Genomic DNA, 93,057 nt, shown 5'->3' with positions numbered 1-93,057 from the left:
GTAAAGCAGCTTCATAAAATGCGAGCGCCTTTTCTAAATTATCACCCCTTTCTCCCTTGATTCTCTGGCTGTAAGCATTTGCCAAATTATTTTGAGTCCCAGCCCAATTTTGGGGAAAAGCTTCGCGAGTGTAAACTTGTAAAGCAGCTTCATAAAATGCGAGCGCCTTTTCTAAATTATCACCCCTTTCTCCCTTGATTCTCTGGCTGTAAGCAGCAGCCAAATTATTTTGAGTCTTTGCCCAATATTCGGGAAAAGCTGGGCGGGTGTAAACTTGTAAAGCAGCTTTATAAAATGCGATCGCCCTTTCTAAATTATCACCTCTGTCTCCCTGGATTCGGGAATAGTAAGCAACACCTAGATTATTTTGAAACATTGCCCACTTTTCTGAGTAAGCTTCGCGGGTAAAAATAGTTAATCCTATATCCAGACAAGCCACCGCAATCTCTATGTTGCTTCTGCGACTGCCTTGCTGAAGACTTAAAAATTTCTTATTTAAATCGTATAAAATATTGGCACGAGTTTCTGCTTTGTCTGCATCCAAGTTGGGCAGGGTTTCAGTTGCCCACTCTCGCAAATATTGGGCAAAATCATCGTCTAATAATTCTAGATTGGCTTGCAGGATGGCGGTTTGTTCCTCGCTGGGACAGGTGAAGAGAGATTCAATCAGGGTGAGATAGGCTTGGCGGCGTGGTTGGTTCATTTTTTGCTACCCATGTTTGTTTGATTTTACATTTTTTGCGGGGGGAAATCAAGGGAGTTTTGAACCGCAGATATTGGCGGATGGACGCGGATAAACGCAGATGTAAGGGCCAAAATATGCGGTAGCAGCCTGCGGAGATTCAGGCAGACGGAAGCGATGAAATTGAGGATTAGGCCCCGATCCCCCCTAGCCCCCCTTAAAGAAGGGGGGGACAAGATTCCGATCGAAGTCCCCCTTCTTAAGGGGGATTTAGGGGGATCTAGCCTCCGCTATAAACGAGAGATAAAAAAAGTTTTAGTCTCCCACACAACACCCAGACTAACCCAACCCTTCAACTAACAAATTGCGAGCACTTTCCAACGCTTCCTGCAACTTACTTGCATCGCGTCCCCCAGCTTGCGCCAAATTCGGCCGGCCGCCGCCTTTTCCGCCGCAAATTTGAGCAATTCCCCCGATAAACTTGCCAGCTTGCAATCCTTTCTTATTGACTTCAGGACTAAAAGCTGCCACCAAACTTACCTTATCCGGTTCAGGAATTGATGCCAAAACTACCGCAGCATTTCCTAACTTTTGCTGCAATCTTTCTGCCGCAGTTTTCAGCGCTTCTGCATCCACATCACCCAATTGAGCTACAATGATTTTGAATTCGCCGACAGCCTCCGCCACACTCAGCAACTGGTCGGATTTCGCGATCGCCAATTCCGACTTCACAGCAGCCAAATGTTTCTGAGTATCCTTCAACTCATTCTGCAAATTAGTAATCCGGTTCGGCAATTCTTCAGGCTTCGCCTTAAATCGATCGCCCAAATCGCGCACCACCTTATCCCGCACGTTCAAATAGTCCAAAACAGCTTGACCGGAAACCGCTTCAATCCTGCGAGTTCCCGCCGCTACCCCCGCTTCGGAAACAATCTTAAACAGCCCGATTTCTGCGGTATTGCTGACGTGAGTTCCGCCGCACAATTCCATCGAAACGCCGGGAAAATCGATAACCCGCACCACATCGCCGTACTTCTCGCCAAACATCGCAGTCGCGCCTTTTTCTCTCGCAAGGGCGATCGGCATTTCTGCAACGACCGCAGCGTGCGCCTCAGTAATCCAACTATTAACTAAATCCTCAATTTTCTGCAACTCTTCTGCTGTGACAGCGCGCGGAGAATTGAAATCAAATCGCAATCTTTCTGACGATACCAGCGAACCAGCTTGCGAAATCGAATCGTCCACAACTTTCCGCAAAGCTGATTGTAATAAGTGAGTTGCTGTGTGGTTAGCCTGAATTCGGCGGCGACCGCTATTGTCAATTTTCGCAGTAATACTATCGCCCACTCTCAGCCTTCCCCGTTCCACAAAGCCGAAATGCACGAAGAAATCCGATTCCTTCTTCACATCATCAACTCTTACCAACAAACCCTCTCCATTCTCTCCCTGACTGCTGCCGTTCAAATAACCTTTATCCCCAATTTGTCCGCCGGATTCAGCATAAAACGGCGTTTGGTTCAAAACAACTTGTACCTCAGTACCCGCCGCTGCTTCCTCTAAAGATTTGCCCTCAACCAAGATAACTTCCACCTCAGCTAAACTCGACAATTCAGCATAACCAACAAACTCAGTTCCCTGGATTGTTTCAGCCAACTTATCCAAAGAACCCTGCACCGTCAAATCGATTGTTTGGCGAGCATCTTTAGCGCGAATTTGCTGTTCCTTCATCGCCGCTTCAAATCCGTCCAAATCCACAGTAATTCCCTGTTCCTCAGCAATTTCTTGAGTCAGTTCTAAGGGGAAACCGTAGGTATCGTAAAGAGTGAAAGCATCTTGACCGCTGATTTGTTGGTTGGTTTGCTGTTTTGTGCGATCGACAATTTCCTCCAGCAGCTTCTCTCCGCGTTCCAAAGTCTTGAGAAACTGCGCCTCTTCCCTTGCCAATTCCGCCTTAATTTGAGCTTCCCGCAGCCGCACGTTCGGATAAGCAGCTTCCGAAAGGGCGATCGCACTTTCAGCCACCCGCACCGTAAATTCGCCCTGAATTCCAATCAGTCGCCCGTGGCGCACCACCCGGCGAATCAACCGGCGCAAAATGTAACCCCGACCAACATTCGACGCGCGAATTTCGTCCGCAATCATGTGCACCACAGCCCGAATGTGATCGCCAATTACTTTCAGCGAAACCTTGACTTTTTCATCGCTATTGTGGTAATCAATCCCGGCAATTTCCGCCGCCGATTGAATGATCGGAAAAATCAAATCTGTTTCGTAATTATTGGGGACTTTCTGGAGGATTTGCGCCATCCGTTCCAGTCCCATGCCAGTATCAATATTTTGATTTTGCAGCGGTGTTAAATTGCCCTCTGCATCTTTATTGTACTGCATGAAAACCAGATTGTAGAATTCAATAAACCTGCTATCATCTTCGAGGTCAATATTGTCGCCTCTCTCTGGGTGAAAATCATAGTAAATCTCCGAACACGGGCCGCAGGGGCCAGTCGGGCCGGATTGCCAGAAATTGTCATCTTCTCCCATGCGCTGAATGCGATCGCCCGGAATGCCAATTTCATCGCGCCAAATCGCAAAAGCTTCGTCATCTTCTCGGAAAACACTAACAACCAAATTGGACGCTGGTAAACCGAAAACTTCCGTGGAAAGTTCCCACGCCCAGGCGATCGCCTGTTTCTTGAAATAATCCCCGAAACTGAAGTTACCCAACATCTCAAAAAACGTGTGGTGGCGGGCGGTGCGGCCGACGTTTTCGATGTCGTTGGTGCGGATGCACTTTTGAGAAGTCGTGGCGCGCGGTGATTCGGCGGTGCGCTGTCCGAGAAATATCGGCTTGAATTGTAGCATTCCGGCGATCGTCAGCAACACTGTCGGATCTTCGGGCACCAAAGAAGCACTCGGCAAGATTTTATGTCCCCGCTGAGCATAAAAGTCGAGGAAGGTTTGGCGGATTTGGCTACCACTGAGAAACTTAGGAGAAATAGACATGACAAAAACACTTAAGTATGTAAAGATGTAGCAACAATAGAATTTATAGGACTTACGCACGGGTGTCCAGAAACCCGGTTTTTCTACCAAAATACTTGCTTAAAATCCTCAATCTCGGTAGAAAAACCCGGTTTCTTTGTTCGGAGCGCGTGAGTGCTAACTTACATCTATTTGGAGATTCATATCATTATACTTAGTAATGTAAAGACCTATCAAGTTTTGCAAATAGTGCTTTACTCCTCGGAAAGCTCGTGCTAACTTAATAATAGACACCCGGACAGAAACAGAAAGGAGGTCGCTATATTTAGAAAGAAAGTTCGAGGATATAGACATGGTGTCTCCGGTCTAGATTCCCAGGCGCAGCAGAAATTAACCGAACACAACTTGCAATAGTGGCGAACTGCCGATCAAGCAGTCAAGCCAAACCGCAGTCGAGTGAGACTTAGTTGTCGTTGCGGAATAAAAGTAAAGCTGCACAAGTTGCAAACCCTAGTAAGTAAAAGTTCTCAACCGGAAACACATCTCGTTTGTTAGAAAAAACCAAGTTCTCATATTATTGGGTCTGATCGCTGTCGATCGGGCCCTATGAATTTTTATAGGGCGATCGCAGGAGAAGAGGATTCGAGGGGGAGAGAGGGGCCGAATTCGGCTGTATAAGTGCTTTCTGCTCAAAGGCAACATCCCTCGGAGTCGATCGGCGAGCGATCGGTGCAGCATTTGAGTTATATATTATATATAATGGGACTTGTGCGATCGCGCCCGCCTGCTTTTTGCCGGGGATCAAGCGCTGTGGTATGAGGCACTGTCAAGATGCGATATGATTGAATATGTCAGTACAAGACATTAAAATCTACCCCGCTGTCCTGTATAGCAGCAAAATCTACGCTTCTCGGAGCTTGCTGCAAGCCAAGGATAGCAAACCGTCTTTTTAGTGACAAGACAAAACCAGGCTCAAAAATTTGAATCCCAGGATATTTAGAGTCAAAACTCTAAAAAATTCCATCCCCAAAGCAGGGGTGAGAGTTCAAACAATAAAAGCCCGCCCACTCAAAAAAGCTAGTGCCACCAACAACGGTAGTAAATCACTAGCACAGTTCTTAAACTCACAATTTTCGGAGATTCCAGGTACAAGTATGGCAGAAATAACTAAAGAAGAAATGCGCGAACGGCTGGGAAATATCGACCAGATCCGGGATATAATTTTTGGAGCGCAGCTTAGAGAATACGACAATCGCTTCGATAAAATAGATTCCGACTTGTCGATGATGCAGCAAGATATGCAAACTCGCATCGAACAAGTAAAAACAGTTCTTTCTGGAGAAATGAAGGCGGCGGTTGATTCGTTAGAAAAAAAAGTTAAATCGCTCACCTCAAACACTCAAGAAGAAAGCGCAGACATCCGTCAGCAAGTCGATCGCGTTAACCGCAAATTCTCCAGCAGCATGGAAGCCCTGGACGAGGCTATCGACAATCAAACCAGTTCGCTTCGCGACGAACTCTCCAAAACCAGAGATCGACTATCTGAAGAAAGCCGCACTTTGAAAACACAAGTGTTTGAAGAGCTCGACCGCCGCTTTTCTATGCTCAGAGATGTTAAAGTTTCTAGAGACGACATGGCAGAAATTCTGTTTGAACTCGGCATGAGGCTCAAAGGAACAGAATTTGTGCCCGAACTTAAAGGGGTTGCGGATAATAAGTTAAATAACGAATTTCTGTTGCCGGAGCGCCACCATAACGGATAATAACGCATGGCTTTACCGAAAGAAAATCCGGCTGACGAAAATGAGTTAGAGGGTTTTGTTTCTAAACCTGACGAGTCTGCTGCGGATGCAGCAACCCAGCTAGAACCCTTGCTGAATCTGTTAGTCGATCTCAAAATTATTGCAGGTTCCAACCAGCAAAATGCAGAGTCCGAAGATGACAGCAGTGGCGAAAATAATCAAGCTGGGGCCCTCGGCGGGTTGATGGATTTGTTAGGTATTTCCTCAGAAAAGCAAGAGGAAGTTGCAGCAAGTGTACCCGAAACTGGCGATCGCAAACCGGAGTCTGGCGATACGCCGGCTGTTGCAGACGAGTTCAAAAGTTTGCTATTCGCTACTCACAAACTCAACACTTCAGAACTGGAAAAAAACTATTCCTCAGCTAAAACTATAGATGTTTCAGCGATCGCCCAGCCGGATTTGGAGGACAAATCAAAGCCTGTCGAAGAATTGTCTAACTTGACAATGAAAGATTCTCTACAGGAAGTACAGGCTCAAGAATCCCACGGGAGCGATCGGTATTTACAGGGTGTTTCCGCTCCCGAAACCGAGTCAAAACCCTCGGAAATTCCCCATGACCCCATAGTTTCCCCAGTCTCAGACCCACCAGAAACTGGATATTTAGATGCTGCGGTGGCTTCGGATCTAGAAATTCCCAACTTACGAGAACAGCCAACAGAAATATTAGGCCAAATTAAACAGGATTTAAATGAAGCCGACAGCGCCATGGAAAGGCTGCAAAATCTGATGTTCGGCTCACAAATCTCGGATATCGAGCAAGTGAAAAGTCTGCTGGCAGAAAACGATTTGCCGGGGGTGCGCCACCTGATGGCAACAATCGACGATAAATTAGAAAAATTGGAGCACCAAATCTACGAGCCCCAAGAGTTGATTGAGTTGATGTTGCCTTGGATCGCAGAAATTCTCAGCCGCAAAATTGCTGATTCGAGAGAAGAAGTTGTTAAGGCCATCGTGCCCATTATTGACGAAGTGATTAGGGCAAAAACTGTCGAAAACAAGTCGGCAATGAGTGCGGCAATAGCTGAGCTGCTTCCCGACGCACTTGCTCAACAAATAGTGAATTCCCCAGCGGATATTGCTAAGGCGATCGCCCCAGAAATAGGTCTGGCAATTAAAGAGCAAATTCGCCTTGACCAAGAGTCGATCGCCCAAGCCCTCGCCCCGGAAATGGGCAAAGCTATTACAGCCCAAATAAAACTCGAACGCGACTCTATGGTGGATGCGCTCTATCCCGTAATTGGCAGTACAATTTCCCGATACATGGCCGAAGCTATCAAGACAATCAATGAAAAAGTGTCCAATGCCATCAGCGTCGAAGGATTTCAGCGAAAAATTCGCTCCAAAGTACAAGGAGTCTCCGAAGCTGAATTAATCCTCAAAGAATCAGTACCCTTCACCGTCCAAGCAGCATTCTTAATTCACAAAGCATCAGGCTTGATAATTTCCGAAGTTCAAAACTCAGAAAGCTACCAGTTAGAATCAGAAATGGTAGCCGGAATGCTCACAGCTATTCGCAGCTTTGTTAACGACTGTATCGTTCGGCCCGGAGAAGTTTCCGAACTAAATCAAATTGAATACGGCGACTCAAAGATTATGCTAGAAGTAGCGGGATATTGCTACATGGCCGTCGTGATTAAAGGAGAACCACCCGACTCTTTCATCAAGAAAATACGAGAAACCGTTAGTAATCTCATCCTTAATTATGCTCAAGTAATTCACGAGTTTAACGGCGACCCCGGTACTATACCGGAGGCGCTGCACCCGTGTATAAAAACTTTATTCGACCCGCTACAAACGGAAAAATCAACAAAACCCCCGATCGCCCTAGTGGGTATCGGTTTAGCCACCCTGAGCTTAATCTTAGTACCTTGGGGAATTTATCAGTACCGCAGCAGTGTTGAGCGCCGCCTCGAAGCAAATGCCGTCTCAGCTTTAGCCTCGACTCCCGAATTAGCAGTTTACCGCTTAGATGTTGCAGTTGATGGCAAAACTTTAAAGCTAACCGGTAAGTTGCCAAATCAAGAATTGCGGGCACAAGCCGCAAAAATAGCCGCATCAACTGCACCAAAATTGCAATTAGATAATAGAATTGTAGCTGTAGATGTCCCCCCAGATCCAGTTTTAACGGCCGCCGAGGTGCACCGGATTACCGCCGTTTTGAACCAGAGAGAGGGCGTTTCTATTTCTACACGGTATGGCGATCGCAAAGTGACTGTAGAGGGTACAGTTAGAGACAGTGCAGACGCACAGAAAATAGCTCAGTCCCTGAAGCAAATTCCCGGTGTTCAATCCGTGATTAGCACAGTTAAATTAGAACCGCTGAAAATTACAACCCGCATCTACTTCGAGCAAGGAACGACAAAATTAGACTCCACAGATGAAGAAATCATCGCCAGTGTCAAAAATTTCATGGATCAATATCCTCAAAAACAGATTAAGATAATTGGGCACAGCGATCAAAGTGGAGAACTTGCTACAAATCAACAGTTGTCGCTCAGGCGTGCCGCAGCAGTGCGAGATGCTTTAGTGCGGCAAGGTGCTAACCCGAAGCGCCTCCAAACAATCGGCGTCGCGTATCCTCCGGCCGACGTGGCACCCAATCAACCACGACTTTTAAGCAGATGCGTGGTATTTGAACCAATAACTAAAACCATAAACAGTAAATAATTATGTCAGTTACTATATCTAAAAAAATGTGTATGATCGGCGACTTTGGCGTGGGTAAAACTAGCCTAATCCGCCGTTTTGTAGATCGGCAATTCAGCGACCAATACCTATCCACTGTGGGAGTAAAAATTTCCAGCAAAATCCTAGAATTAGAAGGGGTAAAACAGCGGGAAAATGTGAGTGCAAAGTTGCTGATTTGGGATTTAGAAGGGCATACAAAATTCAAAGGAATAGCACCGACTTACTTGCAGGGAGCTAGCGGCGTTTTAATCGTTGCCGATGTCAGTCGCTCCGAAACAGTTGAGCGAATCTCCGAACACATTCAGCTTTTTTCTTCAGTCAATCCTAAAGGTTCAATTATCGTCGCTTTGAACAAAGTAGACTTGATTGACGAGGAAAAATTGGCGCTGCTAGTGGAAATATCCCATTCGATATGTCAAGACAAAGTAATAGCAGTTTGCACGACATCTGCTAAAACAGGCAAAGACGTTGACGAAATTTTCTATAAACTAGCTTACACAATGATAGAACCAGTATGAACCCCATTTTAAGAAAGTTATTGGGCCCGCAACAAATAGAGTATTTGGTAGTAAACCACCTTTTCATCATTCAGGAAAACTCCGCCAAAGTGCAGCATTATGCCGATAATCCGGGCGACGCGATACCCGGTGCAGATGCTCGCATGAGTTTTCCCGAACTGATTGGCATTGAAAATATCCTCATGTCTATCATTATGGGACGGCTGCCAGGTTTTGAAATCAAAGGTATAGCTCGGTTTGCCGACCCCAACCGCCCTTTATACTTTGATATTTTGGCTATCAAACATGAAGACGAACAAGAAGATGTGCCAAATAAATTGTTAATTTTGATTGAAGATACCACCGAAAAGATGGTGATGAAGCAATCGTTGATTCAGAGCGCGAATGAAGCTAATCTTTTGGTTAGCGCCTTAGCCGCTTCTAAAGATTATATAGATAAAGTTATTCGTTCGATGGGCGATGCTTTGTTGGTGACAACAACATTAGGAATTATCAAATCAGTCAATCAATCAGCAAAATGGTTATTTGGGTACACCGAAGCAGAATTGATCGGCAACCCCCTCTCTCTAATAGTAGTCGAAGAAAAATTACTTTACCAAGCTCGCCATCGCTATATTTTGTCTCAGAAAGAGCCGCTCAGAGAACTGGAACTAATCTGCACTACTAAAGCAGGAGAAGAAATTTGGGTAGAATTTTCCTGTTCAGCCATTCAGACAGAATTAGAGGGACTTTACGATTTCATCTATATCGGCAGGGACATCACAGAACGCAAGCAAGAAGAAATAGAAATTCGCCGCTCTTTGGCAAAAGAGCAAGAACTCAGACAGGTAAAATCTCGTTTTTTCTCAATGCTAGCTCACGAATTCGGCAATCCTTTAAATACAATATTATTTGCTACTAAAATCCTCCAAGACTACGGCGACGAAATCACCCACGAGGAAAAACAACAATACCTCGCACACGTTCAATCCGCATCTAAACACATGGCTCAGCTATTAGATGACGTGCGGTTGCTCAGCAGCGTCGAAGCCGGCAAACTAGAATTCAATCCCGCACCAGTTAACTTACAAAAATTTTGCAGCGAGTTAGTAGAATCAATAAAAATTAGTTACGGAAAAAATCATACAATTAATTTTATTGATAACGAATTAATTATTGCAGCACAAAAAAATGATCGGGAGTCGGAGAAAACACAAGACTTGCCAGCACTGGATGCAAAATTGCTGCGGCACATCTTGACAAATTTGCTGTCAAATGCAGTCAAATATTCGCCGATCAACAGCAATATTTATTTTGAATTAAATTGTCAGAATAATGAAGAAGCTACATTTAAAATTAAAGACGCAGGCATTGGCATTCCTCTAGAAGACCAAGAACAACTGTTTGAATCTTATTATCGAGCCAAAAATGTGGGAAAAATACCCGGTACAGGACTGGGTTTATCCATAGTCAAGCAGTGTGTAGACTTGCATGGAGGTCAACTCGAATTTTCCAGCGAGACAGGGTTAGGCACTACCTTTATAGTCAAAATTCCATTTTACCAACACAGATAAATAGATTAATTTCAGATAATGCGCTACAGAGGGCGCATTCACTACTAAAAATTCAACATGAAAACCCTGTTAAAAAAGCTGTTACTTCCCCCCCACTTGGAGTACCTAGCACTGGATAAAGACTTTTTAATCCAAGAAACCTCTATCAAAGTGCAGCGGTTTGGCGAATGTCCCGACGAAGTAGTCGCCGGCAACGATGTCCGCATTCCCTTTCCTGAATTGGTGGGAACTGAAGAAATTTTAATAGATATTTTTGAAAGACGTTTGCCAAATTTTGAATTAAAAGCCATCACGAGGGTATTAGGAAATGACTCGCGGCTTTATTTTGATATGTATATCGTCGAGTTCACCAATGACGATAATTATCAGAGATTAATTATATTTTTTGAAGACGTAACCGACAGGATGGCTTTAGAACAAACTCTAGTGCAAGCTACCAATGAAATGGATATTTTATTGAGTACCTTAGCTACTACTAATAATTATGTTGAAAAAATTATTACTTCAATGGCCGAAGTTTTGTTGGTAACAACAGCCTCGGGAAAAATTAAAAAAGTCAATCAAGCGGCTCAAGATTTGTTTGGTTACAGCGAATCAGAATTAGTAGGCCAGCAAATAGACACTCTTGCTGCTGTTGGCTCCTCTTTGCAAGCAATCAGTCAAGAGGATAGTCAACAATCTCAAACTCACACCGAAGTAATTTGCAGAGGCAAAAGCGGAGAAAAGCTCACAGTTTCGTTTTCCTGTACGGCGATTGCGACTGACATTAAAGGCGTTTCTGGATCTTGGGCCGCCCTTCAAGATTTCGTTTACATCGGCCGCGATGTCACAGATAGACAGCGCGCCCGCAAGCGACAAATAACTCAGTACGTCACCACTCGCATCCTGTCGGCATCCGAAACAATCAAAAAAGCTATAGCAGCAATTCTCCCCGTAATTTGTGACAGCTTGGGATGGGATACTGCCGAACTTTGGATGCCAGAATTTGGGGAAAAACTGCTGTCAGAAACTAAGAGAATAACTGCGGTTTCCGACTCCAATTTGCTTCGGTGCGTCGCCAGTTGGACAAAACGCTCAGTTTCTATCCCCAAATTTGCCGAATTTACCGAACAAATGACTTGTGCGTTTGGCGAAGGATTGCCCGGTTTCGTTTGGGCCAGCGGTTCCTCTCAGTGGATTGCGGATGTCACAAAAAGCGACCGTTGTCTGCGCCGCGAAATCGCTGCTGAAGAAGGACTGCACGGAGCTTTTGGTTTCCCAATTTTGGGCGACTACGATCCTGAAAATTCTGCAAAGTCTGTGTTGGGGGTGATGATTTTATTCAGCCGCGAAGTGCAGTGTTTTGATGAAGAATTACTCCAGATAATGGCAACCATCGGCAGCCAACTCGGTCAATTTATCAAACGCAAGCAAGCTGAAATAGCTTTGCGGGAAAGCGAAGAACAACTCCGAGACTTATTTGAAAATGCTACTGACTTAATTCAAAGTATTGGAGCGAACGGTTATTTTTTGTATGTAAATCGGGCTTGGCGAGAAACTCTGGGCTACAGTGAAGCAGAAATTGCTCAAATGACTGTGTTTGATATCATTCATCCGAACAGTTCCCAAGAGTCTCTGGATATATTGTATCAAGCTATTACTCAACAAACAGTCAATGAAAATACATTATATCCCGACTCTATTGAACTAACATTTATTACTAAATATCAGGAAAAAATTTTGCTCGAAGGCAGCATAAGCTGTAAATTCGCGGCAGGTTCGCTAGTAGCAATCCGGGCTATTTTGCGAGACATTACTGCTCGAAAAAGGGCCGAAGACGCCCTAGCAAAATCTGTGTCTCTGCTGCTAGCGACTTTTGATTCTACTGCGGACGGTATTTTAGCGATTGACAGGAGCGGAAAAATCGTCACTTTCAATCGACAATTTCTGGAAATGTGGGGCATACCTAATGAAGTGATGGCACTGCGAGATGACGCCATAGCGATCGCGTTTGTCCTGAACCAACTCAAAGACCCCCAAGCATTTCAAGAGAGAATACAATCGCTTTACGAGCAGCCAGAAGCCGAAAGTTACGACTTGTTGGAATTTCAAGACGGCCGATTTTTTGAACGCTATTCGCAACCGCAGCGGCTCGGAGATACAATTATCGGCCGAGTCTGGAGTTACCACGACATTACGGAACGCAAGCAAGTAGAAGATGCCCTGCGAGAAGAACAAGAAAAATCAGAAAATCTGCTGTTAAATATCTTGCCCCAGGCAATAGCAAAACGCCTCAAGCAAAATGAAACTACTATTGCCGAATACTTTCCAGAAGTGACTGTTTTGTTTGCTGACATTGTGGGGTTTACTGCTTTGTCTGCCGTCATGAATCCGATCGATCTCGTGGAGCTCCTGAATCTGGTTTTCTCAGAATTCGACCTTTTGTGCGAACGGCACGGGTTAGAGAAAATCAAGACGATCGGCGACGCATACATGGCAGTAGGAGGACTGCCTGAACCAAGGGCAGACCACGCAGAGGCGATCGCCCAAATGGCCCTAGATATGCAAGCTGAAATAGCCAGATTTAATGCTAGCCATAATAAATATTTTAGCCTACGCATTGGCATTCACAGCGGCCCGGTTGTTGCCGGAGTTATTGGCATAAAGAAGTTTATTTACGATTTGTGGGGCGATACGGTAAATATTGCTTCCCGCATGGAATCTCAGGGTTTGCCTTGGCGGATTCAAGTCAGCGAAACTACTTATAAGTTAGTGGAAGACAAATATTTGTTTCAGGAGCGGGGAATTATTGAAGTTAAAGGCAAAGGGCAAATGAAAACTTATATTCTCATTCGCCAAAAATAAGGTAGGTCATCATTCATGAGTCATCAGTCATCTGGCTGATGACTAAAAGTGTTGTTAAAGTTAATTAGCAATACTTTTTGGCCAAGACTGATGCAACTTGCTAATTTGCCGATAAATTTACGATCGCCCGACGAAGCTGTCGATCGCCACCCTCTGACGGTTGCCCCCTCCACTTCCCTCGGGGATGCGCTCGCTCTGATGCGTCGGGCGAGAAACCCTTGTCCCGTGACTAATTCACAGGCCCACTCAAACGAAAGGGTAAAAGCCTCGATTAGTTGCGTCTTAGTTATCGATGAAAATCAGCTAGTCGGACTGCTAAGCCCGGAAGATGTGCTAAACTTCGCCGCCGAATACGGATGGCAAGCCATGAAAGTTGCCGATGCAATGACGCAGAATTTAATTGTCTTAAAAGAATCAGAATTTAAAGATATTTCTACCGCATTTAAGCTATTTTGTCAATACTCGATTGATTGCTTGCCAATTGTGGATGAACGCGGTCAGCTCGTAGGGTTAGTCAGCGAAAAAACGATTCGCCCAGCAATGTATAGCTGGATGGAGACATGGCACCAAGAAGCTGCCAAACTTCAGGAACAATCCGAACTGTTAAACGGTAATTGTGAACTAGAAACACGACTCAGCGATCGCCAAAATGCCGAAAATCACCTGCTGCAGAGCCAGGTGCGCTACCAGGCGATTGTGGAAGACCAAACCGAACTGATTTGCCGCTACCTCCCCGACGGTAAAATCACCTTTGTCAATCAAGCTTACTGCCACTATTTCGGCGTGCAACTAGAAGACTGGCTTGGCAACAGCTTCATGTCGCTGATCCCAGAAGCAGACCGAGAAATTTTTCAAGAGCAATATACTTCTGTGTCTCCCGAGAAGCCTGTTTTTACGTGCGAACACCGAGTAATTTTGCCGAGCGGGGAAATTCGCTGGCAGCAGTGGATCGATCGGGCGATATTCGACGAGAGCGGACAAATCGTCGAGTATCAAGCGGCAGGCCGGGATGTCACGGAGCGCAAACAAGCAGAAATCGCTTTGCAGCAGCTCAATGCAGAGTTAGAACGGAGAGTACAGCAGCGGACACAATGGTACGAACTGGCAGTATCGGCCGGCAAAGTGGGGGTTTGGGACTGGAATTTGGAAACCGACGAAATCTACATTGCTCCGTCTTTGAAAGCTTTGTTGGGCTATCAGGATGCAGAGATTCCCAACCGCATGGAAGATTGGGCATCTCACGTTCATCCCGACGATCGAGTTGCAGTCGCCGAAGCAGTAAAGGCTTATCTAGAGGGTTTGACAGAAATTTATGAAGTAGAACACCGGATGCTGCGTAAAGACGGCAGCACCTGCTGGATACTTGCCCGCGGCAGCGCGATCCGATCGGCTTCTGGCAAGGCTTCCCGCCTGACTGGCACTGACACCGACATTACCGATCGCAAATTGACCGAAGAAAAACTCCAAAAATCCGAAGCCGAACTGCTGGCGCTGTTTAACGCCATGACGGATATCGTCATGGTTTTCGACGCAAGCGGCCGCTACCTCAAAATCGCCCCCACGGCTCCCGAACTGCTTTACAAACCGGCTCCTGAAGTGCTGGGCAAAACCGTCGCCGAAATCTTCCCAGAAGCGGAAGCTAATTTTGCCCTGACCCACATTCGCCAAACATTGGCATCTGGGCAAACCCACAGAGTTGAATACAGCATGGAAATTGGCTGCAAGTTATTTTGGTTTGATGCCAGTATTTCGCCGTTGGAGCTCGATCGGGTGATGTGGGTCGCCCGAGACATTACCGCTCGCAAACAGGCAGAAGCTGCACTGCAAAAGAGCGAGGAAAAGTTTCGCAACTTATTTGACGATGCTCCGATCGCGATCGGTTTGACAAGCGTGCGCGACTACCGCACTATCAAAGTGAATGCAGCTCACCGCCAGATGTTGGGCTACAGCGATTCGGAGTTGGCGACGATGACTTTTACTCAACTGACGCATCCAGAAGATTTACAAGCAGATGTGGAGCAAGTCAAGCAGTTGGTCGAGGGCAATATTTCTCGCTTCGGGATCGAAAAACGATTGATTAAGAAGAATGGCGAGCTGATCTGGGCAAACTTGACGATGACGGTGATCCGCGATCGCGAGGGAATTCCTCTCTACAGCATGGGGGCGATCGAAGATATCAGTTATCGTAAGCGGGCAGAAATGGAATTTCAGCAGTTAAAAGAACGCCTGCAATTTTTACTGGCTTCTAATCCGGCAGTAATTTTTACTGCCGCACCCACGGGAGATTTTTGTACTACTTACATTAGCGATAACGTTAAGGCAATCGTGGGCTACGACCCCCAAGAACTGTTAGCAGATTCTAAATTTTGGTCGAGCCGGATTCACCCTAAAGATCGGCTGCAATTTCTAGCAAACTTTTCTGATTTGTCTGAGGGGAGAAATTGCATTTGCGAGTACCGCTTTCTGCACCGAGACGGACTTTACCGCTGGCTGCGGACGGAACTGAAACTATTGGTTGACAGCATGGGCATTCCGATCGAAATTATTGGTTACGCCGCCGATATCACCAATTCTAAATACGCCGAAATTGCGCTGCAACAGCAGTTCGATCGAGAACGGCTTGTGGAGGCGATCGCCCGTCGCGTCCGCCAGTCTTTGCAATTAGAAGAAATTCTCAACACTACGGTTGCCGAACTCCAGCAAGTATTGTTAGCAGATCGAGTTTTGGTTTATCAAATTTTACCCAAAAGGGGCGGGCGAGTCATTGCTGAAGCCGTGGCAGAAGGATGCAGCCAACTCGTGGATAGATATTTTGGCGAAGAGGTTTTTCCGGCCCAAAGTTATCAGCTTTATTTGCAAGGGCGAATTTCTGCGATCTCCGAACTAGATGACTCCTGCATTACACCTTGTGTGGTGGAGTTTATGAAACAAATTCAAGTTAGGGCAAAGTTAGTAGTGCCGATTATTCAGCACAGCCAAGTTTGGGGATTGCTGATTGCCCACCAATGCGATCGCCCGCGCCAGTGGCTAGAATGGGAAATCAATTTATTTCAGCAGTTGGTGAATCAATTAGCGATCGCCATTCAGCAATCTCTACTCTACCAGCAACTGCAAGCTGAACTGAGCGATCGCAAACAAGCGGAAGCAAATTTGAAAAACTCCCTCAAAGAAAAAGAGATTTTGCTCAAAGAAATTCACCACCGCGTCAAAAACAACCTCTGCGTAGTTGCCAGTCTGCTAGAATTGCAATCTAACACAGTTGCCGACCCGCCAATAGCCAAAATGTTTGAAGAAAGTCAGAATCGCCTTTACTCTATGGCTCTGATTCACGAAAAATTGTACCGATCGAGTAACCTGGCGAAAATTAATTTAGGCGAATATCTCGAAGATTTGGTAAGTAACTTGTTTCACTCTTACAATATTAGTGAAAACCGCATTCAGTTGCAGGTATTAGCTGAGCCAATTTCCCTAAATATTGAAACGGCTAGTCCCTGCGGTTTAATTGCCAATGAATTGGTTTCAAATACCCTAAAACACGCTTTTCCTGATGCCACGAGTGGTACAGTTAGTGTAGAATGTTATCAAACGGGCGATGGAGAAATCAACCTCTTAGTTAAGGACAACGGCATCGGCTTTCCTCAAAACTTAGATTTTCGGAAAACTCACTCGATGGGCTTTCAAGTTGTCTGCACTTTAACCGAGCAGTTAGAAGGAAGCATCGAACTGTCAAGACAAACCGGCACAGCCTTTCACCTAAAATTTCACGAATTAAACTACTCTCAAAGATTTTAAAATCATGGATGTGGTCGAAAAAGCAATTAATATTTTGATTGTCGAAGACGAACTCTTAATTGCTAAAAGTTTAGCCCAAAAATTAGAAAAATTGGGATATCAAATCGCAGACATCGTTTCTTCAGGAGCCGATGCCATTCAGCGCGCAGGCGAATTGGAACCCGATTTAATCTTAATGGATATAGTCATCAAAGGCGACATTGACGGCATAGAAACAGCAGTAATAATTAATCAAGAATTAGATATCCCTATTATCTATACAACTGCCTATGCCGACGACGAAACTTTGCAGCGAGCCGAAAAGACTGGCTCTTACGGCTACCTCCTCAAACCGTTTAAACAAAGAGAACTGCACGCCACCATCAAGATAGCGCTGAGCAAACATCAAGAAGCAGTTAAAATGCAACAACTAATTGCATTAGCAGCAGCAAAAAGCGAAAACCGCTCGCGATTTATTTCAATGGCTTACCACGATTTAAACACTCCTTTAACTACCATACAGCTATCGGCAGAAATGTTGGAAGATAGCGAATTACAGAGATCATCAGGAACTACTAATAAAAATGTCGAACGCATTAAGAAGGCGGTCAGCAATATGAGTGAATTGCTGGAGGATATTTTAATGCTCAGCAAAGCCGAATCAGGCAAACTTTCCTTGAATTTAAATCAGATTAATGCGACGGATTTCTGCAACTCTATTTTAGAAGAACTGCAACCAATTGTTACCGACAAACACATCGTAACTTTCCGCAATCAAACAAATCCGGTGCACGCCAATCTCGATGCAAAACTACTGCACCACCTCCTGACTAATTTGCTTTCAAACGCGATTAAATATTCTCCAAACGGCGGCAATGTCAGTTTAGAATTAAGCTGCGAAAACCAGCAAATAATTTTGTGCGTTAGAGATGAAGGAATTGGCATGACAGCGGAATATAAGGGAAAATTATTTCAGCAGTTTGAACGGGGTGCTAATGTAGGCAAGATTAAAGGATCGGGGTTGGGACTTTGCATTGTCAAACACATAGTTGACCTGCATGGCGGTACAATAAGTGTGGAAAGTGAACTCGGTAAAGGTACTACATTTATTGTCGCGCTGCCTTTTTTAGTTAGTAGTAAGTAGTTAGTAGTTATTTATCCTTCTTCCTTCTTCCTTCTTCCTTCTTCCTTCTTCCTTCTTCCTTCTTCGATAAATCGATCGGGAGATAAAAGCTCGATCGCCCTATCTTCTTCTCCCCCCGCCCAATTAGCAAATCGCTCAGCCAAAGCAGGTACAATAGTCAAAGGATTGCTGAAACCCGAAAAAACGTGCAATCCAGGGCGATCGGCAATCGGCCCCACTACAGGCAAATTATCACCGCTAAATGCCACACTACACTCGTGCCAAGTTGCCGGTAAACCTGCCAAAGCAGGCAAAACTTTGCTGATTCCTGCACGAATTGCCGTTTCGCTGGTTTGGCGATCGACTTTAGCATTCAAATCGCTCAAAGTGCGCGACAATTGCCCGATCCGCAAACTCCCATCATGAAATTGAATTGCACCCGAATCTAAAATCGGCGGCTGTAACTCTTTACCCGGTTCATCCCAAAGAAAATCCATCTCAATTCTACTCGATTCAGCTTCCAATTCAAAACGTTTTAATACCGCAGGCATCACCAAAGTCCTCAGTTTTAAATCCACAGGTGCAGTTTCCAAAATCTCCGTGCGAGTAAAATAAACTCCCACAGAAACACCAGCCGCTTTCAGCAAACTCCGACTCCAACCTCCAGCACAAACCACAGCATTTTCACAGCGATAAATTCCCTGCGCCGTCTTGACTCCCGAAATCCGATTTCCCTCTTCTATAAACCCAATTACTTCAGCAAATTCTATAGTTCCTCCCAACGGTAGAAACCCTTGACAATAAGCTTTATTTGTGGCAGTCGGCGAAATGTGACCGTGACGCACAGTCAGAGCTCCGGCGATCGCACTTTTATTCAGCAAAGGTTCCAACTCCCCAGCTTCTGCAACGCTCAAAAGCTGCGGAACAATCGCAAAATGCGCGTAATTAGCCGCCGCTTTTTCGGCATCAGTACCCGCATCAATTGTCAGCAACAAATCCAACTCGCGAAACTCAGTATCAGCATCTAATTGGGCCGATAGATTGCGGTGACGTTCGATACCTTCCCGACACAATTGACGAGTTAAATCTGTCGTCCCTGACCAATAAGCCAAGCCACCATAACTAAAACGAGTAGCATTTTGCATCGTAGCATCTCGTTCCAAAAGTAGCACAGCAAAACCTTTTTTTGCCAGTTCGTAACTCAGTGACGCACCCGTAATGCCACCGCCGACAACAATCCAATCGTAACTTTTCATGAGCAACTCAAAGGGAAAGAAAATATCATGCTTAGATTTTAGCTTAGGTTTTTTCCGAACCAATCGAAAAACCTCTACCTACAGGAAGAGGCTGCCTGCGATCGCCCTAACTGAAACTTCCACCCCTCGGGAGATGTTTGTGCAGGGATATTTTTCGTTCAATAGTAGGAATTAGAGTCAGCAAAAAATTAGAAATACCAAAGAGGTTTTTATGAGTATCGACAAACCGGGCAGAGATATGGAGCGCACTGTCAATCCGGGCGATCGCATTTCCGACGAACCGCAAACCATCGAAGAAAAAGCCCAGCAACTGGCGGTAGACCACGTGCCAGACATCACGGGCGATGTTGTTACAGTTCCAACTTATGTGATCGTAGAAGAACAGGACGGGGAAAAGAAAGCCCTGCACCACGTCAAAGACGCGGAGGAAATTTCCGACGTAATTCGGCAGGCCCGCGTTGACGAAAATGGCGAGCGGATTTGGGATTAAGTTCACTTCAATAAAAACGGGTTTGTTGTACAAAAGTTATCTGTAGAAATCATGGAAACAAATCAAAGAAATAGTACGCCCTATCCCAATATTCCGCCGATTCTCGAAAGTGACGACGCAGAGTATCGCGACGCCGGCATTACGAGTACGCTTTCAGTTGCAGGCCATCCCATCCACCCCATCATCGTCATCTTTCCGGTAGCCTTTTTAGTAGGAGCCGCGGGTACGGACATCGGTTATTGGCTCACAAGCGATCCGTTTTGGGCGAGAGCTTCGGTTTGGCTGATGGGTGTCGGTTTTGCTGCAGGGATTTTGGCCGCAATCACGGGCTTTTTAGATTTTTTCAAAGTTAAAAGAGTGCGCGATCGCAGTGCCGGTTGGTTGCACATGGGCGGCAATGTGGCGGTTATGGTACTTACCCTGATTAACCTGGTGTTGCGACAAGGAAATCCGGCTGAGCCGATCGTATATACAGGTTTAGCAATATCGATCGTCGTTGCAGCTTTGCTGGGCATTACTGGCTGGTTCGGCGGCGAACTAAGTTTTCGCCATAAAATCGGCGTCATCGGCCCTACCAGTCATAATTCGTAGGTTTGTGACCGTTTGTAGTAGGGACTTCAGTCCCTCTTCAGTGGATAATTTAGGACTAAAGTCTTGACTACACACTTAAAGATTGTCCCAGCCAATTGAGATAAGCATCGCTGCCAGCGGTAATAGGAATAGCAATAATTTCGGGAACTTCATAGGAATGGAGTTCCTGAACTTTTGTTTTTAAAGCCTCAAATTTAGCCAAATCAGTTTTAATCACCAACTGCCATTCTGACTCGGAATGAATCTCGCCTTGCCAAGTATAAATCGAGCGAATTGGCGACAAACTCACACAAGCCGCCAGCTTGTGTTCAACTAGAGATTTAGCAATATTTTCGGCCTCCGCCTCCGATGCAGCAGTTACCAGCACCACCCCAAAATTAATTGTCATAGTCATCAGTGAACAGTGAACAGCCATCAGTCAACAGTCATCAGTCAACAGTCAACAGTCAACAATTAATTTCCGTAACTTCCCAAGAATTGACTCTACCCGCCCCAGCTAAGGAAAAATAGCGCCTCGTAGATTCCGGCAAAATAGCTCCCGCCAACAAAGCATTATCTAAATTAGCTCCTATTAACGTCGCCTCGCTCAAATCTGCTGCCATCAAATCTGCTTGACACAGCTTCGCCCAATTCAGATTTGCCCCTTTCAAACAACTTCCCTTCAACTTAGCCCCGGTTAAGTTTGCTCCCGCCAACTTCACCCCCCGCAATTGAGCCGCGCTGAAATTTGCTCCCGCCAAATTCGAGCCTTCCAAATTAGCTCCCATCAGTTTAGCTTCGCTCACGTTAACGCCGCTCAAATCTACACCGCACAGATTCACCCCTGTCAACTGCGCTCGCCGCAAACTGACTCCGGTTAATTCAGCTCCAAAAAGTTTTGCACTATTGAGCCTTGCACCGTAAAGGTTTGCCCATTTAAAATTAGCTGCCGTCAGATTCGCGCCCAGCAAGTTAACTAATTGCAAGTCGGCGCTGCACAAATTGGCATTCCACAACACAGCACCGCGCAGGTTGGCGCCCGTTAAAGTTGCGCCGCTTAACTTGGCTCTCGGCAATTTTGCTTTTACCAAAAAAGCTCCACTCAAATTAGCTTTTGTCAAATCTGCACCCGAAAGTTGGGTTTCACCCATTTTGGCAAAACTCAGATTTGTTCTTTGCATCTGTGCATCTTTGAGTGTTGCTTTGGTGAGAAACGCTCTGCTGAGGTTCGCCCCGGAAAGATTAGCTCGCGAAAGGTTGACTCCGATTAAGATTGCTCCGCTGAGGTTTTTCCCACTGAGGTCGGCTCCAGTAAAGTCTCTTTCTCCTTTTTCGTAATTGTTGAGCAGTTCACTAACTTCCATAGGGCATGATACCTTCTATGATTGGGGGGTTTCGATCCAGAAATCTTTACTGTTAAGGTTGTTTCAGAAAGGAAACTGTTTTAGAAAGGAAACTGTTTTAGCGTTTGCCTCAAACGGTATAAATTTCTTTAACATCACTTTCTGTTTAAAGGCAATCTCTTAATAAAGATTTTATATCTTCCACGCGGTAGCGATCGTCCTTTCGGTATTTTTGAATTAAAAGTTAATGTTTTGTGACATAGATAGTCATTGCTTAACGATCGATCGTTATTCGCAACTTCAGGCGCAGCGTGCCCTTGAACGCTGTGGGAGGTTGCCAGGAACTCAAGGCATTCTTGAGAGTCTCTAGGGTTTCTGTTGCTTGCAGCGTCGAGGTTTGAGGGTCGATCGCCACTTTCGCCACGCGGCCGTCTTGTACCGATAACTCCCACACCGTTTCACCGCTAACCCCCGCCGGGAGATTAACAGATTGCAAGTATTGAGTCAAAGCGGCGATCGCCCCGGTATCCAACCCTTCGGCGCTAACTACTTGAAGGCGAGAAGCCAAAGGCTTCTGGGCTGGCAACTCACCGTAACCTCGCTGCCGCGGCATAGCAGGAGCTGGACTCACTGGTGCCGAGTTGCGAGTCGAGGTAACGCTGCGAGTGCCGCCCCTAGTTTGCTCTGCGCCTCCAGACTCGAAAATACCCTCATAGCTGACACCCTGCGGCAATTCTACAGGCACTTGCACCCTACGACGAGATCCATCGGGTTCGACTCGCACTTCTTCGCTCACAGCCACAAAAGCCGTGTATTCCGACAGCAAGCGATAAGTCAGAGCAGTATTAGTCACAGCTTCCACCAGAGATTTAGTCTCCCCACCAAACATTTGATTCATTAAATCTTTAATGCGCGATCGACCCCAAAGTTGAGCTACCGCCGGATTGCCAAAATCCGTAGTGCCTGCTGCGACTGAAGTTGACTCCCGCTGCCGCCCGCCGGATTGAGCAAAATTAACAGGTAAAACTTGCTCGTAAGCTTTGCCACCTGCAAGAGTGCCGCGAATGCGAAGTTGGCCGTTAGCTCGATCGGTCTTTTTGCCAAACAAAACCAGCGGCCCACTCGCAAACAAGTCTGGAGGTGCGATCGGATAAATCTCCGGTTTTTCCCCCATTCCTTCCCAACTAATTTGAATATTAGTCAATACGGGACTATTAATTTCACGAAAAAACTTTTCTGCCGCTTCTGCCGACCGTTCATCTTGACGAATTACTTGAGACGTGCCTCTTCCCACTTCCGCCAAACGGTTGAGCAAAAACCGATTCACCGAACTGCCGACACCAAAACTATAAAGTCGATTTCCCGGTTTCAGACTCTGCTGAACTAGAGCCAGCACTTCATTTTCATTACCAATGTAACCGTCAGTAATTAGTACAATACTCCGCAGCCTTCCCGTTGCCGCCCCCGGAAAATTCATAACTGTTTGAATGCCGTTAAGCAATTCACTGCCACCGTTAGCCTGCAACTTTTCAATATAATTAATTGCTTTTTGTCGATTTTCGGGAGTATTTGCTAAAGGAGTTGTTGAAAGCGCTGTTGCAGTATTTGCAAAATCAATAATAGTAAAAGTATCGTTGGAATTCATTCCTTGAATGAAGCGGCGCATCAACTCCTTAGATTTTGCCAGCGGTTCGCCCTGTTGAGAACCGGAAGTATCCATCAGAAACACGACATCTTTAGGTACAATTTCATTAGTTTTGTAGTTTAAAGCCGGAATCAAATAAGTAGCAAAATGACCGCCCCGCTTGTCGGATTGAGTCAAAATAGTTGCCCGAGTATTTTCGCCTGCCACTCGATAGTGCAGAATTAAATCTTTATTTGGAATTGTGTCTAAATTCGCTAATTGGACTTGTACAATATTGCCGCTGCGGTGAGTTGTAATTTGATGGGAAGTAGAGCGGACGTCACCGATCGCAACTCCGGCATCTATTTCTACGGAAACAGTGATATTGTGACCAGATCGCGTTCCTGGAGGCAAAACAGGCGGGTTAATGCGATCGGCACCAGAACTATCGCCCCCCCTTAGCAAGGGGGGGTTGGGGGGGGTCAGATTTCCCGAAATATAGCGCGGCCCAACCACCATTGGAAACACAAATTCGTAATCGCCGCCGGCGAACTTGAGACTTTCCGTGTAGCGAATAGTAACTTCAATTTTTTCTCCCGGTTTGATATTAGCGAGAGACTGAGTAAAAATATTATCGCGTTCTTGTTCCAACAAACCCGCAGTCCGGCCTTGCTGTCTGGCTTTTTGGTAAATTTCCAAAGCTTCCTCGCGGCGTTTGATATCAGCTTTAATAGTTCGTGAGCCTATTTTAATTTCCATATCATCCACCGCCGCTTCGTCGGGCAAAGGAAATACATAAACAGCTTCTAAAGATTCGGGAAAAGGATTTTCAAACTTCTGAACAACTTCGACGCGGGAGATATTGCCAGCTATTTTAGCTTTAACTTCAGTCTGCTTGAGAGGAAAGACTTGTTCTCTGGCCGTATTTTGACCCTTGACGAACAAACCCCCGACAGGACAGCGAGTTTCGGGCGATCGTCCGCCATTGCAATTAACATCGTTACTAGCGAGGATTTTCGGCGACACAGACGAATAATTTTCCCCAAGAGCATTGGCCCGCGCCCCATTGGGAGCGAGCCACACGCCACACTCAATCGCCGCGAGCAATGCGATACCAGCAGAAAGCAACCGTTGAGGGGATAGAACGCAGACAAACTTCATAGCTGTTGTTTTTAGCAGACTTGAGGTGCTTTGTTTACCATGACTTTACCCTTTGCAAAACGTTCCTGAGTTAGCTTTCTGGGAAAAATGAAGAAACGGGCTGCAAAAACGAGCAGGTTTGATCGATCCTCTTCGAGGGCTTCGCCAACGGGCGATCGAGCCTAACCGGCAAGATTGTATAATTAAGTTAGACGATAGTTAAATAGCTCTAACCGAAACCCCTCAACTTCTAATAAATTGTAATTACCATGAATTTTATTAACCCCAAAACCGACTTTGCCTTTAAAAAAATCTTCGGCTCTGCTGAGAGTAAGGAAATTTTGATTAGTTTCTTGAATGCCATTCTCTACGAAGCACAGCCAGTTATCGAAGATTTAGAAATTATCGACCCCTATTTGGCGCCCAAAATCAAAGGAGTAAAAGATACTTACTTGGATGTAAAAGCGAAGATTGATGGCAACAAGACGGTAATTATTGAAATGCAAGTATTGAATGTAGAGTCATTCGAGAAGCGGATTTTATACAATGCCACTAAAGCTTATTCAATGCAGCTAACCACAGGAAGCCGTTACAGCTTGTTAAACCCTGTGATTGCTCTGACGATTACAGATTTTCAAATGTTTGAGCATCTGGAAACAGTGATTTCGCGCTTTGTTTTCAAAGAAAAAAGTTTTTTAACAGACTATCTAGCTGATGAATTTGAACTTGTATTTGTTGAGTTGCCCAAATTTGATAAGACATTACAGGAGTTAGAAACGCTGACAGATAAGTGGATATATTTTATGAAAACTGCTCAAATGTTACGGTCAGTTCCCGAAGAGTTGGGAAATGTGCCGGAACTCCGACAGGCTTTTGCAATTGCGAATGAAGCGAATCTCGCTCCTGATGAATTGGAAGATTTAGAAAGGCGAGAAATTTTTATTCAAGACCAGCGCGGTGCAATTACCAAAGCTACCAGAATTGGGAGAGAACAAGGCATCGAACAAGGCATCGAACAAGGCATCGAACAAGGCATCAAACAAGGAAAGTTGGAGTTAGTTGTGCGGCTGTTGGAGCGCCGTGTCGGCCCGTTGTCGCCGGAGATTCAAACTCGCATCAGTCAGTTATCCGCTGAGCAATTAGAGAATTTAGGGGAAGCCGTGTTAGAGTTGACCAGTGTGTCATATTTGACAGCTAGGTTGCAGACATATTTTTCATAAACCGAAAATAAGCCTTGATGAAGGTTGTTTTCTCGGCGGCTCGATCGCCCTTGACTGGTATCCGCCCAAAGCGAACTGACGAACAATTAACCGTTTTGAAATTGGCCTACGAGCTCAAAACCCCTGCAAACCGCCCGATCGAGGTCGTGGACTACTCGTCGTATCCCCAGCCGTATTTGAGAAATGGTCAAACACTGCTGGACAATTTTTGATTTTAGCTCTTAGAGTTGAGTGTTACCTTCTTAAATGAGAAAGATCTAAAGTCGAAAATCCTATGAGCAAATTTGTGTTTGTGACTGGCGGCGTGGTTTCCAGCATCGGCAAGGGAATTGTCGGTGCTTCCTTGGGCCGCCTATTGAAGTCGCGGGACTATTCAGTCTCGATTTTGAAGCTAGACCCCTATATTAACGTTGACCCCGGCACTCTCAGCCCGTTTCAGCACGGAGAAGTCTTCGTGACGGAAGACGGTGCGGAAACAGACCTGGATTTGGGGCACTACGAGCGTTTTACCGATACTTCCATGTCTCGCCTCAACAGCGTCACCACGGGTTCCATTTATCAAGCGGTGATCAACAAAGAACGCCGCGGTGAGTATCAGGGGAGCACGGTGCAGGTGATTCCGCACATCACTAACGAAATTAAAGAGCGAATTCATCGGGTAGCAAAAAATACTAATCCTGATGTCGTGATTACGGAAATCGGCGGAACGGTGGGAGATATTGAATCTTTGCCGTTTTTGGAGGCAATTCGCCAGTTTCGCAAGGATGTCGGCCGGCAAAATGTTGTGTATATGCACGTCACGCTGATACCTTGGATTCCTTCGGCTGGGGAGATGAAAACTAAACCGACTCAGCATTCGGTGAAGGAATTGCGGTCGATCGGCATTCAACCAGATATTTTAGTCTGTCGGTGCGATCGCCCGCTGTCTTTGGGCATGAAACAGAAATTGTCGGAATTCTGCAACGTACCCGAAGAATGTGTCATCACCGCTCAAGATGCTAAAAGTATCTACGAAGTGCCGCTGATGATGGAACAGGAAGGTTTAGCGCAACAAACGCTCAATTTGCTGCAACTCGAACATCGCCAGCCAGATTTGCATCAGTGGCAAACTTTAGTCAACAGGCTTTACAGTCCCAATCACAAAATTGATATTGCTTTAGTTGGCAAATACGTGCGATTGAACGATGCTTATCTTTCGGTGGTCGAAGCTTTGCGGCACGCAGCAATCTCGATCGGCTGCGACCTGAATTTGAACTGGATTAATTCAGAAGATTTAGAATCTGGAAACCTCGATAATTATCTCAAAGATATCAACGGCATTGTTGTGCCGGGAGGTTTTGGGGTTCGGGGAGTTGACGGCAAAATAGCGGCAATTCAATATGCCAAAAACCACAAAATTCCATTTTTGGGATTGTGTTTGGGGATGCAGTGTGCTGTGATTGAATGGGCACGCAACACCGCCCAACTAAAGGATGCCAACAGCGCTGAATTTGACCCGGATACATCAAATCCGGTAATTAATTTATTGCCAGAACAGCAAGATGTAGTCGATTTGGGCGGTACAATGCGACTAGGTTTGTATCCGTGTCGCGTCAACCCAGACACCCTCGCTTTCAAACTTTATCAGAAAGAAGTGATTTACGAGCGGCACCGCCATCGGTACGAATTTAACAACGCCTACCGCAATCTTTTCTTAGAATCAGGTTATGCAGTCTCCGGCACATCACCAGACGGCCGATTGGTAGAAATGATCGAATTGCCCAACCATCCCTTTTTCATAGCCAGTCAATTTCACCCCGAATTCCAATCTCGACCTAGCACCCCCCACCCCTTGTTTCAAGGGTTTATCGAGGCGGCTAGCCTCCAGGGAAAGCAGGATGTTTTAGAAGATGAGGGTCGCGACTTGGTTGCCGAGAAAGTTGCAGCAAACTGATCTCATATCATGTGCGATCGATTAGTTCTGATATATTAGATGTCTGTAGGGGCGGGTGAGAGTACACAATATTCAAATCAGGCAGACAATCCCTCGTACTCTCACCCGCCCAACCCAACAATCGGATTTGATTCGGGTCGCACTTACCAAACATGATATCGGGCAGCATCCTCAACGAGTGAAAAACCTCACCCCCCAGCCCTAGCATAGGGGTTGGGGGGCTAGTACCCGAAGGGAGAAGGCCAAAGGCAGAAGGCAGAAGGTAAAAATGCTGATTATTTTTAGTTAACTTTTTACCTTGGATTTCAATGGTGATACCAGTTTCAAAAAAAAATGCAACTTTAGGCAACTTCCCAACCCCGATAGTCATCAGTCATGCCCAATCTAAAATCTAAAATCTAAAATCAAAAATGGTATGAGTTGTCAAACTATCCTAAAATACCAGGAAACACAGGTTTGAGGAGGCTTTGTGGCTTATTGGAGCAAAATTACTTATGAGAAAAGTACATACATAATTGACCTTGACACTATTAGTGCTTTTTCTAGCGAACTGGATAACAAGCGTCTCACCTTTTGGCTGCCTAATAGCAGTCAGCCGATTATCCTCAATCCCCAAGGCAATTATGAGGCTTACAAGCAAGTTCTCGATTACCTCAAAAAAACCATTGATCGCAATTCTAGAGGATCGTGGATTAAAATTAATTATGACCGCAAAGAATTTGCGATCGATATGAGTCGAATTAGCTCTTTTGCTTGCGAACAAAACGGTCGGCTAAGCTTTTGCCTGCCTGACAGCGCAACTAATATTGTTATCCTCCGCCAAAGCAACCCAGAAACTTATCAAGAAATTCAGGAATACATTAAAAATACGACTGGACAATCTCTGCCATGAAGCAGTCATTAGTCATTAGTCATTAGTTAAAAGCATGAACAATCAAGGGAGACTATGTTGAGTAACTCCTCACATTCATTTTATTTTTTTTGAGCTAAAGTGCTTAGGTTGCACCGTAATTTTAGATATGAAAAAAGCGCAGTGAAATGCGCGGCTTTTTTAAATTTTAACTATTGAACAAGCTGCCAAGCTAATTTGGCTGCCCCTACCATGCCTGCTTGATTGCCCAATTCAGCAACCAATAACTGCAAATCTTCGCGAGAAGTCGGCAGAACCCGCCGCTCAATTTCTTCTCGAACCTGCGGCAAGAAAAATTCCGCACCTGCACTAATTCCACCGCCGATAATAATAGCTTCCGGCGTCAAAATATAAATGAGACTTGCCAAACCGATACCCAGATAGCGCCCGTAATTTTGCCAAAATTCTAAAGCTTTGGCATCTCCCGACTTAGCTAAATTTGCTAATTCTAGAGGTTCCAAACCCGTTTCCCGGCGAATTGCTTGCACCGAAACGTACTGTTCTAAAGAACCGCGATTGCCGCTGTTGCATTCCGGGCCGTCGGGATTTATAGTAATCAATCCTAGTTCTCCGGCCGCGCCTTGAGGACCTACAAATAGTTTGCCGTCTAGGATAACTGCACCGCCGACTCCTGTACCTAAAGTTATTAAAATTAGGTCTTTAAAGTGCCTGCCTGCGCCCAACCAAGCTTCTCCCAATCCGGCACAGTTGGCATCATTTGCTAAGATGGTCGGCAGTCCGGTTTTAGCTTCCACCCAGTCAGCGAGGGGGACGTTATGCCAGTTTTTGAGGTTAATTGCTACTCTGGCTATGCGGCCGGCGGCGTCTGCGGGGCCTGGAGTGCCGATGCCGATCGCACTTACAGCATTTTCGACCGGATTCAGTTGTAAAATAGCATCGGTCATCGCGACTAAAACTGCCTCTGGCGTTGCCGGTTGAGGAGTTGGAACAGTTAAGGATTGATGGCAAATGCCGTCTTCGCCGAATCTGCCGAGTTTAATTGCGGTTCCGCCTAAGTCAATGCCGATTACTTGTGTCATTCGATGTGGGTTTTGGATGCAATAATTGGGGACTAATTTTAATAGTATAAACCTCTTGTATGTGCACCTAGCACATCTTACAAATTAAGTTTTTACTGAGGACTGAATTCCTCAAACTTCTCTTTTAAAGGTATGATAATTAGCCACGAAAACGCTCATTAATTATTAATAGTATCATACCGATCGCAATACCTAGCCCAAATTCTGGATACAAGCGAGTTCGCCTATTTAATTTGGCCTAACTTACGTTGCGCTACCTCTCGGTTGTGCAAAGCATCGTGATAGTCTGGTTTGAGAGCAATTGCCTGGTTATAAGATGCGATCGCCTCTTCAAATCTTCCTAAATTATACTGCTCATTACCTCGATCGCACCACGCCTCAGCATCTACATTAACTTCCGATTCTGCCTCCGCACCCTCAGCGCCTGTGCGGTTCACTTCCCCAGAAAAACCCAAACCATCCCCAACAAACACCGCCTCAATCACCCTCCCCTTTGTATCCTCCTCTTCCACCTCCGGCAGCGGAAACCGTGTCAATATCTCCCGCCCAATTTGCCTCGCAACCTCTGACAATTCCCCGCTGCCAATTCTACCTAACAATACCAGCCGCTGCGCCAATTCCTGAAGCGATGCCACCGCATCCGTAGCAGCAGTCTCATCGTGTTCGCCCTCTAACAATCTTTGGCCAAACCGTCGCAACCAAGCCGCCAATTCACCATCTTTAAGGCGTTTTGCGATTAAAAATCCCGCTACATCCCCTCGACTCCAGCCGACATTCACCCCCTCCAGGATTTCCATGAATTTCGACTCGTATTCCGCGTCAGTTAGGGCGGGGCGGATGGCGGTATTTTCCGGCGGGGAGGGTGGAGTTGGGGTTCCGAATATTCGCTGAATTAGTCGTTTGAAGAATTGCAGAATTTTGTCTAGCATTTGTGAGATTGGGAGGGTGGGGTATTTTCTATTTTATAACACTTATCAAAAATAGATTACATATTGATTGCCAGCGATATCTGTAGGGACACGGCACAGCCGTGTCCGGGATGGCGACGCACAGCAAACAATCACATCAAGTAGAATTAATCTACTTTAAAAGCGGATAATACAGTTCTCCTGTTGAGTTGATATAACCGGCCCTATCGCCCGCTAAATTCCCCGTTCCCATAAATACGTCAACTCTCCCCGCGCCTTTAATTGCACCGCCCGTATCTTGATCCAAAACGTAGCGATTTACCGCATTTTGTTCAAGTTGTCCCGCCGCAGTCGGATAAGGGAGTTTTGTACTAATTAATGCTAGTGCACCGGGGGGCATTAAAGCTTTGTCCGTGGCGATCGACCTTTCCGCAGTTACGGGAACTCCAATGCTTCCTGTGGCTGGAACTCCGTTAGTATCCCGGAAGAATACAAAGCTTTCATTTTTCGGCAAATACTTGTTCATCTCTGCGGGAAAGTTGGTGAAATATTCCTTTAGTTTCGGCAAAGTCAACTCTTCTAAAGTAAACTTTCCGTCTTTAACTAATTCTCGCCCGACTCCTGTATAACTGTGACTGGTTTTGCCTGCAAAACCGACTGTCATGACGCTACCATCTGTTAGCTGCAATCTCGCAGAACCTTGGACGTGCACGAGAAATGCTTGGAAGCGATCGCGCAACCAAACTAATTCTAATCCCCGCAGCAATCCTTTACTTGCCTGCAAAGCATCTTCGCCTTCTAATTGCAATCTTGTCGGGTGAGGTTTCGGCCAAGATGCCATGTTTGGCGGCATCCGGTACAGGGGATAACGGTATTCGGAATTAGGCGTGCGAGAGGCTGCATAAGTCGGCTCGAAATAACCGGTAAATGCTACTGTTCCTTTGCCGTCTTTGCCCGTGGATTTGTAAAATACAAACTCGCGCTTGACAGATCCCTGAAGTTGTGCGGGAGTTGTGGAACTGACAACTAATTGGCGGAATCGATCGAGGGAACGGCGGACTCGATCGCGCGTAACTCCTGCGACTGGATAGCGGCTGTAAGCAGTGGCGGCGGCCGAGGTATCGAGATAGCGGAGGCTGTTGTCGATCGACCTTAACAGCAATTCCCGATCGCCCGGATTGCCATTTTCGCCCCAGATTTGAGCGTCAAAGGCGAGATGATCCGACTCGCCAGCTTGCAATTGATTTAAACTAATTGGTTGCAGTGGCGCAACTGCAACGGCGGGTACCGAAAAAGCGATCGCCAAAACGCAACAGGCGATCGCTAATAGCTGATAGCGAAAAATCTTGTTCAATTTCCAATTTTCCCTACTCAATAGATGATTTTCCTTATTCATCAAATCGCTCGACGCTAGAAGTAAATACCGGTTCTACGCGAATTGCGAGAACGCTGGTAGGCCGAACTACCATGTATTCGCCTTGAATATTTTTGATCGGGACATTAACAAATTCTGATGAATCTTGTTTGGGAACCAGAGTTTTATACCACTGTTGAAAATCTTGCAGCGTTGAAAAACGGATTTCTTCGCGGTGGCCGCCCTCAAGCAACAGGTGCACGGAATATTCACTGGGAGTTCTAGGCATAGGAGATGGAGAGAGTTGTTGGAGGACAATCTAAAATCTAAAATCTAAAATCTAAAATTGATGTGGTTGCCCTCAAGCAGCAGGTGCACGGAATATTCGCACTTGTGTTCTAGGCATATCTGTATTTTAGATTTTTGATTTTAAGCTTTTGGAACGATTCCATATTTTACCCCTTCCTCGGCGCATTCCCTCATCTAGTAGGTTGGATTGAGGGAGAGAGGGAGAGTGGGAGAAGGGGAGAGTGCGAGAGTTGTTGGAGAAAAATCTCAATCTAAAATCTAAAATCCAAAATCTTAAATCGATTGACGGCGGCCCCCATCTGCGGCTACGCTGTGAAATTAAGGTTGCTTTGCTTGCAGAGGAGGCAGCCCACGTCGCTCAAAAATCTAGTTGCACTCCCTCCGCTTCGCTCCGCCCAAAGCTGCTACCAACAGCAATGGACAGCTAACCGCCAAACTGATTACAGCAGTCTGGAGGCTAATGGAGAATTCTAACACTCTCTGTAGCCGCCCTGCTCTGTGTTACCGTGCGGGGCGGCTGGGTTTTTGGGTTTTCCTAGAAAACCAAAAACCAGGAGACCATATTATGTCACAGGAATTCGTGCCTGACGATAACTTATCCGCGCGTCCAAATGACACCTCAGCAGTATCGGAACAGGAAGTCGTGCGGATCACGGTTGTCGGTTCCCGCGCAGCCGTGTTAGAAACCATTCACACCTTGTACCGACTGGGATTTGGCGCCGTCGGGGATTGGAGCCCGCCGCAGCGAGGTACAAAGCCGGGACAAGTGATAAGCGTACTCATTCGCCGATCGCGCAAAGCTTAAAAATAGGCTGAAATACGCTAGGGACACGGCATTGCCGTGTCCTCCATCGCCGCGGCTACATGGCTGGATCTCGGATTGTCACATTCTCCGAGGGAGATGGCGTCCCGCCCCGCAAGCTACGGAAAATTTCATCATCCAACCCGGTTAATTCTACCCGTTCCCCACAGTCAGGACACCGCGAGTGCCTAAGTCCCTAAAATGATTAATCCGGCGGAATACAGGGATTGTGTATTTTAGAACACGATTTGACCGCAACACTTAAAATAGTCTGGATTTACCGATCGACAGCACCCTTTTCTCATCAATATTTCGGGTTAGCTGGGGGTGTCTGTCAGCCGGAGTTGCGAGGTTCTGCTTCCAAAATGCTGATAATGGTGCACAATTTCAAATTAACAACAAAACTTGCACTATTTTGAGTAAGCTTTTGGTGGAACAGCTTAGAAAGCCTGTTTCTAAGACTGATGCTGCCAAATATCAAATTAATCCTCCACCTTGTCCAATTACTAATTACGAACCTATGCCCCGTCGTCAAGACTTAAAAAAGATTCTTCTCATTGGTTCCGGCCCAATTGTTATCGGTCAAGCGTGCGAATTTGACTATTCAGGAACACAAGCTTGCAAAGCTTTGCGAGAAGAAGGTTTTGAAGTAGTGTTGGTGAATTCCAACCCGGCAACGATTATGACCGATCCGGAAACTGCCGATCGCATTTACATCGAACCTCTAACGCCGGCCATCCTCGAACAAATCATCGCTAAAGAAAGACCTCAAGCAATTTTACCGACTATGGGCGGTCAAACTGCGCTAAATTTAGCAGTTGCTGTCGCTAAAAATGGCGTTTTAGAAAAGTATAACGTCGAGTTGATTGGTGCTAAGTTGCCAGCTATTGAAATGGCAGAAGATCGGCTATTGTTTAAGGAAGCGATGGCGCGAATTGGGGTCGCAGTTTGCCCTTCGGGAATTGCCAACACTCTCGACGAAGCCAAAGCAATTGGTCACCAAATCGGCAGTTATCCGTTAATTATTCGTCCTGCTTTTACAATGGGCGGCACGGGAGGCGGCATTTCTTACAACCAAGAAGAGTTTGAAGAAATGGCACAAGGCGGGATCGATGCCAGTCCAGTATCGCAAATTTTGATCGAACAATCTTTGATTGGTTGGAAAGAGTACGAACTCGAAGTAATGCGGGATTTGGCAGATAATGTAGTGATTATTTGTTCGATCGAGAATCTCGACCCGATGGGCGTCCACACCGGCGATTCGATCACCGTCGCCCCGGCGCAAACTCTCACAGACAAAGAATATCAGCGCCTGCGGGATGCTTCGATTAAAATTATCCGCGAAATCGGAGTTGAAACCGGCGGTTCCAATATTCAATTTGCCGTCAATCCTGTCAACGGAGATTTCATCGTTATTGAAATGAACCCCCGGGTTTCTCGTTCCTCCGCCTTGGCCTCGAAAGCAACTGGTTTCCCTATTGCAAAAATGGCGGCAAAATTAGCGGTAGGTTACAGCCTAGACGAAATTTCCAACGATATCACCAAGAAAACTCCCGCGTCTTTTGAGCCAACAATTGACTACGTGGTGACGAAGATTCCCCGATTTGCCTTTGAAAAGTTCCCCGGTTCCGAACCGACTCTGACAACGCAAATGAAGTCAGTTGGGGAGGTAATGGCGATCGGGCGCAGCTTCAATGAATCCTTCCAAAAAGCCCTGCGGGGATTGGAAACAGGCCGCGCAGGTTTCGGGTGCGACAAACCGGAAAAGTTGCCTAGTTTGGAACAAATTCGCGCCGGATTGCGGACGCCAAATCCCGATCGCATTTTTACAGTTCGCCACGCGATGATGATGGGAATGTCGGTGGAAGATATCTTCGAGTTCACAGGAATTGATCCTTGGTTTTTGGATAAAATGCAGGAATTGCTGGAAGCTGAGAAGTTCTTGAAACGAACGCGGTTGGAAGAGTTGACAAAAGAGACAATGTTTGAAGTAAAGCAGTTGGGTTTTAGCGATCGCCAAATTGCTTACGCCACCAAAACATCCGAAGATCAAGTCCGCGCTTACCGCAAACAGTTAGGCGTAATTCCGATTTACAAAACAGTCGATACTTGTGCCGCTGAATTTGAAGCGTTTACACCGTATTATTATTCCACCTACGAAGCGGGAGCGGCAATTTGGGAATTGGGCGATGAAGAAAAGAAAGTTTCGCCTGTAGGTCACAGTCTCGCGCCGGAGTCGGAAGTTTTGCCTTCTACCAAACGAAAAGTGATGATTTTAGGTGGCGGGCCGAACCGAATCGGACAGGGAATTGAGTTTGATTACTGCTGCTGTCACGCTTCCTATTCCCTAGGAGAAGACGGCTTTGAGACAATTATGGTCAACTCGAACCCGGAGACGGTTTCGACGGATTATGATACGAGCGATCGGCTGTATTTTGAACCGCTAACAAAAGAAGATGTTCTCAACATCATCGAAGCAGAAAATCCCGAGGGAATAATTATTCAGTTTGGCGGCCAAACGCCACTGAAGTTGGCGCTTCCTTTACAAAAAGCTCTCGAAAATCACCCCGATGTACAAACAAAAATCTGGGGAACTTCCCCGGATTCCATTGATACTGCTGAAGATAGGGAGCGATTTGAAAAGATTCTGCGGGAGTTGGATATTCAGCAAGCTGCTAACGGTTTGGCCCGTAGTTTTGAGGATGCTTTAATAGTAGCTCAACGTATCGGTTATCCGGTAGTGGTGCGACCGAGTTACGTATTAGGCGGGCGAGCCATGGAAATTGTTTATTCCGATACGGAATTGGAACGTTACATGACCTATGCCGTGCTGGTAGAACCCGATCATCCGATTTTAATTGATAAGTTTTTGGAGAATGCGATCGAAGTTGATGTCGATGCGATCGCCGATGTTACTGGCAATGTGACGATCGGCGGTATTATGGAGCACATCGAGGAAGCGGGAATCCACTCCGGCGACTCTGCTTGTTCTATCCCTTACCAAACGCTTTCTGATGCAGCTTTGGCAACAATCCGTCGCTGGACTGTAGAATTAGCAAAATCCCTGAAAGTAATCGGGTTGATGAATATTCAATTTGCTGTTCAAGGGGAACAAGTTTTCATCTTGGAAGCTAATCCGCGAGCTTCTCGAACAGTGCCTTTTGTGTCCAAGGCGATCGGAGTTCCCTTAGCAAAAATGGCCTCGCGAGTCATGTCTGGCAAAACTCTAGAAGCTTTGGGTTTTACTGAAGAGATTATACCCACTCATGTTTCGGTAAAAGAAGCAGTATTGCCCTTTGCTAAGTTTCCGGGAACTGATACCTTGTTAGGGCCAGAAATGCGATCGACCGGCGAAGTCATGGGAATTGACACCGATTTTGGCAAAGCCTTTGCCAAAGCTCAATTAGGTGCCGGACAAATGATGCCATTGTTGGGAACCGTGCTGGTTTCGATGCGCGAGCGGGACAAACTAGCAGTTGTACCCGTTGTCAAGGAATTCTTAGAATTGGGTTTCAAAGTAGTCGCAACTCACGGTACGCGCAAAGTTTTGCGAGAGCAAGGTTTAGAGGTAGATTTGGAATTAAAACTACACGAAGGGCGGCCGAATTTGTTGGATTCGATCAAGAATGAGAAAATTCAACTAATTATCACCACACCTTCCGGCGAAGAATCCCGAGCCGACGGAATCTTTATCCGCCGCACAGCTTTGACTTACAAAATCCCGATTATTACTACAATAGCCGGTGCCAAAGCGACAGCAGCGGGAATTCGATCGCTCAAATCCCACCCGATGGAAGTAAAAGCAATTCAAGACTATTACCCGCAAACCTAGACTGCGAAACACCCTATGTTTAGGGTGTGCAGGGCGCACTATTAGTGTCAACTTAAGCTTTTAGTCCGCCAGCCCTCCCCCTCACCCGCCAGTCCGCCAGGGAATGAATTCCCTGTCTTGTTTTATAGCTAAAGTCCTCTCAAAGAGGACTGAAGAACTCATTAGTCCTCATAGCGAGGACTTTCGCTTTGAGGCTCTTGTTGAAACAAGAGCCGGACTGAGGGTTTAACGTTAAGTTGACACCTATGACCGCGCACCTTATCCTAAACATAAGGTGCGCGCCACCAAAACCTAATCTGCATCGGAATCCAAAACTCCGCTAGACAACATCAACCTCGGCCAAACTAACAAGAAAAAACCCATCCAGGCTAATAAAGGAATCGCGACTAAAACAGTTATCCAAACAGTTTTTAATAAAAACCAACTACCGGAAATCAGACTCGTGCCTGTCAAAAGAATCGACCAAGGCTGACACCACCAAGGTTTGTAACTCCAAGGACTAATAGCTTTTTGATTAGAAAGTTTTTTATCAGAAATAGATTTCATATTTTTAGTGATTGTTTATGGAGAATAGTCTGGCTAGCTGGATTAACCGAAGTTAAACATTCATCACTTCTTCTGCTGTCAGCATTAATTCGGGAAAAGTCCGCGACACAATTCGTTCACTGCCTTTAAAGGCGCTTCTTTGATAGTTACCATCTGCATCCAAAAGGTAAACAAATACAGTTGGAACTTTGGGATTTCCCAGAAATTCCCTGCTGCCAATTGCTAAATAATCGACAATCCAATACTCAGGAATTCCGAGACGCCGATATTCGTCCAATTTGTCTATATAATCGTCCTCCCAATTGGTTGATGTTACTTCCACTGCCAGTTGGATTGGTTCTCGTAAGGCAGCATAAGCAGAACGGTTCGATCGCCACAAGTCGCGATCGATTACGCTGACATCCGGTCTCCGCCCTTGTTCGATGCCGGCTTTACTTACAGTTCTGATAACGGTTGTAGTGTTGACTACATAATTCAAATTTAGTCGCCGGATTTCATCATTGAAGCCAAATAACATGAAAATAGCAACATCATCATGATTTCTTGTGGCATTCATCTCTACAATTTCTCCATTTACCAGTTCATAGAGTCCATCTTCTGGACATTCTACAAGGAATTGGTCAAAGGTTAATTTTTGCGTGACTGTTGCAATCATAATATTTATCCTTATTTTGCAGTAATACTATTAGTCTATATTACCACAGGCAGGAATGAATTTGTTTTTTTGACGGCCGAAATCAAAAGACATCCAATTCTTAAATCTAAAATCTACAATTAAAAATCTCAAATCGATTCAGGTAAATGGTAAAATACGATCGCCAGCGGGCAGATTGAGTTAAATATGTCACCTACTTGCTAGGGTAGAAAGTAACAAACCTAGAAATCGAGCCACTCCCAGGTCAACCCCGAACCATGAGATTAGACGAAGCCGTAGAATTTGCCGAAAACCCAGAGCCGCGCTGTCCCTGCGTCCTCCTGCTGGACACCTCCGGCTCCATGCAAGGCGCACCCATAGATGCCTTGAATGAGGGGCTGGAAATTTTTAGGAATGACCTAATTAAAGACGAACTAGCTAAAAAGCGAGTCGAAGTCGCGATTATTTCATTTGACAATCATATCAAAGTCGTGCAAGACTTCGTGACCGCCGACCAGTTCGAGACGCCACTACTGACAGCTCAAGGACAAACCCACATGGGCGCAGGCATTCAGCTAGCACTAGATACCATTGCGGCCCGCAAATCCGAATACCGCAACAACGGCATTACCTACTACCGCCCGTGGGTATTTATGATTACCGACGGCGAACCTCAAGGTGAATCAGACGAGGTTGTGGAAATAGCAGCACAGCGGATTAAAGAGGAAGAAACTAACAAGCGCGTGGCATTTTTTGCAGTTGGAGTGGAAGGTGCTAATATCACCCGTCTGGCGCAAATTGTGGAGCGCACGCCTGTAAAATTGAGAGGATTAGACTTTAGAGAGATGTTCATCTGGCTGTCGGCTAGTATGCAGAGAGTTTCTCACTCAAAAATTGATGAACAAGTAGCACTGCCACCGCCTGGATGGGGAACTGTTTAGTCATTAGTCATTGGTGATTAGTCATTGATGATTAGTAAGAGTGCCGTCTCCCTACGGCACTGCCGTATCTCTACAAGGGCTAGTACCTACAAACCCAGAAAAGTGCTGTAATTAGGGATAAATAAACCCGTCCTGACTTTGCATGGTTGTGAATTTACGAAGTTTTGAATTAAAGAGTTATTAATGCAGAATTCATCCTTTAATTGGCAAGTTGTAGCGGCATCGGTGATTGGTACGAGCCACGAAAAACGATCGCAGCCTTGTCAAGATGCCCACTGCTGGCGTCTCTTGCCAAACGGTGTTTTAGCGGCAGCAGTTGCCGACGGTGCGGGTTCGGCAGCACTCGCAGAAATTGGAGCGAAAATTGCTGTGGAAGCGGTTGTTGAAACGATTTGCCAGCAACAAGAAAGGCTACCTGAAAATGACGATGAATGGCAGGTATTCTTGACAGCATCGCTGCAAGTTGCGCGGGCGGAGGTAGAAGCAGAAGCGGCAGTGCGGGAAGTTGCTGCGAGAGACTTAGCCTGCACTTTGATTGCTGTTGTTGCTACGCCGGAATTAATCGCAGTTGCTCAAATCGGCGACGGTGCGGCGGTAGCAGGTGACAGTTCAGGAAATGCGATCGCCCTGACTGTACCTCCCTGCGGCGAATACATCAACGAAACTATCTTTTTGATTTCGCCGAATGCGATAGAAACAGCGCAATTTCAGGTACTGCGGGAAAAACTGCGACACTTGGCCGTTTTTTCCGACGGCTTGCAAATGCTAGCTCTCAAAATCCCGGAAGGCACGCCACACGGGCCGTTTTTTGCGCCTTTGTTTCGGTTTTCTGGCGAGTGGAAAGAAGAAGAAGATGCGAAACAGCAGTTAGAGTCATTTTTGCGATCGCCCCGCGTTTCCGAACGCACCGATGATGACTTAACTTTATTGTTAGCAACTTTTGCGAGTTCAGAGGCACAGGAGAATTAAAAATAGACATTTTGCCAAAGCCAACACCCATCTGCGTGAATTGGCGTTGATCTGCGGTTAAAAATTTCCGATTCTGAATTTTGCAACAAGTCTAATGCGTTCAACCTAATCAGCGGTGAAAATTTGGCGCCCTTCTATAATAAAATCGAGGTGTCAACAATTCTGGTTTAGTTTGTACAGTAGGTCGTCGTTTGCAAGCACAAGAGATTAAGGATAAGCTCAACTCCCTAATTAGCGCAGCAGATCCAATAGATCCGAGTTTGGCGAGAAGATTGGATGAAATCAATCGCTGGGTGAAAGATGTTAAACCCGGTTCGCTAACTGCTAAAAAATTTGTGATGGCTTTTTTGCTGCAGCTTATCCGAGATTCTCAGGTTTGGCTGGCAGTTCAATCTCTACCTTCAGAAAGAGAACAGCAAGCCGCGTTTGAGTTAATGACGCCGGGGGAAAGGTATTGGTACAGCTATCTATTTCCTAAATGGCTGAGCGAAAACGATCGCAAATTTTACATCTGGAAACAAAAACTCAAAGCAGGCAAATTCGAGCCTGGTGATGATCTCGTGATTCGGGCGATCGCAGCTCGAATTGTCGATCGCCAAGGCACTGTTTTGTATCGATATGTTGCAGATCTTTCTATGGCAACCGATTCGATCGTTAGCAATCGCCAACAACAGCCCCTCTGTATTCAAGTTACTACTCTTTCGGATGAGTTTTCTCAACAAAAATATCAGAATTGGCAACAAACTCTTCAAGATTGGGGGATTGACAGAGGATTATTTTTAAGTTATGATAAAAATGATGCAAATTTCCTGAACCAGCTAGTTAACATTGCATTATATAATAGCGATAATTTGCCCGCAGGTCGTTACCTCAAGTTCCCGTAAATCCAGCATATCTGCTGCTGAGAATAATTCGACTGCTTCAAACTCGGTGAAAAAGAAATTTTGACTCACTCACATATTGCACAATTTTCGACAAGGCCAAAAACCTAACCCCCAGCCTGCTTCTGGAAAAGGTAAAACAGACCAAGATTTTTCCTCCCCTTTTCTGTTTCCGGGAGGAGTCTGCCAGACGGTGGCAACAGGTGCTTGAGACGAAGGCTAAGCAATGGGAAGATTTACCGCAGCAATCAATCGGGTGAAATAACTAGCAATTAGCTATAAATTGAATTGAGATTTGATTTAATTGCGGTGAAATTGTTGGAAATAAAATCTAATTACATCAAAATCAAATACTATGACAGTACAAGGTACACACACCGTTGAAAATAACTTGCAGAAAGTCTGGGAAGAACTGGAAGCCGCGAGAAAAATGCAGGATGAATGGATGAATTACGGGGTAGATTTTGTGGATTTGTATGTTGAAGATGCTGGCGGTGATTGGTTGGAAAAGTGGGGAAAATGTGAAGAAGAATTAGAGCTAATAAAAAATAAAAAGGCAGATAGTGAAGCAGTCAAACCAGCGATCGACCTCTCCAGCTTTCAGCAGACAAAACTGGTGGGAAGCACCTTGAATTGCCCTTATTATACCAGCAATTACCCCGATCGCCCCGAGGAGTCTCCCGCTTGGCAAGAGGTTAAGTACAAACGGCTGTCACTCTTAGGCGCAGCGATTTTTGGTGCTGTTGTTACCGATTACCTCTACCGTGAATATCCAGAACTCGATCCAGATGCTATCTCAACCTTAAAAGCTCGTTTAGCAGACTCAAAAAAAACGGCGGAATTTGCACAAAACTTGAAATTAAACGAACTTAGTTGGCTAGTATGGAACGGGAAAGAAACAGACAAAAGCGAGTACAATATATCTTTTTTAGAAAGTTTTGAGGCTTTGTTTGCCGCGATTTACTTGGAGTTAGATCGCGATTTTTGCCGTGGGGGAAACTGGCTGATTGAACACTTGATTGCACCAACGGTTAGCCAGCATCTGGATCTAACTCAGCCGCAACCAATGGCGCCCGAAAACGAGGTGAAACGGCGGGAAATCCTGGGTGCGGATATTCTAGATGCGATCGCGATCGACTATTTGTACAACCGCTTTCCCGAACGCAACGCCAGCCAGCTAACTCGCTGGAAAAATATGTTAGTGGCTAAAGAGATTTTTCCCAAAGACTTTAAGACCAAATTAGGCAGTCATTACCTGGAATTGCAGAGCAATTTCTCGCGTACGCGCGACTGGTTGGTAGATAACTTTATCAAAAGCGCAGTGGACGAACTGCTAGAGGAAAGCGACACTCAACCAGAATATCTGATTGACAGTGCCAACCCGGAATCGCTGCCCGAATTGGTCAGCCGGATTACAGACAAAAAGTGGAAAAATGAATTTGTGAGAGTTGTCAGCATTTTGCAACCTGCTGACGAACTTTTGCTGCTGATGCAACAAAAATTAGATACTATGGCGGCTAAAGATGAAACTTTGCAGCAGTTGTTAATCTGGGCAAATCACAAGTCTCAGTTAGTGCAAAGGAATTTCAAACCAGTCGAAATTCGGGCTTTTTATGTGGCCTTAGTTTGCGTCCTCGATTTGACTTTGACTCGCGTCCTTGATCCGAGTCTGAAGTTTGATAGATCGAAAGTTCGCAAGTTTCGGAATTGTTTGGCAAAGGCTGGAAAAAATGTAGAATTGGCGGATGTTAACGAGTCTCTGAAATTGGCTTTTGATGATGTGGCGAGTATCTTGGCTGGCATCTTGGCGCTGGATATTGAACCCGAACTTAAACAACTGCTGGCACAATTTCAGACTCAGATGCCTGATTTGCAAAACTGGAAAAAGTGGCGCAAAGATTGCGGTCGCTGTTGGCTGGCAAAATTCAAAACTGCGATCGGCTACAATAGAAACTTTTGCCCCCAACAGAAAACTTTGCTGAAACAGTATTACTATGCCCACAACTTACTGGTGGAATGCCTTAACAGCGATAATTGTCAGGTGACACCGGCCGTCAGGCAAAAAATTGAGGATAAAATGTTGTTATTGTCGGTGGATTTGAAGCTGGTTCACATTTAATTTTGATAGCGCGGACGGGCGGGACGCCCATCCCACTAATGGACGGACGGGCGGGACGCCCATCCCACCAATGGAAACAGGGCTTACCCACTCCCACCCAAGAAACCGGGTTTTTTACCGAATCTGCGGGCTGCAACGCCTCTTTTGGTGAAAAACCCGGTTTCTCCTCACCCGTGCCTAAGTCCTAACAAAGGTAAGATTTAATGGGCAAGTCAAATTTATTGAGTGATGGCTTCCAAATCCTGTATCCCATAACGGAATTCTATGCAGTTGCAGCGCCAATTTAGCGGACAACTGATTGCGATCGACACCAAAACCGCGATCGCCAGTGGGGGTGAAGGTCGCATCTACCCGATCGCCCAAGACTCGTCCCTTGTAGCCAAAATCTACCACAAACCGACAGACGAAGACGGCGACAAACTCACAGTCATGTTCAGTATGCCGCCGGATGCGCCGATCGCGGAACCCGGGCACGCTTCCATTGCTTGGCCGATCGATTTGCTGCATACTGTCGGCGGGCGAGAAAAAATCGTTGGTTTTGTGATGCCGCGCGTCAACAAAGTGATGCCGGTACACACTTTCTACACTCCCAAAACCAGGCGCGAACAAAAACCGCTATTTAGCTATCTTTACCTCCACCGTACCGCCAGAAATCTCGCCTCGGCTGTAAATGCCCTCCACGTCAGGGGTTACGTCATCGGCGACGTAAACGAGTCGAACATTCTGGTGACGGATACGGCGTTGGTAACGCTGGTAGACACGGATTCGTTTCAAGTGCGTGATCCTTATACGGGTTACGTTTATCGGTGTCCCGTCGGGAAACCCGAGTTTACGCCGCCCGAGTTGCAGGGCCAGACTTTCCGCGATATCGATCGATCTCCAGAGCACGATTTGTTCGGTTTAGCTGTATTAATTTTTCAATTGCTGATGGAAGGTACGCACCCGTTTTCGGGAGTTTATCTCGGTAGCGATGAACCGCCGCCTTTGGAAGCGAGAATTCGATCGGGCCATTTCCCCACAGGTACGAAGCGGATTCCTTACCGCCCGATGCCCGCTGCGCCTCCTTTCGAGATGCTGCATCCCCGGCTGCGGCAGATGTTTATCCGCTGTTTTGAGGAAGGGCACGGCAATCCTTCGGCGCGCCCGGATGCGAAAACTTGGGTGAATGCGATTCGGGAAGCGGAAGATGCTTTGGTTACTTGCAGCAAAAACAGTCAGCATAAATACGGCAATCATCTGAGTCGGTGCCCTTGGTGCGATCGGGCAAAACTCCTCAAAGGCCGCGATCCGTTTCCTTCGCGGCAAGCAATCAGCAACGGATTGCACTTGCAGCCTGCGAAAATCAAGCGTAAAAAGCCCCAACCACCGCCTGTCGTGAACCCACCCGCAGTGCGCCGACAACAGCCCGCCACGGGGCTGCCGCGCCCCCTCGGTCAGTACGCAGTGCCGTTGCTACCGATGCCGATGTCTCCTCGGAGTCGAACTCCTGCGCCTCGGGTTCCGGTGGGCAAGTTTGAGCGCATTGTTCAGGATGCTGCTTGGGGAGGTGTTTGGGGTAGTTTGTGTTTGGCGGCGATCGGAGGGATTTATTCGGTAATAGCTGAGGGCGGCGGCGCTATTTTGGGGGCGATTTTTGTTGGTACGATTTGGGGCTGTTTTTTTGGGATGATGTGGGGCATTTTTACTTTGCCGCCGAATCAGATTTGGCGGAAGTGGGGCGGAGTTTTGGTGGGGGCGGCTTGGGGCGCTTTTTTGTTGGCGGCGATCGGCGGTGCGGTGTTTGGCGCGATTAATAGCACTCCGGGAATCGGGAAAGTGATTTTGTCAGGGGCGGGGGTTGGTGCTGTCTGGGGCTGTGTTTGGGCGAGTTTTCAGCCTCCTCTGGCGCTGCCGGTGGGGAGGGTGTGGGGCCGGCGGGGAGGGTATTTGGGGGCTGTCTGGGGCTCGTTTGTGGGGACTCTGGCTGGTGTTTTTTTGGGGGCTGGGCTGGTGGTTTGGCAGCAATACGGTGTCCAGATGCGGCCGGTGGATGAGTTTGCGGGTTTGCTGCTTGGTGTGGCGATCGTGGCGGCTGGTGTGGGTGCTCTTGGGGGTGTGGTTTCTGGGGGTTTGTTGGGTTTTTGCGGGTTTTCGCCGAAGTTGCCGATTTCGTTTCAGCCTTCGGGTGTGAGGGGTGGGACTTTGGGGGCGATTTGGGGCAGTTTTTTGGGTACTTTTGCGGGTGCTGTGTTGGGGGCGGTGGTGTCTGCGATGTTTCCGGCTGTCAGCGCTGGGGTGCCGGTGGAGTTGGGGCCTGTGGCGGGGGCGATCGTCGGGGCTGGTTTGGGGGCGATTTGGGGCTTGGTTTCGGGTACTGTTTGGGGGGCCTTGGGGAAGTGGTGAAGGAAGAAGCAACGATGTAAATGTGCAACCGCAGATATTTCTCTACAACCTATTAGCCAAGCGCCTGAACAAAGCGTGCGTGTTCGAGCGTTTGACGTTTCGGGGCGATCGCACCTCTGATCCCCTCTACTTGAATTTAACTTAGTCTTAACTTAAACTTAACCTGAATTCCCTAGTAAATCTAGCGACTAACCGGAGTTACATTAAGTCAGCCTGCCACGCCTGGGAATGCGTGCGCGTGAAGAGCGAGTTCTAGTAGGAGTACAGGCAATGAGTTCTATCTTTTTCAGCCCCAACGATTGGCAAACAGTGACCTTTAGGCTGACGGCGGCACTACTGGTAGGCTTCGCGATCGGCATGAACCGCCAGCAGCCAGGTAGACCAGCAGGTTTAAGAACCTTTATGATTGTGAGTCTAGGCGCAGCTATATTTGTAATGATTCCTTTGCAGATGGAGGGCGACAGCACCTTTTCCTCTTCCAATGCTTTGAGCCGAACTATCCAAGGAGTTGCCACAGGGGTAGGCTTTCTGGGGGGCGGAATCATTCTGCAACAAACTCAATACCCACGGGGTAAAGCTGAAGTCAAAGGATTAACTTCCGCCGCAACTATTTGGTTGGCTGCCGGATTAGGTGCAGCGGCAGGTTGCGGTTTGTGGGTGATGAGTTTGATAGGAACGCTTTTTGCACTCTTGGTTTTGAGTGGCGTTAAACGGCTTAAGAAGTCTGCCTTAATTCGTGCTTATGCTAACAGCCAACCAAAAACACGAGTCAAAGATGCAGCCTCAGTGCCCGATCGGCAGCCAGAATAACTGAGCTTCCCTTTCAACAAGTACAAGATATACTCAGCACGGCAAAACACAATCCTGAGTAGCTGAGTAGCATTTGTGGTTAATTGGTCTGGCTTGAAGCTCCGAAAGTTTTAGGTTAAAAGAGAAGCCAAATTTTGTTTATGGGTGATAGGAGCCTGAGTAAGTAAGTCCGATATTGCTGTCTTAAACCCCGAAAAATCGGAGTAATACTTATAATATAAACACTTCTTTTTGACATACTATTTGAACTAGGTTTCCAGCCAGAATTGCGCTATCCAACAAATCCCGATCAAAGATAATTTGATTTGTACGCTTTTCTCAAGCCGATTTTTACTTGAGATGACAATGACAATTCGGCTTTTCAATCAAAGACTCAACCAAAGCATTCAAAGCAACCGCCGCCAACAACCCGCCACCAAAAGTCCCCACAGTCGTAATAAAAGCAACGCCCGATCGCACTAACCGCCGTTTCGCCACCGGAGAATGACTAAAACCGATCGGCATTCCAACTACCAAAGCCGGTTGCAGTTGCCCACACTCGATCGCATCGCAAACCGCCATCAGCACAGACGGCGCATATCCTATCACTAATATACATCCTTTTTCCAGTTTCAACAACTTATCAAACCACTCACGCTGCTGCCAGAATTCCTGTTCCGCTTCCGCCGCAGCATTGATGTGCGGGTCATCAATTAAAGTTGCAATACTTGTTCCCAAATGCGCCAATCTAGTTCGATCCAAAGCCGCAAAAACAGGCGGCACATCAGCCACAATTTGACACTGATTTTTCAAAGCTTCCCGCGCCGATTTAATCGCCGTTTCGCTCAACTTCACAAACGGCAGCAGCGAACAATCTCCGCAGGCTAACACCAGTTTAGAAAGCAAGTCTACCTCAATTTCCGAGCGATCGGCCAAATCCGGCAACAAATGCTGCAACGACTCCCCAAAATCCTCCGGGTGAGTGTGCGCCCCCGCATCCCAACCCTCCCAAAGTTGTTCCAACTCATCCAACCCCCCCTCAGTTTCCGCCTGCAACAGCCTTAATTGCGCCAATGCGTCCGCTTGCACCGCTTGACAGGAAATATCCCGCCCCAGCAATCCTTCCAGCGCCGAAGCCGTTTCTCTGAGGCGAACAATTTGCTGAATAACCGACAGATATTGCCGTTGCAGAGTCGCCATCAGCGCGTCAGGGGAAGCATCCGCGTCTGTTTCTAACAGTTTGCGGATGTGAGACAGTTGAAAGCCTTGCTGCTTGAGTGCGACTATTCTTTGCAGTCTTTGCACGTCGCTGCGGGTGTACAGTCTGTAGTTAGAGGTCGATCGCACCGCCGGAGATAGCAGCCCCAAAGCGTGATAATGTCGCACCATCCGAGGGGTAATTGTGCCTTTTACCGCTTCTGTAAGTTGTTTGATTGTCAGGTATTCTTGCATTGGATTTTTTAACCGCAGATATGGGCGGATAAACGCGGATGGACGCAGATGGGTATGGAGGGTTATTGAGTTTTGTAATTTTGTTTGGTTTTACTCTTGACATTGACATTAATGTCAATGTTTAGGCTACAGGAGTCTTTCTACCAAATCAAGCTTTACAAATGACTTCTAATTTTTTGTCACTTTCTCGCATCTCCCACGTAGCAGAAGAACATCCAGATGCTGTGACTGCCGCCCTGTGCGGAATTCTAGTAATCTTGGGTTCGCTAGCCCTGCAATTCGGCTGGCTGGGTGTAGCCGTGTTAATTTTGCCCGCAGCTTATGTTATTGGTGGCTATTCCAGCACCCGTGAAGGCTTAACTACGCTTTTTCAAGAACGCGAATTAGATGTAGATTTGTTAATGATTGTCGCTGCTTTGGGCGCGGCCGGTTTGGGGCTGTGGCGGCAAGAATATCATTTAATTGTTGACGGTGCGGTGCTGATTTTAATCTTTGCAATTAGCGGCGCGCTTGAAGGTTATGCTATGCAGCGGACTGAACGCAGCATCCGCAGTTTGATGAGTTTGACTGCGGATACTGCTAGGGTGGTAATGTACGGCGGGGAACGGGAAGTTGCGATCGACAAATTGGAAATTGGCGATTACATTTTAGTTAAGCCCGGAGAAATCATCCCCACAGATGCGATAATTATTGAAGGCTACAGTGCGATCGATCAAGCCTCGATTACCGGCGAATCCATGCCCGTGGAAAAAACCAGGGGCGATGAAGTCTATGCAGGTACAATTAACGGTGTCGGCGCGCTGAAACTCGAAGTTCATAAAACTCCAGAAAGCAGCTTGATTCAGCGAGTGATTCGGCTAGTCCAAGAAGCGCAAACAGCAGCGCCGCCTTCTCAAATGTTTGTAGAAAAATTCGAGCGCGGTTATGCCAAATTAATTGTCGGTTTAGGCTTGCTTCTCGCAACTTTGCCGCCCTTTGTTTTGGGCTGGAATTGGGAAGAAACAATCTATCGGGCGCTGATTTTCCTAGTAGTCGCATCCCCCTGCGCGCTGATGGCTTCGATTATGCCCGCGCTGCTTTCGGGAATTGCTAACGGGGCGAGACAGGGGATTTTGTTTAAAAGTGGCGCGCAATTAGAGATGATTGGTAAAGTCAGGGCGATCGCCTTTGACAAAACCGGAACTCTCACCGCGGGAAAACCCGAAGTGCTCCAAATTGTACCAGCAGCCGGATATACTGAAACAGAAGTTCTGCAATTGGCGGCATCCCTAGAAGCTCATTCCGAACACGCGATCGCCTCTTCAATTGTCAGCGCCGCCCACCAGCAACAGTTACAATTGTCAACCGCTACCGACGTACAAGCAAAAATCGGTCAAGGAATAGTCGGCAAAGTCAACAATCAAATCATTGCCATTGGTAAAGCCGAATTTGTCGAAGCAACTTCCGAATTAGCTCAAATCAGCCAGCAGTTGCAAGCAGAGGGTAAAACCGTTGTTTGGGTGGCAAAAAGCGATCAACTTTTGGGAATCATTGCAGTAGCAGATACCCTCCGCCCCGAAGCAGCAGCAACGGTAAAACGCTTGCAAAAATTAGGCGTCGAACATATAATTATGCTAACCGGCGACAACGAGCAAACAGCTCAACACATCGCCCGTCAATTAGGCATCAACGAAGTGTACGCCGAACTTTTGCCAGAAGACAAAGTGCAGGCAATTAAACAACTGCAAACCCAGTATCAAACTGTAGCAATGGTAGGAGACGGCATCAACGACGCCCCCGCCCTCGCTCAAGCTTCCGTGGGCATTGCGATGGGAATTTCCGGCAGCGATGTTGCTTTAGAAACTGCTGATATAGTATTAATGGCAGATAAGTTAGAGCAACTAGCTAAAGCAATTAGTTTGGGCCGCCGCGCTCAAAAAATTGTTAAACAAAACATTGTTTTTGCACTCAGTTGCATTGTGCTGTTATTGGCGGCTAATTTTTTCGGAAATATCACCATGCCTTTGGGCGTCATCGGTCACGAAGGCTCTACAGTAATAGTAACCTTAAGCGGTTTGCGCCTCCTGAGAAATTAGACACGAAAAAACCGCGATTTAATCGAGGCAGAGCCTCTGGAAATGCGTGCCCAGGTAGAACCTGGGAACGAGAGTCTTATCTGCGTTCATCTGCGTTAATCCGCCTTCATCTGCGGTTAAAAATTCAAAAAATTATTAAGAAAAACTACAATTTGTGTTTGCGTCACTCAAAATAAGCTAGCGTCAAAAGTATTAAATCATACCAAAACCAGAAGTTGCTCAAAATTGCAATAAAAATTAACCTAGAAAAAGTCTAGAAAATGGTATAGAACAAATTGCACCAAGAGCAATGGAAAACAAGTTTTCTGTTGGAGGCTATTATGAACGAAAAAGTCATTGGGGCCGCGCGGAACGTTGCAATTGTTGGCCCTTATTTAAGCGGTAAAACCGCACTGCTCGAAAGTTTGCTGTCGGTGACAGGGACAATTACCCGCAAAGGAAATGTCAAAGATGGCAACACAATAGGTGATAGTTCGCCGGAAGCGCGCGATCGCCAAATGAGCGTAGAAGTAAACGCCGCCACCGCTGAATATGAAGGCGTCCGCTTCACATTTCTCGACTGTCCGGGCTCGGTAGAATTTGCCCAAGAAACTTACAATGCGCTAATCGGTGTGGATGCGGCGATAATTGTTTGCGAACCCGTTGCCGATCGCACTTTAACCCTCGCACCCCTGTTTAAATTCCTCGATGATTGGGAAATTCCCCACTTAGTTTTCATCAACAAGATCGATCGAGCTTACACAGACGAAACTACTTGCGGCACCAACTTCACCGAGGTGATCGACGCGCTCAAATCCGTTTCCAGTAGACCGATCGTACCTCACCAATATCCGATCGGCAAAAACGAACAAATCATCGGTTTTATCGACTTAGTAACCGAACAAGCTTACCACTACCATCCGGGCGCCGCCGCAGATCCCGTCCCGCTTCCAGAACACCTCAAAGCACAAGAAAGCGCAGCGCGGCAGCAAATGCTCGAAGAATTGGCGAATTTTGACGACCATTTACTCGAAGAATTGCTCGAAGAAATCAATCCCGACGCCGAAGAAATTACCCGCGATTTAAAGATGGAATTAGGCGCCGATTTAATTGTGCCAGTATTCATCGGCATCGCCGAACAAGATTTCGGCGTGCGGCCTCTGCTGGAAGCTTTGCTGAGGGAAGCGCCGACACCGGAAACTACAGCCGATCGCCGCGGTATTATACAAAGTGACAACCAAGTTCTGGCTCAAATCCTCAAAACCTATTACACGCCGCAGGGAGGCAAACTATCCTTAGTGAGAATGTGGCGGGGGACGCTGGCAGACGGAGCAATTTTGAACGGCGTTCGAGTTAACGGTTTGTACCGCTTGACCGGCCAGCAAACGCAAAGTTTGCAGTCTGTCAGCGCGGGGGAAATTGTGGCTTTGGGAAGGCTAGAAGGCGTGAAAACAGGCGATACGCTGGCGCTAGACCGATCGGAAGAATTGCCAAAAGCCGAAATCATCCCGCCTGTCTACGCACTGGCGATCGTCCCAGAAAAGCGCAACGATGAAGTTAAGCTGAGATCCGCTTTAGCTAAATTGCTAGAAGAAGACCCATCTTTAGTCTGGGAACAGCACGGCGACACTCACGAAATTATACTTTGGGGTCAAGGCGAAATCCACCTGAAAGTAGCCTTAGACAGGTTGCGCCGCAAGTATAACTTGCCGATGGTAACTCACTTACCGCAAGTGCCGTACAAAGAAACCATCCGCAAACCTGCATCTTCCATCCACGGGCGCTACAAACACCAAAGCGGCGGGCACGGACAATTCGGCGACGTGTACCTCGACATTCAACCGCAGCCACGAGGAGAAGGCTTCAATTTCACCGACAAAATAGTCGGCGGTGTCGTCCCAAAACAGTACATTCCCGGCGTGGAAGTGGGAGTCCGCGAGTATTTGGATCGCGGCCCGCTGGGTTTCCCGGTGGTAGACGTAGCGGTGACGCTGACGAACGGTTCCTACCATTCTGTGGACAGTTCCGAACAAGCTTTCAAGCAAGCGGCGCGTTTGGCGATGCAGGAGGGAATGGCGAAGTGCGAACCGGCATTGCTGGAGCCGATCGCCAAAGTTGAAATTTGCGCTCCGAACGAGTGTACATCAAAGGTGTTGCAGTTGGTCAGCGGACACCGCGGCCAAATTCTCGGCTACGAAGGTAAGAAAGACTGGAAGGGATGGGATGCAGTTTCTGCTTATTTGCCGATCGCAGAAATGCAGAATTTGATCGTAGAATTGCGATCGCAGACAATGGGAGTAGGATTTTTTAATTGGGAGTTTGATCGATTGCAAGAAGTGCCGGAACCTTTAGCTAAGCGGGTTTTGCTAACGACTGGCGGCAATGGAAACGGCAACGGCAAAAGTTAAGCTGTAGCGGCGGGTTTCACCAACCATCTTGACAATCATTCAAAAGATAAATAAACCCGCCCCCGCCCCACGGCAAATCTGAATGTACTTTGCGATTTACCGTTGGGTGGGAACAGGTTGTTGAGATTGTTTTTTTCAGGCGATTATGGTGGGTGAAACCCGCCCTTACGAGCGCACAAATTATACGATCGCGAATCAACGAGACAGGATATTAAAGAACTCGATAATTCATCCGTGTATCCGTGTCAAATTCCGTGTCGTGCCTTCTTCCTTACCCTAAAAAGAAATAATCAAGTAACCGTTTAGGAACTTAGCACCAGTAACAGACTTTCCAGTCAGCGCCGGAGGCAGCAAAATATTGCGCCGCTGATCGCCCGCTTCGATAGTCACTTCCGGCCCGGATTGAATCAATTTAATTTCTTTCTTGTCAAACCCAGGCAAAAACAAACTAACTTGACGCTGTGCAATGTTTATGTTAATCGGTTTAGGAGCTTTTGCCGCCTGAGAAAAATCTGGCAAAGCATCAATTAGCGGCTGCCAATTATTGTCACTGTGCGCCGGAACCGAAACAGCCGTCAAAGGCTCAAAATCGGCAGTAATAGCTTCTGTAACCGATGCTTGATTAACAATGACACCGCCCACAGTCAAACCAACTTGTTGAGAACTTCCCCAAAGATAGCGGGCAGTTGCCATCGCACTTGCATCTCCAGTCGTCACCAAAAAAGCCGCCGTGCGGTTCGGATCTGCCAGCGCTTCCTTACCCTTATCCAAAAGATTATCGACTTGCTTAGTAGATTGAAAAGCATTGTCTCCCGACAAATCGACAGTCAACACCGTACTGACAACCGGTTGAATAAAAGGTGAAAGCGCTTTCCCCAAATCCGAATCTACCAAAGCTTGACGGAACCTGCGGATGTACCAACTCAGAATTTCCGGCATTCCCAGCATCCGCAGCGTATCCATGCCGCCATTGCCGTCATAAACGATCACATCGTATTGTTTGCTGTCCTCGTATTCCCGAAGTTCGTTCAACGCCAGGGCGCTGTCCATTCCCGGCAACACCCCTAATTCTTGACCGTAAATCTGCTTGAAAAACGGAGTGCGGACATATTGAGCTTCTAGTTGTTTAACTTCGTCCCACCTGCGTTCTAGCAGCGGCGCGCTTTGCACCTGAACTGCTTTGAGGTTGGGGGCGATTTCCTGGGGGCTGAGAGTCAGGGGAGTTCCTAGCAGGATGCCCAATGCAGGGCCCGGATCTTGGCCAAGCAGCAGAACTCGCTTGCCTTGAGCCGCGTATTTTTTAGCTGTTGCGATCGCGATCGTACTGCGGCCAGTGCCGCCTTTGCCCAAAAATGTCAAAATCAAAGCCATTTTCTGTTCTCACTGCCAAAGCTTACTCTTTAACATTTAAGCGCAACCTTCAGCCAGAGTGGGGAGGGGGGAGAGTGGAGGAAGAGGAGAGTCGGTGAGTGGGAGAGTGGGAGAGGGGAAGAATTGGGAAAATTTCTCCTCTTCCTTCTTCCATCGGACTGACATCCGTTACATCCGTTACATCCGTTACATCCGTTACAGAATCCGTTGCCGAACTTCCTTCTTCCTTCTACATCTGTTAAACGGGTTCTAGCTCATCTTCAAAGAACCAAGTCGCAAAACCGTCAAACTTGACAACCACGCCTACTCCGCTACCGTCAACCATTCTGAATCCGTCAACAGTGCCTACGGGATTCTCCTTTATCTTGCCCACTATATTTGCAGGTATCCGATCTCTGAGACGGCGCACCTTCACTCTCTGACCTACTTCTATTGCCACGGAAATTGTTCTCCTGCTCTATATAACCTATATACAACCGTTTATTTTACAGTTTGGCGTCTACTTCGGAACAGTAACACCAGCAGGCGATCGCTCCCTATGATTTTCCATCGAAATTTCTACCAACTTTTCCTAAAAAAAGTTATTCTAGCCGGAGTTGGTTGATCGTCTACCCTGATTCGCTTGGGTTTGCTTCATAAGGTTTCACCGTCGCCAGATCCACTGGCAGAGGCTGTTCACCACTTAGATAATTATTTTTTATTGCTTCGCAAAAAGAAGTTTTTTATTAATTTCCACAACTACAGGATTTCTCCTCAATTAGTCATCCTTCAGGCAGAAGCCAAAAGGCCTTCAAAAGCAGTAATTAATTTTATCTTTGCTATATATAAATCTGCCCTCTCTGACGTTGATAGCGGCGAAATTTCATGCTGCAAAGGACTTTGAGTCTGGTTGGCCAAATTTCCCGAAGGTCAGATTTTAGTAAAGTGCCATGTTGTAACAGTTTACTAAAATCTGACAATAAAAAGAAGGTTTAATGCTAAGCTCCCATGCTGAAAAAGTTAATTTTTGCTGATTTTTTACGGCATAAAAAATGGAACGATTTCCGGATGTATGCCGTCTGATAGAGGAAATGAAGTGGAGGAACTTCAATATGACAAAAGTGAAATTATGAATAAAATTTTTACGTGCGGGCGATCGACCAAAATTCCGCTCCTAAGTTTGTCCTTGGCTATGCTGGCGAGTCTGTCGCCCTTTCGTGGGACGATCGCCAGTCCGCCCTCTCCATCCCCCAAACAGCCGTCGAACGCTACTAAAATTGTCTTGGTCGATAGACTCCCAGCATTGCCTACCGCCTCCAAATCTCCCAAAAATCCGGCAACAGTGGCAGCGAATTCATCCCCAGCAGAGACGATAAAGGCTCAGGGAACAGCGGGTGGACGATCGCTCGAAATAGAAGAAATTCGCGGTACAGTCAGCTTTAAAGGGCGACCAGCGGTCGTGGGCGATCGGCTACTCGCCCCCGGAGACGAAATCATCACCGGCCCCGATTCCACAGCCCGTTTAGGCATCGACAACAACACCGGCATCGTGGAAGTTGCCGAAAAAACCACAGTCAGAATATCCAGTTTGTCAAACAGTGCAGGTGGCCAAAAAGACACAGCGATTTTTGTCAGCAGGGGACGAGTCAGGTTGTCGATCGGCAAAACTGCTGCGGCAACTCCCGCAGCAAACACCTCAACAATTATCCCGTCGAACCAAATAGTCGCCCTCAATACCTTCAGCGGACTCGGCAAATCCAGTCAAATTGCCCAACAAAAAAAATCTGCCAAAACCGCCCCAGTCAGGGTTGAAACCCCAGAAGGCGTTGCCGGAGTCCGGGGAACCTCCTTTGGCGTCAGCGTCGGTGGCGGTAAAACCGCAGTCGAAACTATTGAAGGTGCAGTCGTAGTATCCGACAGCGCCGACTCCGAAGTAGTTGTCAACAGCGGCAACTCCACGACAATTTTCCCTCAAACCTCGCCCGTGGCGCCCTCAGCGAGCCCTCGCCTAGCTCAACTCAAAGTCCGCAGTTTGTTGAGAGTCAGCGGCAATATCTATCGCCTCAGCGCTCAAATTAACCCGATCGACACAGTTTATGTCAACAACGAAGAGATTAAGAGCGATCGAAATGGCAACTTCAAAATCCAAGGAATTTTACCTCCAAGCCGCCGCCTCCAAATCGTAGTGCGAGGGCCGTCAGTCACAGAACGGCATTACAGCTTCGCAGTTCGCTAAACAACCTATCGTCGCGAGTAATGTACGCGGGAAGTCTCTGAGGACGTGAGTTAGATCATAAGTCCTATCAGGGTTGATTATTTTGTGTAGGTGCGAAGCATTTCGCGGTGACTCTCGGTAGTCAAAATAAAGAAATTTTGCGCCAACCCTTCGCCCTTACGGTATTGTAAAACTTCATGACTCCCACTCCTCTCGAAGTTCGGACTCGAATGTCAATTATTGCGGCAAATTAATTGCATGAAGTTCAAAGAATGGATTGATCATCTCAAACACACTCAACTGATCGGCTTCCGGCAACATATAAGCACAAATCCTCCCTGGATGACAGGGGTAGTAGTAGGTATGATGTCTGTATTTATGCTGCAAGTGGGAATGTGGAAACCCCTGGAATATTTGGGATACAAAACGCTATTTCAAATTAGAGAATCGGGTATATTACCAAATCCCGGATGGGATGAGAGAATTGCGGTAATTGCGATCGAACGGCATTCCTTGCAAGAATACGGTCAATTTCCTTGGCCCCGCAACCGCTATACCGAACTGCTAGAAGCACTGAAAAAATCTCCCCCTACAGCAGTTGGTTTTGACATTCTTTTCCTCGATCCGAGTCCGAAAGATGATATTTTAGCCGCTGCAATCGCCGCCAACGGCAAAGTTGTACTCGCTGGAACCACCAAAGAAGAACCCGTAGCATCTTTAAAAGCAGCCGCAGGTGTCGGCCACATCGGGCAAGAAGCCGATAGCGACGGTATTACCCGCGAGTCAAAAATCTTTCTCAACGGGATTCCTAATTTCGGTTTAGCAATGACTCACAGGTACAATGCTGCTAATCCCCAAGATCCAGTATTGCTTCCACAGTCAAAAAATAAGCAGGAAAAAAAAGTTTGGATTAACTGGCCGGGGAAAACAGAAAATCTACCTACCTATGCTTTTGTTGATGTCGTAGAAGGTAGAATTCCCGCAGATGCTCTGACTAATAAGTTAGTTTTAGTGGGCATAGTTGCTACGGGTTTCGACCCGATATCTTCACCTCTAAACAAGACTACGGCTGGGGTTTATTTATATGCAGCGTTGGTTGACAATTTGCTCAATCAACGCTTGCTGCAGCGGCTGCCGGTACTGGTGGAAATTTTGTTATTGTTGGGGACTGGCCCGCTTACCGCTTTGGTTCTGGGCAAGCGAGGTGTTAAAGAGAGAATTGCGATCGCTCTCGGTTTGCCTGTTGTTTGGATTGCGGCTGCTGCTTTGCTATTTGGCTTCTTTTTTTGGTGGGTTCCGATTGCCGCACCTATCGGCACTCTCATTTTATCTAGCACGGCTTTGCAACTGCGGGAACAGTACGAAAAGCAGCAGTTGATGAGGTTATTTGAAAAGCACGTCGCTCCGGAGACAGCTCAGCTTATTTGGGAACGCAAAGCTGAGATATTTGAACAGGGAGAACTCGAACCTCAAGAACTTACAGCAACGGTGCTGTTTATGGATATTCGTAGTTTTACTTCGATTTCAGAAAAAATGCGACCGCGGGATTTGCTCACCTGGTTGAACAATTATTTGGAAGCGATGACCAACTGTATTATGGATCACGGCGGCGTTGTAGATAAATACATCGGTGATGCAATTATGGCAGTTTTTGGGGTGCCTTTTTGCCATACCGAATATCGACAAATCCAACAAGATGCTTTGAATGCAGTTGCGGCTTGCATTGCGATGCACGAACGGCTGCACCAACTTAATCAGCAGCTTAGAAGTGAACGCAAACCTTTAATTAAGTTTGGCATCGGTTTGCATACCGGACAGTTAGTTGCTGGCAGCGTGGGCGGTTCCCGGCGTTTGAATTATTCTGTGATCGGCGATGCAGTCAACGTTGCTGCTAGATTGGAGGCGATGAATAAGGAAATTGTTTCTGACAGTCCTTTTAATTTGTTGGTAACGGCGAGGACTTTTGCTTATGTGCGCGATCGCTACGAAGGCCAAAAAGTAGGCTCGATTCAATTGCGCGGCAAAAAAGAACTGACTGTGGTTTATGCTATTTTGGGCGAAAAGCATTAGTTATTAGTTGTGATATTATGTCGAGTGATTAGGCTCAATTACTAATTCCTAATTTCCTGTTTTCCCCCAATATTTCGGGGCAATTCAATAGGGAACGCAACGGCAATCTGCTCTAATCAAATACACTCAGCCGCAAAGTTTTAGCTATCTTTTCTAACAGAAATAAGCCACCGATAGAATTTCCGTCTTTATCCAAGGGCGGACTGTAAAAGCCGATCGCACCTTGACCCGGAATTACCGAAAGCATTGCCCCGCTAACTCCAGACTTGGCAGGCAGTCCCACCCGCAGCGCAAAGCGGCCCGATGCTTCATACAAACCGCAAGTTGCCATCAGTGCTTTGACTGTACGGCAGTTTTCCCAGATTGCTTCGCCACTATTTACCAAAACCATCCCCAGCTTAGCTAAATCCTCCACAGTTCCCGACAAACAGCAGACGCGATTGTAGGTTTCTAAAGCAATTCCCGAGTTTTGAAGATAACCCGATTCTACCATTTTCAAGGCGAGATTCCAATTATTTTGATTCGGATTTGTCGTCACTGAATCGAGCATTAACTCGTCAACAAATAACTGACTGTTTGCCTGTTGATTCAGCCAATCGAGCAAGTTTTGACAGCGCGACACAGCATTTTGACCGGGCATCAAAGACGCTAGGGCGATCGCCCCGCTATTAATCATCGGATTTCTCGGCTTCCCTTGGTCTATTTCGAGTTGAGCTAAGGAATTGAAAGGCAGTTCCGAAGGCTCGCAGCCAACGCAGTCAAATACCGCTTTTTCGCCCAATTCGCACAGCAAATAAAGCAGGACGAAGGGCTTGATTACACTCATCAGCGGGAATGTTTGAGCAATACTACCCCAACTCAAAATTTGACCGTCAATTGCCCGAATTTGCACGGCAAACCTTTGTCTGTCTGCTTGTGCAAGGAGAGGTATGTAGGTAGGAATTTGACCGAATTTACTGCGATTTATTGCCTCTTTTGCCCAAACTTGCAGTTGTTCCGGTTGCAGGCAAGATAGTTTGCTGGTGGATATTTTCACGCTCGATTATTTAGATTATTTAAAGTTTTAGATTGGCATTCCTGGGGCGATGTTGAGCCGGAAACCCGGTTTATTAACCGAATTGCATCACTTGAACCCGCTGCGGGAAGAAACTGGGTTTCTTCGGGGAGATAAACCAAGCTCGAACTTCAGGCTATTGACGTTTCGGCCCGCCGGGAGCAAATAAATTTTTCATAAAAAACCTGTACTTTGCATAAAAATCTCCCCTTCACCCCGATATATAAGTAGCAGCTTCAAGGCAACGCTGCTAGCCCAAACAAACAAGCACTAGCTTGAAATGCCTTCAGGTTCTTATGTTTAAGCCCCAGCAAGGGGCGGGGTGCATATTTAAGTTAATTCTTTCAGAGTTCGCAAAATCCTGTCCGGAAAACCCCCGAACCTTTAAGAATGTACTATCCAACCGGATCTACCAAAACCAGGATAAAAAAATGGCAGATGAAGCGAAAGCAGAAGCACCAAAACCCGCTCCCATGATTTTTAAGGGTGTGTGCAAGGACGGAGTTCTCAAAGGCAAAGAAATTGAAGGCAAACTAGATATCAAAGTTAACGTCGAATCTGTCACAACCCCAGAAGCACCGCCCAAAAAATCCGAGTGGGAGCCAGTTATCTTTTGGGTATTGTTTGCATTCATGGCAAACTTGATTGTCGGCGACCCCGCCGGAATGCGAAAATACAGCTCCCCACAAAGGTCTTCTTCTCATCAGATGTTAAACCAATCTGGGGAGCAGTCGCTGTTGCCTAAGAAAAACACCAGCAACTTGCCACTTTAGGTCCTGGGAGCCTGCCAGCCGCGCAAATAGTAATAGAAAGACCCGAAATATTCATCGAATACTCGCGTCGTAGTTACCAAAGCTTCTGCACTAGGCAAAAAATCTCCCGCGTCTAAGCGGAGTCTACTGGATCTCCCTCCAGAAGTGGGTTGAAAAGTGTAGAAGTCGGTAGCCCTAGGAATCACCTGGATTCCCATATTCGCAAAAGCGAGGCTGGCACGGCGCATCTGAATCGCAGATGTTACCAGGATTACTTTGCGCGCGGCGCCACGGCTGTCGAGTATCTTTCTCACCTCTTCAGCGCTGGTGCGTATGTTGCTGCCGTTATCGTCGAGAACGATACTGCTGCGCGGCACGCCCATGTTGTTTGCCAGCAAAGTCTCGATATCCTTAGCTTCGCCAACATAACCCTCCAACTCGGGTCTGGGGCCAGCGGTAACGATGACCATCGGTGCGAGTTGTTTTCTGTACAAAACGGCAGCATAGGGCAGGCGATTGCCTGTATCTGTCAGTTGAATCGCTACTCGGTTGGGAATGTGAGGTTGAGTGGTTCCCTTGCCCAGGAGGACGATCGCCGCTGCGGTTTCGTCGCAGCAAACTGTACGGACGGCTGCGGCGGCGTCCCGTTCTGCTTGCTCGGCGAACCAGTAAGCGACAACTGGCATACTCGAAAGGATCAAAACTAGCAGCGCTGCCAGGATCATTCTCGGCGCCGGGTTGCGGATGCCCCCGTTCGTGATCAGCGCCGATGCAATCACCAGCAGCGTGATGGAAAAACCCAGCGGCTTAAAGAAGAAGGCTATGAGCCCGAAAATCGCTGCTCCGACCGGGGTGTCTGGTGCAAAAAAAGCTAGGATCAAAAGGCTGATCAGCAGCAAAACGCGCAGCCGATCTAATAATGGATTGTCTTTACCTCCTGATTGATCCCACCACGATTTGATCAGTGAGAACAGGAGGAATAGAAATAGAATGCGAGCTAACAGTTCTGGCATCTTGCAATATTCTGTGTCTTCATAAATTAGTACAGAAGTTTTGGAAACGAGCGCTAATTTAACTGCGGTAGGAAATACGGGCATCGGTGGGTTTTTAACTTTCGCGAATAACGCAGTCCGATCGCATTTATCCTAATGCTCGCTTCCTGTCAGCTATAAACCATTGGTTGCAGGGTGAAACCCGCTACTTCCAGTCACAGATTGCTGACAGTTAATTGGTAATTGATAACTGGTAATGGTTGATTGATAATTGGTAATGAATCGAGCACGCCGCAGGTGAAATTGGCAATTCAACTCTGCTTTCTGCTGCCTGCTTTTTTTCCCCATTACCTGTTACCCATTCACCAATCCCAATTTATCGGCGCTTCAGTTGATTCCGAATTGCCTGCGTTACCGTTTGAATTACTTTAACACGAGCATAATACTTGTTATCGGCCGCAATTAGCGTCCAGGGAGCAGCCGGCGTGCTGGTGCGCTGAATCATTTGATTCACCGCTACTTCATAATAATTCCACTTTTCCCGATTCCGCCAATCTTCGTCGGTGAGTTTGTATTGTTTAAATGAATTGTTTTGTCGCTCTGTAAACCGCTTTAGTTGCTCGTCAGGACTGATGTGCAGCCAGAATTTAACTAAGACACAACCGAAACTGGTGAGTTGCTCCTCAAATTCATTGATTTCCTGATAAGCTCGGCGCCATTCGGGTTCGGTGGCAAATCCTTCGACTCGCTCGACCAGCACTCTACCATACCAACTACGATCGCAAATGCTGATTTTACCGGCAGTTGGCAGCCGCTGCCAGAACCGCCACAGGTAGTGGTGCGCTTTTTCTTCATTTGTCGGGGCCGCAAAGGCATTAACAGTGTAACTGCGGGGGTCTAATACGTCCGTCAAGCGTTTGATTGCTCCTCCTTTACCGGCGGCGTCCCAACCTTCAAACAGCACTAACACGGGGATTTCCTCTTCGTAGATGCTTTGTTGCAGTTTGCCAAAACGGGTTTGTTCTTCGCGAAGTTGCTGTTTGTATTCGTCGGGCGACAGCGATTGAGTTAAATCTACTTGGGCGAGCAAGTCTGGTTCAGTAGGTTGTAAGTGTTCTTGATGCGGCACTTCCACGGGTGCAGATTGCGTCGGCAGTCTGTCTAAGGCTTCTGTAATTGTCGCTGCCATTTGCGTTAAAACTTTGACTCTCGCCCACCGCTGACAGTCGCCTTCTACTAGCGTCCAAGGTGCGGAGCCCGTGCCGGTTTGGGCTACCATTTCTTCTGCCAAAGTTGTGTATTCTTCGTATTTTTTGGCTTGTTTCCAGTCTTCTGGCCGCACTCGCCAAGCTTGTAAGGTGTCGTCTTCTAGTTTTTTGAGCCGATGCTTGAGTTCTTTTTTGCTGAGGTGAATCCAAAATTTGGCAATTGCGGCGCCGTCATCTACCATCTGCCGCTCGAAGGCGTTGATTTGCCTGATGGCTGTCGGTACTTCTGCGTCGGAGAGTCGATCGAACAACCGATCTTCTAAAACATGAGTGTACCAACTGTGGTAGAAAAAACCAATTTTGCCGCGGGCGGGGAGTTTCTGCCAAAACCGCCATAGGAAAGGATAGCCCATTTCTGCATCTGACGGTGGCCAAATCGGGTGTACCGCAAACCCGCGCGGGTCCATGTACCCCACCATTTTTTTGACCAGCGCGCCTTTGCCGGCGGCGGCCCAACCTTCGAGTACGATGATTGCGGGCAGTTTTTTTTCCCAGCAAGCCTGTTGGAGCGATCGCAACTGTTTCATTAAAACTTCTATCTTTGCCTCGTAGGTTTCTTTATCGAGGGAGATATCTAAATCGAGGTTGTCGAGCATATTTACCTCATATAAATCTGAGAAAACTGTTTAACGTTAGTTTAACGTTTGGATAAAATTAAATCCTCAAGTCCGGGAAAAACGTTATAAAAATTACAGTTACGGCTGGTTAAAAGCCGGAGCGCTCCTGCAATCAAATGCCCGCCTCGTTAATACTAGCAAGATTCCCTCAATTTCAAACTTGCCAAAAATAACGGCTCAGGTTATAGTTGAAATAGGTAACTTTTAAATAAGTTCAACTTCTCCCCTCCTCCGATCGGGCGAGTTAACAGGAGGAGGCAAAAATCCCTGAAAAAGGATTTAGTGTAAAAGAGAGCAAAAGTAAAAATTAACTACCCGGTGGGGGTGACAACTTCTTTACTTAGCTGTAGAAACTTTATTCAAACAATAGTTACTTAAGCACCAAGCTTGGTAACGAAAGAGAGCGCGACTCATCGACATCCAGCCATAAACTCACATACAAAACTCGCCCAAAAGGGCAAACCAATTTTTATGATTGCGCTATAAGATAAAACCTGAAAGCCTGGGTGATATAAACAGGTTTCTGAGTTTTATCGACACCACAATAAATCTGCATTACATCCGCGTTTATCCGCGTTCATCTGCGGTTAATCATCAAAAACTCGGATTTTTGTTAGAAATTTACTGTACTTGTTTGCCAATACCAATTAAAAGGAACAGTCCGAAGTTACGGATTGCAAGTTTTCTATGAATATCTTGACAACACGCTCGTACAAGGGCGAAACTGACTGGTGCGCGATCGCAAATTTGATCGATGCTTGCGAAGCAGTGGATAGACTCGGCGAAGAAGTCTCAGCAACTGAACTCAAGCTAATACTTGATGGACCAAAACTCGACCAAGCCCGCGACGTACAGTTGTGGGAAGATGGTAATTACAAACTAATCGGTTTGTCACTCCTAGATATGCCAGATTCGCCAGAGGAAATAGACGCTTGTCTGTGGTTTTACGTGCATCCAAATGTCCGTAGCGAAGGTTTAGAAAAAGACATAATTAAGTGGGGAGAAAAGCGGCTGCGCGAAGTGGGGAAAGAACGGAATTTGCCCGCGAAATTGCGTACCTACAGCCGGGAGGATAAAACAGATGAAATCCTGCTGTTAGAAAAACAGGGCTTTGAGGTCGAGCGCTATTTTCTCACAATGGCCCGATCCCTCGCGGAACCGATTCCCACGCCCGAATTCCCCGCAGATTTTGCGCTGACACACGTATCAGGAGAACAAGACATCCAACCTTGGGTAGAGATGTTCAACCAGTCATTTATCGATCACTGGAATCACCACGATTTAACTGCGGAAACCGTGCGCTACTGGATGCAAGACGCCAATTATCAGCCGGAATTAGACTTGATTGCTGTTTCGGGCGATCGTAAATTTGCAGCTTTCTGCGACTGTCAAATCAAAGCCCAAAAAAACGCCCGCGGCGACACAAAAGACGGTTGGATTGAATTGTTAGGTACGCGGCGCGACTTTCGGAAAATGGGTTTAGGGAAAGCGATGCTGCTGGCGGGTTTGCATAAGTTGAAAGCAGCGGGTGCAAATACTGCTAAACTCAGCGTTGATGCTGACAGTTTGACGGGGGCGACAAAGCTTTACAAATCAGTGGGTTTCCGCCCGATGGAAACTTGGATCGAGTGGGCAAAAGCCGTGTAATATCAAATCTGGTTAGATATCACATCTTGCACCATTAGCAATAAGTTTTTCAAGAATAGGCAAAATGCCTGTTCCACAATAAACTTAATGTTTTGTGGAACAGGCATCTTGCCTGTTCGCAAGAAGCGAGACCGTCGCACTGTGTCATTGTTCGCTTTGTTTGGTTACTTCGACATAAATATGTTCTAACCGCACCGGATACCGAGCGATTGAGTCAATAGAAATCCCGTCGAACAGCAAAATAATCTCTTTTAATTCTAAACGTTCCGGCAGCCAAAAAGCTAAATCGCTACCGTAGCGGCGGGGGATAAAACTGTATTGTTTAGCGCGGGCGATAACTTCAGCTTCTTCGTCGGTTTTTACCACGATAATTTCTTGAGCCGGAATCAGTTTTTGCAACTCCTCCAAGCTGCCCTCAGCGACAATACGGCCATTTTTCAGAATCCCGATTTTCTGACAAAGACGCTCAGCTTCATCCAACAAGTGAGTTGTCAGCAGAATTGTAATTCCTTCCGATTGCAAGCGCTGAATTAACTGCCAAATTTCATAGCGGGCCTCAATATCTAAACCAGTTGTCGGTTCGTCTAAAATTACTAATTTAGGTTGGTGTACCAATGCTACAGCAATATTCAATCGGCGCTGCATTCCTCCGCTTAAAGTTTCTACAGGACTTTTGGCTCTATCTGTCAAATTGACTGCTTTTAAACATTGCTCTACTTGATAGCGTCTCTGCTTCCGCTCTAAGCCGTAAATTTGAGCAAAAAAATTGAGGTTTTCTTCGCAAGTCAAGCTTTTATAAAGCAAATTTTCTTGGGGCGCTACCCCTATTAACAATTTAGTAGCTTCGGAAACAGGTTCACCATTGATAGAAACTTTGCCGCTGTCGGCATTTAGCAAATTACATAAAATATTGATAGTTGTCGTTTTGCCCGCCCCGTTTGGCCCGAGCAAACCGTAAATTTCTCCAGCTTGAATGTGCAGTGTTAAATCTCGAAGCACTGAACGTTCGCCGTAAGACTTATTTAGCTTTTCTATTTGCAGCACTGCTTTAATTCTCCGTATAATTTTATATATTTACGGTTGTTTATGAACGATTAAACCGCAGAGAGCGCGGAGTCTCCAGAAGAGAGAGATATGAATAATTACGACATAATGAGATAGTTTTAAAGTCTTCTTTCTACTCTCAACATCCGCCGATAAGACAGCCATCCGGCTACTATCATTAAAACAGCAAAGATGCACAAAAATCCGAAGTGTTCTGCAATATCAGCCAAATCTTTGCCGTCAGCCCACACGCCCATCAGCGCTTCGTTCATGTGATAAATTGGATTGTACTGTGCGAGATCCAGCAGACTTTTGGGAAACAGCGAAGTCGGCAAAAATGCGCCTCCTAAAATCAACAAAGGAACGCCGAAAGCTGCTACTAGGGAGTTGACATCTTCAGTGCGCCTCGCAAACTGGGTGCCGAGAATAAAGCCTACACCTACATAAGATACAATACTGAGTAAAATAATCGCACATCCTAGCAGAATAGAGCCTTGGAATTGTGCTCCTAAAAAAGAGGCGATCGTGTATACTAAAATTACCTGACCGATGCCGATGCAACTGTGGGCCAGGAAAATTCCTAAAAAGTAAGAAGTGCCGCTCAGGGGGGAAATAAACAACCGTTTTAGGGTATGCTGTTCTCGCTCTGCTACTACTGTTGCTACGCTGCCGCCGAGACAGCTAAAAAATAAAGCCGCTCCTACTAAGCTTGCAGGGGCGGCAGTTTCAAAAGCTTTTGCTGTTGTCAGTTGCGCGCGTTCTGCTAAAATTAAGGCGTTAATAATCAAGATAGAAATCGGAAATATCGCCCAAAAAATTAAACTGCGTCTTCGTCTTCCCAATTCTATTAAAATTCGCTGCGCTACAGCGAGGGTTTCGTACCAGTATTTCATCTTAAGTTTGTTAGCATTGTTGTTGTCTGGAATCAAAAATTAAAGTTAATAGTTTATGATACAGTCATGAAATAAGCTTGTCAAATAACTGTTTAAAATGTACACCCTTGAATTAACTTTAATAAAGGGGTGAAAAACCAAATAAGGCAACGGAGGAAACGGGTAAAATCAACCGGATTGGATGATGAAATTACCCTCGCCAGCAACCGAGGACATGGCGCCGTGCCCATGGGTGACAACTTAACGTCAAAGCCAATCACAGACTGCTGTTTGAGTATTCAAGGTTAGATCTCCCTGGCGCCCCCCTTAAGAAGGGGGGGACAAGAGTCTTGTCAAAGTCCCCCTTCTTAAGGGGGATTTAGGGGGATCTAGACTTAGCTACAAGCGAGACTTATCAATGGTTTAAGTCTTAAGTTGTCACCAATGGGCAATACCGTTTCCCTACCCCAAAATAATCAATAATTCTTACTTAATCGTAAAGTTCTTACCTCTGTAGCATCCTTGAAAAGAAGTTAAACTGGTGCGGTTTATCTGTTCCAATTTAGTCACGAGGGAAGAAGTATTGCTACTTTCAGGGGTAGCATTCCACTTGTAGATAAAGTCGCCGAGATAGTCTCCGGTTTCTTCGTAGCTATGCTCTTCAATTGGAATTCCCGAAACTCCTGAAACAGTTTGGTTTTGGTATCCGTTAACGATGATTTTTTCGATAACTGCGCCCGGTTCTACAGTGACATTCCAGTTAACCGGTTCGTAGGCTGAAAGTGCGAGAATTATTGGCTTGTTTCGGCGTTCTACTTTGACTTCGATCGCACTTTTAGATAAATCTCGGTTCTTGTGATCCGCATTGGCTTCGTAAACGCCTATTACGTGAAGTTCTTTATTTCCGCTTGAAGAACCGACATGAGCTGAAAAATCATCGGAACCGCCAAACCCGCAGTTAGCTGCAGAACTAATTGGGGAAATAAAAGTGGTTTTTTCGGCTAGTTTCTGCTGCACCGCCGGCACTACCCAGACTCCAGTTCCAATTCCCAAAGCACCTATCAAAGCGGCCGCGACACCGAAAGGAATGGCATTGGTTAAATGGCGAAAAGGGGGCTTTGCTGTTAGTTGAGATAGCGTTTGCTGCCAAGTTTCACCCGTTTGTCGATCGGCATTGCCACCATCGAGACACGCCAATAAACCTAAACTTTCCGGCTGTTCGAGCAGACTTTGAACAGTTTTCCCTTCCCCGACGTAGAGATTTCTAGTTTCGGTGTCTAAAAGCAGCCAGTAGCGATCGCCCTCGCCGAGGTTGTACTCTTGTAGCGCAGGATCGACTAAATCGTGCTGCAAAAACACCAGCCAAGCCATATTATTGCCAGTGCCGACTGTTTTGCCGTCGCTGGAAATAAGTTGGTCGATGTCTGGCTCCCAGCGCCAAGCTACCCAGCGACTATCTCCTCGATAGCCGAGAGATTTTTCTAGTTGCGGGTGAGCGGTTATTTCTAAGCGTTGAACTAAGTTTGACACTAGATGTCCTCCTCAAGTGCGATCGGGTCTAGAGCAATTTTGTTGAAATTTAAAACAAATATTTTGCTCATGAAGAGCCTCCGAATAATCGGGTTAATTTTGTCTCGCTAATGTTATCAGTCGGTACTTTCTCAACCACACTGGCTTAACAAAAATATGCCTGTTTAATGGTTTAGCTTGAGAACTTGGAGCTGGCGAGCACCCGTCTGGTAATAACTTTAACCTTTGCTGATAACTAATCCTGTTACGGATTAAAGCTAGCTATCTATCACTGCTTCTAGCTGGTTGTCCAGTTGTGAAACAGTGATTGGCTCCTAGCCTCTACAAGTTCTTAGCTTAACTTTTATTTCGCTACTCTGCTACAAAATATGCCGATCGTACCTGACATCAATATTACCCAGGCAAATAAATATTCCGGCTTTCTCGCGGGTGAACAATCCCTGAAAAAGAGACGGTTTCAGAGAAACCCGGTTTCTGTGATGAAAGTTCTGACACTTCCCCGATTACTGGCGGGGGCCATCAATCGCATCTCTAGTCGGTGCAACACCTCCAGGGCCAAAGGAACTCGGCGGCACTCTCGGAAGATTGAGATTGGGATTGGGAACTAAATCGCCGTTGCTGTCGCCAGCAGTTCCACCCGTGGGAGACGCACTATTATTGGGAGTGGTATAAGGCGCACTTCCCGGATTGAGATTATTCTGATTGGTATTCGGCGAAGTTCCCGGATTGGCATTATTCGGAGTAATATAGGGCGAACTTCCCGGATTGAGATTATTGGGATTGGTACTCGGTGAACTTCCCGGATTGGCATTATTGGGAGTACCTGCGGGCGAAGTTCCGGGATTCTGATTATTCTGATTGGTATTGGGCGAAGTTCCCGGATTCTGATTATTCTGATTGGTATTGGGCGAAGTTCCCGGATTCTGATTATTCTGATTGGTATTGGGCGAAGTTCCCGGATTCTGATTATTCTGATTGTTGGGATTTGCCGTGCCTGTTGGAGTAGTTATCGGCGTGCCGGAAGCATCTCTGGTGATGGCGTTGGGGTTCGGGGGAGCAGGCGGAGCACCTCCATTGGGGTTATTTGCAGGAGCATTGGCGGGGTTGCCCGCAACCGGAGCAGTGTTTTTGGGAGCAGCATTGCTGCCACACAAGCTGACTAAATCAAAAGTTGTGCCGCCTCGAGTTTCGATGAAGCAAACCGGCACATTTACTTCGGGGTTGGAGGCTCTGGGAAAATCGGCTGTTCCCGGCATGGGACGGCTAAAGGCAGCTTCCGCCATCAGTGGGGTCAAGGCCGCCGATAGAGCGGCGATTGTTCGCAATAATCTCATCAGCGTTTCCTCAAAGGTTGAAGTTCATTTTCTCCAGTATTGCCTATAAATTGGCAAGTGTCCTCACTCTAAAAGCCGATCGATCTTTTTGACAACTGCTTCTACAGGGCCACCGCTGGCTAAAACATCTCGCGCAGACAGAAAGGACAGGTAGAAAAAGCCGATAAGCTAATCCGCCTTTAAATTGCATGGTCAAATAAATTTTCACTCTTGTGAGGTCGGCATCCTGCCCGCCCTCAAAATACAATTTAAATGCAGAACAGCTTAGTGATACATTCGCACATCCTTTTCCCTTCTTCCCTAATATTTTTAGTACCGAATTCGCGGGTCAATGTAAGCGTTCAAAATATCAATTACAATGCTGGCAATTACGACTATTCCTGCAAAAAATACCACAATACCTTGAACAGTTGGATAATCCCGCAAGCTAATCGCTTCGTAAAGGCGATTTGCCAACCCCGGCCAAGAAAAAGTAACCTCTGTTAAAATAGCACCGCCCAACAGTGCAGCAAAAGTCAATCCTAATACAGTAATCACTGGAATCAACGCATTTTTCAGAGCGTGAGCCCATAAAATCTGGAATTCGGGAATTCCGCGAGCTCTAGCTGCTTCGACATAATCGGCTTGCAAAGTTTGCTTGAGATTCACTCTGACAATCCGCTCGAAAATGCCGCTCAAAAGAATCCCCAACGTCAAACTCGGAAGTGCCAAATAATGCAAAGATGTGAGAAACTGACCAGGGTTAGCGCTCAGGAGACTGTCAATCGTGTATAGTCCTGTGTAGCCTTGGGGGGCGGGAAATGTGACGGGAAAGCGAGTTCCCAAAGGAAACCATCCCAACTGCACCGCGAAAATCAATTGCAAAACCATACCGGCCCAAAAAGCGGGCAGCGAGTAAGTGATAATGCCAAACAAACGGCCTGCAGCATCGAAAATAGTGTTGGGGCGGGATGCTGCCAGAGAACCGATACTGATGCCGACAATTAAAGCTATGGCCATGCTACAAACTGCTAATTCCACTGTAGCGGGGAAATAATCTCCGATAATTTGCCACACGGTTTGTCCGCGAGTGGTGATGGAGGTTCCCAAGTCGAAGCTCAACAAGTCTTTCATGTATTTGAGATATTGCTGCCACAAGGGTGCGTCGAGGCCGAGTTGAGTTCGCATTGCTTCTTTGGCGGCTGCGGGAGCTCGTGAGCCGAGAATGGCATCTATTGGGTCGCCCGGAGTGGCCCGCAACAATAAAAATACTGCTGTGGTGATTGTCCACAACATTAGCGGTGCGAGGAGTAAGCGGAGAAAAATATAAGATTGCAGGGCTTTGGAACGAGACATAATATTTGGGAATTGCCAATTGCGAAGTCATTAGTCATTAATCCGATGTTGAATACCAATTTTTTATGAGTCCCCGTAGAATCCGATCCCCCCTAGCCCCCCTTAATAAGGGGGGGACAAGATTCCGATCAAAGTCCCCCTTATGAAGGGAGATTTAGGGGGAGCGAGATATGTGCAACTTCACATTAAATTGGTAGAAGGCATCAGGCAGATGGAAGGTAGAAGCTGGAAGAAACAGATATTTTATATCTGCGACTTCCGTGCCGCGAATCAGGGGAATTGGGAATTGCAAATAGACAGTTGAGTTGATTTTTGCGAAAAAGTCGATCGACTTTTTCGCAATTGGCGATTTTCCTATTCGCCCAGCAGCGATTCAAAGGCGGCTTGCAAAGACTTGATATCGCCTACTCTGGCTACTAACAAGTTTTCGCTGCCGGCATCCTCCAGCCTGTGCTTCCAATACAGGATGCTATCGGAGTTGTTCATCCAGAAACTAATCACGGTGTCTACAACTCGATCGACATCCCAGCCGCGGTTAGGAGAAACTGTCTCTACGGATGCCACAAACGCATCAAGAGTACACTTCCAGTTTCCCAAGTATTCTACACCCGACGGCTCCTGTTGTTTCAGCAATTCCTGCTGCTGGTTAAAAAATGTTAAAGTTGGAGATACGCCCAGGATTTCAAATGTATAGTTCATGTCATCCTCCAGAAGTATTATTTTGCCAAAAGATCCATCGTCCAAAAAAGCCAAAAACGCTTTACTTTGCTGGCGTTGATGAAATGCAGGTGCTTCAATTATCCTCTTTGTAGTCGATGGCTTACGCCCCGCTACGCTACGGGATTTTGGCGGCTTATCTTATTAATAGCAAATTTTTCAACAAGGGATTGTCACCTAATTTACATTTGTCCTGGCACTGTAGAAAAAATTAAAATCAAATTTTTATTAAGCAGGTGTAAGGGGGGCTATCCGCACCGGGAGAAAGTGAGCCCATTTTAGATTAAAAATTTTAGATTAAAGAATTGAATAATTGGGAATGACTGATCACAACCAGGGTGGGGAACACGAGCCTAAAGTTGATTTTTTTTTACCGCTGTGACTTTTTGACTGCGAGTGTCCGATCGCGCTCGCCACATTCAGGCAAGTAGTGACATGATTAATATTACAAGTTTTTACAGTATCGGTGGAAACCTCAGCTCAGTTTTGAGTGGCCGATCACCGCACTTCACTCTTGCTGGGCGACTTGGTAACTTATATCTAGGGCATCTTTTAAACGACAAACGATAGGCAAACCCGGTAGGTGTCACAATATTGATGTTATTGAAAAGTCTGAGTAGTTGTGTGATGAAAAGCTCGCCCAAGATGTCACTGAGCCTAGTTTTATTGATACCGCTGGTGGTGCAAATCTCCGTAGCAGTCGGCGTGACTGGATGGCTGTCGTTTCGCAACGGCCAGAAAGCCGTCAATGACCTTGCTACGAGGTTAAGCTTGGAAGTTGCAGCGAGGACTAAAGAAAATTTCCGCAGTTTTGGGGATGTGTCTCACCTGTTCCTGCAAATGAATACTGCTGCGATCGCCTCTGGAAACTTAGACCCGGAAGACTTCCCCAACTTAGAGCGCTATTTTTGGAACCAGACCAAGCTGAGCGATCGAAATACAACCATCTACTACGGCGACGAACAGGGCAGATTCCTCTTGCTCAAGCGAGAAGCAGAACACTTAGTATACATCAGAGATGAATCAACCGCTCCCAACCGCCAAATTTATCGCCTAGATAGCCAAGGAAATCGCACTGAGCTAATCAAAACTGTCCCCTATGACCCCCGTACTAGACCTTGGTACAAAGCTGCCAAACAGTCAGGAAAAGCCACTTGGTCTCCCATCTACACCTTCGCAGCACCGCCAGTGCTGGGCATTACGCCGGTGATGCCCATCTACAGCCAAACGGGCAGCCTGCAGGGGGTATTGGCAATTGACCTGACTCTTTCTCAAATCAGCGATTTTCTTAAAAGCATCAAAATTAGCCCGTCAGGACAAGTTTTTGCGATCGAACGCAGCGGGAAAATAGTCGCCAGTTCCACAGACGAATTGCCCTTTGTCACCGACAAAGACGGACAAAAACGGCTGTTGGCGACACAAAGCAAAAATTTGCTAATTCGATCGGCCTCCACATACTTGCAAAAACGATTTGGGAGTTTTGAACAAATTAACAGCAAAGGACAGTTTACCTTCGAGATAGACGGCAAACGTCAATTTATTACTGTTGCTCCCCTGCAAGACGGCCGTGGCCTTGATTGGCTGATTGTAGTCGCAATCCCGGAAGCAGACTTTATGGAGCAAATTAACGCTAACACTCGCACAACTATCTTATTGTGCTTTTTTGCCTTCGTACTGGCGATCGCACTCGGAATTTTCACCTCTCGCTGGGTTGTCAAACCGATTACCCGATTGTTGCAAGCTTCCAAAGCTTTAACAAAAATGTCCGAATCATCCGACTTCACCTCCGCAGAATTAGACGGCGAAGTCGAAGTTCAAGGAGTCAAAGAACTCGGTCTCCTAGCTCAGTCTTTCAACCACATGGCAAGACAATTGCGATCGTCTTTTGTTGCCCTAGAACAAACCAACTCTAGTTTAGAACAGCGAGTAGCAGAGCGGACTGCCGAACTCGAAGCCGCAGAAGCAGAATTGCGGGCTTTGTTTGCAGCTATGAACGAATTAATTATAGTTGTGGACGCCAGCGGTCGCTATTTAAAAATCGCGCCTACCAATATTTCCCTGCTCTACAAACCAGCCGAACAATTAGTTGGCAAAACAGTCGGAGAGCTGTTTCCCCAAGCTACAGCCGACAATTTTCTCAACCACATCCGAACAGCTTTAGATACTCAGCAAACTGTCAGCATTGAGTACGATTTAATCATTGACGACCGGGAAGTTTGTTTTGCCACCAGCATTTCGCCACTTTCAGAAGAATCCGTGATTTGCGTAATCCGCGATATTACTGAACAGAAGCGAGCCGAATCGGTGCGACGCCAAAGGCAAAAACAATTGCTCAAACAAAATACGGTTTTGGTAGAATTAGCAAGAAATAAAGCACTTTATCGAGGCGATTTAAAAGTAGCTTTGAGGCAAATCACCGAAGCAGCCACTCATACCCTACAGACAGAAAAAGCTGGCGTGTGGCTGTATGATGAGAGTCGATCGACACTGCAATGTCTCGACCAATTTAGCCGCAGCAACCACCAATATTCCCAAGGTAAGGAACTCGCAGCAGCAGACTATCCAGCTTATTTTCAAGCTTTGGAAGAACACCGGACGATCGCAGCCGAGGACGCTCTATCAGATATTAGAACTAGAGAATTTGCCGCAACTTACTTTGCACCAATGGGTACTACATCAACCTTAGATGCGCCGGTGCGGCTGGGAGGACAAACAGTCGGAGTTATCTGTATCGAACAAGTGGGAACTACTCGCAACTGGACATTAGAAGAACAAAATTTTGCTGCTTCCCTGGCAGATTTGGTATCATTGGCGATCGAAGCCAGCGAGCGCGATCGTACACAAATCGCTTTGCGTCAAGCAGAACAAAAATATCGCAGCATCTTTGAAAATGCCGTCGAAGGGATTTTTCAAAGAACCCCCGAAGGCCACTTCTTGAGCGTAAATCCAGCTTTAGCCCGCATCTACGGCTACGCCACTCCCGAAGAATTGACATCCAATCTCACAAACATCAGACAGCAAGCTTACGTCAATCCTCAGCAGGGCGACAAGTTTATGCGAGTGATGGAAGAATTCGGAGAAATTTCGGGGTTTGAGTCAGAAGTTTACCGCGTTGACGGCAAGGTAATTTGGATTTCCGAAAGCGCGCGTGCAGTCTGCGACGCCGACGGCAAGGTACTCTACTATGAAGGCAGTGTCGAGGATATTAGCGATCGCAAAGTCTTTGAATCCGCCTTGCAACTCGCCCTAGAAGCAGCCGAAGCTGCTTCCACCGCAAAAAGCGCATTTTTGGCAAACATGAGCCACGAACTGCGAACACCACTGAATGCCATCATCGGCTACAGCGAAATGCTCCAAGAAGAAACCGAAGAGTTGGGCTACGATGAACTCATCCCAGATTTAGACAAAATCCGCACTTCCGGCAGACACTTGCTATCGCTAATTAACGACATTCTCGACATTTCTAAAATCGAAGCCGGCCGCATGGATCTTTACTTAGAAACCTTCGACATCGCCGCCTTGATTGAAGAAGTAGCATCTACCGCCGTGCCGCTAATAGAGAAAAATGGCAACACTCTCAACTTGCACCAAATTAGCAATATCGGCACTATGCACGGTGACATTACGAAAGTGCAGCAGATTTTATTAAATTTGCTGAGCAATGCTGCCAAATTCACTCAAAACGGTACAATTACCCTCACAGCCAGCCGAGAAAAAATTGCGGGCGACAGCAGCGAATCACAACAAGAAAACACTTCTGAACCGACAGCAGATTCTCAATCTTCAATTGCTAGTAAAGAATTTTTAGTTGTTAATTGTACAGATACAGGAATTGGGATGACTCCCGACCAGTTGCAGCACATTTTCCAACCCTTTACCCAAGCAGACGCTTCTACCACGCGCAAGTACGGCGGCACCGGTTTGGGACTGGCAATCAGCCAGCGTTTTTGCCTCATGATGGGCGGCAATATTTCAGTAAAAAGTCAGGAGGGTGTTGGTTCTACTTTTACCATCCGCTTACCTGTTAATCCGCCAAATTACGGTGCATAACGGTTACACCGGATCTGCCTGGAAACTAGAAAATATCTAACTTCCAATTATATCAAATCCGTTAGCATCGGAATAGTAAATTCGAGTTCACTGTTCACTGTCAACAGTCAACCGTCAACAGTCAACATCATTCCGGTGTAACCGGAAATGAGATTACCTTTGAATGCTTCTCGGATCGAGAGCATCCCGCAACCCATCCCCCAATAAATTAAACGCCAAAACAGTCAAAATAATCAGTATCGCCGGAGGCCAAACCAACCAAGGCTGCAACACTAAAATTGAAGCATTAGTAGACAGGGATAGTAAATTTCCCCAAGAAGGATCGGGTTGTTGAATTCCCAAGCCAATTAAACTCAAAACCGACTCCGCGACAATAAAACCCGGAACTGCCAAAGTAGCAGAAATAATTACATAAGTTGCAGTTTGTGGCAAAACGTGGCGGACAATAATATAAATTGGATTGGCACCCATTGCCCGCGCCGCTTGCACAAATTCTCGTTGTTTAATTGAGAGAACTTGGCCGCGAATCACCCGGGCTAAACTCGCCCAACTGATAAATGAAGTAATCAGCACAATCAATATAAATCGCTGAGCACTTGTCAATCCAGGGGGCAATACTGCTGCTAGCGCTACTAATAAATACAGACCGGGAATTGTCATTAATACTTCGGCGAAACGCATTAAAATACTGTCAATCCAACTGCCGAAATAACCCGATATGCCTCCGATCAACAATCCCAAGGGAAAAGAAATTGCTATTCCTACTAAACCGATGCTGAGGCTAATTCTGCTGCCCTGTACTAAACGACTGAATTGATCGCGAGCTTGTTCATCCGTGCCTAAAAGATTAATTTTGCCTTCTCCTGTAGTGCCAAACAGATGCCTGTCGAAAGGCAAAAATCCTAAAAATTTATAGGGGGAACCTTTGACAAATAAACCGAGAACAGAGGGTTTTTGCCAGTCTACAATTACCTCGCGAGCGCCCGTATTAGCATCCACTGGACCCTGAGTAGTCGGATAAACGTGGGGCCCTATAAATCGCCCGTCTTGGGTGGCTAAATAAATCTGAGTCGGTGGCAGCAATGAACCGTTTAATTGAGAGTCATAGGGGTCATAAGGTGCCACAAATTCGGCAAAAAGTGCGACTGTATAAAAAATTAACAGTAGCATGGCTCCCAACCGAGCTAGAGGATTTTTTCTAAGATTTTGCCACCAGTTCATAAGTTTTTAGGTTTGAGATTTTAAGTGGGTTAGTAATACAGACTAATGTTCTTAAAGTTCTTTGTAGAGACTTTAGTCTGTTCTTAATGGACTCAGCAGGCAAAAGTTAATTCCTAACTTATAAAAGTTTTCATAATTGAATTACTTAGCTACAAAAATTAGACTACTTTTGCTCATCGGCGACCAAGATTATTCTACTTTCATCTTCTGGTATTTTCCCCAATTCCTCGCCGCTAAAAGGATTGTAGAAAAACGAGCCTGTTTGGGGCGGCAATTTGGGATTGAGTACAACTTCTACTATACTTTTTACAACCCCAGTGAGCGGAATTGCTAGGATAACTCCCAACAATCCTCCCACTCTACCTCCTAAAAGCAAAGCTGTGAAAATAATTACCGGGCTCAATCCGGTGAGATTGCCCATAATTCGGGGAGCTACTAAATTATCCTTGATTTGCTGGAGACCGATCGCCACTACCAACACTTGCAGCGCCAGCCACCAATCAATAAAGGCTACAATTATACTAACAGTGCCAATTCCCAAAGTTGCTCCAATAAACGGAATTATTTCCGTCAATCCTATAAACACGGCAAACAACAGAAAAAACGGAACTTGCAGCCACCAAAAAGCCAGAGTTAGCGAGGTGGCCATAAATAGTCCCAGCAATAACTGTCCCGATACAAATCGCTGGAGGTTTCGCTGCAAAGTCTCTGTTAAAACATAGCGAATGTCTGGGGAAAAAATGCTGGTCAAACCCTGCCACACTCTTTGCCCGTCTAGGAGCATATAAAAGGAAATCACCACAATAAAAATCAAGTCCAAAAACCAGTTGACAGTACCGACAACTAAGCCTAAACTCGTACCTGCGATCGCCTGCACTTGCTCCTGTACTTTCGCTGATAACTGCTGCTCCAATATTTGCACGTTAAACGGCAAATTGCGCTCGGCACTCCATGCTTGAAATTCAGCTAGCTGCAGTCGCCCCGACTCCAGCAAATCCGGGAACCTCACCCCCAACTGTCTCGCTTGGCTGAACACGGGTGGCACAATAGTTAAACCGATTACTACTACTACCACACCTGCTGTTAAATAAACCAGCCCCGCGGCTACTCCCCGAGGCAAAAATACTTGGAGTCTGATTACTGCATAGTTTAATAAAAATGCAATGAGTCCCGCTGTTACTAAAATGCTGACCAGTTCCCCAACATAACTGACAGCAGTCAGGGTAAACCATCCCGTCACTAGCATTAGTAGCCAAGTAATTAGAAACTGTTGGACGGGAGAAAAGATGCTATTCATTGTGATTTTTTTTAAATAAAGTGGCACAATTTTCTCAGCAGATGTGCCGTATTATACAATAAACACATGAGAGTATAGGTTAGGAATAATCAGTTCAAGATTAGACTGACTTTTCTCAGCATTGATAGATAGGTGACGGCCAAGCCAGTTGGGGAGAGACAATGCTAGCCCGATCGACCCCACGATCGCAAATCACCCTAATATTCAGTATGCCCCAGAGGCCGATCAAATTAAATGTCGATCGTACAAACTCGGATCAATTCGCCATTGTAAGGTGAAAGGGCACCACACTCACCCAAAAGCGGCACGCGGGACTGCTGAGGCCATCCGCTAAAATGAATCAAATATAAAAACTGCAATCTTTCTTTACAATAAAAAAAACCAAAGGCTAATAGCGGGGAGAGGAACTACCCTGACTAATCAAGTTTTTTCAGAAGCAGAAGAAAAGCAACCCGTTCCCCCCGTGCAGAGCGGGCGCGACAGAAATTCAGCAGTGGATGTAACTGAAAGTGAAGTCTCAGAAAACTCTCGCTGGCAATTCTCCGCTGAGGAAGATGAACGAGAAGTTGCGCTGTAAGTTCCAGAAATGGAGGGGGAACAAGTTTGGGAACCAGAAGCAACTGAAGTTGGGCCCGGCAAACAAATCAGGTGACTGGCCTTGTTGGCGGGCGCAATATTCATTTTTTTGACTCACAGTCAACAGTCAACAGTCAACAGTCAACAGTCAACAGTCAACAATCATGGGATATCTGTTCGTAGCGGCAACCTCACGGTAAACGTTGCTCCTTGTCCCTCACCCGAACTTGTTGCACTAACCGTACCGCCGTGGAGTTCTACTAAATGACGGACGATCGAGAGTCCTAGCCCCAATCCACCGTCTCTGCGAGTGTAGCTACTATCCGCCTGACGGAAGCGATCGAACACATAGGGCAGAAAATCAGGGTGAATGCCTTTACCAGTATCGCTAATTTGGATTTGAGCCATGCCATCAATGCAGTCTAATGCGATGTCAATTTTGCCTCCGGCTGGGGTGAATTTAATCGCGTTTGAAAGTATATTCCACACTACCTGTTGTAAACGGTTTGGATCGCCCAATATGTTTAGTGTTAAAGGAGTTAGCCTGGATTCCCTTTGAAGATTTTTGGCTTCTGCTGCCAAACTAACCACCTCGATCGCATTTTTAACCAGTGGATTCAGCTCAATTTCAGAAGCAGTGAGCCGAAACTGACCTGTAGTAATCCGCGAAACGTCTAATATGTCATCGATGAGCTGGTTTTGTGCTTTGGCGGCGCGCTCGATCGTTTTTAGCGCTTCCTGTGTTTTAGCCTCGTCAAATTTTTTCAGGCGCAGTAACTGTGCCCAGCCAATCATCGCATTGAGCGGCGTCCGCAGTTCGTGAGAGAGGACGGACAAAAACTCATCTTTGATGCGGTTGGCGTCCTCAGCAGCCGCACGAGCCAATTGTTCTTTAATCCGAAGGCTGCGTTCTGTCTCAAACTGTTTTTGCTCGGTGATATCTTCGATCGCCAGCAGAATCATCTGTGTATCGCCTATCGGAGGCATTTTGCGGGCATTGAGCCGCATGACTTTATGCCCGATGTGCTCAAACTCATGCTCGACATCAAAATCGTGAAACTCGGTCTTTCCTCTCAGAATTTCTTCTAGGAGCGATCGCAACTTGGGAATATTCCACTGTCCGTTACCGAGATCGAAGATCGAGTGTTGCTCAGTGTGGATACGCATCACCTGAAACGTCTCGTAGAAAGAACGGTTGGCCGTGATCGCCTGTAGTTTTAGATCCAGCACTAGCAAAGGTTCCCGCACGGTTTCTACGATCGTTTCGGCGTAATTTTTCGCTTCCATCAACTGCTGGGCGGTGACTTTGAGATCGTTGATATCCACCAACATCACCACAGCTCCATCAATCTTGTGGTCGATCGTCCGATACGGTCGAATATGCAGATCGTACCAATGACCCTCTCGATCTTGAACCTCCTGAGCTTTCAAATTGAGAGTGCGGATCACTTCTACAATCATTGGCTCTAACTCCGGCATTATCAACTTGTGAGTGATGTCGCTCAAACAGCGCCCCACATCGCTAGAAATCAAGTTGAAGATGCTTTCGATTGCGGGAGTAAACCGGCGGATTCGCAGGTCGCCTCCCACCATCAGAATCGGAATATTGATGGTGCCCAGCAGATTCTGTAAATCGTTACTCACCTGAGTTGATTCAACATTGCGCCGCTGCAATTCGTCATTAATTGTGTTCAGTTCTTCATTGGTTGCCTGAATCTCTTCTTTTGCGGTTTCGAGTTCCTCATTTGTACTTTGCAACTCTTCGTTGTTCGACAAAATCTCCTCGTTGGCGGCTCTCAAATCTTGGTTGGCGGCTTGATGTTCTTGGATGATCGATTGCAGGTGGTCTTTTGTGATTTTGAGTTCTTCTTGCAGCCTCGCAATCTCCAAATTTTCACCCTCTAAAATATCGGAGTTGACTTTACCATTTTTTACAGCAGCAGGTATTACAGGGATCGGCGGCTCGTCTTGAAACAAAACTAAAAAATAGTTTTTTTCTACAGCGCCTGTTGGGAATGGAATCACATCAATTATCACGAGGCGGATGCGATCGTTTTCTTTAATTTTCAAGCCAGTACGTTTGACCGGCAACTGCTGCTGGGAGGCCTGTTCAATTGCAGTGCGGAGTTCGAGGCGCAATCCTTCTTTTGCCATTCTCAGCAAATTCAAGCTAGCCCTACCGGGAGACGGTTCTAGGTATTCACTCGTCTGTCCTCGAAATTGCAGAATCTCCTTGGCTGCGTTAATTACGACGCCGACAGGCGCATAGTGATTCAAAACAATGCGATCGGCCTGTTTCTCGATCTCTATTTCGTTTAAGGTTTCCGTTACCAGCGGTTGAGGGTTGAGGAGTGTAGCAGGATAGTTGCTCGCAGTTAAATCCATGCTGAGCCAATGCGACAGCAGTTTTTTAGTATAAATTTTGTTCTTTTTGTCTAATAGCCTAAACAATTCTGAAAAGTCACCAACCGTTTCCGAAGTGCCTAACAGCAAAAAGCCCGCAGGCTGAAGCCCATAGTGGAAAATTGGCAGCAGCTTTTTCTGCAAAGGCGGGCCGAGATAGATCAGCACGTTCCGACAGGTGATCAAATCCATCCGGGAAAACGGCGGATCGCCGATCAGGTTTTGTTTAGCAAAGATGCAGAGTTCGCGCACCGGCTGAGCGATTTGGTATCCGCCCTCGACTTGCACAAAGAACCGATGGAGGCGTTGGGGTGAAATATCTGCGACTTGGGCTGGCGTATAAAAGCCGCGGCGCGCCTGGGCGATCGCATTTTCGCTGATGTCTGTCGCATAAATCTGAACCGGCAGATTAATAGCTCGATCTGCTAAAAACTCTAACAAGCAGATGGCCATCGAGTAAGCTTCTTCACCGGTTGAACAGCCGGCCACCCAAATTCGGATCGGTATTTTCGACGATTTCTCTTTAACGATTTCGGGAAAAACCATGTTCCTTAAAGCCTCAAAGCTTTCGGGGTCACGGAAAAAGCTCGTGACATGAATGAAAACATCGTGATAAAGCGCCGTTACTTCTGTCGGGGTGTTTTGGAGATATTCGGCATAATCCTCGAACCGTTCCAGCTTGTACAGGAACATCCGTCGATCCATCCGTCGCTTCAAGGTTGTTTGTTTGTAGTGAGTAAAATCAACTCCTGTAGCGGCGCGCAGCAACCTATAGATGGTGGCGATCGCATCTTTACTTTCGATCGCATCTTCTTTGGTAGTCGATTCTGTCGCAGGCTGAGCAACAATGTAGGGATGACGGCTGATCTCTGCTATTTTCTGGCCAATTTTTTCCGGTGTCAAGATAAAGTCTACCTGACCCGTAGCCACGGCAGTGTTCGGCATACTGCTGACTTGTGCCGAATCTTCACATTGGGCAAAAGTAATACCGCCCGCGGCCTTAATCGCTTTTAACCCTTGGGCACCATCGCCGTCGCCCCCGGACAAAACGACGCCGATGGCTTGGTTCCCGCGTTCTGCGGCGAGGGAAACCAGAAAAGTATCGACGGACATAAACACGCCGTGTGTTCTGCCGCGAGGCGTTAGCTTCAGCACCGCTCGATCGATGGTCATGCTGACATTCGGGGGGATGACGTAGACCTGATCCGGTGCTACGGGCATCCCATCTGTTACCTCATGCACGGGCATCTGGGTCGAGCGAGCCAGAATCTCAGCCAACGCACTTTCCTGAGTCGGCAACATATGCTGAATTATTACAAATGCCATGCCCGTATCGATCGGCAAATGGCTGAGTAATTGGTTAAAGGCTTCCAATCCACCCGCTGAGGCTCCTATTCCGACTACAGGAAATAAGTCGTTTTGATTATTCTGCTGCTTTTGCTCAGCTTTCATACCAGCTTTAGGTTGATATTTCTGCAAATTATTTTTTTTCGTCATTTTTTATACCCTGTTTTCGATCTTTTTAACTAAGTATTATAGACAGTAGTTTTTTATTTTTATTATATATCCTAGAATTTCCTAATATCAAAGATTAGTCATCTACCTGGGGATATATTGAGGCGCAGTCTGCTCCTGCGGTCGAGCGATTTTCCAATTATTATTATTATTATTATTATTGAGAGCTATACTGCCTGCATCAAGGGGGACAATCGTGAGGGGGGAATCCCTCAGAAATTCTACTAATTTTACTCGGGAAATTTTATCAGGAGTAAATTTGCCACTTTCTGCGATCGTAGCAATTCTATGAATGTTTGCGATCGAGTGGAGTTTTCTAAATGCCCCAATTCATCAATACACTTCCAACCGGAATCTTTTCCGCCATTCTCAAGCAATGGGGATCGGGAAAAGCTGCGGGGAAAGAAAACAGTACAATTAATTAGATAAACCTCAAAAAACCCAACATCCTAGACAACCGCAATTAATCTCGTTTTTAGGAAGGTTGTGGGGATAGCAAATTCCCTAGCGCCCCATTTATTTAAACTATATCTGGATCATTTTATCACTGCTTGCTCACTGCTTGCTGGGGCATTTTTACCTTTTGAGTCATTTCCAGAGTATCGTCGATTAGCAGTTGCCAATATTGCTTGAACTCAGCAATTAATTCCTGAACTTCTTCTGGTGTTGAAGTTTGAGGCTGTTAATTTGCAGGCACAATCTAATAGCTGAATTTTTTTTAATTTTCCCAAAATCCGGCACTCCTTGCTAATATTTTAAAGGAAAGTCACAAAATATGTTTGAGTTGGCTGAGGGAAATTAGTAAAATCCCAGCAGCGCTGCAAAGTTCGGATTTTCAAGACTGGCTGCCGGAGGTAAGGACCCTGAGAAAGGGCGATTCTGCGGTGGCGCTACCGATGTTGCTGAGGAAAGTGAACGATGGGGAGTTTATGGTGCGATCGTTCGTGGCGATGGCATGGCGGCATAGTCAAACTGCGGACTCAATGGCTGCGCGGTTAAAAATGATGCTGTTCGATCGCGCGATCGGATCGCGCGTCCGATCGCGCGATCCGATCGCGCGATCCCAAGCCGCTAACTCTTGGTCAATGTTCGGAACCGAGGCGATCGCTCATTTAGTGGCAGCTTTTCGTCGCGATGACAATGGGCTTGTCCCCCACAGTATCATAGCTCGGCTGTGCGATCGTCGGCTGTCGCCCAAAATTGGTTGTCAAAATGCTATACTCAAAATCAGAAAATAGTTGTACAATGTTTTTCTAGTCGTTTTTTACCGATCGGCCTCCACAGTGAAAGAAGGTCAAAGCAAGTAAAAAACCCTAAGCGCGGGCGTAATTCAGTGGTAGAATGTCAGCTTCCCATGCTGAACGTCGTGGGTTCGAGTCCCACCGTCCGCTTTGACTGAATTTTCATATAATTATGAAAATTAATTAGTGCTATAAATTCAATCTATGGCTTCTTTCTTAACCGCTGCTTTATATAAGTTCGTTGAACTACCGGATTTTGCTGAGCTGAAAGCACCGCTACTCGATTGTTGCAACAACAACAACGTCAAGGGCACTATCTTGCTGGCCCAAGAAGGCATCAATGGCACGATTGCCGGCCCGTCCGAGGGCGTACACGCAGTGCTGGCATTCTTGCGTAGTGACCCGCGTTTTGCAGATCTCGTGCACAAGGAATCTTTATCGGAAAAAGCACCTTTTTACCGCCTGAAAATACGCTTGAAGCGCGAAATCGTCACGATGGGAGTACCGGACATTAATCCCCGCCTCATGGCTGGCAAATATGTTAAACCGGAGGAGTGGAATAAGCTGCTTGACGATCCCGATGTTGTCGTGGTTGATGTGCGTAACGACTTCGAGGTATCTATGGGTACTTTTGAAGGTGCTATTAATCCAAAAACAAAAAGCTTTTCTGAGTTACCTGAATGGGCGCTGCGGGAAACTGCTTTACGCAATAAACCCAAGGTGGCAATGTTTTGCACGGGTGGTATTCGCTGCGAGAAATCTACTGCTTTTTTGCGTACTCAAGGTTTTGAGGAAGTCTATCATCTCGAAGGCGGAATTTTAAAATATTTGGAAACGGTGCCGGAAGCAGAAAGTCGTTGGGAAGGTGAATGTTTTGTGTTTGATGAACGGGTTTCTGTTGGTCAGGGGTTAAAGCCTGGAAACTATGAACTTTGTCGCGGTTGTCGTCACCCGATTAGTCAGGAAGATAAGGCTTCTGAATTATTTGTACTGGGTGTGAGTTGTCCTCATTGTCATGACTCCAAAACTGAAACCAAAAAACAAGCCTTATCTGAACGTCAACGTCAGATTGAGCTTGCTAAGCGTCGCAACCAAGTACATATAGGCGCGCGCTACGATGCGAAGGAAAAAGTAGATGGTGCGATCGACTAATATTATTAGTCACTAAGCTTAAAGAAACCCCGTTTCTACGAAAAATCTTGTTTAGCGACAAGGAATCTACGAAGGAACGGGGTTTCTGACCCGAAAAACCCGATCGCGCGATCGACTAATTATATGTCAGTAACATACCCGATTTTGTATTCCTTTCGCCGCTGTCCCTATGCTATGCGCGCGCGCTTGGCCTTAATGGTTAGCAATCGGGTGTGTGAGTTACGGGAAGTTGTTTTGCGAGACAAACCACAAGAGATGTTGGAAGTATCTGCCAAAGGTACAGTACCAATATTAATTGATGTTGACGGGCGCGTACTGGATCAAAGTATCGATATCATGTTGTGGGCATTGAGACAGCATGATCCTGAAAAATGGTTGATGCCACAGCAAGGTTCTGTTACAGAAATGCTGGAACTAATCGCTCTATTTGATGATAAGTTTAAATATCATCTTGACCGTTATAAGTACCCCGATCGTTATCCCGGTGTTGATGCCCAAGTACATCGTTATGAGGGTTCTTTGTTCCTGGAAAAACTCAACTCACAGTTAAGCGCTACTAAATATTTATTTGGTAACAATGTAGCATTGGCTGATATGGCGATCGCACCTTTTGTTCGTCAATTCGCTCATACAGATCCAGCTTGGTTCAACGAACAGCCTTGGCGACAGCTACAAGCTTGGTTAGCAGGGTTTACAGACTCAGAAATTTACGCTAGTGTTATGCAGAAATACGCGAAATGGGAATCGGGGAATGCAGGCGTTGTTTTTGGGCGATCGTAATTGTCCGCAATCAAGAGACAAGATTGCTTTCATTCGCTCTCACTTCTTAAAATTATCTGCGTTTATCTGTGTTAATCTGCCTGAGATCTGCGGTTGACGTATCAATCAAAGATTTATGTAAGAAGTCTAAGATGCAATGTTATTCTAGTCGCTCAGGCGTTACTGTAATCTAGTAAGTATTGTCAGGTTGTAATTATGATTGATGTTGGTTCGTTAGTGCGATCGCCCCGAAACGATTTGGGAGTCGGAAAAGTTGTCGAGGTATCGCGTACAGATGCCGTAGTTGAATATTTTTCCTCAGTTAAAAACCGCATCCGCAAAACCATGCCCTTAAGTCTACTGCAAGAAGCTAGACTTCAGCGCCAAACCCGCTGCTACCTCTGGAGTAAAACTCAGGAAAGATGGATAATCGGCCGAGTTTATGACTGGGATGAAGATAAATTAGAGTACGAAATTGACCTCCCCGACAGCCAAAGTTTGCAAGCTGTCGAAAGCGAACTTTACGTTCGCTGCAATATCCCGATCGCCGATCCGATCGACATTTTAGCAGTCAAAGGTCAAGAAACGCCGTATTTTCATGATCGCCGATTGGCATTTGTTCAATCTGCGATCGAACAGCGGGCCGTCAGCCGCGGCATGACGGGTTTAATTTCTGCTAACATAGACCTCTATCCGCACCAAGTTGAAGTCGTCCGGCGCGTCCTAGAAGACCCAATCGTGCGCTATTTATTGGCAGACGAACCAGGACTGGGAAAAACAGTCGAAGCCGGGACAATTCTCCGCCAATTTCTACTCGATGAACCCAACGGACGTGCTGTGGTGCTGGTTCCCAAATACCTGCTCGAACAGTGGCGCCAAGAGTTAGAAAATAAATTCTATTTGTCTCATTTTGCTGACAGAGTGCAGCTTGTTTCTGTTAGCGAAATCAATCAAATTAGCCGCAATGCCAACCTGGATTTTCTGATTGTGGATGAAGCGCATGATGTGGCGGCCATGGCCAATTCGAGCGATCGCGCTCAGCAGCAGTCCTTTGAACTCTGTCAGAAACTAGCTCAAAAAAGCAAAAATGTATTGTTATTATCTGCAACGCCAGTTCTCGGCCGCGAGCAAGATTTTCTAACGATGCTGCACTTGCTAGATCCCACAACTTACCGTCTTGATGACCTGGAAAGCTTCAAAGAACAGGTTCAAAACCGTCAAGAAATCGGTCGCGGTTTGCTAGATTTCCGAGAAAATGCCGAGCCTGGTGTTTTGCAAACAAAACTCGCTCAACTCCGCACTCTTTTTGCCAAAGATGATTATTTAATCGGATTAGCAACAGAGTTAGAAAGTTGTTTGAAAACTGAAGAAACCGCAGAACAGGCTCGGCTTGTCCGAACTATTCGCACTCACGTTAGCGATACCTACCGCTTGCATCGTCGCATCCTTCGCAACCGCCGCGATGCGGTGGAAGATGTGATTTTCGATCGAGATGCTGTACCCAAAACTGAGTACGATCTGAATGATGAACAGTGGTCGGAAATACAAACCATACTCGATAAATGGCGCACAGCCGCTCCCAAGTCGAGCGAATATCAGAGAATTTTTCTGCTGTTTTTCCGCGCTTCTGGTACTTGGCTGAATGTTTTAGAACGGGTTGTCAAAGCTCGTTTGCAGAAAAAATCGACTCCAGAACTCGATCGCGAATTTGGACAAAATGACACGGCAATTTTGACCAAAACGGAGCTGTTTCCCGAAGAAAGGGAAATGCTGGAAACCTTGCTCAACACCCTGGAAAAGCCCCAGGAAGGACTCGATCGACTGAGTTTGTTACGAATTGCCATTCTGCGATTTCTGGCAGTGGCTTTGAAGGTTCCGCGCGAGTATCACAGCAATCCTCGCGATTTGCTGTCGAGAATTCAACAGCAAATTAAACGGCCGATTCCAGGCGAGCGTTTCCCGAAAATTGTGATTTTTACCAGTTTTACAGCAACTTGTAAAGAAATTGCGGAAAATTTAGCTAAAATCTTTGGTAAAAAGGCGATCGCTAGTCATGAAACAGGAAAATCTGCTGATGATGTTGAGGCTAGTCTCAACCGATTTAAGACTGAGCCGCATTGTTTTATCTTAGTGTGCGATCGATCGGCGGAAGTAGGGGTAAATCTGCAATTGACAGATTGGTTAATTCACTTCGATTTGCCGTGGTTTCCCAACCAGTTAGAACAAAGACTCGGCAGAGTCGATCGCATTGGTAGCAAAATGGGAGTCCAATTTTGTTTGTTTGCAGGCCCGGATTTGGCAGAGAGTCCCCACGAAGCTTGGTTTCAAGTTTTAAAAGATGGGTTTGATATCTTCAACAAATCTATTGCCAGCCTTCAGTTTTATGCTGAGGAAAAAGTTGTTAAACTTGAAGAAAAGTTGTTTGCTGAGGGAGGCAAGGGCTTATCCAGCGAAATTGAAGCGATAAAAACTGAAATGGAACAAGAGAAAATCAAAATAGACGAACAGTACGTTCTCGATGAAATTGATACTCTTGAGGACAGCGCATCTCAGTATTTTGAATCTCTCGACAACTGCGATGCTAAGCATAAAGAAATGCAGCGGGCTACTGAAGGTTGGTTGTGTCAAGCTCTTCACTTCAAACAAATCGAACATCCGAGTATCTCGGGGTTGATGCGCTATAAACCTACTCAAAAAACGTTAATTCCCTCGAACGATTTGATGACCAGATTGGTTCCTTATTGTCAGCAATATGGCAGTTACAATCGCCGCATTGCTTATCAGAATGCGGATGTAGCTCTTTACCGAATTGGTGAGGGATTGATAGATGCACTTGGCTCTTATATTCGCTGGGACGATCGCGGTCAAGCTTTTGCCATGTGGCGGCATGATGAAAGTTGGGATGCTGGGGAAGGGATGGAGTGGTTCGGCTTTCAGTTTAATTATTCAATCCAGACTGATGTGCAGCCTGCTGACAAAGTTTTGCAGGCACAAAACATCGAAAATTACAATTTGAAAGCTTTGCAGCGACGCGCTGATGCTCTGTTTCTGCCAACTTTTGAAACTGTGTTTGTAGATGCTCGCAGCGAAGAAATGTCACTGGTGGAAGATGCGGAACTTCTGGCAATTTTGCAGCGGGCTTATAAGGGGAAAGGCGGGCCGAATCGGGATTACAATTTGTCGAAAAATCGCACTTCGCTGATTGACAGTTTTGTCGATCCCCTAGAATGGGATGATTTTTGTCAAAAGGGGCGGGTGATATCCGAGGAATTGCTGCGCGGGCGATCGGCTTTTGTGGAAATGTGCGATCGATCTGCTGTCAGTGCAGCAATCCAACTCGAAAACCGGGTGAATCAATTGCAGTTGCGCTTGAATCGACTTTCTAAATCGGAACAAGCTTTAGCATCGGTTTTAGCGGATGAAATCAGTACAGAAAGTATGTTGAGTGAAGCGGTTTTAGCGGGAATTCGCCGCCCGCACATGACTCTTGAGTCTGTGGGATTCATTGTGATTTCTGGGCGTCCTCCTGTAAAGTCGGAGGATGAAGGATAATTTGTTTGGGAGGGCGATCGCTCTTTTTGACCCGATTCGGAAGCACAGGCGAGACGCCCGTGCCACGATGGACGGTTATGGATAAAAGGGCGATCGCTTTTTATTGAATCTAACTATAAGAGTGAAAACAGCTTTAGGGTGGAAAGTAGCGATAAATATCTTTCCGGTGAAGAACTCTTGGAAAAGTAACTGTTTCGCCATCAAAATAAAAACCTATTCGATAGTCGCCAACCCGAAACCGATACGCATTATCATCGCCTTTCAATTTTTTTAAGTTAACTATTGTCTGTAAATCATTAATATTGGGAATTTCGCCAAAAGCAAATTCCTTGATTTGCTGAAAAACAGGCGTACTTTTAAGAGCTTTTAAATCCTTCACAAAACTGGGCAGATATTCTACTTTCATTCTGTTTCCAGTTCTGCAAGTGCTTGCCGTAAATTTAACGGCTTTTCATTTTTTACTTCGCCCATAGCCAACAGAAGTCCTCTATCTTCGATAGCTTCTAGGAAATACTGATAGTCGGTATAATCTAGAATGACTTGACTAATGTTGCCTTCGGCATCGAAGATCAATTCTTTGGCAAGCGGATAATCTTCTATCTTCATATACTTTTTTGTTGAGATGAGTTGGGAGGGAAGGATGGTTCTATTTTAACAGCGATTTTTTTTACAAGGTTTGATGATGGTCGAGCGGGATTTATTTGAACCGAATCCATCGCACAGGCGTGACGCCCGTGCCACAATGGAGGCGGATGGATGAAACGGAACTCGCACTTACGGACTAAACCTCCTCAAAAATTGCGCCTCGCTGCTGTAAATTCACCTGCATCTCCTCATCCATTCCTGAATTGTTCCCAAACCTCGCTGACTCGACATTCGCACCGCTGAAATTAGTATTTGTTAAGTTCACTTCCAGCAGATTTGCGCCGCTCAAATTGGCACCGCTGAGGTTAGCTAAAGCTAGACTTGCTTTGTGCAAATCTGCACCGCTTAAATCGGCATTTCCTAAGAAAGCGCCGCTCAAATCTGCCCCGCCGAATTTGGCGTTTTGCAGGCTGGCGTCGCTGAAATCGGCATCGTTTAAGGTTGCACCCCGGAAATTTACCCGATCGAGATTTGCGCTGCTAAAATCCACTGCACTTAAAGTCGTTCCGCGCAAGGTGCTACCCGCGAAATCTAGTGCGGGATTGAGATTGGCGATTTTTGCCAACTCCACAAAGTTGTCGGTTTCAGCGGAAATAATGCGATCGACCATTTCCTGCAATTCCGATTCAGCTTCCGGGACAATTTCCACTTCGCGCGGTTCAACGGGAGGTAAATTGTAGGACAATAGCGCCCAACTGAGAGCAGGTTGGAGTTTATGTGTTTGCAGGTATATAGTCAGGATTCTTTCTAAAACCGAATGTTGATTTGGCGTGATTTCGTGCGGCCACAAACCCTCAGCATCTGTGAGATTAATATCTTCTTTAGAAACTTCAAAAGCCGCTGCTATCCGAAATTCTTTGGCAGCTAATTCTCCCAGCTTAACACTTTTTAGCAAACCTTTTAATACTGATTTGCCTTGTTCTACTGCAAAAATCCAAGCTGGGGTTGTATCATCGCTGATTGTGGAAACGTGACAAAATATGCTCTCTGTTTCCTTGATTTTTTCCGTATTCTCGCCGCCCTGAACTCCGCGCTGACTTTCGCTCACTAAAACTTTTGCACTGTTTTGAATGGGCAGGCTTTCTTCTATTGGCAAAAGCTGGAAAGAACCGACTAACTGACGCGATGCTACGGGTATTTCGCAGTTTTCTAGATAGAGTTTGAGCGTCCCGCCTTGCAGACCAAATTTGACGCGACCGCCGAGCAGGGGTTCCCAATGCTCGTTAAAATTCAGACTCAAGTGAATGTCGAGCTGCTGGGTTTGGGGTGCAACCGATGGAACTGGAATTGCTTCTAATTGCATCCACAAGCAATCTGGGTATTTGTTGTGAGACTCTAGCGATCGCATATCGGGTAGAATTGCTGGCACTACCAGCCGGTAATTGATATTTAAATTAGTTTATCATCTCTATTTTATCACAATACAGCTTTTTTGGGTGGGTAAAATTGTAAATTTTGTTTAATTTGATCCGCCAGTCATTGATTTTGCTGAATTTGGCTTTTTACCCAATTCCGAAATGCTTTCACTAATTCCAAATAGTCCATTGTTTCTGCTTGTTCCAAAAATCTAACAATCTCTAATATCGGTAAGCTGGGAAAGGCTAAGCTGATCTCGCCCTCAACGTATTCTCCATTTTCTAATCTGTTGATTCCGAGTCGCAGTCCATTATAAATCCAAACTTCCGGCACTCCCAGATCCGCATAAACCTGCAAGCTATTTTCCGAACGGCTGGTAATATCAATTTCCACCACTAAATCCGGCGGCGGATCTTGAGTCAGGTCGATTCTTTTTTTTCCTTTAACTGCACTAATATTCTGAATGTAAAAACATTTATCTGGTTCTGCACCGCTAAGTTCAGGACGTTTGAAAGTTGTGGAACCAAGAGGCTCAATTCTCACATTTAATTCTTCAGCTAAGGTTTGAACAAATCGACCCATTATTATTTTGAAGCGTTCGTGTTGTGGAGAAGGTAGCCTAATTTCAAGATTGCCGCGATTATATCTCAGTCGAATTTGCCGAGCGCCGATTTCGGCAAGCAAAGTTTCGTAGGTTTGCCAACTGATACCCGATAGCTGGACAATTTGTTCTGGTGGAGCGAGAGTTTGAGCGGTCATAGTGCTACTTTGGTGAAGAGTTCGTAGGCGCAAGCCGGGGCGTAGCCATCGCACTTTTGTATTATATCATCGAAGGAAGCCTAGGCGGGAAATACCAAAGACAAATCCAGAGACAACTCGGGAAAACCCGGAATTACCACCGTCTGATTTGGCAAAACAACTCGTTGCAATTGATAAATATAACTTCCGTTTTGTTTCTGATAAGGTTCGCTGTGCATTTCCAGTTCATTATCAACCAAATTAAATATCCAATAATTAGAAATCCCAGTCTCAGCATAGAGAGACAGCTTGGTTGTGCGATCGTACTTCAACGTAGAATCCGATACCTCAATTACCAACAAAATATCAGCAGGCTGCGGGTGAGAAGATAAATAACGATCGGCTCGATTGCGGGCAATAACAACATCAGGCTCTGGTTCGCTATCATCAGACAAAATAATTGGCTCTTGACCGCGCACGATCGCTCTTTTTCGCAGCAGCGGGTACAATTCTCCTAACAGTAGCGAATTACAAACAGAGTGAAACGTACTTTTAGTAGCCTTGAGGATAATTTCTCCGCGAATCAATTCAACTCGGTCATCGGGGGCGAAAAATCCCAGTTCTCCCAAACGGTGATATTCGGCGATCGAGAATCGTTTTGCAGTTACGGCAGTCATAGCTTTTCTTACCCTCTACAATTACCAACCTTTCCAATTAATTTTACTCAAAAATCCCGCCCCGTGCCATCAATTCAACCTTCAGGGCTTCCGAAATTCCCAGACAACAAAAAAACTTCGCATTGTCAACCACCGTATTTGTCAAATCAGCGCGGCTCAAATCAGCACCATTTAAATTCGCACCACTCAAATTAACACCGCTCAAATCAGCATTCTTAAAATCAGTATTTGTCAAATTTGCATTTACTAAAATAGCATTCGGTAAATAAGCACTGCTCAAATTGGCGCCGGTTAAATTTGCACCGCTCAAATTAGCCCGGGGCAGCTTTGTCCGCAAATCTGCACCGCTTAAATTGGCGCTGCTGAGTTCAGCATCCCGCAAATTAGCATTGCACAAATTAGCATCAATTAAAATAGCAGCGCTCAGCAAAGCACCGCTGAGATCGGCCAAAGTCAAATCTGCGCCTCGGAGGTTGGTTTCGCGCAAATCCGCACCGTTAAAATCAGTGTAGTGCAAGTCAAAACCGCTTAAGTTAGCCCCAGCAAAATCCTCAACTAGATTCAAACCCACTGTTTCTGTAAGTTGTAGAAAACTCTTATTTTTATCAGTTAAAAACAGTTGCCGGACGATCGCCAATTGCTGCTGTCGGTACTGGTTAGCCTTCTCGTAATCGGCTAAATACTTGTAAGCAAGCTTCAAATTCTTGAGAGCATTGCGCTCAATGCGATCGTCCTTGCTCGCGCGCGCGATCGACAACTGCTCGTGATAGCATTCGATCGCACCAGGCAAATCTCCCTTAGCATCGTAAGCTAGCGCCAAATTGCCCAAAGTTTCCAATTCAGAGCGCCCGTCGCCAGTGTCCCGCGCGATCGCCAAACGCTGCTGCTGGTAATCAATAGCACCAGAAAAATCCTCCAGAGCACAACAAGCATTGCCCAGATTTCCCAAAGCATTTGCCTCACCCCGGCGATCGCCAATTTCCCGCGCTAACACCAAATGCTGCTGGTAGCAGTCGATCGCCTGAGCATAATTTCCCAGCGCTTCGTAAGCTACGCCCATATTACCCAGCGCCGCACCCGCTCGCCGCTTATCGTCCATTGAGCGATACAGCGCCAGCGCTTCCTGCCAAGAACCCAGCGCTGCCTCAAATTGGCGTGCCTGATATTGCGAAATCCCCTGCTTGATTAGCTCGCTAGCTTGTTCGCTCATAA

General features: G+C 46.3%; 67 protein-coding genes and 1 tRNA gene. 35 read left to right on the top strand and 33 right to left on the bottom strand.

Annotated features, from left to right (window positions below):
* Together QT994_RS01655 and alaS are read right to left on the bottom strand one after the other, a co-directional pair.
* Nucleotides 1–703 (bottom strand): tetratricopeptide repeat protein (locus QT994_RS01655; RefSeq protein WP_333171234.1); only part of this gene is annotated, 703 nt, incomplete at its 3' end.
* 318 nt (nt 704–1,021) lie between these two features.
* Nucleotides 1,022–3,682, bottom strand: coding sequence for an alanine--tRNA ligase (alaS, locus tag QT994_RS01650; RefSeq protein WP_333171231.1), 2,661 nt, complete (start codon nt 3,680–3,682; stop codon nt 1,022–1,024).
* 1,133 nt (nt 3,683–4,815) lie between these two features.
* Between alaS and QT994_RS01645 the strand changes: the two genes are divergently transcribed.
* The 7 genes from QT994_RS01645 to QT994_RS01615 all read left to right on the top strand — a co-directional run bounded on the left by QT994_RS01645 (nt 4,816) and on the right by QT994_RS01615 (nt 17,981).
* Nucleotides 4,816–5,424, top strand: a complete 609-nt coding sequence (locus QT994_RS01645) for a hypothetical protein (RefSeq protein WP_333171227.1) — start codon at nt 4,816–4,818, stop codon at nt 5,422–5,424.
* A 6-nt stretch (nt 5,425–5,430) separates the two neighbouring features.
* Nucleotides 5,431–8,130 (top strand): OmpA family protein, encoded by a 2,700-nt coding sequence (locus tag QT994_RS01640; protein WP_333171224.1) that lies wholly within the window; start codon nt 5,431–5,433, stop codon nt 8,128–8,130.
* Between the two features lie 2 nt (nt 8,131–8,132).
* Nucleotides 8,133–8,669: a Rab family GTPase gene (locus QT994_RS01635; protein ID WP_333047655.1), complete on the top strand. Its 537-nt coding sequence runs from the start codon at nt 8,133–8,135 to the stop codon at nt 8,667–8,669.
* The gene (locus tag QT994_RS01630) at nt 8,666–10,222 is read left to right on the top strand and encodes a PAS domain-containing sensor histidine kinase (RefSeq protein ID WP_333171222.1); all 1,557 of its coding nucleotides are present in this window, start codon (nt 8,666–8,668) and stop codon (nt 10,220–10,222) included. The genes QT994_RS01635 and QT994_RS01630 overlap by 4 nt, the downstream gene beginning before the upstream one ends.
* Nucleotides 10,223–10,279: 57 nt before the next feature.
* The gene (locus tag QT994_RS01625) at nt 10,280–13,066 is read left to right on the top strand and encodes an adenylate/guanylate cyclase domain-containing protein (RefSeq protein WP_333171219.1); all 2,787 of its coding nucleotides are present in this window, start codon (nt 10,280–10,282) and stop codon (nt 13,064–13,066) included.
* Between the two features lie 90 nt (nt 13,067–13,156).
* Nucleotides 13,157–16,858 (top strand): PAS domain S-box protein, encoded by a 3,702-nt coding sequence (locus tag QT994_RS01620; protein ID WP_333171217.1) that lies wholly within the window; start codon nt 13,157–13,159, stop codon nt 16,856–16,858.
* Between the two features lie 4 nt (nt 16,859–16,862).
* Nucleotides 16,863–17,981 (top strand): ATP-binding protein, encoded by a 1,119-nt coding sequence (locus QT994_RS01615; RefSeq protein WP_333171215.1) that lies wholly within the window; start codon nt 16,863–16,865, stop codon nt 17,979–17,981.
* An 11-nt stretch (nt 17,982–17,992) separates the two neighbouring features.
* Here the strand turns inward: QT994_RS01615 and QT994_RS01610 are convergent, their stop codons facing one another.
* Nucleotides 17,993–19,216 (bottom strand): FAD-binding oxidoreductase, encoded by a 1,224-nt coding sequence (locus QT994_RS01610; protein ID WP_333171212.1) that lies wholly within the window; start codon nt 19,214–19,216, stop codon nt 17,993–17,995.
* Nucleotides 19,217–19,427: 211 nt separating this feature from the next.
* On the opposite strand from QT994_RS01610, the gene QT994_RS01605 reads away from it, so the two are divergent.
* Both QT994_RS01605 and QT994_RS01600 read left to right on the top strand, forming a co-directional pair.
* Nucleotides 19,428–19,706: a hypothetical protein gene (locus tag QT994_RS01605; RefSeq protein WP_333171210.1), complete on the top strand. Its 279-nt coding sequence runs from the start codon at nt 19,428–19,430 to the stop codon at nt 19,704–19,706.
* Nucleotides 19,707–19,757: 51 nt separating this feature from the next.
* Complete coding sequence (locus QT994_RS01600) at nt 19,758–20,297, top strand: DUF2231 domain-containing protein (protein ID WP_333171208.1); 540 nt, start codon at nt 19,758–19,760, stop codon at nt 20,295–20,297.
* A gap of 67 nt (nt 20,298–20,364) precedes the next feature.
* Here the strand turns inward: QT994_RS01600 and cutA are convergent, their stop codons facing one another.
* From cutA to QT994_RS01585, 3 genes are all read right to left on the bottom strand, one after another.
* Nucleotides 20,365–20,685 (bottom strand): divalent-cation tolerance protein CutA, encoded by a 321-nt coding sequence (cutA, locus tag QT994_RS01595; RefSeq protein WP_333171206.1) that lies wholly within the window; start codon nt 20,683–20,685, stop codon nt 20,365–20,367.
* Between the two features lie 58 nt (nt 20,686–20,743).
* The gene (locus QT994_RS01590) at nt 20,744–21,640 is read right to left on the bottom strand and encodes a pentapeptide repeat-containing protein (RefSeq protein WP_333171203.1); all 897 of its coding nucleotides are present in this window, start codon (nt 21,638–21,640) and stop codon (nt 20,744–20,746) included.
* 253 nt (nt 21,641–21,893) lie between these two features.
* The gene (locus tag QT994_RS01585) at nt 21,894–24,404 is read right to left on the bottom strand and encodes a VIT domain-containing protein (protein WP_333171201.1); all 2,511 of its coding nucleotides are present in this window, start codon (nt 24,402–24,404) and stop codon (nt 21,894–21,896) included.
* A 248-nt stretch (nt 24,405–24,652) separates the two neighbouring features.
* Here QT994_RS01585 and QT994_RS01580 point away from each other — a divergent pair, with 248 nt between their 5' ends.
* The 4 genes from QT994_RS01580 to QT994_RS01565 all read left to right on the top strand — a co-directional run bounded on the left by QT994_RS01580 (nt 24,653) and on the right by QT994_RS01565 (nt 28,428).
* A complete protein-coding gene (locus QT994_RS01580; RefSeq protein ID WP_333171198.1) occupies nt 24,653–25,603 on the top strand; it encodes an Rpn family recombination-promoting nuclease/putative transposase in 951 nt (316 codons plus the stop codon).
* Between the two features lie 17 nt (nt 25,604–25,620).
* On the top strand, nt 25,621–25,815 hold the full coding sequence (locus QT994_RS01575; RefSeq protein WP_333046700.1) for a hypothetical protein: 195 nt from the start codon (nt 25,621–25,623) through the stop codon (nt 25,813–25,815).
* 62 nt (nt 25,816–25,877) lie between these two features.
* On the top strand, nt 25,878–27,536 hold the full coding sequence (locus tag QT994_RS01570; RefSeq protein WP_333171195.1) for a CTP synthase: 1,659 nt from the start codon (nt 25,878–25,880) through the stop codon (nt 27,534–27,536).
* 469 nt (nt 27,537–28,005) lie between these two features.
* Entirely contained in the window at nt 28,006–28,428 is a 423-nt protein-coding gene (locus QT994_RS01565; protein ID WP_333171192.1) for a hypothetical protein, read from the top strand.
* A 170-nt stretch (nt 28,429–28,598) separates the two neighbouring features.
* On the opposite strand, the gene QT994_RS01560 is transcribed toward QT994_RS01565, so the two are convergent.
* The 4 genes from QT994_RS01560 to QT994_RS01545 form a co-directional block, all read right to left on the bottom strand.
* Complete coding sequence (locus QT994_RS01560) at nt 28,599–29,486, bottom strand: ROK family protein (protein WP_333171190.1); 888 nt, start codon at nt 29,484–29,486, stop codon at nt 28,599–28,601.
* 224 nt (nt 29,487–29,710) lie between these two features.
* On the bottom strand, nt 29,711–30,415 hold the full coding sequence (locus tag QT994_RS01555; RefSeq protein WP_333171187.1) for a tetratricopeptide repeat protein: 705 nt from the start codon (nt 30,413–30,415) through the stop codon (nt 29,711–29,713).
* Nucleotides 30,416–30,566: 151 nt separating this feature from the next.
* Nucleotides 30,567–31,748: a murein transglycosylase A gene (gene mltA, locus QT994_RS01550; RefSeq protein ID WP_445243856.1), complete on the bottom strand. Its 1,182-nt coding sequence runs from the start codon at nt 31,746–31,748 to the stop codon at nt 30,567–30,569.
* 34 nt (nt 31,749–31,782) lie between these two features.
* Nucleotides 31,783–32,037: a hypothetical protein gene (locus QT994_RS01545; RefSeq protein ID WP_333046692.1), complete on the bottom strand. Its 255-nt coding sequence runs from the start codon at nt 32,035–32,037 to the stop codon at nt 31,783–31,785.
* Nucleotides 32,038–32,278: 241 nt separating this feature from the next.
* On the opposite strand from QT994_RS01545, the gene QT994_RS01540 reads away from it, so the two are divergent.
* From QT994_RS01540 to carB, 3 genes are all read left to right on the top strand, one after another.
* A complete protein-coding gene (locus QT994_RS01540) occupies nt 32,279–32,485 on the top strand; it encodes a hypothetical protein (protein WP_333171181.1) in 207 nt (68 codons plus the stop codon).
* A 137-nt stretch (nt 32,486–32,622) separates the two neighbouring features.
* Nucleotides 32,623–32,862: a hypothetical protein gene (locus QT994_RS01535; RefSeq protein ID WP_333171178.1), complete on the top strand. Its 240-nt coding sequence runs from the start codon at nt 32,623–32,625 to the stop codon at nt 32,860–32,862.
* Between the two features lie 517 nt (nt 32,863–33,379).
* The gene (gene carB, locus QT994_RS01530) at nt 33,380–36,691 is read left to right on the top strand and encodes a carbamoyl-phosphate synthase large subunit (RefSeq protein ID WP_333171266.1); all 3,312 of its coding nucleotides are present in this window, start codon (nt 33,380–33,382) and stop codon (nt 36,689–36,691) included.
* A 291-nt stretch (nt 36,692–36,982) separates the two neighbouring features.
* Here the strand turns inward: carB and QT994_RS01525 are convergent, their stop codons facing one another.
* Together QT994_RS01525 and QT994_RS01520 are read right to left on the bottom strand one after the other, a co-directional pair.
* Nucleotides 36,983–37,237: a DUF6737 family protein gene (locus QT994_RS01525; RefSeq protein ID WP_333046688.1), complete on the bottom strand. Its 255-nt coding sequence runs from the start codon at nt 37,235–37,237 to the stop codon at nt 36,983–36,985.
* A 52-nt stretch (nt 37,238–37,289) separates the two neighbouring features.
* Complete coding sequence (locus tag QT994_RS01520; RefSeq protein WP_333171174.1) at nt 37,290–37,892, bottom strand: Uma2 family endonuclease; 603 nt, start codon at nt 37,890–37,892, stop codon at nt 37,290–37,292.
* Between the two features lie 257 nt (nt 37,893–38,149).
* Here QT994_RS01520 and QT994_RS01515 point away from each other — a divergent pair, with 257 nt between their 5' ends.
* The 6 genes from QT994_RS01515 to QT994_RS01490 all read left to right on the top strand — a co-directional run bounded on the left by QT994_RS01515 (nt 38,150) and on the right by QT994_RS01490 (nt 45,973).
* The gene (locus tag QT994_RS01515; protein WP_333171171.1) at nt 38,150–38,812 is read left to right on the top strand and encodes a VWA domain-containing protein; all 663 of its coding nucleotides are present in this window, start codon (nt 38,150–38,152) and stop codon (nt 38,810–38,812) included.
* Nucleotides 38,813–38,995: 183 nt separating this feature from the next.
* Nucleotides 38,996–39,781 carry a PP2C family serine/threonine-protein phosphatase gene (locus tag QT994_RS01510; protein WP_333171168.1) on the top strand — a complete coding sequence of 262 codons (786 nt, stop codon included), beginning with the start codon at nt 38,996–38,998 and terminating at the stop codon, nt 39,779–39,781.
* A 191-nt stretch (nt 39,782–39,972) separates the two neighbouring features.
* Nucleotides 39,973–40,665, top strand: coding sequence for a hypothetical protein (locus QT994_RS01505; protein WP_333171165.1), 693 nt, complete (start codon nt 39,973–39,975; stop codon nt 40,663–40,665).
* 352 nt (nt 40,666–41,017) lie between these two features.
* Nucleotides 41,018–42,781, top strand: coding sequence for an NACHT C-terminal helical domain 2-containing protein (locus tag QT994_RS01500; protein WP_333171161.1), 1,764 nt, complete (start codon nt 41,018–41,020; stop codon nt 42,779–42,781).
* Between the two features lie 264 nt (nt 42,782–43,045).
* Nucleotides 43,046–45,163, top strand: coding sequence for a DNA-binding protein (locus tag QT994_RS01495; protein ID WP_333171158.1), 2,118 nt, complete (start codon nt 43,046–43,048; stop codon nt 45,161–45,163).
* Nucleotides 45,164–45,433: 270 nt separating this feature from the next.
* On the top strand, nt 45,434–45,973 hold the full coding sequence (locus QT994_RS01490; protein ID WP_333171154.1) for an MgtC/SapB family protein: 540 nt from the start codon (nt 45,434–45,436) through the stop codon (nt 45,971–45,973).
* A gap of 330 nt (nt 45,974–46,303) precedes the next feature.
* On the opposite strand, the gene QT994_RS01485 is transcribed toward QT994_RS01490, so the two are convergent.
* Complete coding sequence (locus QT994_RS01485; RefSeq protein WP_333171151.1) at nt 46,304–47,404, bottom strand: precorrin-8X methylmutase; 1,101 nt, start codon at nt 47,402–47,404, stop codon at nt 46,304–46,306.
* 161 nt (nt 47,405–47,565) lie between these two features.
* On the opposite strand from QT994_RS01485, the gene QT994_RS01480 reads away from it, so the two are divergent.
* Both QT994_RS01480 and QT994_RS01475 read left to right on the top strand, forming a co-directional pair.
* Entirely contained in the window at nt 47,566–49,479 is a 1,914-nt protein-coding gene (locus tag QT994_RS01480; RefSeq protein WP_333171148.1) for a heavy metal translocating P-type ATPase, read from the top strand.
* 320 nt (nt 49,480–49,799) lie between these two features.
* Nucleotides 49,800–51,866, top strand: a complete 2,067-nt coding sequence (locus tag QT994_RS01475; RefSeq protein ID WP_333171145.1) for an elongation factor G — start codon at nt 49,800–49,802, stop codon at nt 51,864–51,866.
* Between the two features lie 276 nt (nt 51,867–52,142).
* Here the strand turns inward: QT994_RS01475 and QT994_RS01470 are convergent, their stop codons facing one another.
* Nucleotides 52,143–53,237: a Get3/ArsA fold putative tail anchor-mediating ATPase NosAFP gene (locus QT994_RS01470; RefSeq protein ID WP_333171142.1), complete on the bottom strand. Its 1,095-nt coding sequence runs from the start codon at nt 53,235–53,237 to the stop codon at nt 52,143–52,145.
* A 238-nt stretch (nt 53,238–53,475) separates the two neighbouring features.
* Nucleotides 53,476–53,676, bottom strand: coding sequence for a cytochrome b6f subunit PetP (petP, locus tag QT994_RS01465; RefSeq protein ID WP_172186826.1), 201 nt, complete (start codon nt 53,674–53,676; stop codon nt 53,476–53,478).
* A 669-nt stretch (nt 53,677–54,345) separates the two neighbouring features.
* Here petP and QT994_RS01460 point away from each other — a divergent pair.
* Entirely contained in the window at nt 54,346–55,452 is a 1,107-nt protein-coding gene (locus tag QT994_RS01460) for a FecR family protein (RefSeq protein WP_333171140.1), read from the top strand.
* A gap of 237 nt (nt 55,453–55,689) precedes the next feature.
* The gene (locus QT994_RS01455) at nt 55,690–57,501 is read left to right on the top strand and encodes an adenylate/guanylate cyclase domain-containing protein (protein ID WP_333171138.1); all 1,812 of its coding nucleotides are present in this window, start codon (nt 55,690–55,692) and stop codon (nt 57,499–57,501) included.
* A gap of 112 nt (nt 57,502–57,613) precedes the next feature.
* On the opposite strand, the gene glsA is transcribed toward QT994_RS01455, so the two are convergent.
* Nucleotides 57,614–58,537, bottom strand: coding sequence for a glutaminase A (glsA, locus tag QT994_RS01450; protein WP_333171136.1), 924 nt, complete (start codon nt 58,535–58,537; stop codon nt 57,614–57,616).
* 449 nt (nt 58,538–58,986) lie between these two features.
* Here glsA and QT994_RS01445 point away from each other — a divergent pair, with 449 nt between their 5' ends.
* A complete protein-coding gene (locus QT994_RS01445; protein WP_333046661.1) occupies nt 58,987–59,328 on the top strand; it encodes a hypothetical protein in 342 nt (113 codons plus the stop codon).
* Here QT994_RS01445 and QT994_RS01440 read toward each other — a convergent pair.
* Together QT994_RS01440 and pap are read right to left on the bottom strand one after the other, a co-directional pair.
* A complete protein-coding gene (locus QT994_RS01440) occupies nt 59,325–60,404 on the bottom strand; it encodes a YdcF family protein (protein WP_333046660.1) in 1,080 nt (359 codons plus the stop codon). The two genes, QT994_RS01445 and QT994_RS01440, sit on opposite strands and share 4 nt — an antisense overlap.
* Nucleotides 60,405–60,675: 271 nt before the next feature.
* Complete coding sequence (gene pap, locus QT994_RS01435) at nt 60,676–62,163, bottom strand: polyphosphate:AMP phosphotransferase (RefSeq protein WP_333171133.1); 1,488 nt, start codon at nt 62,161–62,163, stop codon at nt 60,676–60,678.
* Between the two features lie 708 nt (nt 62,164–62,871).
* On the opposite strand from pap, the gene QT994_RS01430 reads away from it, so the two are divergent.
* A complete protein-coding gene (locus QT994_RS01430; protein WP_333171130.1) occupies nt 62,872–63,831 on the top strand; it encodes a GNAT family N-acetyltransferase in 960 nt (319 codons plus the stop codon).
* Nucleotides 63,832–63,975: 144 nt separating this feature from the next.
* On the opposite strand, the gene QT994_RS01425 is transcribed toward QT994_RS01430, so the two are convergent.
* From QT994_RS01425 to QT994_RS01405, 5 genes are all read right to left on the bottom strand, one after another.
* The gene (locus tag QT994_RS01425; protein ID WP_333171127.1) at nt 63,976–64,875 is read right to left on the bottom strand and encodes an ABC transporter ATP-binding protein; all 900 of its coding nucleotides are present in this window, start codon (nt 64,873–64,875) and stop codon (nt 63,976–63,978) included.
* A gap of 119 nt (nt 64,876–64,994) precedes the next feature.
* Complete coding sequence (locus tag QT994_RS01420) at nt 64,995–65,768, bottom strand: ABC transporter permease (RefSeq protein WP_333171124.1); 774 nt, start codon at nt 65,766–65,768, stop codon at nt 64,995–64,997.
* Nucleotides 65,769–66,233: 465 nt separating this feature from the next.
* Nucleotides 66,234–67,277: a hypothetical protein gene (locus tag QT994_RS01415; protein WP_333171122.1), complete on the bottom strand. Its 1,044-nt coding sequence runs from the start codon at nt 67,275–67,277 to the stop codon at nt 66,234–66,236.
* Nucleotides 67,278–67,780: 503 nt separating this feature from the next.
* On the bottom strand, nt 67,781–68,611 hold the full coding sequence (locus QT994_RS01410; RefSeq protein WP_333171119.1) for a hypothetical protein: 831 nt from the start codon (nt 68,609–68,611) through the stop codon (nt 67,781–67,783).
* A 309-nt stretch (nt 68,612–68,920) separates the two neighbouring features.
* Nucleotides 68,921–69,946 (bottom strand): ABC transporter permease, encoded by a 1,026-nt coding sequence (locus QT994_RS01405; protein ID WP_333046649.1) that lies wholly within the window; start codon nt 69,944–69,946, stop codon nt 68,921–68,923.
* Nucleotides 69,947–70,088: 142 nt separating this feature from the next.
* Here QT994_RS01405 and QT994_RS01400 point away from each other — a divergent pair, with 142 nt between their 5' ends.
* Complete coding sequence (locus QT994_RS01400; RefSeq protein ID WP_333171115.1) at nt 70,089–70,250, top strand: hypothetical protein; 162 nt, start codon at nt 70,089–70,091, stop codon at nt 70,248–70,250.
* Nucleotides 70,251–70,300: 50 nt separating this feature from the next.
* Here the strand turns inward: QT994_RS01400 and QT994_RS01395 are convergent, their stop codons facing one another.
* On the bottom strand, nt 70,301–70,645 hold the full coding sequence (locus tag QT994_RS01395) for a hypothetical protein (RefSeq protein ID WP_333046648.1): 345 nt from the start codon (nt 70,643–70,645) through the stop codon (nt 70,301–70,303).
* Nucleotides 70,646–71,308: 663 nt separating this feature from the next.
* On the opposite strand from QT994_RS01395, the gene QT994_RS01390 reads away from it, so the two are divergent.
* Nucleotides 71,309–74,713, top strand: a complete 3,405-nt coding sequence (locus tag QT994_RS01390) for a PAS domain S-box protein (RefSeq protein ID WP_445243855.1) — start codon at nt 71,309–71,311, stop codon at nt 74,711–74,713.
* A gap of 153 nt (nt 74,714–74,866) precedes the next feature.
* Here QT994_RS01390 and QT994_RS01385 read toward each other — a convergent pair whose 3' ends face one another.
* From QT994_RS01385 to QT994_RS01375, 3 genes are all read right to left on the bottom strand, one after another.
* On the bottom strand, nt 74,867–75,934 hold the full coding sequence (locus QT994_RS01385) for an ABC transporter permease (RefSeq protein WP_333171110.1): 1,068 nt from the start codon (nt 75,932–75,934) through the stop codon (nt 74,867–74,869).
* A gap of 163 nt (nt 75,935–76,097) precedes the next feature.
* Nucleotides 76,098–77,231, bottom strand: a complete 1,134-nt coding sequence (locus tag QT994_RS01380; protein ID WP_333171108.1) for an AI-2E family transporter — start codon at nt 77,229–77,231, stop codon at nt 76,098–76,100.
* A gap of 738 nt (nt 77,232–77,969) precedes the next feature.
* The gene (locus QT994_RS01375) at nt 77,970–81,707 is read right to left on the bottom strand and encodes a chemotaxis protein CheB (protein ID WP_333171106.1); all 3,738 of its coding nucleotides are present in this window, start codon (nt 81,705–81,707) and stop codon (nt 77,970–77,972) included.
* A gap of 797 nt (nt 81,708–82,504) precedes the next feature.
* Here QT994_RS01375 and QT994_RS01370 point away from each other — a divergent pair.
* The 5 genes from QT994_RS01370 (at nt 82,505) to dpdE (ending at nt 88,429) form a co-directional block, all read left to right on the top strand.
* Nucleotides 82,505–82,963 (top strand): hypothetical protein, encoded by a 459-nt coding sequence (locus tag QT994_RS01370; RefSeq protein ID WP_333171103.1) that lies wholly within the window; start codon nt 82,505–82,507, stop codon nt 82,961–82,963.
* Nucleotides 82,964–83,044: 81 nt separating this feature from the next.
* Nucleotides 83,045–83,116: transfer RNA gene (locus QT994_RS01365), tRNA-Gly, on the top strand.
* A 54-nt stretch (nt 83,117–83,170) separates the two neighbouring features.
* Nucleotides 83,171–84,118: an oxygen-dependent tRNA uridine(34) hydroxylase TrhO gene (trhO, locus tag QT994_RS01360; protein ID WP_333171101.1), complete on the top strand. Its 948-nt coding sequence runs from the start codon at nt 83,171–83,173 to the stop codon at nt 84,116–84,118.
* Between the two features lie 123 nt (nt 84,119–84,241).
* A complete protein-coding gene (locus QT994_RS01355) occupies nt 84,242–84,898 on the top strand; it encodes a glutathione S-transferase (protein WP_333171099.1) in 657 nt (218 codons plus the stop codon).
* Nucleotides 84,899–85,093: 195 nt separating this feature from the next.
* Nucleotides 85,094–88,429, top strand: a complete 3,336-nt coding sequence (gene dpdE, locus QT994_RS01350) for a protein DpdE (protein ID WP_333171097.1) — start codon at nt 85,094–85,096, stop codon at nt 88,427–88,429.
* 133 nt (nt 88,430–88,562) lie between these two features.
* On the opposite strand, the gene QT994_RS01345 is transcribed toward dpdE, so the two are convergent.
* The 6 genes from QT994_RS01345 to QT994_RS01320 all read right to left on the bottom strand — a co-directional run bounded on the left by QT994_RS01345 (nt 88,563) and on the right by QT994_RS01320 (nt 93,055).
* Entirely contained in the window at nt 88,563–88,835 is a 273-nt protein-coding gene (locus QT994_RS01345) for a type II toxin-antitoxin system RelE/ParE family toxin (protein ID WP_333171095.1), read from the bottom strand.
* On the bottom strand, nt 88,832–89,035 hold the full coding sequence (locus QT994_RS01340) for a hypothetical protein (protein WP_333046636.1): 204 nt from the start codon (nt 89,033–89,035) through the stop codon (nt 88,832–88,834). The genes QT994_RS01345 and QT994_RS01340 overlap by 4 nt, the downstream gene beginning before the upstream one ends.
* Before the next feature lie 175 nt (nt 89,036–89,210).
* Complete coding sequence (locus QT994_RS01335; RefSeq protein ID WP_333171093.1) at nt 89,211–90,443, bottom strand: pentapeptide repeat-containing protein; 1,233 nt, start codon at nt 90,441–90,443, stop codon at nt 89,211–89,213.
* A 107-nt stretch (nt 90,444–90,550) separates the two neighbouring features.
* Nucleotides 90,551–91,189, bottom strand: a complete 639-nt coding sequence (locus QT994_RS01330; RefSeq protein WP_333171091.1) for a Uma2 family endonuclease — start codon at nt 91,187–91,189, stop codon at nt 90,551–90,553.
* A gap of 80 nt (nt 91,190–91,269) precedes the next feature.
* Entirely contained in the window at nt 91,270–91,845 is a 576-nt protein-coding gene (locus QT994_RS01325) for a Uma2 family endonuclease (RefSeq protein ID WP_333171089.1), read from the bottom strand.
* A gap of 43 nt (nt 91,846–91,888) precedes the next feature.
* Nucleotides 91,889–93,055 (bottom strand): pentapeptide repeat-containing protein, encoded by a 1,167-nt coding sequence (locus QT994_RS01320; RefSeq protein WP_333171087.1) that lies wholly within the window; start codon nt 93,053–93,055, stop codon nt 91,889–91,891.
* Between the last annotated feature and the right edge of the window lie 2 nt (nt 93,056–93,057).

Source organism: Microcoleus sp. S13_B4 (assembly GCF_036700885.1).
Classification (GTDB): domain Bacteria; phylum Cyanobacteriota; class Cyanobacteriia; order Cyanobacteriales; family Microcoleaceae; genus Microcoleus.
The sequence above is the reverse complement of the archived record's forward strand: the minus strand, read 5'-3'. Positions and strand labels throughout refer to the sequence as shown.

Coding starts and splice junctions, on each gene's coding strand:
- alaS (WP_333171231.1), bottom strand. CDS start 3,682: ATGTCTATTTCTCCTAAGTTTCTCAGTGGTAGCCAAATCCGCCAAACC.
- QT994_RS01645 (WP_333171227.1), top strand. CDS start 4,816: ATGGCAGAAATAACTAAAGAAGAAATGCGCGAACGGCTGGGAAATATC.
- QT994_RS01640 (WP_333171224.1), top strand. CDS start 5,431: ATGGCTTTACCGAAAGAAAATCCGGCTGACGAAAATGAGTTAGAGGGT.
- QT994_RS01635 (WP_333047655.1), top strand. CDS start 8,133: ATGTCAGTTACTATATCTAAAAAAATGTGTATGATCGGCGACTTTGGC.
- QT994_RS01630 (WP_333171222.1), top strand. CDS start 8,666: ATGAACCCCATTTTAAGAAAGTTATTGGGCCCGCAACAAATAGAGTAT.
- QT994_RS01625 (WP_333171219.1), top strand. CDS start 10,280: ATGAAAACCCTGTTAAAAAAGCTGTTACTTCCCCCCCACTTGGAGTAC.
- QT994_RS01620 (WP_333171217.1), top strand. CDS start 13,157: ATGCAACTTGCTAATTTGCCGATAAATTTACGATCGCCCGACGAAGCT.
- QT994_RS01615 (WP_333171215.1), top strand. CDS start 16,863: ATGGATGTGGTCGAAAAAGCAATTAATATTTTGATTGTCGAAGACGAA.
- QT994_RS01610 (WP_333171212.1), bottom strand. CDS start 19,216: ATGAAAAGTTACGATTGGATTGTTGTCGGCGGTGGCATTACGGGTGCG.
- QT994_RS01605 (WP_333171210.1), top strand. CDS start 19,428: ATGAGTATCGACAAACCGGGCAGAGATATGGAGCGCACTGTCAATCCG.
- QT994_RS01600 (WP_333171208.1), top strand. CDS start 19,758: ATGGAAACAAATCAAAGAAATAGTACGCCCTATCCCAATATTCCGCCG.
- cutA (WP_333171206.1), bottom strand. CDS start 20,685: ATGACAATTAATTTTGGGGTGGTGCTGGTAACTGCTGCATCGGAGGCG.
- QT994_RS01590 (WP_333171203.1), bottom strand. CDS start 21,640: ATGGAAGTTAGTGAACTGCTCAACAATTACGAAAAAGGAGAAAGAGAC.
- QT994_RS01585 (WP_333171201.1), bottom strand. CDS start 24,404: ATGAAGTTTGTCTGCGTTCTATCCCCTCAACGGTTGCTTTCTGCTGGT.
- QT994_RS01580 (WP_333171198.1), top strand. CDS start 24,653: ATGAATTTTATTAACCCCAAAACCGACTTTGCCTTTAAAAAAATCTTC.
- QT994_RS01575 (WP_333046700.1), top strand. CDS start 25,621: ATGAAGGTTGTTTTCTCGGCGGCTCGATCGCCCTTGACTGGTATCCGC.
- QT994_RS01570 (WP_333171195.1), top strand. CDS start 25,878: ATGAGCAAATTTGTGTTTGTGACTGGCGGCGTGGTTTCCAGCATCGGC.
- QT994_RS01560 (WP_333171190.1), bottom strand. CDS start 29,486: ATGACACAAGTAATCGGCATTGACTTAGGCGGAACCGCAATTAAACTC.
- QT994_RS01555 (WP_333171187.1), bottom strand. CDS start 30,415: ATGCTAGACAAAATTCTGCAATTCTTCAAACGACTAATTCAGCGAATA.
- QT994_RS01545 (WP_333046692.1), bottom strand. CDS start 32,037: ATGCCTAGAACTCCCAGTGAATATTCCGTGCACCTGTTGCTTGAGGGC.
- QT994_RS01535 (WP_333171178.1), top strand. CDS start 32,623: ATGTCACAGGAATTCGTGCCTGACGATAACTTATCCGCGCGTCCAAAT.
- carB (WP_333171266.1), top strand. CDS start 33,380: ATGCCCCGTCGTCAAGACTTAAAAAAGATTCTTCTCATTGGTTCCGGC.
- QT994_RS01525 (WP_333046688.1), bottom strand. CDS start 37,237: ATGAAATCTATTTCTGATAAAAAACTTTCTAATCAAAAAGCTATTAGT.
- QT994_RS01520 (WP_333171174.1), bottom strand. CDS start 37,892: ATGATTGCAACAGTCACGCAAAAATTAACCTTTGACCAATTCCTTGTA.
- QT994_RS01515 (WP_333171171.1), top strand. CDS start 38,150: ATGAGATTAGACGAAGCCGTAGAATTTGCCGAAAACCCAGAGCCGCGC.
- QT994_RS01510 (WP_333171168.1), top strand. CDS start 38,996: ATGCAGAATTCATCCTTTAATTGGCAAGTTGTAGCGGCATCGGTGATT.
- QT994_RS01500 (WP_333171161.1), top strand. CDS start 41,018: ATGACAGTACAAGGTACACACACCGTTGAAAATAACTTGCAGAAAGTC.
- QT994_RS01495 (WP_333171158.1), top strand. CDS start 43,046: ATGCAGTTGCAGCGCCAATTTAGCGGACAACTGATTGCGATCGACACC.
- QT994_RS01490 (WP_333171154.1), top strand. CDS start 45,434: ATGAGTTCTATCTTTTTCAGCCCCAACGATTGGCAAACAGTGACCTTT.
- QT994_RS01485 (WP_333171151.1), bottom strand. CDS start 47,404: ATGCAAGAATACCTGACAATCAAACAACTTACAGAAGCGGTAAAAGGC.
- QT994_RS01480 (WP_333171148.1), top strand. CDS start 47,566: ATGACTTCTAATTTTTTGTCACTTTCTCGCATCTCCCACGTAGCAGAA.
- QT994_RS01475 (WP_333171145.1), top strand. CDS start 49,800: ATGAACGAAAAAGTCATTGGGGCCGCGCGGAACGTTGCAATTGTTGGC.
- QT994_RS01470 (WP_333171142.1), bottom strand. CDS start 53,237: ATGGCTTTGATTTTGACATTTTTGGGCAAAGGCGGCACTGGCCGCAGT.
- QT994_RS01460 (WP_333171140.1), top strand. CDS start 54,346: ATGAATAAAATTTTTACGTGCGGGCGATCGACCAAAATTCCGCTCCTA.
- QT994_RS01455 (WP_333171138.1), top strand. CDS start 55,690: ATGAAGTTCAAAGAATGGATTGATCATCTCAAACACACTCAACTGATC.
- QT994_RS01445 (WP_333046661.1), top strand. CDS start 58,987: ATGGCAGATGAAGCGAAAGCAGAAGCACCAAAACCCGCTCCCATGATT.
- QT994_RS01440 (WP_333046660.1), bottom strand. CDS start 60,404: ATGCCCGTATTTCCTACCGCAGTTAAATTAGCGCTCGTTTCCAAAACT.
- pap (WP_333171133.1), bottom strand. CDS start 62,163: ATGCTCGACAACCTCGATTTAGATATCTCCCTCGATAAAGAAACCTAC.
- QT994_RS01430 (WP_333171130.1), top strand. CDS start 62,872: ATGAATATCTTGACAACACGCTCGTACAAGGGCGAAACTGACTGGTGC.
- QT994_RS01420 (WP_333171124.1), bottom strand. CDS start 65,768: ATGAAATACTGGTACGAAACCCTCGCTGTAGCGCAGCGAATTTTAATA.
- QT994_RS01410 (WP_333171119.1), bottom strand. CDS start 68,611: ATGAGATTATTGCGAACAATCGCCGCTCTATCGGCGGCCTTGACCCCA.
- QT994_RS01405 (WP_333046649.1), bottom strand. CDS start 69,946: ATGTCTCGTTCCAAAGCCCTGCAATCTTATATTTTTCTCCGCTTACTC.
- QT994_RS01400 (WP_333171115.1), top strand. CDS start 70,089: ATGAAGGGAGATTTAGGGGGAGCGAGATATGTGCAACTTCACATTAAA.
- QT994_RS01395 (WP_333046648.1), bottom strand. CDS start 70,645: ATGAACTATACATTTGAAATCCTGGGCGTATCTCCAACTTTAACATTT.
- QT994_RS01390 (WP_445243855.1), top strand. CDS start 71,309: ATGTCACTGAGCCTAGTTTTATTGATACCGCTGGTGGTGCAAATCTCC.
- QT994_RS01385 (WP_333171110.1), bottom strand. CDS start 75,934: ATGAACTGGTGGCAAAATCTTAGAAAAAATCCTCTAGCTCGGTTGGGA.
- QT994_RS01380 (WP_333171108.1), bottom strand. CDS start 77,231: ATGAATAGCATCTTTTCTCCCGTCCAACAGTTTCTAATTACTTGGCTA.
- QT994_RS01375 (WP_333171106.1), bottom strand. CDS start 81,707: ATGACGAAAAAAAATAATTTGCAGAAATATCAACCTAAAGCTGGTATG.
- trhO (WP_333171101.1), top strand. CDS start 83,171: ATGGCTTCTTTCTTAACCGCTGCTTTATATAAGTTCGTTGAACTACCG.
- QT994_RS01355 (WP_333171099.1), top strand. CDS start 84,242: ATGTCAGTAACATACCCGATTTTGTATTCCTTTCGCCGCTGTCCCTAT.
- dpdE (WP_333171097.1), top strand. CDS start 85,094: ATGATTGATGTTGGTTCGTTAGTGCGATCGCCCCGAAACGATTTGGGA.
- QT994_RS01345 (WP_333171095.1), bottom strand. CDS start 88,835: ATGAAAGTAGAATATCTGCCCAGTTTTGTGAAGGATTTAAAAGCTCTT.
- QT994_RS01340 (WP_333046636.1), bottom strand. CDS start 89,035: ATGAAGATAGAAGATTATCCGCTTGCCAAAGAATTGATCTTCGATGCC.
- QT994_RS01330 (WP_333171091.1), bottom strand. CDS start 91,189: ATGACCGCTCAAACTCTCGCTCCACCAGAACAAATTGTCCAGCTATCG.
- QT994_RS01325 (WP_333171089.1), bottom strand. CDS start 91,845: ATGACTGCCGTAACTGCAAAACGATTCTCGATCGCCGAATATCACCGT.
- QT994_RS01320 (WP_333171087.1), bottom strand. CDS start 93,055: ATGAGCGAACAAGCTAGCGAGCTAATCAAGCAGGGGATTTCGCAATAT.